We start from the raw sequence: 107,803 nt of genomic DNA, 5'->3' as shown, positions 1-107,803 counted from the left end.
GTTCGTCGCTGGTCGGGTGGACGAAGACGAACGGTCGTAGCCGACTCGCATACCTGCAACCGGGCGCGTGGTGCCACCCCGTGCGATCGTCTCGCCTGCCCGCCATCGCAGAGGCAGTGGAGAAGTGAACGGCGTCGGTCATCTCGGCATCGGTTCGCAGCAGCGGAGTCACGTCGTCCTCGAAGACTTCGCACAGGTAGGTCTCGTCGATCAGGTCGAACGACTCGGGAATCCCTGCGGCGATCGGGTGGTCGTGGTCGACGACCGAGATGCGCTGCGGAACCGCGTGTCGATAGCCCGAATCGGGGCGCTCGACACCACGCACCACGCCCGGTCGATACAGGTAGCGGCCGCCGACGAATTCCGACCACTCGTCCCAGGCTGCCCATGATGCGATGGCATGGTGAAGAACGACATACCCATGTCCGGACTCCGGAGCCGCCCTCACCTTCTCGCGTAGGGAATCGGGGGGCGCGGACGGCTGGGGCAACGTGCCCGGCATGTCGTAGTGCAGCGAGACGTCGAATGCTGTGGTTCCGGGATCCGTGTCGGGGTGCTCGAACCAAGTGACCTCGCCCGGCATGGACTCCAGAAATTCGGCGAACGCGTCACGATCGAAGGAGTGTCCACCGGAAAAAGCCGCGATACGCATGAGGGACGTCCGTTCAGAGTTTCGACTGTTGTTCCAGTCAAGTTACTCGACAGTGGTGGCTGCCCGTCGGAGCTTCAGCGACCCTCGATCATTTTCGCGCACACATCGGTGGTGGCCGACCGGAGACGCGACACCGCGATGTTGGACAAGGGCCCGCCCTCGATCCGCAGGGGCTGGATGGCGATGGTCGTTGCGATCATCGTGCGTGCTCGCAGCGATCGCGCCGCGTGCTGCGCCGCGGCCGATCGCTTGTTCGCCGGTATCTCGGCGTCGGGGAAGTAGTCGAAGGCGCGGCGGACGTGCCTGTCCTCGTATTCCTTCGTCAGTAGACGCGTGCCCGGCGTGGCACCACCGGCCACCTGCAGGAACAGCATCCGAGCCGCATTGGGATGTTCTGCGGTCCAGTCCCACACGGCGTCGACGACATCCTTGAACGCAGCAGCATCGGCCTCGGTGTCGTCCGGTCGAACCGCCTGGGCTGCGGCGGTACTGGCGTCCATCGCGTATCCGAGTGCTGTATCGAACAGCTCTTCCTTGCTGGCGAAGTGGTAGTAGACCGCAGTCGGGACCATGCCTGCTGCTTCGGCGATCTCCTGAATCGACGTCTCCGCGAATCCTTTGCGAGAGAAGACACGCACCGCTGCCTGGACGATGAGGTGGCGGCGAGAGGGTCGGTGGGCAGACCCTTTGAGGGATTCGTTGTCCGGCTCGGACGCGACGGGAGAATCGACGGCAGTCTCGAGCTGGGAACTCTCGTCGACTTTCGACGTCGAGCTGCTGGTTCGTCTCGGCACAGCGTCCTCCTCGGCACCCGGGTCACTGCATGGTGCCATGATCTACGTCATGGCAGCAAAGGCAATGAAGCCGAAATCGACGGTGACGGCCCCGGCGGACAAGGGTGCCAAGCGCGCGGCGCACCGGCCGTCGCGGCGCGAAGTAGTGGTCGACGCCGCCATGCATCTGTATTCGGTCAGGTCCATCGAGGACGTCACCGTGGCCGATATCGCCGCTGAGGCCCAGATGACGTCGGCGGCCGTCTACTACCACTACCCGTCCAAGGACGAGGTTCTGCTCGCCGGGTTGCGTTTGTTCGCAGATGGTCTCCTCGACGAACTTCGCGCAGAGATCGCGGCCGATCCGGACGCTGCTCTGGGTGACATCATTTCGTCGTTGCTCGAGTGGACGGATCAGCACCGCGCTGCCGCATTGGTGTACTTCACCCGATCGCCCGGCTGGAGTCTGTCCATCGAAACCCTGCGAAGAGAAGTGCGTTCGGTGATGTTGGCGCTGTTCTCGGCCGAACTGCGCACTCGAAGCGGCATAGCGTCCAAAGCGAAGCAGGGTGCCGCAGCTGTTGCGTTGACGACCCTGCTCGAAGTGGCGGCCTCGTCGTGGCTCACCGAGGACGCGGTTCTGGCCGACCTCGGCCGACGTCGGTTCTCCGAGGAGGTTCGCGAGCTCGCGGCCGACATCTCCAGCGTCTGACGGGGGATCTCGCGGTACCGATTTCGCGAAGTATCTTTAGAGCGACGACAGTTTGTGGTTGACTTGCTTCCATGCCGCGGGCCAGGTCCATCGATCTCGACAATCCCTTTGCCCCGTTGACCGGGCTCTGTGAACTGATCCTGGTTCGGCATGGTGAGCAGATACTCAGCAAAGAACTGAGCGCGAAAGAGACCGTCGACCCACCCCTGTCCGAACTCGGTGAGCGCCAAGCGGAGGCGGTTGCGAACCGACTCGCGCGCACACGGGTGGATGCGGTCTACAGTTCCCCGTTGCGTCGCGCACTGCGTACCGGCACTCGCATCGCGGGTGAGCACGGGTTGGAGCCCGTCGTCCGCGAGGAACTCTCCGAATACGAACCGTGGCAGAAGTTTCCGGCCGACCAGTCTCCCTTCGAGGTGCTCCCGCACGAAGAGGTCGCGGCGATGTTCCGTGATCACATTCGTACGCGTCGCTACGGTGCGTTCACCTACGCCGAGGACGGCGCAGAGTTTCGGGCGCGTGTACTCCGGCAGATCTCGTCGATCGTCGACGCGCATCTGGGCCAGCGAGTGGTGATCAGCTGCCACGGCGGTGTCATCAACGCCGTGCTCGCCGACGCATTGGGCAGTGCATTCGACATGCCGGTTCGAGTCCACCACACCTCGCTGAGCGTGGTGCGCGGTGCCGATACGCGTCGCGCGGTGCAATCGGTGAACGATTTCACTCATGTGCTCGACTTCCAGACGCACGTCGGAGCCATGAATCTTTAAGTCCTGCAGTTGAATCAAATTACAGTCAAGGAGTCTCACATGGATCTCGACCTTCGTGGAAAACGTGCAATCATCAGTGGCGCGAGCCGCGGCATCGGCCTGTCGATCGCCCGCACACTCCTGGCGGAGGGAGCCTCCGTCGGAGTGTGCGCCCGCGGCGAGGAGCACCTGAACGAGGTTGCCGGAGAACTGTCCGCTTTGGGCACGGTCTTCCACAAAGCGGTCGACGTGGGCGACGCCGCCGCGGTTGCATCGTTCGTCGAGGATGCAGCCGGTGCCCTCGGCGGAATCGACATCGTCGTGGTCAACGCTTCTGCCGCAACAGGCAAGGGTGCTCAGGCATGGCAGAACAGCTTCGACGTCGACCTGATGAGCCTGGTGAACTTCATCGAAGCGGCCAAGCCACACCTCGAGAAGTCCGACGCCGCGTCGGTGGTCACGATCAGCACGACGTCCGCGCTCGAGGCCGGACCGATCAGCACGGCCAACAGCTACGGTGCACTCAAGGCCGCTGTCCTGCAACATTCGTCGGCTCAGGCCCGCGCACTGGGACCTGCCGGCATTCGAGTGAACGCGGTGTCACCTGGCCCCGTCTTCTTCGAGGGCGGTGCCTGGGACACGATCAAGACGAGTCGTCCGGCACTGTACGAGGCCGCTCTCGACGCGGCTTCGCTCGGTAAACTGGCTGCGGCGCAGGACGTTGCGAACGCCGTGACCTTCCTCTCCTCGCCGGCCGCCGGGCACATCACCGGTATCAACATGGTGGTCGACGGCGGATTCACCAACCGCTTCGATTTCTGAGCGCGGCATGGCACAGAAGCTGACGGGCAGCGCCGACGTCGTGATTCTCGGCGGTGGTTCGGGCGGGTACGCCTGCGCGTTGCGGGCCGCGCAGCTCGGCCTGTCGGTCGTCATGATCGAGGCAGGCAGCCTCGGCGGCACGTGCCTGCACACCGGGTGCATCCCCACCAAGGCGCTGCTGCACGCGGCCGAGATCGCCGATTCGGTCCGGGAGGCATCGACTTTCGGGATCGAGGCAACCCTCGGCGGCGTCGACATGACTGCTGTGAACAAGTACAAGGACGAGGTGGTTGCCGGCCTGTACCGAGGACTGCAGGGGTTGGTGGCGTCCCGTGAGATCGAGCTCGTCGCCGGTCGCGGCCGCGTCGTGGACGATCGCACCGTGGAGGTGGAACTCGCCGACGGCGGAATCGGCACGTACCGAGGTGAAGCCCTGGTGCTGGCCACCGGCTCGCAACCGAAGTCGTTGCCGGGCCTGAACATCGGCGGTTCGGTGATGACCAGCGATCGTGCGCTGGAACTGGATCACGTTCCGGACAGTGTCGTGGTGCTGGGCGGTGGCGTGATCGGATGCGAGTTCGCCAGCGTCTGGACTTCGCTCGGTGCGCACGTCACCATCGTCGAGGCCGCGGCAACGCTGCTTCCTACGGAGGATCCGTGGACGACCAAGCAGATCGAACGAGCCTTCCGTAAACGAGGTATCACTCTACGTACGAAGACTGCGTTCAGCGGAGTCACCGAACGACCGGGCGGCGGCGTGCACGTCGATCTCGACGACGGATCGCAGCTCGAAGCGGACCTGATGCTCGTGGCTGTCGGGCGCGGGTCGCGTACTGCCGACATGGGGTTCGAGGAGTCGGGAGTCGAGCTCGACCGGGGGTTCGTCGTTACCGACGAATGGCTGCAGACGACGGTTCCCGGGGTCTTCGCGGTCGGCGATATCGTGGCCGGTCCGCAACTGGCACACCGCGGTTTCTCTCAGGGCATGCTGGTGGCCGAGCAGTTGGCAGGTTTGGACTGCACACCCGTCGAGGACACCGGAATTCCGCGGGTCACCTACTCGAACCCGGAGGTTGCGTCGGTGGGATTGACCGAGAGCGAAGCCGCGAAGCAGTTCGGCGAGGTCACAACGGTGGTCTACGACCTCGCCGGTAACGGCAAGAGTCGGATTCTGCGCACGTCCGGTGGGGTCAAGCTCGTCCAGGCGGGACCGGAGGGCCGCGTGGTGGGAATTCACTTGGTGGGCGAGCGTGTCGGTGAACTGATCGGGGAGGCGCAGCTCATCTACAACTGGCAAGCGACCGCAGGGGACGTCGCCCAGCACGTACACGCTCATCCGACCCAGGCAGAAGCTCTGGGGGAGGCGCACCTCGCGTTGGCGGGGAAAGCGCTGCACGCGCACAGCTGACGAACAAGGAGAAGCGATGCCTGGACCGGCAGGCCGGCTCGATGCCGTTCTCGTGTGCGGAGGGCAGTGGCACGACTTCGATTACGCACGCCTGCAACTGTTGTCGTCCCTGGCCGAGTACGAGCACGTCCGTACCAGAGTGTTCGAGGACTACGACTGCATCGAGGCGCTGGCTACGGCCGATCTCCTTGTCACTTACACCTGCAATCGAGTTCCCGACGACGCGCAGCAAGATGCTCTGGCCCAGTTCGTCTCTCGTGGTGGCCGCTGGCTCGCCTTGCACGGCACGAACTCGGCGATCGACAGGACTGCGCCCGGTTCGTCGAGAAAGTACGTGACGCCACGAACTCTGGGCACGATTGCGCCCGTGCTGGGAAGCCAGTTTCTCGGACATCCTCCGATTGCGCCGTACACGGTCGAGATAACCGATCCGGCGCACCCGCTCGTGGCCGGAATCGATTCGTTCGAGGTGACCGACGAGCTCTACGTCAGCGAGCTGCATCCGCCGATCCAGATCCTGGCGCACACTCGATTCGTCGGTGAGTCAACGGGTTTCGAGGAAGGGCACACCGCCGACGACGAACCGCGTCCGGTGCTCTACCTCAAGGATCATGGCCGGGGGACCGTGTGTTACTTCACGCTCGGCCATTGCCGAGGACGATTCGATGTGCAGGATCTCGGCATCGACGATCTGGGCCGGGTGGACCGGGGGAGCTGGACGGTACCTCAGTTCCTCACCGTGTTCGAGCGCTGCCTGTCGTGGGCTGTCACCGGAAACGGTGCGACGGCCCACGACCGACCGGTGCTCAGATGATGTCGACGGTGTCGAGGACCTTCTCGGCGTAGGCTGCGTCGCCCTCGATCGAAACATGCGCTCGCCAGGGACTTCGGGTGGTGCCCCACAGCACGAAATCTGTTGCCGACGAGCGAACCACGGTGTCGGCGCCCGTGATACCTGATTCGACCGTCAGAAGTTCGGAACCGGGCCGGAGGGTCCATTCGCCGCCGCCTGCACCGGTGAGGTGCACGCCGAGCGGCTGGTCGAGGACGCTGCTGACCGGGGTACACATCTGCGGTAGGCCGGTCCACATCCAGTCGACGGCGGTGCGGACCAGGTCGTCTTCCGGATCGGGAGTATCGCGTGTCACCGGACCGTCGGGTCCGAGCAGGTCGACGTAGAGGTGGCACCACATGTCGAACGCGAAGGCATCCGAAAGCTGATGGGTGCGATAGGTTCCCAGATCTGTCAGTGTCATCGGCGTCGATGCGAGCTCGCTGCTCTGCATCGCTTCGAGTACTCCGAGTGCTCCGGCCGCGTTGGACAGGAATTCGTCGGCAACCTGCGCGCTCGACCAGTCTCGTCGGGCATCGACCAGTAGGTTCTGCGCCTGTTCCGCGGTAGTCGGCACGGGAGCCGACGGGTCGTGAGGCGGCGGGTCCACCATGACCCTGAAATTGGATCCCGTATGCGCGACCAGGTCTTTGACGGACCACCCGGCGCAGCGATTGGGAGCCGACCACTCCTCCGCGGTGAGCCCTCTGATCACCACCGAATAGCGTTCGGCGAGTTCGCGACTGGCAGACAATCCGGCTGTGCTCATGCATGACTCCGTCGTTGTTGCACCGCTGGGGTGATCATCAGTAGGACGCAGTTCCGCCGTCGACGCTGAGGATGGCTCCGGTGATTCCGGCACCGGCGTCCGAGGCGAGCAGCATGGCCATCGCCGATACTTCTTCGATCGTGTTGGGCCGCTTGATGGCCGACTCCTCGGCGAACAGTGCGACCATCTCGTCGAACGACATTCCCATCGCCGCGGCGGTGCCGGGACCGTTGTTCTTGATGATGTCGGTGATGACGAGTCCGGGACAGATCGAGTTGACGGTGATGCCCTGGGTGCCGACCTCGCGGGCGATCGACTTGGTCATGCCGTTGATGGCGTGCTTGGCCGCGACGTATGCCGTGAACACGGGCTTGCCGTGCTTGCCTTCGACGGACGAGATGTTGATGATCCGGCCGTACTGGTTGGGCAGCATGTGCTTGAGTGCTCGACGGGTGGCCCAGAAATTGGAATTCAGGTTCCAGTTCATCACCAGTGTCCACTCCTCGTCGCTGAGATCGACGGTGGGCTGCAGGTCTTTTGCGCCACCGGCGTTGTTCACCAGAACGTCGATTCGACCGAAGGTGGCGACCGTCTGCTCGATGAAGTTCTCTACGTCCGCCTGAACGGTGACGTCTCCCGCGAAGAATGCAGCGCGATCTCCGACACCGAACTCGGCGAGGGCCTTGTCACCCTTCTCGGCCGACCGGCCGTTGAGTGAGACCTTCGCGCCCTCGGTCAAAGCGGCCTCCGCGATGCCGCGACCGATGCCTTGGGTGCCGCCGGTGACGGCAACAACTTTGTCTTGCAGTTTCATCGAAGTTCTCCTCGGAAATGTCGGACAAGATCTCGAACAAGTAACTTGTCATCGTCTACAGTCTTGCATGTAGAGTGGCGGAAGTCACAGCAATGTGCAGGACGAATCAAAAAACTATCCATCGAGACGTCGACGGTGACGTCAGAGACGAGAAGCGACATGTCCGAACAGCGTTGGTTGGTCGATACCGAGCCCAGCACCCGTCTCCCCGTGTACACCCGCTTGAACGCGAGTGACGTGCTGTCGGACCCGATCACGCCGCTCGGGGCGGATCTGGGTTGGATTCAGAACATCCTGCCGGGATGGAACTTCGGCTATGCCAGCTTCGGTAGCTACTCGTTGGCCGAGTCGCCCGATCCGACGGCGTCGGCAGCCATCTTCTACGGACATCTCTATGTGAACATGTCGATGTCGCGTCTGACCGGCATTCGGGGCGGACTTCCCGTCGAGTTGGTCGATCAGCTCTGGTACGGCGGAGACCCCGATATCCCTCCCTACGTGGCGCACCCGGACGACGAGAACTCGGACGCGAGCCGCCGACTGGAAGCCCGAAATGCCTGGGCTCTCTCGACCGAGAATTTCCCCGAATTGGAGGAGGATCGAACGCTTGCCGATCGCCTCCGGAGCGAACGGCCGGATCTGTCGGTGCTGACCCCGGCTGCCCTCGTCGCGCGAGCACGCTCGGTGATGCCCCTGGAGAGAGTGGCCTGGCGCGGCGAGGTCGTCGCCACCAACTGCTCCGCGGTGGGCCCCGCCGTACTCGGTCAGTTGCTCGGTGCCGAGCATCAGGACCTCATCGTGACCCTCGTGGGTTCCGCCGGCGATGTCGATTCGGCGCTGCCATCGTATGCACTGTGGGATCTGGGCCGACTGGTGCGGGCGAACGACACGCTGATGGCCGCCTTCGACGAGGGTGTCCACGGTGTCGGTGCGCGCGTGCACGGGATCGACTCCGAATTCGACACACGGTTCCAGCAGTTCCTGCTCGACTTCGGTTACCGCGGACCCAACGAATGGGATCTGGGATCGGTGTCGTGGGAGACCCGCCCCGAACTTGTACTCGGTCTGATCGACCGACTTCGGCTGCAGGACGATACGGCCTCACCGCATGCGCGGCTGGCCGACCATGCGTCGGCCACTGACAAGGCGCTGAAGGAAGCCGCGGACATCGTCGGCGACAATGCCGAGGGGCAAGCAACTCTCACCGCTGCACTTGCGTCGGCTCGTCGTTTCGCCGCGTGGCGAGAGCGGGCGAAGACCAACTGCATCAAGGTCTTGCACGAAGCGCGGGTTCCGCTCGTCGAGCTCGGACACCGACTGTTCTCGGAGGGTCTTCTCGAATCGGCCGACCACGTGTTCATGGCTGTCGACGCCGAACTCGACGTACTGGCGAGTGCGCCAGAGTCGATCGCACCGACACTTGCACAACGCCACAGCGACTGGAAGGAACTGTTCGGGCTCGAGCTGCCCACGTTCCTCGACGGACGCGAGGCGTTTCCGCCGTTGTCCTCCCTAGGCCGCAAAGGCCAGTCGGCCGTCGAGCCCGTACGGGTGGGCGATGTGCTGCAGGGTTCGGGCGCGTCACCGGGAGTCACCCAGGGCCGCACCAGGGTGATCACCTCGATGGCGGCACTCGACGAGTTCGAGGTCGGTGAAATTCTCGTTGCGCCACAGACGGATCCGTCGTGGACTCCGTTGTTCATGGTCTCGGGTGGCGCAATCACCGACGTCGGGGCGATGGGTTCCCACGCGATGATCGTCAGCCGCGAACTCGGCATCGCCTGCGCCGCAGGAGTTCCAGCGGCAACTCGCCGCATTCCCAACGGAGCGCTCGTGGAGATCGACGGGTCCAAGGGCACGGTCACCATTCTGGAGCTGCCGTGAGTGCCGGTGTAGTGACCGCGACGCGGGCAGTCTTTCTCGCCGAACGACCCTCGGGCGAACCAGAAGTTCGGCACTTCGACGTTCGCGAGTTGCCACTACGCGAACGCACTGCGGATCAGCTTCTCGTCCGCAACATCTTCATGAGCGTCGACCCGTCGACTCGGGGCCGCCTGGGGACGTCGAACATGCAGTACACCACCAATATCGAGGTGGGTTCTCCGCTCGACGGCTCGGCGCTGGGGGTGGTGCTCGAGGGCACCGACGACGTGCCCGCGGGTTCCTACGTTCGGCATCGACTCGGCTGGCGTGAACACGCGGTGCTCGACACCGCAGCGGCCACGGTGATCGACCCACGCGGTATCGACCTGCACCACTGGCTCGGAATACTCGGCCAAACCGGATTCACGGCGTACTGCGGACTGCAGCGCGCGGGTGAGATCCGAACGGGAGACACGGTGTTCGTCTCCGCAGCGGCAGGCGCAGTGGGCAGCGCTGCGGGTCAGTTCGCGAGACTGCTCGGTGCGACGCGGGTCATCGGTAGTGCCGGGGGACCGGACAAGGCGGCATTGCTGCGTGATCGGTTCGGGTTCGATGTGGGAATCGACTATCGCGCCCGCCCTGTCGGTGCCGCGCTGCGTGCCGCGGCACCGGACGGCATCGACCTCTACTTCGACAACGTCGGCGGCGACCACCTCGTGGCTGCACTGTCTGCGCTTCGTCAGCAAGGCCGCGTCGCCCTGTGCGGAATGATCTCGAACGGTGGTCCGGACAGTCCACCTCTGGACCGTCTGATCGAGGTGATCCTGAAACGGATCACCATGAGAGGCTTCATCGTCCGTGATCACGAGGATCTCAGGAGCGAGTTCGAGGATTGCGTCGCCGGCTGGCTCGCTGCCGGCGAGATCGTGGCCGAGTCCACGATCCACGAGGGCCTCGACAACGCGGCAAGCGCATTCGTGTCCATGCTCGGCGGCGGAAACGTCGGCAAGATGCTGGTCCGGGTGTCCTGACCCGCGTCGTCCCGACGGACCCGACATCTACCCGACGTCTATCCGGCGATGGTCCGGTCGGTGTCCCAATACGGCGCTCGCAGTGCCTTCTTGTCGAGCTTGCCCATGACGTTGCGCGTCAGCTCGTCGACGATCACGTAGCGCTTGGGGCATTTGTACGATGCCATCGACGCCTTGGCGAACCTTTCGAGTTCGGTGATATCGAGTGGTGTATTCGGTTCCGGGACAATCAGAGCCAGCAGGGCTTCACCGAAGTCGGCATCCGGTACTCCGATGACTGCGACCTCCGCCACGGCAGGGTGTGCGGCCAGAACTCGTTCGCTTTCGGCGGGGTAGAGGTTCACGCCTCCCGACACCACCATGTCGGCGACTCTGTCGGTGATGAAGACGAACCCGTTCTCGTCCACGTAGCCGACATCGCCCAGCGTTGCCACACCCGGCAAAATGTAAGCGGCTGCGGTCTTCTCGGGATCAGCGTGATACACCACACTGCGTTCCGGCGGCGTTCGGAAGCCCAGCACCCCGACCTGCCCGCGGTCGAGTTCGGTTCCGTCGGCGTCGACCACGACAGCCTCGAAGGGCGGTACTGCCCGCCCGACCGATCCCGGGTGCGTGAGCCAGTCCGGCGAGGCGATCTTGCACACCGTCCCGATTTCGCTGCCGCCGTAGGACTCCACCAGAACCGGACCGAACCAGTCGATCATCGATCGCTTGACGTCCGGCGGGCACGCCGAGCCGGTATGCGCGACGTACTCGAGACTGGAAACGTCGTACATCGAGCGAATGTGGGTATCGAGTCCGAGCAGCCGCTGGAAGTGCGTCGGAACCATCAACGTGGACGTGACGCGGTGGCGGTCGATCGAATCCAGCGTTCTCTCGGCGTCGAAACGTCCCAGCACCACCACGGGGTTGCCGGAGAGCAGATGCCGAACGGCGGTCAACGGCCCGTTGTGCTGAAGTGGTCCCACGACCAGGTGAACCCCGTCCGGGTAACCCGACCGCGCGGCCACCGCGTCGGCGAATTCTGCAGCGCTCTGGCCCGTGGCCGGTAACCAACGCACCTGGGTGCCTCGGGCACGGCCGGTGGTGCCGGATGTGTAGACCAGAGGCGGACGTGCGGGGCGCTGGGTCGGAGGTGTGGATGCAGACGCAGCTCGTTGCGGCGCGACGGCCACCGACCAGGCCACCGTGTCGACGCCACCGTCGCAGCCGTGCGCAATCACTTCGCGTAGGCCCGCGGTGGCCGCTGCGGCGCGGGCCGAGGCAAGGCCGGCCGGACCGGTCACCACCGCGACGGTTCCGGAGTCGAGGAACTGCTCCGACATCTCGTTCGGTGTCAGCTGACGGGAGATCGCGACGGTACCGACCCCCCGCGCGATGGCCGCCACGTGCGTGAGCAGGGTCGGAGCGCAGTTCTCGCCGATGACGGCGATGCGATCGTCCGAATCGGGGGCGATCTCGAGAAGGAGCTCGCCGAGCGCCTCGAGGGCGCTGAGCAGGTCGGACCACGTCATCGAGGTGGTGTCGTCCGTCAATGCCCGGCCTGATGGCTCGACTCGTGCTCGATCTCTGATTCGGTCGAGCATGGGATCGATCCTCCAAAGGTGTGACGCGGCGGGCTGAAGTAACTTTATAGTGATTCTACTTACATTGCGCTAGTGTGGGGCCCATACTGGTGAAGACGTAAACAAAGTCTGCAGAGAAGAGGTGTACGTGGTGACTTCGACCGCGACCGACCCGACCCGCGAGGCCGTAGAGCCCGTGGGGTCGAACGATCCGACGCCGAGCAGGGAGGTTCTGCTCGATCTGCACCGCAGGATGGTGCGCATCAGGCAGTTCGAGACCGAGGCCGGCCGGTTGATGGAGGGCGGTCGGATGCCGGGCTTTCTGCATCTCTACGTCGGCCAGGAGGCGGTCGCAGCCGGCACGATGTCCAATCTCAGGGACACCGACCAGATCACCTCGACCCACCGCGGACACGGTCATGCCGTCGCCAAGGGTGCCGAATTCAAGCCGATGTTCGCCGAGTTGTTCGGCCGCGTCGACGGTTACTGCAAGGGCCGCGGCGGCTCCATGCACATCAACGACCTGTCGATCGGCATGCTCGGTGCCAATGGCATTGTCGGAGGCGGTATTCCGATCGCCGTAGGTGCTGCGTTCGCGGCCAAGTACCGCGAGGAGGATTCGGTGGCGGTCCCCTTCTTCGGCGACGGAGCGAGCAACATCGGGGCGTTCCACGAGGCGGCCAACATCGCCGGGATACTCGGGTTGCCGGTGGTCTTCGTCTGCGAAAACAACGGATACGCCGAGTTCACGGCACTCCGTGACCACATGAAGCTGGAGAATGTGGCCGATCGCGCTGCGGCCTACGGTTTTCCGAGCGAGATCTGCGATGGAATGGACGCGATCGCCGTGCGGGCCGCAGTCGGTCGCGCGGTCGAGCGAGCGCGAAACGGTGGCGGTCCGACCCTGGTGGAAGCCAAGACGTATCGGTACTACGACCATCAGGGTGTGAAGGGTCTGCGCAAGACGTACCGCACCGCGGAGGAGGTCGAGGCCTGGAAGGAGCGCGATGCCATCAAGTTGCTCGAAGCGCGGGCGGTGACCGAGAGGCTCGTCACCGAAGCCGAATTCGCGACCGTCTGGGCCGAGGTCGACGCCGACATCGCAGAATCCGTGAGTTTCGCCGAGGCCAGTCCGTATCCGGATCTGGCCGACTTCGCCCTCAACGTCTACAGCGACTGAAGATCTGAAAAGGCTGAGAATGTCTACTGCAACGGAATCACCCAACGCAACCGCGACGGCACCGGCCGCTGCGGGCAGAGTCATCACCTACGTCAAGGCCTACAACGAGGCCGTCGCCCAGGTCATGCACGAAGACGAGAACGTCTTCGTCGCCGGCGAGGACGTCGCGGCCTACGGCGGCGTCTTCCACATGTACGACGGGCTGCTCGCCGAGTTCGGATCGCGCCGCATGGTCGACACTCCGATCGCCGAGATGGGTCTGATCGGACTCGGCGTCGGGGCGGCCGCACGTGGTCTACGCCCCATCATCGACATCATGTTCATGGACTTCCTGGCCGTCGCGCTCGATCAGGTGGTCAACCAGGCCGCCAAGATGAAATTCATGTACGGCGGCGAGGTCAAGGTCCCCATGGTCATCGCAGTCGCATACGGAGCCGGAGTCAGTGCGGGCGCACAGCATTCACAGAGCCTCGAGGCCTGGTTGGCTCATACGCCCGGCCTCAAGGTGGTCATGCCGTCGAACGCGTACGACGCCAAGGGACTGATGGTTTCGGCGGTACGTGACGACAACCCCGTCGTGTTCATGCTCAACAAGGTCCTTCTCGGTGCCCGCGCCGAGGTTCCAGAGGACGTCTACGCAATCCCGCTCGGCGAGGCGTCCGTCCCGCGAGAAGGCGAGGACGTGACCATCGTGGCGTTCGGCCGCATGGTCTCCGAAGCGCTGAAAGCCGCGGACATCCTGGCCGAGTCCGGGGTGTCGGTGGAGGTCGTCGATCCTCGCACGGTCCAGCCGCTGGACACTGCCACCATCGTGAGGTCCGCGTCGAAGACCAACCGCATTCTGGTGGTGCACGAGGCAGTGACTTTCGGCGGAATCGGAGCCGAGGTGGCCGCGCAGATCCAGGAGGAGGCGTTCGACTACCTGGACGCGCCCGTCCTGCGCGTCGGCGCGCCCTTCACGCCTGTGCCGTTCAGCACTCCACTCGAGAAGGCCTACGTTCCCGACGCCGACCGCATCGTCGCGGGTGCACGCCGTCTCCTCGAAAGGAACTGATCGTGGCTCAGCAGATCGTGCTGCCGAAGCTGGGTCTGACGATGCAGGAAGGCGTGATCGGCGAGTGGGTGGCCGAATCCGGCCAGCGCATCGGTCTGGGCGACGTTCTTCTGCGCCTGGAAACGGACAAGGTCGATGTCGATGTCGAGGCAGAGGCCGAGGGAATCCTGGCGACGACCGCGCAGGCCGGTGACGTCTTGCCCGTCGGCGCGGTGATCGGGTGGCTTCTCGGCGACGGGGAAACGGCACCGGGCGTCGACGCGGCGGTCGTGACCGCGGACGAACCGGCCGCCGCCGACGGTGCCACCGCCGCCGTCGAGACCGAGGTGCCCACCCTGGGCAGCGACTCACGAATCAAGTCGTCTCCGAATGCCCGTCGGGTCGCTGCGATGTCCCACATCGATCTTGCCCGTGTACGGGGTTCCGGCCCCGGCGGACGAATCGTGTCCGAGGACGTCGAGGAGTTCCTCGCGGCAGTGCCTGTTCACGAGAAGGTAGCGACACCCGAAGCAGCGCAGGCACAGAAGGCGGTCGGTGCGGACCGCGCGGCCGGACAGTTCGTCGGACCGGTACTCCGTCGTCGAGCAGCCGAGCTCGGAGTGGATCTGAGCCGGCTCGTCGGATCCGGTACCGGAGGGCGAATCATCAAGGGCGACATCGAGGCTGCTGCCGGGCACAGTGTGTCGACTCCAGTTGCCGTGGAACCGGTGGGAGCGGACGCGCCTGCGCGCGAGACCGGCCCGAAAGCCGGCGACGTCATTCCGCTGAAGGGCATGCGAGGCGCTATCGCTCGCAACATGCTGGACAGTCTGCACTCCATGGCGCAGCTGACGCACGGCTACGAAGCGGATGTGACCGCACTGGTGCAGATCAGGGCCGAACTGGGAGCCGAGTCCGCGCGCAGCGGGTCGAAGCCGCCGAGCCTCAACGCGTTCGTGGTCAAGGCCGCAGCGCTGGCGCTGAGGAAGCATCCACTGCTGAACGCGGGAATCGCCGACGACGAGGTGACCCTCTTCGAGGCCATCGACATCGGCGTCGCCGTGTCGGTCGAGGGTGGTCTCGTCGTTCCGGTCGTCCGGGGAGCGGATTCGTTGTCGATCGGCGCAATCGGCGCTCGCACCACGGAATTGGCGACAGCTGCCAGGACGGGGAGGCTGGGATCGTCCGATATGGAGGGTGCGACGTTCTCGGTCAGCACGCTCGGGGCGTACGGAGTCGACTTCTTCACGCCGGTCATCAATCCCGGCAACGTGGCGATCCTCGGAGTCGGCAGAGTGAAGGACGGATTCCGTTGGGAGGGGCACACTCCCGTCAAGACTCAGGTGATGACTCTGAGCTTGACGTTCGATCATCGGGCCGTGGACGGAGCTCCCGCGGCGGAATACCTCCGTACGGTGAGCGAGATCCTGGCGCGTCCGCTGAGCCTGTTGGCGGACTAGGCGAGCGGTAGGAGATGGAATCGACTGCGATCGACGACAGGCTGTTCGTCGAACTCGACCCACCACTGTTGGCCGGGAGTTCTTGTGGCGACTGCGATGTGGTCGTCTTTCCGGCAGCCCATCGGTGCCCGGGGTGTACCGGCGAGTACGTCACGCGCATCGCGCTGCCGAACCGAGGAACGATCTGGACGTGGACCACCCAGGCGTTCGCGCCGAAACCGCCGTACCAGCCGCCGTCGTCGGGATTCGAACCGTTCGTCGTCGGATACGTCGATCTCGGTGCGGTTCTGGTCGAGTCGCGAATAGTCGGTGAGGTCGCGATCGGTGACGAGGTCGAGTTGCGTCTGCTCGACGTCGGTGGGGGCCAGGTCACGTTCGCCTTTGCCAGGGTGGTCTCGTGAGTCCGGCCGACATCTTCGTCGTCGGAGCGGGGATGCATGCCTTCGGGCGGCACGACGGTGTCTCCGGCATGGACATGGGTGAACACGCACTTCGTGCCGCACTGAAAGACGCCGGAATCGGGTGGTTCGATGTCGATGCGGCCGTCGGTGGCAGCAACGTCTCCGGCAAGCCCGACTCGCTGGTGTCTCGGCTCGGGCTGACCGGAATCCCGTTCACGACCGTCAAGAACGGCTGCGCCACAGGGGGAGTCGCGCTGTCGACCGCGGCCGACATGCTCACCGCCGGTCGAGCGGGGATCGTCGCAGTCGTCGGTTTCGACAAGCACCCGCGAGGAGCATTCGCATCCGACCCAGCGGCCTACGGTCTCGACCCCTGGTACGCGCAGACCGGTCTGATGGTCACGACGCAGTACTTCGCCATGAAGACTCGTCGGTACCTCCACCGGTACGGACTCGACGAGTACGCCCTCGCCGCGGTATCCGAGCGGGCCTTCGCCAACGGGGCCGCGCATCCGATGGCATGGCGTCGCACTCCGCTGACCTCTGCGCAGGTTCTGGCGTCCCCGATGATCAACGACCCGCTGACCCAGTACATGTTCTGTTCGCCGGGCGAGGGCGGTGTGGCACTGATTCTCGCTCGGGGTGAGCGGGCACACGACATGTGCGAGCGGCCGATTCGGCTGGCATCCGTCGAAGTCCGAACGAGACGACCGGGATCCTTCGAGGTCTTCTCACCCTGGTTGACCACCGATCCGGTGCACAGCCCGAGTATCGACGCGGCCGCGTCTGCATTCGCCGGAGCGGGTGTGGATCCGGCCGACGTCGATGTGGCGCAGTTGCAGGACACCGATTCCGGGTCCGACTTGATCCACATGGCCGAAACCGGGCTCTGCGAGCACGGTGAGCAAGCACAGTTGCTCGGCTCCGGAGCGACCGACTGGGACGGCGACCTTCCGATCAACACCGATGGTGGATGTCTGGCCGGAGGTGAGCCGATCGGCGCATCCGGATTGCGGCAGGTGCACGAGGTGGTGCGTCAACTGCAGGGTCGAGCGGACGGGCGTCAGGTGCCCGGCGGGCCGACCGTCGGATTCACGCATGTCTACGGGGCACCGGGTCTGTCGGCCTGCACCGTGCTGACGAGCCGATAGCGAAAGGCGAACCATGACAGAGGTTGTCGACACCGTTCCCGAGTTGGCCGATTTCCGGTCGGAGGTCCGCTCGTGGTTGAGCTCTATCCTCCCGCCGCGGCCGACCCCGTCACCGGACGACCGGCCGGACCTGGCCGTCTTTCGCAATCTGTCAGATGACGACGAGTCGGCCTTGCTCGACGCCGTCAGAGAATACCGTCGCAGGCGTTTCGATGCAGGCTACGGCGCGGTGACGTTGTCGGTCGAGCACGGTGGACGCCGGCTTCCCGCGTCGTTCGCATCGGCCATCGCTCAGGCCGAGCGCGAGTTCGATGTTCCGCCCTCGACCGAACTCATCAGTGTCACCACGGGTCTCGTCGGCCCCGCGGTTGCGATGTTCGGGTCCGACGAACAACGTGAGACCTACGCGAATCCCTTGCTGCGCACGGATTTGCTGGCCTGTCAGCTCTTCAGCGAGCCCGGTGCCGGCTCGGATCTGGCGGCTCTGGGATGCCGTGGGGTGCGCGACGGTGACGAGTGGATCTTCAACGGGCAGAAGGTGTGGTCGTCGGGCGCACGGTTCGCAGACCTCGGGATGCTCCTGGCCCGCACCGATCCCGACGTGCCCAAGCACAAGGGAATCACCGCGTTCCTGGTTCCACTCGACCTCGAGGGCGTCGAGATCCGCCCGATTCGGCAGATGAGCGGGGGCGCATCCTTCAACGAGGTGTTCCTGCACAACGTTCGAGTTCCCGACAGCATGCGCCTGGGCGACGTCGGCGCGGGGTGGAAAGTTGCCGGTGCCACTCTGGCCTTCGAGCGCACCGCCTCCGGTTCGGTGACCCGCAAGAAGGGCGGCTCGGTCGCAGAGTTGGTGACTCTCGCACAATCCCTCGGCGTGGCCGGCGATCCGCTGGTGCGTCAGGACATCGCCGACGTGTACATCCGATCCGAACTGCGCGCCGCCACCGCCGACAGGGTAGCGAGGGCCGCTGCGGCAGGGATCTCGCCGGGACCGGCCGCGTCGGTCGGAAAACTGATGGCATCGGACGTGCTGAGCAGGATCGGCGAGATTGCCGCAGACCTGTTGGGAGAGAACATCTCCGCCCGGGTGAACGACGACCTCTTCGCGTGGTCCGAGCACGTGTTGGGTAGCCCGGGTTACCGGCTGGCGGGCGGCACCGATCAGATTCAGCGAACCATCATCGGCGAAAGAGTGCTCGGCTTACCGTCCGAGCCACGGGAGAATCGTGATCGGCCGTGGTCGGGGCGCGACAAGCGCTGATCTACCGGGTGGAGGTCTCACCAGGCGAGGGCGAGGGCCAGACGTTCCCGATGGAACGCGGAACCACCGAAGAGTTGAGCGTCTGCGCGTGCACGTCGAAAGTACAGGTGGCAGTGGTGCTCCCAGGTGAAGCCGATTCCGCCGTGCAGCTGCACCGCTTCGGCCGTCACGGTTCGGTACGCGTCCGAGCACCACGCCTGAGCGACCGAGCCGGCCTCGGTGAGATCGTCGGCTTCGACCGCGCGGGTCACCGCCGAGCGGCTGGACTCCACCAGCACCAGAAGATCCGCGAGAGAGTGCTTGACCGCCTGGAAGCTGCCGATCTCGCGGCCGAATTGCCGTCTTTCCTTGGCGTACCGGACGGTGGCATCGAGGCTGGCCTGGGCACCGCCGAGTTGTTCGGCGGCGAGAACGATGCAGGCGATGTCGAGCGCCGCAAAGACTGCGGTGGAGGCGCTTCCGCCGGTAGTGAGACGCCGAGCCGGGGTATCGGTGAGGGTCACGGAGGCCTGAGCACGGGACAGATCCAGTGTCTCGACGCGGGAGATCGACGCGCCGTCGGCAGACGCCTCGAGGACGAAGACATCGGGGCCGTCGGGAGTTGCGGCCACGGTGACGATCCATCGCGAGCCTGCGGCACCCGGGACGGCTGGCGTGTGCCCGCTCACCGTCCATCCGTGGCTGTTCTCCGAGGCGGTGAACGGCAGGTGGTCGGGCGACCACCACCCGCGCCGGTCGAGCCCGGCGAATGCCGCAGGCTGCCCTTCGGCGATGTCGGACACCACGTCCTCGGCGCTGCCTGCGCCGACGAGCACCTGCACCGCGAACAGGGTCGAGAGGAAGGGGACCGGAAGCAGGGCAGCGCCGAGCTCCTCGGCGACGACGGCCAACTCGTCCAATCCACCTATGCCACCGCAGGATTCGGGTAATCCGAGTGTTGCCGTTCCGATCTGCTCCGCCAGTATCGACCAGGCGCGCGTGTCCCATCCTGGGCCGGCCGGATCGAGTCGACGGCACAGGTCGTGTCCGCCGAGTTCGGTGGCAGCAGCGCGGACGGCAGCTCGAAGGGCGTCGAGTTCGGCGCTCATCGTGTGGAATTCACCGGCTTTCGAGGGTGGCGTGCGCCGCGGCGAGCCGGGCAACCGGGACCCGCCGAGGTGAGCACGAGACATAGTGCAGGCCGAGCGAATTGAGGAACGAGATGGACTGCGGATCGCCGCCGTGCTCACCACAGACACCGAGTTTGACGTCGGGACGAGCGGTGCGGGCACGGTCGACGGCCATGGAGACCAGAGCGCCGACACCGTCCCGATCCAGGACGGCGAACGGGCTGTCCGTCAACAGACCGTGTTCGAGATAGTGGGCCAGTACCGTCTTCTCCACGTCGTCGCGGGAGAACCCGTAGGTGAGCTGGGTCAGGTCGTTCGTCCCGAAGGAGAGGAACTGGGCCTCGGCGGCCAATGGTTCGGCCAGCAGGGCTGCGCGGGGAGTCTCGATCATGCTGCCGACGAGATAGGGAACGGTGACGCCGGTGTCGGCGGCAACGGTCGCAGCGGCCCGGTGCACCTGTGCGATGGCCTCGGTCAGTTCGCCCGGCAGCGACACCAGCGGAATCATGACCTCGAGTTGCGGTGTCATTCCTTCGCCGTTCACCACGACCCACGCACGGAACAGAGCTTCGGCCTGGGCGGGATACAACCGGGTCTGCACCATGGCGAATCGAACTCCGCGTAGACCGAGCATCGGGTTCGATTCGTGTGTGGCAGCAGCACGTTCGGCTTGTTCGCGGTCGCGATAGTGGCCGTCGGCCGGGAGGAACTCGTGCAGCGGCGCATCGAGCAAGCGCACGGTGACGGGTCGGTCGCCGACGACACGGAGCAGGTCGGTGAAGTCCGATTGTTGCGCGGCGGTCAGGGCCGCAATGGCCTCGATCTCCTCGGCCTCGCTCTCGGCCAGTACCAGCCGTTGAACGAGCGGGAGTTGATCGCCGAGGAACTGGTGCTCGGTGCGGCACAGTCCGATTCCCTCGGCACCGAGGCGAAAGGCGGTAGCGGCGTCGTCGGCAATGTCCGCGTTGGTGCGGATTCGCAGTTCGCGGATGTCGTCCGCCCAACCGAGCAACACTTCCAGTTCCGCTGACGGCTCGGCCGGCCGAATTGCCACGGTACCGACGTAGACGTCACCGGTACGGCCGTTGACCGAGACGGTGTCGCCCTCGGCGAGGGTCACGCCGCCGGCCGTCACGGTGGCGCGCTCTTTGTCGATGCGGATGGTCGCCGCGCCGCAGACCGCCGGACGACCGGCACCGCGGGCAACGACGGCGGCGTGGGATGCGAGCCCGCCGTTGGACGTGACGACCGCGGTGGCTGCCAACAGAGCGGGCACGTCGGCGGGGCTGGTCTCGGACGCAACGAGGATGACGGCCTTGCCCTGCGCTGCCAGAGCAAGTGCTCGATCGCTCGACAGTGCGATCTCGCCGACGGCCGCACCCGGTGACGCGGGGAGTCCGCGGACGAGCAACTGCTCGCTACCGGTGAGGGTGAGCTGAGCGTGCAGAAGGTCCTGCATCAGGTCGGGCTCGAGCATGCGCACTGCCTCGCTGCGGTCGATCGATCGCGCGTTGGCCAGATCCACGGCGAGATTGGTGACCGCACGTGGGCCTGGATGGTCCAGCGCGCCTGCACTCAGCAGGGCGAGCTGGCGATCGCGGACCTCGAACTCGATCTCGGCGACACCGCGCAGATGCGGCTCGAGAGTCGCGAAGATCTGATCGAGGATCTGTTCACCACCGGGAGTGCTGGACAGTGGTTCGCCAGGACCGGGATTGGGATCGGCCTTGCGGACACCGAGGTGGAACACGCCGTGGGGTGCGTACTTGCCGGTTTCGAGGTCGCGGCTGACGGCGGAACCATGGCCCGAGTCGTCCCAGGGGCCGAGTCGCAGAGCACGGACGTGCAGTGCAAGGCCCAGATCGTCCGGTAGGGACAGAGAGCGGCGGGCCCGCTGCCCGCGGGGAGAGGCCCAGCGAGCCAACATGGCGGTCGCTGCGAGGCCGAGCTGCTCGGCAGGTTCGGTGGGAAACGGACTGCCCGTCGCACGTTCGATCAGTTCGAGAAGGGCGGGTACGCGAGAGTGACTGTCGGGGTGGTCCTCGTCCAGATCGTCGAGATCGTCGGTGTCGACGTCGAGGGCACCTTCGGCGACGAATCGAAGGGTCGCAGCCCACGAGTCGTAGATGTCGCGATCGCGTCCGATCACCTCGACGAGTGCATCGACGTTCAGAGGCGAGAGCCCGACGACCGAGATGGCAGGAGGCAGAGCCGACACCGGAACCGGTGCGCTGCATCGCAGATGCAGCAGCATGGGTCGGCGCTCGGTGCGCACCGACGGCCAGATCCCGCGGACTGCCAACTTCTCCAACAGATCGATCGTGGCGCTCGCGGTGTCGGGTACGCGCAGGCCGGCACCGGACCCGATCGGCACCGTCAGCCCGGGTACGACCGGAAGCCCGAGCGCGACAAGGTTGTCCATCTCGACGCCGTGAACCCCCAGCGCGTCGGCACCGAGACCGCGAGCACGGCCTTGCCCGTACGGCACTGCTGCGCGCGCGGAGGTGAGTACGGAACTGTCGGACAGGGTCATTCGGCGCTACCGCGAACGAGTTCCTCCTCGAGGGCCTCGTCCTCGGCGCGGGTGAGTCCCAGCATCATCAGCACGTGCTGATGGAGCCACATCCACACGGTGTGATAGCCATCGGTCAAGGGCGACGTCATCGACGCGGTGTCGCCGTTGTCGAACCGTTCGAGTGCGACATGTAGGCGGTCGCGGTACTCCAGCAGGACTGCACACTGCTTCCCACCGCGGCGGAGCAGCTTGGCCACGGACGTATGAATGTCCTCGAGCTGGTCGCGGATTCTGGCGTCGTACTGTGCATCGCCGTGGTCGTTTGCCGTGCCGTCCGGACGGCACTGCCATGCGGTGCACAGTTCCCGCAGCCGACGGTTGACCGGTAGGAATGCGCGCAGGAAGTCGGTGACCGCAGAGTGCTCGTCGCTTCCGTCTGTGAGACGAACCTGCGCACCGGCAGCGGCGATTCCGGCCTGCGTCGGCATGACGATCGGGCCCTTGGCCACGGCGTCACCGGCATCGACGACAGCCTGTAGCTCGGGCGTGACCGGCCCTCGAAGCATGCCCTTCACAACGAGGTCGACCAGAGCGGTCGATTCGGATGTGGTGGTCGCAAGGTCGTTCATGGTGCTCCTGGCGCTCTCCGGTCCCCCGTGGGGAACAGCCTTCGGCAAGTGACGTACGTCTACCGTAGGCGGGACTGTGACGGTGCTCATAACCTACTCAAATGGTAGTGGATGTCAAGAAACTTTGTCCAACTCTGTACAGGTTTGACTGCGGCTAGTTACTTGACAGCATGTCGCCTTTTGCAGCTAGGCTGCGTGTGATGGCCGCCACTCGGCCGACCGCCGTACGGGAAGAGGGATCGCGACATGGACGACCGAACCGAGCTCTACATCGGCGGGAAGTGGGTGGCCTCCGCGGGCGGGGGCACCGTAGATGTGCTCGACGCCACGACGGGTGAGCTGCTCGCCCGCGTACCCGCAGGAACGGAAACCGACGTCGACGACGCTGTCGCCGCAGCGCGCTCCGGCTTCGATGTGTGGTCGCAGTCCTCGATCGAGGAGCGCGTCTCGGTGTTGCGGCGGATCGCCGACGGGCTGGTCGAACGCGAGAGCGAGCTCGCCGAGATGATGGCGCGCGAGGTCGGGACGCCGATCGCGCGGTCTCGAACCGTACAGGTGGGGCTGGGAGTCACGATCTTCCGATCGATGGCGGACATTCTCGAGGACACCTCGTTGGAGGAACGTCGCGGGACATCGTTGATCCTGAAGGTCGGCATCGGTGTCGTCGGCGCGATCACGCCGTGGAACTACCCGCTCTACCAGCTCGCCGCCAAGGTCGCGCCTGCCATTGCAGCCGGATGCGCCACGGTGGTCAAGCCCAGCAGTGTGGCCCCGCTGGTCGCGTTCGCCGTCGCCGAGATCGCCGATTCGACCGCGCTGCCCCCGGGCGTGCTCAACATCGTCAGTGGGGCAGGCGGCCGGGTGGGGGAGCGGCTGGCCGGACACCCGGACGTCGACATGGTGAGTCTGACCGGCTCGACGGCAGCCGGTGCCCGCGTCGGACAGGTAGCTGCAGCCGGAATAAAGAAAGTGACTCTGGAGCTGGGAGGCAAGTCGGCTTTCGTCATCGCTCCCGACGCCGACTTCGATGCAGCTCTGACCGCCGCGGTGCGCGGCTGCTACGTCAACAACGGGCAGACCTGCACTGCGACAACGCGGCTGCTGGTACCCGCCGATCGCCTCGAGTACGTCGAGGAGAAGCTGGCGGAGTTGGTCGGCTCGCAGCGGATCGGTGACCCCCTCGACGAATCCGTCGACATCGGACCGATGGCATCGCGTGAGCAGCAGCAATCTGTCCTCGATCACCTCTCCGCAGTTCCCTCGAACGCTCACTTCGTGGTCGGTGGGCCGGGCGACGTGCCAGACCTGGACGATCGACTACGGTCGGGATTCTTCGTCCGCCCGACGGTGGTGAGCCGGGTCGACAACGATTCTGCGATCGCCCGTGAAGAGGTGTTCGGCCCGGTCCTCACGGTGCTCACCTACGACGGGATCGACGACGCGGTCCGCATTGCCAACGACTCCGAGTACGGGTTGTCCGGAGCCGTGTTCGCGGCCGACGACGACGCAGCGATTGCCATCGCCCGTAGGTTGCGCACCGGTCAGGTGGGCATCAACGGTGGGCGCTTCAATGCCCTTGCACCGTTCGGTGGCATGAAGAAGTCGGGTATCGGACAGATCGACGTCGACTACACCAGCTACCGCGCGGGTAACGGTGGGCACTTCCGCGCCGAGGACTGGGTGCAGCGTGGGCGAATGCTGTTCCCGGGGCTCGTTGCGTCGCAACATTTCTTGTCGAACTTCGACATCACGGTCGAGGGTGATCGGGGCACGGTCATCACCTACGTGCGAGCCGAGCACGTACTCCCGAACACCTCCGGCGATGCCGTGTTCACCATCGGCGGGTACTACACCGATTCGGTGGTGCGAGTCGGCGGTGAGTGGAAGATCTGCCGAAAGCAACTGACGGTTCTCTGGAACTCCGGCAACCCGCAGGTGCTGACGCTGGCCCGTGAACGAGCGGCTGCCCTACTCGCCGAGGCCTAGACGCGTCAGAGGCGGCGAACGGGATCGGTTCCGTCCCAGTTCGTCGCGGCGTCGGCAACACGCCGGTACAGCTCGAGAATGCTCGGCCGTGGCTCGTAGATCTCCAGGAGATGTCCGAGCTGCGGCCGCGCATCGTGGAACGCGAAGTTGTTGCCGTGCGGGGTGGACGCCGACAGTAGGGCCGGCCAACCACGCTCGGTGAGTTGCCGTTGGTGCTCGGCGAACGACGCGACCATGATCGCAACGTGGTGCACACACCCGCGTGCTCGCGTGGTCTCGGCGAATTCCGGCGGTTCGGCCGAGTGCGTGTGCACCAATTCGATCTGCATGCGGCCCCATTGCCCGTAGGCCGATGAGTGGTCGAAAGCCCCCGTTCTGCCGTCGGGGCCGTCGGCGGCCGTGATGACGTTTCTACGCACGAAGAACGGGCCTGCCCCGGTACGGACCGAAAAGTCGGCGGCCGCCTCGTGAATGTCGTCGACCATGTACGCGATCTGAACCACACTGCCCAACTCGAACTCGCTCATCCCTGATGCCTCGATTTCCACTGTCGATATTGATGCAGCTAACTGATGAACGACTGCAGATATGCAGAGTCGGCGTTCGGTCACCGTAGGTACTGCTGTTCCGGCAGGTTCCATGATTCCTGCACTGAGGCAAACAATGTCGAGTTTCGCAGATTGCTGGACTTATCCCTGTACATAGTTGAGTATGACGTGGGTAACAAAAGCGAGACTCAAGTAACTCAAGTCACAGGCGGGCTTCCATGACCGATGCACTGAGCATCACCAGTCTTTCCAAGACCTTCGGCGGGCATCGCGCGCTCGCCGGCGTGGACTTGCAGTTGGCCCCGGGGGAGATTCGAGGGCTGGTCGGCCAGAACGGGTGCGGCAAGTCGACGCTCATCAAAGTGCTTGCCGGATATCACGACCCGGACGACGGTGCCCGAATATCGGTCGATGGTCACGAGCTGGCCCTCGGTGTCCCCGGCAGCGGTGAAGCTGCCGGCCTGCGATTCGTCCACCAGGAACTCGGGTTGGTCGAAACCCTCGATGTCGTCGACAATCTGGCACTCGGCCACGGCTACCTGACCACCGCGGTCGGAACGATCGACTTCCGTGCCGAGCGATCCCGGGCCGAAGCCGCCCTCGCCGAATTGGGAGTCGAGCTGGAACTGGGGAAGCTCGCCGGGGCGCTCAGTATGAGCGAACGCACCATGCTCGCGATCGCCCGTGCGGTTCAGGACAGGTCGGGTCGAGCCGCAGTACTGGTTCTCGACGAACCGACGGCCAATCTTCCCGCAGCAGAGTCCGTTCGGCTGTTCGAGCTGGTGCGCAGAATCAGGGATCGCGGTGTCGCAGTCCTGTTCGTCTCGCATCATCTGAACGAGGTCTTCTCGCTGTGCGACAGCGTCACCGTGATGCGGGACGGCGCAATCGTGACCACACGACCACTCGACGGTCTCGACGAATCAGGCCTGGTCGAGTTGATGATCGGACGCCGTATCGACGACTTCCTGGCCGAACCGGAGGAGACCTCGGACCCCGAGGGGCAGCCCGTGCTCGAGGTGTCCGAGTTGAACTGCGGAGCGGTGGAGAACTTCGGGTTCGCGATCAGGTCCGGTGAGGTCCTCGGTATCGCCGGGATCACCGGGTCCGGTCGGGAGCAGATCGTGCCTGCACTCTTCGGTGCCGAGTCTCGACGCGGCACCGTAATCGTCGACGGTGTGGTCGTGGAACAGGGCCGCCCTGACCTTGCCATGTCGGCGGGCATCGGATGCGTACCTGCCGAACGGCTTTCGAATGCTGCCTTTGCTACCGCCTCCCTTCGCGAGAACGTCTCGGTCGCTGACCCGTGGGGGTTCTCCACAGGCGGGATCGTGCGAGTGAAACGGGAGAAGTCCGATGTGGCCACGTGGCTCGAGCGACTCGGCGTGCGCCCCGCCGGTGACACCGAGCGCCATCTCGGCACCCTCAGCGGGGGCAACCAGCAGAAGGTCGTACTGGCCAGGTGGCTTCGACGCAGTCCTCGCGTGTTGCTGCTGGACGAACCGACTCAGGGTGTCGACATCGGTGCTCAGGCCGATATCCATGCACTCGTGGACAAGGCCGCTCAGGACGGTGCCGCCGTGCTCGTGGTGTCCACCGACCACGGGGAACTGACGCGCCTGTGCGACCGGGTGATCGTCCTCTCGGTCGGCCGGGTGGTCGACGAATTCTCCCGCCCCCGCATCGACCCGGATCGACTGACGGCCTCGACTCTGAAGAAACCTGTGTCCGCCGCAGCGCGGTCCGGCGCAGAAGATCGGTGAAAGGATCACCATGACAACACAATCCCACGAAGGCACCGCAGCGTCGCCGCACACTCCGCCGCCGGGCGCCGAGGGTGGTGCGGCGGGGCGCACGTCGAGACGACGGCCGAATCTCGGACTCGATCGCTTCAGCGGTCTCTATGTGTGGATCGCCGTCATCGCGCTCTTCGCGCTCTGGATTCCGGACACCTTCATGACCCAGGGCAACTTTCGCATCATCGCGGGCGACCAGGCCATCACTGCCATGCTGGCCATCGGGTTGATCGTGCCGCTCGCCGCCGGAGTGTTCGATCTGTCCATCGCCGGCATCATGGGGTTCTCGGTCGCGATGGTGTCCTACCAGCTCTCGCAGGGCATCGGCACACCCATCGCGGTCGTCACCACGGTGCTGTGCGGAGCGTTGATCGGGGCCGTCAACGGTTTTGTCGTGGTCAAGCTCAAGGTCGATTCCTTCATTGCCACTCTGGGAATGTCGAGCATCCTGCTGGCGGGGACCTACTGGGTCACCGACGGAAAGCAGATCACCGAGGGATTCACCGATGGCTTCCTCGACCTGGGGAGCAAGCCGTTTCTCGGCCTGCCGTTGCCGTTCTTCTACATGATCGGCGTCGCTGCCGTGATGTACGTCGTACTCGAGAAGACCCCGTTGGGTCGCTACTTCTACGCCACCGGTGGTAACCGTCAGGCCGCACGGCTCGCCGGGCTACGAGTCGAGCGAATCATGTTCGGCGCGTTGATGACCTCGGCCACCATCGCGGCCTTCACCGGAGTTGTCCTCGCGGCCAAGCTCGGCACCGCCGCACCCGACATCGGCCCGTCGTACCTGCTTCCCGCGTTCTCGGCCGTATTCCTCGGCTCGACTCAGATACGCGCAGGTCGGGTCAACGTCCTGGGCACACTGATCGCCATCTATCTGCTTGCCACCGGTGTGAAGGGGCTGCAGTTGGCCGGCGCACCCAGTTTCGTCAACGACCTGTTCAACGGACTGGCCCTCATCGTCGCCGTGGCTCTCGCGGCCCGAACTGCCCGCCGTACCTAGACCTACCCCGAAAGGCGATCACATGAAATCGACCAACTGGACGAAGGCTTTCGTTGCCCTCGTGTCCGCAAGCTTGTTGGTGTCCGCATGCAGCAGCTCGGACGAGACGACGGCGACCGGAGAAGCTGCCGACGTCGCCGGCGCGCAGGCCGTCGCCGATCAGTACGAGGCCCCGCCGGCCGATCTGGTTCTGACGACGCCGTTGAGCAGAGCTCCGGACAGCGGCAAGTACGTCATCAGTATCGAGACCCCGCAACCGATCTCGAGCGCGAAGAACGATGCCATCCAGCAGGCGGCGGACGTCCTCGGGTGGCGCTATCAGCGAGTATTGATGGGCACCGACGCCGAAGCGGCACCCAAGGCGATGGACCAGGCAATCGCGCTGCGGCCGGACGCGATCCACATCTCTGGTACCCCGCTCACGATGCTCACCCGGCAGATCGAATCTGCCGATGCCGCGGGCATTCCCGTTATCGCGGACAGTATCGCGGGCCCTCCCGTCGCCGGTGTCATCTCCACCGCCTTGGACGGCGACGCTCAGGTCGAGGAGTGGGGAAAGATGGTCGCTAGTCAGGTCGTCGCAGACAGCGATGGGCAGGCGAATGTCGCAATCTTCTCGATCACCGACTACTCGATCCTCAACGTCTTCACCGACGCATTCACAGCTCAGTTGGAAGCCCAGTGCCCGGACTGCACCACCCAACTCGTGAATCAGCAGGTCACCGATCTCGGCACCAAGACTCCGCAGAGCGTCGTCAGTACACTCCAGCGGGACCCGACCATCAACTACGCGGTCTTCTCCTTCGGCGATCTCGTGTTGGGTGTCGATGCGGCGCTGCGTGGTGCGAGCCTGACCGATCAGGTGACTTTCGCCGGTCAGACGCCAACACCGGACAACCTCGAGTCGCTGAAGGGTGGCGACAACAGTGTGTGGGTCGGCTTCCCGGTGCAGATTCTGGGGTGGCGCGTCATCGACACTCTGGCGCGGCATTTCAACGGCGACGACCTCGCAGCGGCCGACGCCTCGTTCCTCCCCACGCAATTGCTCAACAGTGACAACATCGGGTCGGCAGTCCTCGACGAGGACACCGGGTACTACGTCGGTGTCGCGGATTACCAGGGTGAATTCGAGACACTCTGGCAGAAGTGACGCCTCGGGTTCTGTCCCTGTCGCATCTGTCGGCGCTGCACCTATCACCCCCGGAGTTGATCGACTGCGCTGCGTCGGGTGGCTTCGACGCGGTGGGTATCCGGGTGGCGCAGGGCGAACGGGACAGGGGATTCCTTCTCCCGGCGGGATCGGCGCTGCTGCGGGATACAGCATCTGCGTTGGCGCACAACGGGATACGAGTTCTCGATGTCGAGGTGGTCAAGCTGCATCCCGGAAGCTCCGAGGGCGATTGGTCGGCGATTGTCGAGGCAGGTGCCGAACTCGGGGCGAAGCATCTGCTCGTGACGGTGCTCGATGACGATCGCAGTCGAGCAATCGACAACTTCGACCTCCTGTCGGAGTTGTCCGGGGCGTACGGCCTACGGTGTTGTCTCGAGCCGATGATTTTCTCGTCTGTTCGGGACTTCACTGCCGCTGCTGCATTCGTCGCCGAAGCTCGGGGGAGCGATTCCGGCGTCCTCGTCGACGCCCTGCATTGGATCCGGGCGGGATCGGAGCTGGCCGATCTCGACGCCGTCGACGAGAACTCGTTGCCGTACTGGCAGATCTGTGATGCAGCGTCGGCGGAGCCCTCGGACGACCTGAATGCTGCGATCACCGAGGCTCGAACCGACAGGCTCCCACCGGGACTGGGTGCATTCCCACTGGCCGATCTCGTGCACGCACTCCCATCGACGGCTGCGGTGAGCGTGGAGGTCCCGTCCGCCCGTAGCGCGGCCGACACGCGGGCGTGGATTGCAGAACTGGGTCGAGCGACGCGAAAGGTGCTCGACGACGCGGAAAGTGACAAACTGGAGACATGACCAACAAACTGCATTGCATACTGTCATGACCGGCACCGTCGAGCGCAAGTACGTCCACGTCGTCGCACCCGGAACCGCGGAGACGACGATCGAAGCCGCATCGCCGCCTGCCCCCGACGCTGTTGTCGTCGACATCCGCTACTGCGGTATCTGTGCGACCGACACACACGGATACTCGTCCGCTGCTCTGCCACCGGCCGTGTTCGGACATGAATGGACAGGCACGATCAGCGCCGTCGGTGAGAACGTGACCACCCTGCGGGTGGGTCAACGCGTGGTGGCCGGTGTCGGGCCTGCGTGCGGTGTGTGTGCCCAATGCCGGGCAGGTCACGCCGCTCACTGCGACCTGGCCTTTGCAGAAGCCAACGGCATCACCGACGACGCACCCGTGCACGGCGGGTTTGCCACCACCCTCACGGTGTCGGCTCGCCGAGCGATTCCGGTGCTCGACGCATTGTCCGACGAGGAGGCCGCGTTGATGGAGCCGGCGACCGTGACGTTCCATGCCGTCAAACGTGCCGCGATCACGCTGGGGTCCACGGTGGTCGTTCAGGGTGCGGGTCCTATCGGTCTACTGACCGCGCAACACGCACGTACCGCCGGAGCAGGCCGCATTCTCGTCAGCGAGCCGTCGGCCGCACGTCGAGCGGCAGCAACGGATCTGGGCTTCGCAGACGTGGTGGAACCGGCGGATCTCGCAGCGCTGCTCGGTGAGGTCACCGGTGGTCTCGGCGCGGATGTCCTGTTCGAGTGCACCGGAGTCGCCGCGTTGATGCAGCCCTCCGCCGAGCTCGTCAGACGCGGCGGGACCCTGGCGTTGCTCGGGTATCCGGGCACCGATTCCTCGGTCAGCTACGGCGATTGGCAGTCGCGGGAGCTCACGGTGATCGGCTCGCTGGCGTACTCGCACGAGGACTTCATCGGTGCGATGACGCTGGTTGCCGAAGGTCGAATCGACCTGAAGTCCTTGCACACAGGCACGATCGGGCTCGGTGAATTGGTCGGGATGTTCGCCGAACTCGATTCCGGGACGAGTCGGCACGCCAAGGTGCTGGTGGACCCGAGCCGTTGACGCGGTGGGTCAGGCGGGAGCCGGCACCGGCACTGTCTGACCGCTCCCGCAGGTGGCCCCGCCGTCGACCGGAATCGCGACACCGGTGACGAACGACGCCAGCGGCGAGGCCAGGAATGCGATGACCTCGCCCACCTCCCGAGCGGTGCCCCAACGGTGTAGGGGGATCATCGTTTTGAGCGCTTCGTAGCGGTCGGGGGTGTTGTCCTCGATGCGTCGGGTCATGCCGGTGCTGATGGGCCCTGGGCAGACGGCGTTGACGCGGATTCGGTCGTTCGCCAGGTCGAGGGCGAAGGACCGCGCGAGGTTCACAGCGCCGGCTTTGGCCGCGGCGTACGGCCAGCGGTTCGGCTCGCCACCGAGCGCGGTTGCGGACGCGGTGATCACGATCGAACCGCGGCCTGTGCGCCGGAACGCGGGAATCGATTCGCGCACACCGAGTACGACGGCGCGAAGGTTGACCTCGATCGAGCGGTCGAAGACCTCCATGTCGAGGGTTTCGATGGATCCGGAAGCTGGAACACCGGCATTGAGCACCAGCGCGTCGAGGTGTCCGAACGAGGTCTCCGCGTGACGCACCGCTGCGCGGTTGTCGTCCTGTCGGGTGACGTCGCCGACGAACGGCACCGCATTGTCGTTGCCGGACAACCAATCCAAGGATTCCGCGGTGGTGTCGAATGCAACGACCGAGCCGCCGTTTTCGAGGATGATCTCAGCGGTCGCACGGCCGATACCCGAACCTGCACCTGTGACCACAGCGACGGTGTTCACGATGCGCTCGCCGTCGACAGTTCCTCGACGTCGTCGAGCAGGACTGCCAACTGTGCCGGTGCGTCGACCCAATCGTTCGGCGAACGCATCGCGTCCCAGAAGTTGGGCTCGACGATCAGGTGTTCTGCGCCTGCCGCCAGGGCAGTGCGGATGTCGCCTCTTACCCCGTCGATGCCTTGGCCTCCGGATCCGACGGCGTCCGTCGGACGCTGCAGGTAGGAACGTAGGAACAATCGCACCGGGTGTGCACCTTCCGGACGCAGGCCGCGCATCGTCTCGAGTTGTTCGAGCAGAGCTTCCGGGCTGCCGCTACTGGGATTCCAGATGTCGAACAGTGCTGCGGTGCGCTTCAATCCGGTTGCCGAACGAAGACCAGAAAGCAGCGGTGGGTGTGGCTGTTGCACCGGTTTGGGGCGCACGATGGACCGGGGGATGGTGAAGAACTCGCCTTCGAATTCCACCGGGTCGGGTCCCCAACAGGCCTGCACGGCCCGCACCAATTCGCCCATCCGACGGCCACGGGTGCGCGGATCGACGTCCATCTGAGCATGTTCTTCATCGGACCAGCCGGCCCCGAGTCCTGCCACGAGTCGTCCGCCCGACAGCAGGTCCAGAGTCGACAAGCGTTGCGCCAATTCGACCGGACGATGGTAGCCGGCCACCAGAATGCTGCTGCCGATGGTGACAGTCCGAGTGCAGGCCGCGGTGAACGCCATCAGTTCGGTGGCACCGAGTACCGAGCGATACGCCGGATGCACACTGGTGGTGTGTCGCCCGCCGTAGATCGATTCGTTCTGCTCGGGATAGAACAGGTGCTCCTGAACCCACAGGCTCGAGAAGCCCAGTTCCTCGGCCGAGGTGGCGAAGGCGCGGACGGCCCCGGCATCGACGTGTTCGCCGAGCTGAGGAAGGGACAACCCGATTGCGAGACTCACAGTACGGTCACCGTTCCCGTGTTTCCGTCGACCTCGATCATTGCACCGTCGGGAATTCTCAGGGTGGCGTCCTGCACCGAGACCGCGCATGGGATGCCCAGTTCACGGCACACGATCGACGAGTGAGTGATGGTGGCACCGACGTTGACGACGACGCCGCCGGCAAACACGAAGAGCGGAGTCCAGGCCGGGTCCGTCTGCGGAGCGACGATGATGTCTCCCTCGGCGAGGTCACCGACCTCGTAGGGATCATGAAGGATGCGTGCTCGTCCACGACTGACCCCCGGTGCACCACCGACTCCGGTCATCGAATCGCCGGGAGCTGCGACCTGCGCCTTGTTCTCGGTCCTTCTGGGCCACTGCGAGAGCGGGAGTGGCTCGAACAAGAAGAAGGGGGGCTCCAGGTCGAAGAGCGCGAGGTACTGCTCGCGCCGCTCCGCGATGGTGCTCTTGAAAGTTTCGGGATCGGCGACGAACGCGTCGAGTTCGTCGTCGAGCAACATGGTGACGTCGTGATGGTCGCCCATGATGCCGCGATCGACCATACGATGGCCCAATTCGTAGAGGGCCGTGCGCATCTCGCCCATGACCTTGACGCAGGCCGTCTTGGTCCGCTCCCGCCAGGGCATGAACTTGGTGATGGATTTGGCGGCGTCGAGGAAACTCTGACGAGTTGTGTCGTCGGGCATCTTGGCGGCGAGCTCCGCGGTGAGTGCGATGCGCTTGTTCTCGTTGCGCCCTCTGATGACCTCGGGGTCGGATTCGTCGGGACTCAGGCGCATGCCGTTGATGGCGAGCAAAGCGAGCACCGGCTTCGATTCCCAACTGTCGGAACGGATGTCCCACTCGTTCGGGGCGCGCGATCCGAACTTGTACAGAAAGTCGTCGAAGTCCTGGCGGAACTGCTTCGCATCGGGGGAGTCACTGGCGTTGACGGCCTCGAGGAGGGTGGCGAGACCGGAGTCGAACAGGGAGGTCAGTTCCGCGGACTTCGCCACCGACCGACCCATGTTCCACAGGGCGTACGACGGTTCTGCCGAGTCGACTCCGCCCAGCCCGCTGAGGAGGTCGCCGAGCTTGTCGGCCTCACCGATCGCATCGAGAAGGGCTCCGGCTACGGCCGGCCCCATGGTCGAGAGTGTGGTGGTCACGGGGTGGTAGGCGTAGCAGAAAACGAGGTCCGGAACGAAGGATCGCGCGTGGTCGACCAGTTCGCGATCAGTCAGTGCAGCAATGTCGGGGCGCGCGGCGCGGGCGTCGTCCGCGCGACGCTTCGCCTCCTCTGCCTCGGGAAAGGTGTCGGTGGTCAGTGCCCACGCGGTCTTGTCGGCCAATCCTGCAGTGAGTCGGTCGTTCTGGTGCCAGGGCTGTTCGACGTATTCCGGGATGTCGGGGTGATCGCCGACCCACAGGCTGTTCCAGACCGGAACGGTCAAGCCCGGCAGGCGGGCTCCGTTCAGCTCGGTCATCGAGAAGTTGGTGTAGTGGTAGCCGCCGAAGTTGCCGATGATCTGTGGCATGGTCTCGTCGATCTCGGAGGCCAGGTGAGTGCCGAGGTGTTCCACATATCCTTCGCGCCAGCCGATGTTGAGGCCCTTGTTCCAGACAAGGGTCACATTCAGGGGACTCGACGGGTCGGGAAGTACTTCCCCGGCGTTGGCTCGGGTGTACACCGGGTACCGCTCGCTGAACTCCCAGTCGGTGATCCAGCTGTCGCGATCGTTCTCGACGCTCACTGAGTGCTCCTCTGCCGTTGATGCCGGACTGTATTTCAAGTCACACTATAGAAACTGTGGAGCAAAAGAAACATGTACAGAGATATTTTCCGGCAAGTCGTACGCATGTGACGACGGCGAAAATCTCCACAGTAACTTTATATGAAGTGTAGTAATGGTCACTGTCTTGTGCGAGACTCGGATCACATCCCTGGTCTTGGAGAGGAACTCCATGTTCGAAAAAGTCCTCGTCGCCAATCGCGGAGAGATTGCTGTCCGTGCTTTCCGTGCCGCCGTCGAACTCGGCGCCTCGACGGTTGCGGTCTATCCTTTCGAGGATCGAAACTCCGCTCATCGCGCCAAGGCCTTCGAGGCGTACCAGATCGGTGACCCGGGAAACCCGGTCGGCGCTTACCTTTCGGTCGACGCTGTCATGGCTGCGGTACGTGAGTCGGGAGCCGACGCGGTGTATCCCGGATACGGATTCCTTTCGGAGAACCCGGCATTGGCAACGGCGTGCAAGGATGCCGGCATCACCTTCGTCGGTCCATCGGTCGAGGTCCTCGAGCTCACCGGTGACAAGTCCCGGGCGATCGCCGCAGCGAAAGCGGCCGGGTTGCCGGTCTTGGCTTCGTCGCCTCCGTCCGACGAGCCGGACGTGCTGATCGACGCGGCCCGGGCCATGACTTTCCCCCTGTTCGTCAAAGCGGTCGCCGGTGGCGGTGGACGTGGAATGCGCAGAGTGCCTGCGCCGGAGCAACTCCGAGACGCGATCGAGGCAGCCTCGCGTGAAGCGAAAGCCGCATTCGGTGACGGGACCGTGTTCCTCGAACAGGCGGTCATCGATCCCCGGCATATCGAGGTGCAAATCCTCGGCGATTCGAGTGGGGAAATCATCCATCTGTTCGAGCGGGACTGCTCACTGCAGCGACGTCACCAGAAGGTCGTCGAAGTGGCGCCCGCACCCGGTCTCGATCCCGAACTCCGGCAACAGATGTGTGCCGATGCGGTGGCCTTCGCTCGACACATCGGCTACACCTGCGCCGGCACTGTCGAGTTTCTGCTCGATCCGCACGGAAACTACGTCTTCATCGAGATGAATCCCAGAATCCAGGTGGAGCACACCGTCACCGAGGAGATCACCGACGTGGACCTGGTGACGTCGCAACTGCGGATCGCATTCGGAGACACCCTGGCCGATCTGGGTCTGAGCCAGGACGACATAGAAATCCGGGGGTCGGCGATTCAATGCCGGATCACCACGGAGGATCCAACCGACGGATTCCGTCCCGACACCGGTGAGATCACCGCCTACCGCACACCGGGAGGATCGGGTGTGCGATTGGACGGCAGCGTCGGAGTCGGATCGGAGATCAGCCCTCACTTCGACTCGATGCTCGTCAAGATCATCTGCAGAGCAGCAGATTTCGCGACGGCCTGTGCTCGCTCCCGGCGCGCGGTCACCGAGTTCCGGGTGCGAGGAGTCGCGACCAACATTTCGTTTCTGCAAGCGGTCCTGGAAGATCCGGACTTTCTCGCATGGAACGTCGACACGAACTTCATCGAGGGCCATCCACTTCTGTTGACGCAGAACGTCTCTGCAGACCGCGGCTCTCGTATTCTTCGGTATCTCGCAGACGTGACCGTCAACTGCCCGCACGGGGAACGTCCGTCGCCGGTGTACCCCGTCGACAAGCTTCCTCCCATCGACGCTCACACAGCCCCGCCTGCAGGCTCCCGCGATCGGCTCCGTGCACTCGGCCCGGCCGGCTTCGCAGCCGATCTTCGCTCGGCCTCCGCTCTTGCAGTGACCGATACGACGTTTCGGGACGCTCATCAATCGCTGCTGGCCACGCGGATACGCACCCGTGATCTGGTGGCCGTGGCACCCCACGTCGCGCGACTGACACCGCAGCTGTTGTCGGTGGAGGCGTGGGGTGGTGCAACGTACGATGTCGCGCTGCGCTTCCTGCACGAGAATCCGTGGGAACGGCTCGCGCTGTTGCGATCCGCGATGCCCAACATCTGTCTCCAGATGCTGCTGCGCGGCCGGAACACCGTGGGATACACGGCTTATCCGGACAGCGTGACGCATGCTTTCGTGGCGGAGGCGGCCGAGACCGGTATCGACATCTTCCGAATCTTCGATGCTCTGAACAATGTCGATCAGATGAGGCCCGCGATCGATGCGGTGCGTGACACCGGTGTCGCGGTGGCGGAGGTGGCAATGTCCTACACCGGTGACCTGGCCGATCCGGGCGAGAGCCTCTACACCCTCGACTACTATCTCCGGTTGGCCGAGGAGATCGTCGAGGCGGGAGCTCATGTTCTGGCCGTCAAGGACATGGCCGGCCTGCTGCGTCCGGCTGCGGCAGCCACCTTGGTCACCGCCTTGCGGTCACGGTTCGACCTCCCCGTGCACCTGCACACCCACGACACACCGGGCGGCCAGTTGGCTACCTATTACGCCGCGTGGCAAGCGGGAGTAGACGCTGTGGACGGCGCAAGCGCGGCGCTCGCCGGCACGACGAGCCAGCCGGCACTGTCGGCCATCGTGGCCGCAACCGAACACACCGATCGCGCAACCGGCCTCGATCTCGGCTCGGTATGCGACCTCGAACCGTACTGGGCTGCAGTGCGATCGGCGTATGCGCCCTTCGAATCCGGACTGCGGGCACCGACGGGACGGGTGTATACGCACGAGATCCCGGGTGGCCAACTCTCCAATCTCAGGCAGCAGGCGGCCGCATTGGGACTTGCGGAGCGCTTCGAGGACATCGAGGAGGCGTATTCAGGTGCAGACCGCATTCTGGGGCGGATCACCAAGGTCACACCGTCCTCGAAGGTCGTGGGGGACCTGGCGATGGCTCTGGTCGGTGCAGATGCCACCGCAGCGGAATTCGCTGCCGACCCGTCGAGCTACGACATTCCAGGATCGGTCGTCGACTTCTTCCGTGGTGATCTCGGCACGCCGGCCGGAGGTTGGCCCGAACCGCTGCGGAGTCGGGCGCTGAAGGGGAGGGCAGAGGCCTCCCCGCAGGTTTCGGTCGGTGCCGCGGATCGAGCGGCTCTGGCAACGTCGGGACGCGAGCGGCAAGAGACGTTGAACAGGTTGCTGTTCCCGGGGCCAGCTGCTGAGTTCGAGCGACACCGCGACAGCTACGGCGATACGTCGCAGCTGTCGACCAATCAGTATTTCTACGGGTTGCGACAGGGCGAAGAACATCGAGTCGTGCTCGAACCGGGGGTGGAATTGCTCATCGGATTGGAGGCGATCTCCGATCCCGACCCCTCGGGAAGTCGAAATGTGTTGTGCGTCCTCAACGGTCAACTGCGGCCGGTGCGTGTGCGTGATCGGAGCATCGAGAGCGCCTCACGGTCCGCCCAGAAGGCAGACCGCACCGATCCTGCTCATCTGTCCGCACCTTTCAGCGGCGTGGTGACGCTGTCGGTGAAAGAGGGTGACACCGTGGACAAGGGGGAGTCGGTCGGATCCATCGAAGCGATGAAGATGGAAGCGACGATCACCGCGACCACCGCAGGCGTTGTCACCCGAGTGCTGATCGGCGGCGGGGCACCGGTCGAGGGCGGTGACCTGTTGTTGGTGGTAGGGGCCTAGGGCCCTCAGGGACCCTGCACGAGGGCGGCCGCAACGGCCTCCACGTGCAGGGTGGTGCTTCCGAACAGGAGCTCGCTGGTCTTGGCCCGACGAAAGTACCTGTGCAATGGGTGTTCCCACGTGAAGCCGATGCCCCCGTGGATCTGGATTGACTCCTCGGCGGCGAACGTAGCGGCCCGCGAAGCGAGCACTCGCGCGGTGGCCGCAGCGACGGAGAACTCCGGGCCGCGTCGCGTGTCGGCTCCCGCGGCGTCGAGCACAGCGGCCTCGGCCAGTTCGATCGCGATCGACATGTCGGTCAGACGATGCTTGATCGCTTGGAACGACCCGATGGCCCGGCCGAATTGTCGCCGGGTCTTCGCATAGTCCACCGACATCTCCAGGCAGGCCCGCGCCGCGCCCACTTGCTCGGCGGCAAGTGCCGTGATCGCCACTGCTTGCGCTGTGTCGAGACCGGCCGACATGTCTGCGCCGGTGATTCGGTGCGCGAGGGCACCGGAGAATTCGACGCGAGCAAGCCCTCGGGTGAAATCCAATGTTTCTCGGCGAGTTCGGATAACTCCCTCTGCGTGTGCGTCGATCGCAGCGAGGTGAGGTCCGTCCGATCCGTTCGCGACCACGAGCAACACATCGGCATCGGAGCCGTCGACGACGGACTCCTGGGCACCGTCGAGAACGACGGTGTCGGAATCCTGTACGCGCGCGGTGACGAGCGACGTGCCGAAGGGGAATCCCGTCACGAGCGCTGCAGTGGCGGAGCCATCGGCGATCGGCGGGAGGTACTGCGCGCAGGCAGCATCGGAACCGGCATGCAGCAGAGTGAGCCCGGCCAAGATCACCGACGAGAAGTACGGAGCACTTCCGAGAGATCGACCGAGTTCGGACATCACGACAACAGTGTCCTTCAGCGTGGAGCCCGCACCGCCGACGTGTTCGGGGAACGGAATCTCGGTCAAGCCCATCTCCAGAAGCGCAGGCCATACATCCCGTCCTGCGGCAGTTCTGGACAAGGACGCGCGCAGGCTACTGCCCAGGTCCTGCTGTTCTTCCGACAGTTCGAGTCTCATACGAGGCCTTCCCGTGGTTCACGCGGCAAGCCGAGTCCGCGTTCGCCGATGATGTTGCGCTGAATCTCGTCCGAGCCCCCGGCAATTCGGTAGCCGGGTGCGCCGAGAAGATGCTCGGTCCAGGCGAAGGTGTCGGGCACCCCGGTGTCGGCCAGGATGCTCGGCCCGAGGAACGACGCCGCGGCGTCGCCGATTCGCTTGAGGTTCTGAGTCCAGACCAGCTTGCCGATGGAACCCTCCACGCCCGGGACCGCCCCGGCCAACTCTCGCTCGGCGTACCGGGCTACCAGCAACGCCGCGGCTCGCTCGTAGATCGCCGCGTCGGCGAGCTGCTGGCGAACCAGTGGGTCGTCGGTTATGCCCAAAGTCTTTGCCAGCCGGACCAAGTCGGCACTGTTCCCCCCGGCGCTGACAATTCCTGCGCTCGAACTTCGCTCGAAGCCGAGCGTCGTGAGCGCGACAGTCCAGCCGTCCCCCTCGGCTCCGAGGCGCAGCGAGTCCGGCAATTCGACATCGGAGAAAAACACTTCGTTGAAGGTCGAGCCACCGGACATCTGGCGGATCGGCCTGATATCGACACCCGGGGTGTGCATCGGCACCATGAATGCCGTCATACCGCGGTGTTTCGGGACTGTCGTATCGGTGCGGGCGATGAGTAGACCCCATTCCGAGAACTGGGCTCCCGAGCTCCACACTTTCTGGCCGTTCACCCGCCAGCCACCCTCGGTTTTCGTTGCCTTGGTGGACAATCCGGCGAGGTCGGAACCGGCTCCGGGCTCCGAGAACAGCTGACAACACAGTTGTTCGGCCCGCAGAAAGGACGTGACGAACTGCTGCTTCTGCTCGTCCGTGCCCAGGGCATGAATTGTCGGGGCCACCAGTTCGACAGTGACAAGGACGCTTTCGTGCCGGTCCGGCGCTGCGAAGTCTCGCTCGAGCCCGACGAACGCGCGCTCGTGGCTTGCGGTCAACCCCGGACCGCCCCATTCCGGAGCCCACGTGATGGCTCCGAAACCGGCGTCGACGCGCACCCCCTGCCAGCGTTTGGCTGCGTCGATGAGCTGCTGCTCCTCGACGTGGCTGCGATCGTGGAAGATCGCGTAATTCGAATCGGTCGATTCGTTGCTTCGCCGCGCCAGGTTTTCTTCGAGCCATGCCTCGGCCTTCTCGGTGAAGGCCCGAACGTCGATACCGCGATCATCCGGCGTCATGCCTTCTTGCCTCCTGCCATCTCGGCAATACGTGCCTCGACTGCAGACTTCGAGTCCGGGTGTTCGGACAGGCGCAGTGTGAACGTCTGTTCCAGCTCGTATCCGCGCTTGAGATCGAGGTCCTCGCAGCCGTTGAGCGACTTCTTCGCCAGGGTGAGTGCGTAGCGGCTCTTCGACGCAATGGATCGCGCACGTGTCATGGCCGTGGCCGGACAGTCGTCATGTGAGACGACCTCGATCGGTGCGCCCCACCTGCGCAGGGTTTCGGCGTCGACAGCTTCGGCGGTGAAGAACATCCGCCGCATGGCTTGCTGCGGCAGCATTCGGGCCGTGAACCGGCCGCCGCCGAGCACACCGACCCCCATTTCCGGCAGGCCGAAGGTCGCTCGCTCCGACGCGACCACCAGATCGCAGACCGAGGTCAATCCGAATCCGCTTCCGAGGCAGGGGCCGTTGACGGCCGCGATCACCGGGAGTGCGCAGTCCAGCACTCCGAAAATCGCTCGGCGCGCTTCCCGCATCTCGATCTCTCCGCCGATCGAATCCATGACCCGAAAGCTTCCGAGATCGTTTCCGGCGCAGAATATTCGGCCACGACCGGTCAGCACCACAGCGCGAATATCCTGGTTGTCCGACAGTGCCTCGAAGACCGTAGCGATCTCCCCGTACATCTGCGTGTCGATGGCGTTGACCTTGCCGCGGGCCAATTCGACCACTGCGATGCCGGGTTCCGGCTCGGTCACCGTGAGATGTTCGATTCCATCAGGCTGGAGAGGCATTGGGATGTCCTATCTTTCGTGTGCTGCGGCAAAGGTCATCGCAGCCATCTGCGGCGGCACCGTGACGCGGTTCTGCGTCCAGTTGCGCAGCGCGAACTTCTGAATTTTTCCGCTTGCCGTCTTGGGCAGCGAATCTACGATGAACAGGCTTTCCGGAATTTTCTGCATGGCGATTCTGCGGTGCACGAGGAACTCACGCACCTCCTCGAGACTCAGGTCTCGGTGCTCGCGGGTGACGACGAATGCGCAACCACGTTCTCCCGTCACAGGATCGGGACCTGCCACCACGGCAATCTCGAGCACGTCGGGGTGTGCGCCGAGCTCGTTCTCCACGTCGTAGGCGCTGACCTTTTCACCCGACCGGTTGATGATGTCCTTGATTCGCCCCACCACATGGAGGGCACCGTTGGCGTCGAAGCGGCCGAGATCACCGGTACGGAAAAATCCGTCCTCGGTGAACGCCGCCGTATTGAGAGAGGCATCGAGGTAGCCGAGAAAGGTGTCCGGTCCACGCCATAGAATCTCGCCGACATCGCCGGTCTGCGCGAGTCCACCGTCGGCATCGGTCACCATCACCTCGGTCGACTCGATGGGGCGACCGTCGGATTTCATCCGCAGGGCAGGCTGGTCCCACCGGTCCGCTGTGGTGACCGACGGCCCCTCGGTGGCCCCGTACATCCGAACGACGGTGCCGAGGCGGGTGGTGGCCGCCGCGGTCAGAGCATCGGGGATGTCGGCTCCACCGCAGACTATGTACCGGATCGACGGGGTCGACGAGTCGGTCGCCTCGGCGGCATCGAGCAAGCCTCGAAGGAACGGCGTCGAGAAGATCATGAAGCTGCACCGTTCGTCGATCACTCGCTGCAACGCCGTCACCGGATCCCAGTCGGCCTGCAACACCACGGTTGCGCCCACTACGAACGGGAGAACCAGAGCGCAGTTGACTCCGGTGATGTGCGTGACCGGAGACGGATTGAAGACGACGTCGGTTTCGTTCAGTCCGAACCACCGCGCCATCGAAAGGTTTTCGTAGACCAGCGTGTTGTGGCTGTGCAGTACGCCTTTGGAGTCTGCGGTCGTCCCCGACGTGTAGAGCAACAAGCAGACGTCGTCGGGCGACGGAGAAGTCGCAGCATCGAGGTCGGCGACCATCGAGTCCGTGACCTCGCCGATCAGGTCGGTCCACCTCGTGCCAGGTCGGTCGTCCACGTAATCGCCAACGGTGACAATCGATTCGAGGTCCGGTAGTTCGGCGGAGAGATCGCTGTACATGTCGGTGACGTCGACCCCGTGCAACTCCGCGGGTACGAAGGCGATCCGCGCCCGCGACTGACCGAAGATGAATCGCAGCTCACGAAACCGGTAGATCGGCACGATCGGATTGGCGATGGCTCCGAGCTTCATCGCGGCATGGAATACGACGATTGCCTCGGTGCAGTTGGGGAGTTGGAATGCGATCACATCGTCGGAGGTGATTCCTCTGGCGTGCAAGGCAGCCGCCAGACGAGTCGCGTCACGGTCGATGTCGGCGAATGTCGCGCGCCGGTCGCCGTCCACCACTGCAGTGGCGTCGGGGTAGAGGCGAGCGGCACGCGAGAGGTAATGCCCGATCGGAAGATCTCTCCACAGCCCGCGTTCGCGATACGTCCGGGCGAGGTCGATGTCCGGCGGCCGAGTCGGCAACATGGTCGGCTCCTGCCCTAGTCCCTCAGTTTTCTGACAATCACTACAGTAACTAAGCTATCAAACTATGTATAGAGTTAGCCCGCATCACACCGAGAACAACGATGTCAGGTCATAGACATGACAGCTGAGGAGAGCACCGCTCCGCGGGTGCGGTCGCCCAAGGTCTCCGCGAGGATCGCCAACATCATCGCGGACCGGATCCTCGACGGGGGCGTCGTGGAGGGGGAGCGGTTGCCCACGGAAAAAGACATGATGGCCGAGCACGGTGTTGCTCGGACCACGGTCCGTGAAGCGCTGCGGTTGCTCGAAAGCCGTGATCTGGTCACCATCAAGTCGGGGATCGGCGGCGGCCCTGTGGTCAAGCGACCGAGGCTCGAATCGCTCGGCAACACCATGAAGCTATTCCTGCAGTTGGACGGGGCCAACATCAGCGATGTCATAGATGCCCGTCTGATGCTCGAGCCCATCATCGCTCGCGAGGCCGCGACGAATGTGAGCGACGAGCAGATACAGCTCATGCAGAGTGCTCTCGACCGAATGCGTGAGGACCCTGGTGATTACGGAAATTTCCAGGAGAACAATGCAGAGTTCCAGCGGGGGGTGTACGACGCGGCCGGAAATCCGGTCCTGAACATCCTGATGGAAACTCTCTGGTTGTTGGTACGTGACGCCGAACCGAACGAGCATCCTCTCGCGACGCGGCTTGCGGCTATCGAGATGCAGCAGGACGTTCTCGACGCGCTGAGCTTGCGCGATCCCGACGCTGCTGCGGCCACGATGAGCGCGTTCGTCGGCGAATCGGCGAAGTACTACCGCCGCCGCCTGCGGGCCATAATTTCCCGTCCGGTTCGGTGGCAGATGTAGATCTCGAGGTGGTGTCGGAGCGGATCTCGTCGCTGACTCCATCGAGCTGACGGTGTGAGTCGGCGCAGTGCTCGGTTTCCAGTGCTCACTCGATGTGCTCTTCGTCCAGTCGGCTTTCGGCAGTGCCGCTGGACGCTCGGAGTGGCCCGACGCCGGTGAAGAGAACCGACGCTCCTGCCGTCAGAAGCTCGGGAAGGCTGTTGTTCTCGTCGATCAGCCAATGCTCGTACGCCGAGATCGCCACCCCCAAGAGCATCCATCCGACAGTGCGCGGAAGATGGTCGCCGGGGTCGGAGTTCGTCCGTGCTGCCACGTATTCGGCGATGACCTGACGCCAGCCCTCGTACATCACCATCGAGTAGCTCTGCAGTGCTGGATTTCCCAGGATCAGTGCCATGCGCTGACGGTGTACGGCGGCTTCTTCCTCGGGAAATGTGTTGAACTGCAACAGGGCCGAGTGCAATCCGTCCGCGAGTCCGACACTGCCGGGCAGGTCGTTCAGATGCGTCCTCAATGCCGTGAGTTGAGCGTCGAAATCGCCCCAGGGAACTGCGTTCTTGGACGGGAAGTAGCGAAAGAACGTGCGCCTCGCGATGCCCGCGGCATCGGCTATGTCGTCGACGCTGGTCTCCTCGAATCCCTTGGCGGCGAACAGTTCGATTCCGAGATCGCTCAGTTCGCCTCGCGTTGTGGACGGGCGCCTACCTGGCTGACTGGACGGTTTTGCGCTCCTGACCATTTTCTTCTTTCCATTCTCTGGTTTTCTGCACTCAGTGTCATTATCTTGGTGACCCAAGCCACTGTCGACTCCGATTGTGGTCCGAACAACCTCAGGAGGTTTCCGATGTCGAAGAACAACGAGAACGCTGTAGTCGATACGGCAGTCGTCGAATCCGATCTGGTCGAAGAGTCGTTGGTCGAGGAAGTATCCATCGACGGCATGTGCGGCGTGTACTGATCATGACCACTGCGGTGCGCGAGGACCTCGACGAGTTGGACCTGGATGTGCGGTGGATTCTGCATCCGCAGGTGGCGTTGCGGCCGGAGTCGTTCGGGGCGCTGCTCTACCACTTCGGAACTCGCAAGCTCTCGTTCCTGAAGAACCGCACGATCGTGGCGATCATCGAATCGCTGCCCGACCACCCGGATATGCGGTCGGCGATCGTGGCTGCGGGAATCACCGAGTCGCAGTCGGCACCGTACGTCACGGCACTCGCGACGTTGGCCCGCTCGAACATGATCACTCGCCCGTAAAGCCCTGACCTATCGCAGAAGAGGACTTCCGCCCATGACCTCCACCCTCGAAAGACCAGCTCCGGTAGGAAAACTGGTCGATCAATTCGAACTCGGACTCGACGCCCCCATCTGTCTGACGTGGGAGTTGACGTACGCCTGCAACCTTTCCTGCGTGCACTGCCTGTCCTCGTCGGGTCGCCGTGACCCGCGCGAACTCAGTACCGAGCAGTGCAAGTCGATCATCGACGAGCTGCAGAAGATGCAGGTGTTCTACGTCAACATCGGTGGCGGTGAGCCGACGGTCCGCAGCGATTTCTGGGAGCTCGTCGACTATGCGACTGCGCATCAGGTGGGGGTGAAGTTCTCCACCAACGGGGTCAAGATCGACAAGAAGGTGGCCGCGCGTTTGGCTGCGTCGGATTACGTGGATGTGCAGATTTCCATCGACGGGGCGACGGCGGAGGTCAACGATGCGGTCCGCGGGCCGGGTTCGTTCGATATGGCCTGCCGTGCGTTGGAGAATCTGAAAGAGGCGGGCTTCCGGGACGCGAAGATCTCGGTGGTCGTCACCCGGCACAACGTTTCTCAGCTCGACGACTTCAAGGCCTTGGCCGACAAATACGCTGCAACATTGCGCATCACGCGGCTTCGGCCGTCGGGACGTGGCGCGGATGTCTGGGACGATCTGCATCCGACGGCGGGGCAGCAGCGAGAGCTCTACAACTGGCTCGTCGCGAACGGTGAGGGAGTGTTGACCGGTGATTCGTTCTTCCACCTGTCGGCGTTCGGTGATGCTCTGCCCGGACTCAACCTGTGCGGTGCCGGGCGTGTGGTGTGTCTGATCGACCCGATCGGCGACGTGTACGCATGCCCGTTCGCCATCCACGAGAACTTCCTCGCCGGCAACATCGTGCGAGACGCCAAAGACGACATGGGCGGGTTCCAAACCGTCTGGCAGACTTCGGAATTGTTCCAGGAGTTGAGGTCTCCGCAGACCTCGGGTGCGTGCACCAAGTGTGCTCATTTCGATGCGTGCCGCGGTGGCTGCATGGCGGCGAAATTCTTCACGGGCCTGCCCATGGACGGTCCTGATCCCGAATGCGTCATCGGTAACGGCGAAATGGCGTTGGCGGCGGCGGGGGAGATCCCCAAGTCCAGCGTCGATCATTCCCGTACCGGGCAGCGCAAGACCCCACGAAAGTCGGTGCCGCTGACGCTGATGATGCGTCCCCCGGCGAAGATCTGCGACGAGAACCCGCTCGCAGGAATGGAACAGGAACACTGATGGCCAAGAGTGCGTGGTTCGAGACCGTTGCCGAAGCGCAGCGACGAGCGAAGAAACGTCTACCGAAGTCCGTGTACGCCGCACTCGTGGCGGGGTCCGAACGCGGGTTGACGATCGACGACAACATGGCAGCATTCGGCGAACTGGGGTTCGCCCCGCACGTTGCCGGTCTGTCCGACAAGCGGGACTTGTCGACGACGGTGATGGGGCAACCCCTGTCGTTCCCGGTGATGATCTCCCCGACGGGTGTCCAGGCGGTGCATCCCGACGGTGAGGTCGCCGTCGCGAGAGCTGCTGCAGCGCGGGGCATTGCGATCGGATTGTCCTCGTTCGCCAGCAAGTCCGTCGAGGAGGTCGCTGCGGCGAATCCGCAGACGTTCTTCCAGATGTACTGGGTGGGCTCGCGCGAGATCCTGCTGCAGCGGATGGAGCGGGCACGCGCCGCGGGAGCCGTCGGATTGATCATGACCCTGGACTGGTCGTTCTCCAACGGCCGCGATTGGGGCAGCCCGTCGATTCCGGAGAAGATGGACCTCAAGGCAATGGTGCAATTCGCTCCCGAGGGCATCATGCGACCGAAGTGGTTGTGGGAGTTCGCCAAGACCGGCAAGATTCCCGACCTGACGACGCCCAATCTGACGCCACCCACCGGTGGTCCTGCGCCGACGTTCTTCGGAGCGTACGGCGAATGGATGGGCACCCCGTTGCCGACGTGGGAGGACGTGGCGTGGCTGCGTGAGCAATGGGGTGGGCCGTTCATGCTCAAGGGAGTGATGCGGGTCGACGACGCCAAACGAGCCGTCGACGCGGGCGTGACCGCTATTTCCGTCTCCAATCACGGCGGCAACAATCTCGACGGCACCCCGGCTCCGATCCGGGCGTTGCCTGCGATCGCCGAAGCCGTGGGCGATCAGATCGAGATCACCCTCGACGGCGGAATCCGACGGGGCAGCGACGTGGTGAAAGCACTCGCACTCGGTGCGCGTGCGGTGCTCATCGGCCGGGCGTACCTGTGGGGTCTGTCGGCCGGCGGTCAGGCAGGCGTGGAGAACGTCCTCGACATTCTGCGCGGCGGAGTCGATTCCGCCGTCCTCGGGCTCGGACACACCTCGGTACACGATCTCTCGCCGTCGGATGTGGTGATGCCGCCCGGGTTCGACCGGAAGCTCGGCGTCTGAGCACCAGCGTGTGGTTCGAGACCGTTGCCGAAGCGCAGCGGCGAGCACGGAAGCGCCTCCCGACGTCGGTGTACTCGGCGCTGGTAGCAGGTTCCGAACGTGGTCTGACCGCGGCGGACAACACCGCCGCGTTCGCCCAACTCGGGTTCGCCCCACACGTGGCAGGATTGTCGGACACCCGAGAGTTGTCGACGACACTGATGGGGCAACCGCTGGCGTTCCCGGCGATGATCTCCCCGACGGGTGTGCAGGCGTTACACCCGGACGGTGAGGTCGCCGTCGCCAGAGCTGCTGCGGCGCGGGGGATTTCGATGGGGTTGTCGTTGTTCGCGAGCAAACCGATCGAAGAGGTCGTGGCCGCGAACCCGCAGACGTTCTTTCAGCTGCACTGGGCCGGTTCACGAGAGTTGTTGCAGCACATGCTTCAGCGTGCACGTGATGCAGGCGCGGTCGGGCTGATTCTGACAATGGACTGGTCGTTCTCGGAGGGCCGTGACTGGGGTAGCCCGGTGATTCCCGAACGCCTCGATCCGAGGGCGATGATCCGGTTCGCGCCGCAAGCGCTGTGTCGGCCACGGTGGCTGACGCAGTGGGCGCGGTCGGGCGTATTCCCTGATCTGACTGCTCCGAACCTCGCGCCGCCCGGTGGGCGTGCGCCGACGTTCTTCGCTGCGTATCGAGAGTGGAAGGCGACCCCGCTGCCCACGTGGGATGACATCGCGTGGTTGCGCGAGCAGTGGGACGGGCCGTTCATGCTCAAGGGTATCTCGCGAGTCGACGACGCACTGCGGGCCGTGGACGCAGGCGTCACCGCGGTTTCGGTGTCCAATCACGGCGGTAACAATCTCGACGGTTCCCCGGCGTCGATCCGGGTGCTGCCGTCCATCGCCGAGGCGGTGGGCGATCAGGTCGAGATCACCCTCGACGGTGGTGTGCGTCGGGGAAGTGACGTGGCGAAGGCACTCGCGCTCGGTGCGCGGGCAGTGCTGATCGGACGCGCATACCTGTGGGGTCTAGCGGCTGATGGTCAGGCCGGCGTGGAGAACGTGCTCGACATCCTGCGCGGCGGCCTGGACTCCGCGGTCCTCGGTCTCGGCCACGCGTCGGTCCACGAACTGTCACCGTCGGATGTCCTCGTGCCGCCTGACTTCACGCCGTCGAATCAGCTCCCCGGTCTGGGATAACCGACGCCGATCGGAGTCCGGGATCCAGAACCGAGGAGCCGATTCGACGCGGCCGGCCGCCATGGAAAGGCGAATCGACAGTCACCATTCGGACAGGTGAGTGTGGCCGTCCTGTAGTGCGCGAGCGAACAGGGCGGCCTTCGTCGGCGCGTTGCGTCCCACCGCCGCGTATTTCTGCCGGATGCGGGTGATGTGGGTGTTGATCGTGCCCACCGAGATGTAGACGGACCGAGCTGCGACCGTTTTCGAGTCGCAGGCGAACCAGGCGAGCATGACCTCGATCTCGCGGGCGCTCAACGCAGGCTTGCGGTGGCGAGCTTCGAGCGGTGTCGGGACTGCACCGGGTCCCCGCTGTGCCGGCCTCCGGAACGGGTGATGCACTGCCGATGCCAGCGTTTGTTCGAGCACGAGAATTTCCCCCCTGGAGTGTCCACTTGCCCCGACCACACCGTCCATCGTCGACTGGACTTCGTCGCAGATCCAGCTGAACGGGCATGTCCGTACAAGGTCAATACGGACGGCCACGGACTCCGTACGAGCGTCATTCAAACGCATCAATTTGCTGTTCGTGCAGCTCAGCGTGACGCGCGAGTGCCTCTATCGAGGTTTTCCCGGTTCTATAGTTCTCGCTCATGACCATCGACCGTCCGGATCCTTCGTCGATCACGGACCGCACGGAATTCGCGGCAGCATTGCGTGCGATCCGGACCGAGGCGGGTGCCACGGTCCGGGAGATCGTCGAGCGTTCCGGTGGCTTGCACGGCACCATCGGTGGCTGGTTCTCCGGACATCACGTCCCGACCAAAGCCAGCGCCGAGATGTTCGCCGCCGTACTGATCGCATGCGGCGTCGCCGACGAGGACGAGCGCGCCCTGTGGTGGGACGCGGTGTCGAGGGTGCGGTCGATCCCGGGCAGGCGGACCGTCGATCCGGTGAAGGGCGACCCTCCGTACAAGGGTCTCGAGGCGTTCGAGCCGGCCGATGCGGAGTGGTTCTTCGGCCGTGACGACGTGATCGAGCGTCTGAGCACGCGCGTCCGGGAAGCCCTCGGCTCCGGTGGAGGCATCGTCTTCGTCGTCGGTGCTTCGGGCTCCGGCAAGTCCTCGCTCCTGCGTGCCGGGCTGGCATCGAGATTCCCCGGTTCGAAAGTCCATTCCGGCGTCGGCGATATTCGTGCCTTCCCCGAGCGAGCCGAATCCTTTGCGCCGGGATCGGTTCTCGTCCTCGATCAGGCCGAGGAGTTGTGGACACTGGCGACACCGGTCGAGCGCGAGAACTTTCTGCGTGCGGCAGCGGCGTTGCCGAGCGCGGGGTCGGTTCTCGTGGTCGGACTGCGGGCGGATTTCTACCAGAACGCCGTGTCCGAGGACGCGCTGCTCGCCGGCCTGTCCGACAACCCGGTGGTTGTCGGGCGTCTCACCGAGTCACAACTGCGGGAGGTCATCGTGTCGCCTGCCGCGAAGGCGGGTCTCTCCGTCGAGGCCGCCCTCGTGCAGGTCTTGGTCGGCGAATTGGGTCCACGCGGATCGCAGTTCGCCCACGACTCCGGCGCTTTGCCGCTGCTGTCACATGCCCTGCTCACCACGTGGCAGGTGTCGAGCGGCAGAACGTTGACTGTCTCGGACTATCTCGCAACCGGCGGGATCGGCGGTGCCGTGGGGCAGAGCGCCGAAGAAGTGTTCTCGGCCTTGACCGCCGAACAGCAGCGCGAGACACGGCGCATCTTCATGCGGTTGATCAATCTCGACGACGAGGTCGTCACTCGTCGCCGAGTCGATCGTGTGGAGCTGTTCAACGGAGACGAGAACGCGGACGCGGTCACCGACGTCGACATCGTCGTCGAACGGTTTGCCGCACGCAGACTGCTGACCGTCGGAGAAGAGACCGTCCAGATCACCCACGAGGCGTTGCTGACGGCGTGGCAGCGGCTGCGCGAGTGGCTCGACGACGATCGTCAGTGGCTCGTCGAGCACCGTCGACTCACCCAGGCCGCAGAACTGTGGGAGAACAACGATCGCGACGACGGTTCGTTGCTGCCGGAATCGAGGTTGGCGCTGGTGCAGGAATCTCTCGGTCCGGTACGTCGGCGAGATCTCAACTCGGTCGAGAGACGGTATCTCGACGCGAGTGCGAACCGAATCGAGCAACAGAACCGCAGCGACCGACGTCGGCGACGCACCCTCGAAACGCTCGTCACTGCACTCGCGCTTCTGACCGTACTGGCTGTGACACTGGCAGTGACCGCGTTCGTTGCTCGGTCGGACGCGAACAACCGACGGGTCGAGGCCGAGCGCGCGGAGGCAGAGGCTGTCTCACGTCAGATCGCCGGTGTCGCACAGCAATTGAGGAGTCAAGATCCTGGGCTGGCGGCATACTTCGCGTTGGCGTCGTACGAGGTGGACCGCACGACGGAGGCGCGGTCGTCGCTACTCGATTCATCTGCGATCCACACTCCTGTGCGGCTGCTCGGAGTGGAGGGTCAGGCGGTGACCGCGGTCGACCCGCGCGGAAACATCGTGGCGACAGCCGGTTCCGACGGACACGTGCGGATGTGGTCGCTCGCAGACGGGCACGCGAAGCTCGGTGAAATCGTCTCGCGTGACCCACCGGTGCTGGCGTTCCATCCGCAGGGTGGAATGCTCGCTGTGGGAGGGTTCCGCGGCGTCGAATTGTGGGATGTCGTAGACCCGGCGGTACCGATAATGTTGTCGCGCACAGACACAACCGGCGTTCGTAGCCTGTCGTTTTCTCCTGACGGTCGGTTACTGCTCGTCGGCACCCAGGACGAGTCGTTGCCTCTTCTCGATGTCTCCGAGCCGGCCCGGCCCCGCATGCTGGGTGAGATTGCTCAACCTGGTTCGCCGACAGCGACCGAGTTCAGTCCTGACGGCCGCTTCCTCGTGACGGTCGGTGCCGGGCGCGCGATGCGGGTGTGGGACGCGCAACGACTTCCCGGTTCGACTGCACCACAGACTGTTCCACTGCTCGGGCTTCCCTCGGACGGCTCCACCTATACCGCACAGCAGCTGGCCTTTTCTCCTGACGGAGCGACGTTGATCGCGGGGACCACCGGGCAGGAGGTTCTGCGGTGGGCCGTCGATGCAGCCGGCCGGCTCACCCCATTGCCTCCATTGACCGGCTTCACCAGCTACGTCAACGATGTGGCGTTCAGCAGCGACGGGACTCGGATTGCTGCGGCGAGTTCGGACAATTCCTCGCGGGTGTGGGACGCGGCCTCGGGCACGCTGAATCTGACGCTTCCCGGTCCGATCCAGGTGAGTTCGCTGGCATTTTCACCCGATGGCTTGTCGATCGTGACTGCGAGTGGTGATGGCGTCACCCGAATCTGGCCGATTCTCGGACCGGCGCTACCCGATGCCGGTGACACCGTCTGGCAGACCCCCACCGACGAGTCCGGTACCCGATTGCTCGCAGGTGCCGGTCGCCGTGCTCCCGGCTCGATCCTCTGGGACGTCTCCGATGTGGAGCATCCGGTGGCGTCGCCGCCGTTGGTGATCGAGGACGGCGTCGAGCAGACCGGTGCGGTGGCCCTCACGGCCGACGGCACCCTGGCTGCTGTCGGCACGACCACAGGGGGGTTCCGACTCTGGGACACCAGCGATCTCGCCGATCCGGTCGCCCTCGGTGGCATTCGGCAGGCAAGCGCCAGTTTGACTGCGGCGATGGCGTTCGACCGGTCGGGAACCCTGCTTGTTGTGGCCGGCCAGAGCTCGAACGACGTGTCGCTGTGGTCGTTGACGGATCCTTCTGCTCCGCGCGCGTTGTCCACCCTGGACGCGGGAAACTATCCGGCGGGACTGGCGCTGTCTCCGGACGGGAAAGTACTTGCCATCGCCAGTGTCGGTGGCGTGGTCGAGCTGTGGGACATCGGCGATCCTACCGATCCGGACCGAACGGGCACACTCGGAGGTTTCGGGAGTGCCGTCCAGGCCGTGGTCATCTCACCGGACGGGCGGACTCTGGCCGCGGGAAGTGCGGATCGCTCGATTCGACTGTGGGACATGGAGAATTCATCCGCACCACAGCATCGGAGTCGCATCGTGGGGCCGTCCAGTCCGATTTACTCGCTCAGATTCGATCGGTCCGGCACCCGCTTGGCCGCGGGTGACGGGGGATCGACGCTCTGGGTGTGGACTGTGGCGAACCGTTCCGCACCGGAGCAGTACGCAGCCCTCACCGCGTACGGCCAGCGTGTCTACGATGCGGTCTTCGTCGGCGACGGTGGGGTGCTGTACGGCGGTGGTACTGCCCGCGACCTCCGCATGTGGCGGACCGAGCCGGACGAGGTCCGCAGTCGCCTGTGCGAATCCGGGGGCTCGGTGGTCACCGAAGCCGAATGGGCCCGCTATCTGCCCGGGGTGCCGTATCGGCAGTTGTGCGAGACCTGATCGACCGCGGAGCCAGGGCTAAGGATCAGGGATCGGTCGGCTGAAACCCTCCAGCATCCCGGTGTAGCGCTTGGGCGGCGGAGCGGCGAATTCGCCCCTCTTCCCGGTACCCAGTCCCAGCGAGATCAGTGACTGCACGAACAGTGTTCCCGCGGCGACGCCGTCGACCACCGGTACGCCGATCTCGGCCGAAATGTGTTGGCACAGATCGGCCATCCCCGCACATCCGAGGACCACTGCATCGCTACCGTCCGTCTCCACGGCGATGCGGCACACCTCGGTGACGATCTTGCGGGCGTCGGGGTCCGTCTCGAGATCGAGGACCGGCAGGTCGCACGCGTGGATACCGAGGCAGTGGCGTCCGAAGCCGTAGTGGTTCGCCAGATCCTGGGCACGCCCGACGGTGCGTCCGAGTGTGGTGACGACGCTGAATCCTCGGCCCAGGAAGCTCGCGGCGTGCATGGCCGCCTCGGCGATACCGATGACCGGCCCGGCCGCGAGCTCGCGAGCCGCGTCCATGCCGGGATCGCCGAAGCAGGCGATGACGTAGCCGTCGACCCCTGCGGCCTCGCCGCTGGCGATCTCGGCGAGAATTCCTGGGACGCTGAGGGCTTCGTCGACATGGCTCTCGATCGAGACGGGCCCCATCGAGGGGCTGACCGCGTCGACGACCGTGCCCGGGCCGACCACGGCCCGGGCACAGTCACCGATCGTTGCGGTCATCGAACTGGTGGTGTTCGGATTGATGACCTTGATGAGCACGGAAGAGATCCTATGCTTTCGCTGGAACGTCGAAGTTGGTGACAGCCAGCTTGGTTCGCGTCGCAAGGAAGTAGTACGAGGCGAATCCGATGCCGCAGCCGATGAACCAGCTGTACTTCGACGCCGTGGACATACCGGCGATCTCCAGGCCGTCGACGGCTCCGTTGAACAGCACGGTGAACATCGCCACCGCTGCGCCCGCGACGGTCGCGTACACCGCCGCCGGGTTGTAGCCCTTCGAGTACCAGTACAGGCCGGTCTTGGACATCGAGAAGAGTTCGTCGACCGCCACGTGCTGCTTACGGATCAGGTAGTAGTCGGCGATCAGGATTCCGAACAGAGGCCCGATGAACGCGCCGAGGGTCTCGAGCGTCAGGTGGATGACCTCGGGATTGTTGTACAGGTTCCACGGGGTGATCAATACCGAACCGACTGCGGCGATCATGCCACCGGCGCGCCAGCTGATGCGTTGCGGGCTGACGTTGGAGAAGTCGAACGCCGGAGCGATGAAGTTGGCGACGATGTTGATGCCGACCGTCGCAATGGCGAAGGTGAGGGCACCGAGGACGATGGCGAAGGTGCTGTCGATACGGGCGACCGTCTCGACAGGGTCGGTGATCAGCTCGCCGAACACCGGCAGAGTCAGCGAGGCGGTGACGACAACGAGGATGGAGAACACCAGGAAGTTGACCGGCAGACCGAGGAAGTTGCCCTTCTTGACGGCAGCGTAGGACTTTCCGTATCGAGAGAAGTCACCGAAGTTGAGCATCGGGCCGGAGAAGTACGAGACGACGAGCGCAATGGCTCCCAGCATGACGGGAACGGCGCTGAAGCCGGAGTACTCGACATCGCCGAGGGTGAGATCGATTGCGCCCCAGCCGGCTTTCCAGATCAGGTAGCCGCACAGCATGAACATGACGACGTAGACGGCAGGGCCGCAGAAGTCGATGAACTTGCGGATCGACTCCATCCCGCGCCAGAACACCGCAGCCTGGACAACCCAGAGGAACAGGAAGCTCGCCCAACCGAGCAGCGACAGTCCGGCGAAACCGTAGTCCGCGGTGACGGCGTACGGAGCCAGAGACGGGAACAGCTTGATCAGCACGATGTCGAGGGCAGCCGATGCCAAGAATGTCTGGATGCCGTACCAGGCCACCGCGATCAGGCCACGGATGATCGCCGGGATGTTGGCACCGAGCACTCCGAACACGCTACGACAGATGACCGGATACGGAACCCCCGTCACCTGGCTCGGCTTGGCGACCAGATTGCAGAAGAAGTAGACGATCGTGATGCCGACGAGCAACGCGATCAGCACCTGCCAACTGGCCAGCCCGAGCGCGAACAGGCTGCCCGCCGTCACGTAACCGCCGACCGAGTGCACGTCCGACATCCAGAAGGCGAAGAGGTTGTACGAAGTCCACGTCTGCTTCTTCAGCGGAGCGAGATCCTCGTTGGTCAGCCGTGGGTCATAGGTGTCCTTGATCAGTCCACCACCGACGGGGTGGCCCGCGGCTTCCACGAGATCTCCCGTTTGAGCGGGACCGTGCGCTGTATCTGTCATCGATGCTCCTGACGGCATGGCGTATGAGACGAACGAAGGAGGTGAACGAGCGAATGAGGAAAAGTTAGCGGCGAAGTGTTGCGCACTCGTGACGAGAGCGATATATCTTTTCTGGTCGTTCCTGCCGGCTCCACTCCCGTATCTTTTCCGGTCGTTCCCGCAGTCTCTATTCCGACGACGGATCGGCGAACAATCCGTGATCGTTCGACAGCGTCGAAATGACCGAATTGAGACGCGTGTGGTGATGCTGCGCGGCGCGCAGCAAGCCCGCGGAATCGCCGGCCAGAAATGCCGCGAGCATTTCGGCGTGATCGCTGTGCAGCGACGCCCTGTCCGACCCGGCGACATGCACCATGGGTTGCACGGGTTCGGTGATGTTCCAGGCGGATTCGAGCATGTGCAGCAATCGTTGCATGCGGGACGGACGGGTCAGGGACAGGTGGAACTCACGCGAGAGGCGGTGGTATTCTCGCGAGTCGTCCTGGGCCAGCGAGGCCTCGAGTTGACGATTGATCTCGACGATATGGGCCCGGTCGGCCTCGGTGGCGAGCCCGACTGCGGACGGTAGTGCAGCCGTCTCCAATACCTCTCGCACAATGTACATTTCGCGAAGTTCGGCTGCGGTCAACTGCGCAACCGTGTAGCCCAGATTCGGTCGATGATCGACCAGTCCCTCGCCGATGAGTGTCTTGAGGGATTCGCGCACCGGAATTCTGCTCACCCCGAAGAGTTCCGCTACTTCATTGAGTGGAATCGGCGTATTCGGCGGCGCATCGCCGGCCAGAATGACTCGGCGTAACTCTTGCAGAATTGTCGGTTGCGGGCCGCCGGGTGCCGATATCGACAATTGCGAGAGCAATACGGATCGGCGACGGGGTGGCACGAATCGAAGATTATCGTCGCAGTGTTTCGGCGGCGTGACGTCCTCGTTCCATCCGATAGCATCTGCACTCATGGCCACGGACCCCCTCGGTACGCAGTACTGGCCGGACCTGGACGGGTCTCGCACCCTGGTGGTGCCGGTCGGCTCGATCGAGCAGCACGGTCCGCACCTCCCGCTCGATACCGACACTCGTATCGCAACCGCCGTGGCGCACACCATCGAGGATGCTCTCGTGGCCCCCGCGATCGCGTACGGAGCCAGTGGCGAGCACGAGGGATTTCCTGGCACCGTCTCGATCGGGGCCGTAGCGCTCGAATCGGTTCTGGTGGAGTACGGACGTTCTGCATGCCGCTGGGCCGAGCGAGTGGTGTTCGTCAACGGACACGGAGGCAACGGCCCCACCGTGCGCTCTGCCGTACTGCTGCTGCGCTACGAGGGCCGCGACGTCGTGTGGTTTCCGTGCGCGATACCGGGAGCAGATGCTCACGCCGGGCGCACCGAAACGTCGTTGCTGCTGCACCTTTCGCCCGAGGTGGTGAACATGAGCAAGGCCGAGGTGGGCAATGTCGCCGACATCGCCGACCTGTTGCCTGCGCTTCGCGTCGACGGCATGGCACCGATCACTGCGAACGGGGTGCTCGGTGATCCCACCGGGGCCGATCCGGAGGAGGGGCGTCGGATGTTCGAGCAGCTCTGCACCCGCGCCGGCGACGCTGTGCAGAGATGGAGTCCCTCCGAGCACGGAGTGATCACATGAACGAGCTCGATGGAATGCCTGCTGAGGGGCCGTCCGACGATTCCGGAAAAACGGGGCATGGGTATGTTCCGTCCGATTTCACGGGTGGCCGACACTTCGGCGTCTCGTCCGCTTACGATCTCCTGATGGGTGAAGGTCGGTTGCCTGACGGCTTCGGGGTGCGAGTCGATCCACGCGTACGCACATTCTCCGAAGGACGAGTCCTGATCGGTGGTTCACCGACACGCATGCTCAAGCTCGCACCGACGGCAGCGGCGATGATCGGTGACGGTTTCATCGAAGTGACCGACTCGCAGTCCGCTCTCGTCGCTCGCAAACTGCTCGACTCGGGTGTCGGGAACCCGCGCCCGATGTCGATTCCGTCGCCGAGCGACGTCACTGTGGTCGTACCGCTCAAGAACAACGAGGCCGGGTTGGAGCGCTTGATCGCAGCACTCCACGGTCTGCACGTCATCATCGTCGACGACGGGTCGGACGTTCCGGTCGCAGTGCCGCGGGTCTCGTGGAGTGTGGGCAGCGTGACGGTGCTCCGACACGAGCACTCGCGCGGACCCGCTGCGGCGCGAAACACGGGATTGCGATGTGCAACAACCGATTTCGTGGCTTTCCTGGACTCGGACGTCGTTCCGCGCAAGGGATGGCTCGAGGTGATGCTGGGGCACTTCTCGGATCCGGCCGTGGCGCTGGTGGCACCCCGAATCGTCGCGCTGGAGCCCGAGGGCAGCGCCCTGGCCAGGTACGAACACGCGCGCTCGTCCCTCGACCTCGGTCGCAGGGAAGCAGCGGTACGCGCAGGCAGCTCGGTCTCCTACGTGCCCAGTGCGGCAATGCTGATTCGTCGGTCGGTGGCGATGGACTGCGAGGGATTCGACGAGTCGATGCACGTGGCCGAGGACGTGGACCTGTGCTGGCGGCTGCAGGAGGCGGGTTGGCGACTGCGCTACGAACCGGTCGCTCACGTCGCGCACGAGCATCGCGTCACCTTCGTCGAGTGGTTCGCACGCAAGCTGTTCTACGGGACCGGTGCCACACCGTTGTCGGCACGTCATCCGGGAATGGTGCCGCCCATCGCGATGTCGCCGTGGACGTTGGTCGCGTGTCTGCTCGCCGCGAGTCTGACGAGGATCGGACTCGTCGGTGCCGCCGCCACACTCGGTGTCACGATCGTTCGCCTGCGCAAGATGTTCGTCGGTCTGGATCAGCCCACGCGAATCGCGGCCATTCTCGCTGCCGAGGGTTTCGTGGCGGGGTTGTGGCAGTTGGCGTCGGCCCTGTGTCGACACTATTGGCCGATCACCCTGCTCGCCGTGCTGCTGTCGAGTCGTATTCGTAGAATAGCGCTGGGATTGGCTGTTGCAGAGGCGTTTTCGGATTGGTACAAGCATCGGGAACTCGGCGGTCTCGACCCGGTTCGGTACGCGTTCTACAAACGTGCCGATGATGTTGCGTACGGCGCAGGCCTGTGGCGCGGTGCACTGTCCGCGCGCAGCATCGACGCGCTCAAGCCCCGCCTGGACGGCTGACGCGGTGCGAGCCGGGCCCGCCCCGCAGACGGTGTGATCGGAATCGAGCACGCGGACGTCATCGTCGTGGGAGGCGGCTCCTGTGGCTGCGTCGTTGCGTCGAGGCTCAGTGAGAATCCGGATCGGTCGGTGCTGTTGCTCGAAACCGGGCCTGCGTTCTCCGGCGTCGCCGATGTTCCGGCGGCTTTGCTCGACGCGTCGACGCTTCCCATCGGCCCGGGGAGCGAATGGGTGGGGACCTACACGGCCGAACTCGCGGCGGATGTGTCTCGGACGATCGCGCGAGGCCGGGTGCTGGGGGGCTCCGGCGCGGTGAACGGCGGATACTTCGTCCGCGCCACGCCGGGCGACTTCGACGCGTGGCCGCAGTCGGTGTGGTCCTTCGATCAGGTGTTGCCGTTCTACATCGGCTCCGAAACCGATCTCGATGTCGGGGCGACCGGTCGGTGGCACGGTTCCCACGGACCGATGCCGGTCTCGCGCACTCCCGCGCAGGACCGACATCCCGTGACGGCGGCATTCGTGCAGGCCGCTACGAACGCGGGCTTTCTGTTCCACGAGGACCTGAACGCTCCCGACGCGGCCGTGGGGGGAGTGGGCGTCGTGCCCTCGAATATTCGCGACGGGGTCCGCGTAAGTGCCGCTCTGGCATATCTGTTGCCGGTCGTCGGAAGGAAGAACCTACGGGTACAGGGGAATACGACGGTCGCGTCGTTGATATTCAAGGGAAGCAAGGTGATCGGGGTCGAGATCATCGCCGACGGTGTACGTAGTGTCGTCGAGTCCGACACCGTTGTCGTCTCGGCCGGCGCGGTGCATACTCCTGCCCTACTGCTTCGATCCGGCATAGGACCGTCGGAAAGCTTTGCTGCGCTGGGTATTTCGGTCGTCGCCGACAGTCCTGGAGTCGGCCAGGGTTTCAGCGACCATCCCGAGGTTGCCGTTCCCGTCGTCACGACGAACGAATTCCCGACGGCATCTCGTGCTCTGGAAGCGGTGCTGCATGCGGGCGACGTGGAGATCAGGCCGTACACCGGGAGATTCGACCGACTCATTTCCGGGCTCCCCGCAGGTCCGCACGTGTTCGGTGTCGGCCTCATGCGCTCGACGGCACGAGGGAGCATCGCGCTGCGCAGCACGGATCCGTTCGAGGCTCCGGACGTGCGCTACCGCTATCTCGAATCGGAGGGTGATCGGCAGGCGGTGCGAGGTGGCGTCGCACTGGCGCGAGATCTGATCGCATCGCCGTCCATGCCGTGCGTCGAGGTCCCTGCGGTCGACGACCCTCTCGCTGCACTGGGCACGTCGTTGCACCTGTCCGGTAGCGCCAGGATGGGACCCGAGTCGGATCCGGGGTCGGTGCTCGACGATCACTGCCGCGTGCGCGGAGTGGATGGAGTCTTCGTGATCGATACTTCGGCGTTCCCGATGGTGCCCAGCCGCGGGCCGCATGCGACGGCGATCATGTTCGCCGAACGCGCCGCTGCGTTGATGGGAGAGGAGCCGGCGGAACGACCGGTGGCTGTTGCAGACCACGGTGAGGGTGTGTAGGCGTAGCGTTCGTGGTCTGGGGACCGTTCAGGTTCCCCGATAGATGGGTTACTGCCATGTCGGACAAATCGCCCCGCAACACGATGACCAAGAAATCCGGCAAATCGCTCAAGGACAAGCGCGCAGACAAGCGGGCCAAATCCAGTGGTGACACCAGCAACGACATCATCACCACGGCCGTCAAGAAGAAGTAGGCACTCGGGGTCGGCGCAACCGGCCACGGCCGCGCGCGTCGGCCACGGCTGTATCCTTGCGTGTGAGCTGGGTTACAACGATGTGGACAGGTCACGGAGGAAGCGTCGAATGGCAAGCCGATCGGACAGTGGTGGCAACCCCTGGGTCGCAGTGCGCCCCGGCGAGGACGTCGCTGTGCTCGCGCGCCAGATGTCCAGTGCCCATCAATCTTTCGTCGACGATGTTCGCACCCATGGGTCGGCCGTCCGGTCGGTCGTTCTCGATTCGTGGATGCGCAGCCGAACCAAGGGTGTCGACCCGGACGGTGGCAACGACACTCCAGCGCTGACCGGTGCGGACCTCGAGCGCTACCGCAACGGACACCCGATGGCCATCATCCGTCCGGTGATTCGAAAGCTTCTGGTCGAGGACGCGTCCGACACCGGTTTGCTCGTTGCGATTTCCGATGCCGAGGGACGCCTGCTGTGGGTCGAGGGTGATTCTGCGGCCAAGGACCGAGCACTCGCGATGGACTTCGCCGAGGGGGTCGATTGGAGCGAGGAGAGCAAAGGTACCAACGCCCCGGGCACTGCGCTCGCGGTCGATCACAGCGTGCAGATCTTCGCATCCGAGCACTTCTCGCGGTCGGTGCACGAGTGGAGCTGCTCGGCGGCACCGGTGCACCACCCCACCAGTGGTCACATCCTGGGAGCCATCGATATCACCGGTGGCCCGCGGGTAGCGGTGCCCGAGGTGCTCTCGTTGGTACGCGCAACGGTCGCCGCTGCTGAATCCGAGCTGCGCCTGCATCTGATGAACTCGCCGAAATCATTGGGCGACACAGCTCCCCGGCTCGAGGTCCTGGGATCGGGACGGCCGGGAGTGGTGCGCGGATCCGGTCGGATACCGCTCTCGCAGCGGCACGCCGAAATTCTGCTTCTGCTCGGTGAGCATCCCGAAGGCCTGAGCTCCGACCACCTCGCCGTTCTGCTCGACGAGCAGGAACTCGACTCGGTCACCATTCGCGCCGAGATGTCGAGGCTGCGCAAGGCCTTCGGTACTGCAGGCCTGGCATCGCGGCCCTACCGGCTGGTCGGCGAGTTGTCCTCCGACGTCGGCGATATCCGACGAGCCCTGGATCGAGGCGACGTCGACGCTGCTCTGCGCATCTACTCGGGCCCGGTGCTTCCCGGGTCGTCCGCGCCGGGAATCGAGGAGATCCGCGAGGAACTGCGGTCTCGGATGCAGGCCGCATTGCTCCGACTCGGAGATCCAGTGCTGCTGGCGCAGTGGACCTCGTCCATCCACGGCCGCACGGACGTCATCGCATGGGAGGCGTACCGGGCCACGCTCAGCCGCGACTCCGCGCTCTACGGGCAGGTCAGTGCGCGTATCGACCTACTCGACCGCGATCTCGGCATCTGAGGAACCGGTCGCTCAAGGCCGTCCTCGGAATCGGCAACGTAGTTGCAACGTTGCAAGCCCTAGTGTCCTGAATCACACACCGCATCAACTGTGAAGCACGTGTCGATCAGGAGGATTTTCAATGTCCGTCTACGCCCGTCCAGGTACCGCCGATTCCGTCATGTCGTTCCAGTCGCGCTACGACAACTGGATCGGCGGCGAGTGGGTACCGCCGGTCAAGGGCCAGTACTTCGAGAACCCGACTCCCGTCACCGGTGAGAACTTCTGCGAGGTCGCCCGCTCCACGTCCGAGGACATCGAGCTCGCGCTCGACGCCGCACATGCCGCAGCCCCCGCATGGGGCAAGACCTCCGCGGCCGAGCGTGCCGTGATCCTGAACAAGATCGCCGACCGCATCGCCGACAACCTCGAGTCCATCGCGCTGGCGGAGTCCTGGGACAACGGCAAGCCGATCCGCGAAACACTGAACGCCGACATCCCGCTGGCCATCGATCACTTCCGCTACTTCGCCGGCTGCATCCGCGCGCAGGAGGGATCGCTCTCCGAAATCGACAGCGACACAGTCGCTTACCACTTCCACGAGCCGCTCGGCGTCGTCGGGCAGATCATCCCGTGGAACTTCCCGATCCTCATGGCCGTGTGGAAGCTCGCCCCCGCCCTCGCCGCCGGTAACGCAGTGGTGCTCAAGCCCGCCGAGCAGACCCCCGCGTCGATCCTGCACCTGATCTCGATCATCGGCGACCTGCTGCCCGCGGGCGTGCTCAACATCGTCAACGGATTCGGCGTCGAGGCAGGCAAGCCGCTGGCTTCGAGCCCGCGTATCTCCAAGATCGCGTTCACCGGCGAGACCACCACCGGCCGCCTGATCATGCAGTACGCGTCGCAGAACTTGATCCCGGTGACACTCGAGCTCGGTGGCAAGAGCCCCAACGTCTTCTTCTCCGACGTGCTGCAGGCCAACGACGACTACCAGGACAAGGCGCTGGAGGGCTTCACGATGTTCGCCCTCAACCAGGGTGAAGTGTGCACCTGCCCGTCGCGCTCGCTGATCCAGGCCGACATCTTCGACGAGTTCCTCGCCCTTGCAGCCATCCGTACCAAGGCTGTGCGACAGGGAGATCCGCTCGACACCGAGACAATGATCGGCGCACAGGCCTCGAACGATCAGCTCCAGAAGATCCTGTCGTACATCGAGATCGGCAAGGGTGAAGGCGCACAGGTCGTCACCGGCGGCGAGCGCGCACAGCTGGGCGGCGACCTCAACGGCGGCTACTACATGCAGCCCACGATCTTCACCGGCAAGAACAACATGCGCATCTTCCAGGAGGAGATCTTCGGGCCGGTCGTCTCGGTCACGTCGTTCACCGACTACGACAACGCCATCGAGATCGCCAACGACACCCTGTACGGGCTCGGCGCAGGCGTCTGGTCGCGGGACGGCGGCATCGCCTACCGTGCCGGCCGCGATATCCAGGCCGGTCGCGTCTGGACCAACACGTATCACCAGTACCCCGCGCACGCGGCGTTCGGTGGCTACAAGCAGTCGGGTATCGGCCGTGAGAACCACAAGATGATGCTCGATCATTACCAGCAGACCAAGAACCTGTTGGTCAGCTACGCCCAGAAGGCACAGGGCTTCTTCTGATGAATGCCCCTCGGCCGCCTGCGCGGCTGAAGACCACCGTCGAGGCGATGGACCTGCTCCGTCGCCTCGGCGGTATCCACGGCGAACTGATGATGCATCAGTCCGGGGGATGCTGTGACGGGTCGTCGCCGATGTGTTATCCCGCCGGCGAATTCATCGTCGGCGACCGGGACGTTCTCCTGGGGTACATCGACCTCAGGCTCGGCGTCGGCGAGGTCCCACAGGACCTCCCGAGCGGGAGCGACGGTGTACCGGTGTGGATTTCGGGGTCTCAGTTCCAGGCGTGGAAGCACACGCAACTCGTGCTCGACGTGGTTCCCGGCCGCGGCGGTGGGTTCTCGCTCGAATCGCCCGAGGGAGTGCGCTTCCTCAGCCGCGGACGTGCGTACACCGCCGAGGAGAACGACATCCTCGCCGAGTACCCACCGCTCGTGGGTGTCGACTGGGAAGAAGGCCGACGGCCGGAGATCCCCGACGATCCGCTGGTGGTCGCCGAGGCCGTCGACGCATGTCCCGTTCCGGGGATGCTCCAGGGCTGAATGCCTGCGGCAGTGGCGCGGCTGAGAGCCCCAGGCGGCACTCAGCCGCACCACTGCGCGGAGCGCATACAGTGCGAACGATGAAGAGCGCACCGAAGTCCGACCACGTCGAGGGTGACGAGAGCCTGCGCACCGTGGTCATCGCTTTCGTCGCCAACCTCGGCGTCGCGATCGCGAAGACCTGTGCAGCGGTGTTCACCGGATCTGCGTCGATGGTTGCCGAAGCCGCGCACTCCTGGGCCGATACCGGGAACGAGATATTCCTGCTCGTCGCCAATCGTCGGGGATCGCGCGGACCGGACGAACGACGGCCACTCGGCTACGGGCGGGAGACCTACTTCTGGTCGACTCTCGCAGCGGTCGGACTCTTCGTCGCCGGTGCGGCGGTGTCGGTGTGGCACGGCATCACCTCGCTGTTCGCCGGCGAATCGAGCAGCGAGAACTACCTCGTCGCATACGTGGTGCTCGGCATCGCATTTCTGCTCGAGGGAGTCTCGTTTCTGCAATCGGTTCGACAGATTCGCGGGGAGGCCGCCGAGTACCACAGAGACTTTCTCGATCACGCGCTCGAGACCTCGGATCCGACACTGCGCGCAGTGTTCGCCGAGGACAGTGCCGCACTGATCGGCATAGTCATCGCCGGTGCCGGAATCGGATTGCATCAGCTCACCGGTAACGCTGCCTTCGACGCCATCGGCTCGATTCTGGTGGGTGTGCTGCTCGGAATCGTCGCGTTCGTACTCATCGATCGAAACCGCCGATTCCTCACCGGCGAACCGGGATCGAGAGCATTATGGAACGCGGTGGTGCAGCGGATCGAGGAACTTCCCGACGTGGCGTCGGTCCGGTTCGTTCGCATCGAGTTCGTCGGTCCCAAACAGCTCTACGTGGTGGCGAGTGTCGATCTCGTCGGTGATTTCGCAGAATCACGCATCGCGCACACGCTCCGGCGGCTGGAGCGTGAGTTGGAAGCCAACAGAGCTGTGGTGGACGCAGTACTGACAGTCGCCGAACCGGACGAGGGAGACCTCGGCGACGTCAACGCCGTCGGGTACCAGCCGTAATTCGCCCGTCATTCATCGATGACGCGCCGCTTACATCACGCGCCTATCGTGAACCGATTCGCGCGCCACACCTGTTGTGAATCGTCCCCTCGGGCGTGACCGTCGTCCCGAGCGTTATGGCTACGAGAGGCTTGTCATGTCCGTAGTAGACCCCCAGTCGTCTCCTCCGAAATCGGGCTCCCACGAGAGCACTCAGTCACACGTCGAGGGCGGTGACTACCTGGCCAAGCGAACCCTGAAGAAGGGAACGGCAGGCTGGGTCCTGCTGGCGGGCCTCGGAGTCAGCTACGTCATCTCCGGGGACTATTCCGGATGGAATTTCGGTCTCGCCGAGGGTGGCTTCGGTGGTCTGCTCATCGCGGCGATCATCATCGCGGGCATGTACCTGGCCATGGTGCTCGGCATGGCCGAGATGTCCTCGGCGCTGCCCGCGGCCGGCGGTGGCTACACCTTCGCCCGCCGCGCTCTCGGACCGTGGGGCGGATTCGCCACCGGTACAGCGATTCTCATCGAGTACGCCATCGCTCCCGCCGCCATCGCGACGTTCATCGGTGCCTACGTCGAATCCCTCGGGCTGTTCGGCATCACCGACGGGTGGTGGGTCTACCTGGTGGTCTATGCGGTGTTCATCGGAATCCATCTCTCCGGCGCAGGCGAAGCCCTCAAGATCATGTTCGTCATCACCGCGATCGCCTTGGTCGGACTCATCGTGTTCGCCGTCGCCGCCATCGGACAATTCGACGCGAGCAACCTGACCGACATCGCGCCCACCGACGCAGCCGGAGCTTCGGGATTTCTGCCGTTCGGCTACCTGGGCATCTGGGCTGCCGTCCCGTTCGCCATCTGGTTCTTCCTTGCGATCGAAGGCGTTCCGCTGGCCGCAGAAGAGGCCAAGGATCCGACCAAGAACGTCCCACGCGGCATCATCGCCGCCATGGGCGTGCTGCTCGTCACCGGTGCTGTCGTGCTGCTCCTGGTGACCGGCGCAGGCGGTGCCGACGCCGTCAAGGAATCGGGAAATCCGTTGGTGGAAGCCCTCGGTGACGGAACTGCGAGCAAGATCGTCAACTACATCGGCCTCGCCGGACTGGTTGCGTCCTTCTTCTCGATCATGTACGCGTACTCGCGCCAGCTCTTTGCGCTCTCGCGTGCCGGATACCTGCCGAAGACACTGTCCATCACCAACTCTCGCAAGGCCCCGACGCTCGCCTTGATCGTCCCCGGCGTCATCGGCTTCCTGCTCTCACTGACCGGTCAGGGCGCAATGTTGCTGAACATGGCCGTGTTCGGCGCGGCGCTGAGCTACGTACTGATGATGGTCAGTCACATCGTGCTCCGTCGCAAGGAGCCGAACATGGAACGCCCGTACCGAACCCCCGGCGGCGTCGTGACCACCGGATTCGCGTTGATCGTCGCAGCGCTCGCCGTTGTCGCCACGTTCGTCGTCGATTCCACAGCGGCACTGTGGTGCCTCGGCGTGTTCGTCGCGTTCATGGCCTACTTCGGCATCTACAGCAGGCATCATCTGGTCGCGAACTCGCCGGACGAGGAGTTCGCTGCGCTGGCCGAGGCCGAGGCCGAGCTGGAATGACGATCTACACCCAGCAGGTCTCGGGCACCACCTACACCTTCGACGGGTTGGTGGACTTGATGGCCAAGGCGACACCGCTTCGATCGGGCGACGAATTGGCAGGCTGCGCAGCGGAATCGGATGCCGAGCGCGCGGCAGCCCAGTGGGCATTGTCGGAGGTCTCGCTCGACGTCTTCCTGCAGGATCTGCTCGTGCCGTACGAGAGCGACGAGGTCACCCGGCTCATCATCGATTCACACGATCGCATCGCCTTCGGAGCGGTGTCGCACCTGACCGTCGGAGGCTTGCGGGACTGGCTGCTCCAGGTCACCGCCAGGCCGGACGCGGCCGCGACGTTGCGGTCGGTGGCCGCCGGACTGACTCCGGAGATGGTGGCAGCGGTCAGCAAGATCATGCGAAACCAGGATCTCATCGCGGTGTCTCGAGCCGTGCAGGTGACGTCGGCTTTTCGTACGACGGTGGGACTGCCCGGAACGCTCACCACCCGGCTTCAGCCCAATCACCCGACGGACGACCCCCGCGGAATCGCCGCGGCCACGCTCGACGGGTTGCTGCTCGGATCGGGTGACGCGGTCATCGGGATCAACCCGGCGACCGACTCACCTCAGGCGACGGCCGAACTGCTGCACCTGCTCGACGAGATCCGGCAACGCTTCGAGATTCCCACTCAGTCGTGCGTGCTCTCGCACGTGACGACGACGATGGAACTGATCGACAAGGGCGTTCCGGTCGATCTGGTGTTCCAGTCCATCGCGGGCACCGAAGGAGCCAATTCGAGCTTCGGAGTGAACATCCCGCTGCTTCGGCAAGCCAACGAGGCCGGCCGATCGCTGCACCGCGGAACCGTCGGGAACAACGTCATGTATCTCGAAACAGGCCAGGGTTCGGCGTTGTCGGCGGGCGCGCACATCGGTACCGGCGACCGCCCCGTCGATCAGCAGACCCTCGAAACGCGTGCGTATGCGGTGGCCCGCGATCTCGAGCCGCTGCTGATCAACACCGTCGTCGGATTCATCGGGCCCGAGTACCTGTACGACGGCAAACAGATCATCAGAGCCGGCCTCGAAGATCACTTCTGCGGCAAGCTGCTGGGACTGCCGATGGGTGTCGACGTCTGCTACACCAACCATGCCGAGGCCGACCAGGACGACATGGACACCCTGCTGACGCTCCTGGGTACCGCCGGGGTCGCGTTCGTGATCGCGGTGCCGGGTGCCGACGACGTCATGCTCGGCTACCAGTCGTTGAGTTTTCACGATGTGCTCTACGTTCGGCAGGTTCTCGGTCTGCGACCCGCACCGGAATTCGAGTCGTGGCTCTCCCGACTGGGCATGGTGGACGCCGACGGCAGAGTCCTCGACGTCGATGCCGCGGGATCGCCGCTGCGCGCGTTGATGAGTGCGCGATGAGCACGCCAGCGGAACGACCGGAAGTAGAGTTCTGGGGCGAGTTGCGCGCGATGACGCAGGCTCGAATCGGGTTGGGCCGCATCGGTGATTCGTTGCCGACCACGCGGGTGCTCGAGTTTCGCTCGGCGCATGCTGCGGCGCGTGATGCTGTGCACATGCCGCTCGAGGTCGAGGAGTTCGTGGGCCGGGTGGAGCAGGTCGGTCTCGGTGCGCCGTCGGTGGTGACGTCGTTGGCGACGAGTCGCGCGGAGTATCTGCGACGGCCAGATCTCGGTCGGCAACCGAAGGATCTGTCTGACGTGGTGAATTCCGAGAGCGAGATCGGCATCGTGTTGGGCGACGGGTTGTCCCCACGGGCGCTCGCCGATCACGGCGTGCCGATGCTGGAGGCGCTGAAAGCAGAGCTCTCCGATCGTTATTCGATCGCGGCTCCGGTGATTGCAACCGAGGCGCGGGTAGCGCTCGGTGACCACATCGCCGCCGCGATGGGTGTGCGGACGGTGTTGGTGCTGATCGGGGAGCGTCCGGGGTTGTCGGTCGCCGACAGTCTCGGTATCTATCTGACGCATCTGCCGAAACCCGGGTGCACCGACGCCGATCGCAATTGCGTATCCAACATCCATCCGCCGGAAGGCCAGGGGTATGCGCAGTCGGCACGAATCGTGGCCGGCCTGTTGGCCGGTGCCAGGAAGCTCGGGGGGTCGGGTGTGGCGTTGAAGGACACCTCGCGAGCCGATGTGCTCGAGGCAGCCGAGGCCCTCACCCTCGAGTGACATCCCCCTATTCGGGGGTGGCCGAGGGTGACCGGGCTCACTACCGTGGCCGTATGGACAGTTACTCTTCCGGTGAGTCGGACACAGCGGTGCTGGACGACACGATCGGTGCGAATCTGGATCGAACTGCGGCGCGGTACTCGGATCGCGATGCGCTGATAGATGTTGCGTCCGGGCGACGGTGGACCTACTCGGAGTTCGTCGCCGACGTCGATCTGTTGGCGGCCGGCTTGCTCGTGGCTGGTGTCGAGGTGGGGGACCGCGTCGGGATATGGGCACCGAACTGCCCGGAATGGGTTCTGGCGCAGTACGCGACGGCCAAGGTCGGTGCCGTGTTGGTCAACATCAACCCCGCGTACCGTTCGCACGAGTTGCAGTTCGTGCTGAAGCAGGCCGGGGTGTCGGTGTTGTTGTCGGCCAGGGAGTTCAAGGGGTCGGACTACGCGGCGATGATCGACGACGCCCGCCCCGAGGTGCCGTCTCTGCGTGAGGTGCTGTTCATCGGGAGCATCCAGTGGGAAGCGATGACCGATCGCGGGCATCGAGCGCTGGCGAAGACTCCGCGCATGATCACCGATGTGTCCGAGCGGCTCCGCTGCGACGACGCCATCAACATCCAGTACACCTCGGGGACAACGGGTTTCCCCAAGGGTGCGACGCTCAGTCATCGAAACATCCTCAACAACGGATTCTTCGTCGGCGAGCTCTGCCACTACACCGCCGAGGATCGAGTGTGCATTCCGGTGCCGTTCTACCACTGCTTCGGCATGGTGATGGGCAATCTCGCGTGCACGTCGCACGGCGCAGCGATGGTGATTCCCGGGCCCTCGTTCGATCCGGTCGCGACGTTGACGGCCGTTTCCACGGAGAAGTGCACGTCGCTCTACGGAGTCCCGACGATGTTCATCGCCGAACTGGCACTGGAAAACTTCGAGGACTTCGACCTCGGCAGTCTGCGTACCGGCATCATGGCCGGATCGCCGTGCCCCACCGAGGTGATGAAGCAGGTGATCGAGCGCATGGGGATGGCCGAGGTGTCGATCTGTTACGGCATGACCGAGACTTCGCCGGTGTCCCTGCAGACTCGGAGCGAGGACTCCATCGAGCAACGGGTGTCGACCGTCGGACGCGTCGGTCCGCACCTCGAAGTGAAGATCGTCGATCCGATCGAGGGCAGCACACTGCCGCGCGGCGAGGCGGGCGAGCTGTGCACGCGCGGGTATTCGGTGATGTTGGGCTACTGGGAGCAGCCGGAGAAGACCGCCGAGGCCATCGACGACGAGGGGTGGATGCACACCGGCGACATCGGGGTGATGGACGACGATGGCTACGTGGCGATCACCGGACGGATCAAGGACATGGTGATTCGCGGCGGCGAGAACATCTATCCCCGCGAAGTGGAGGAGTTCCTGTACACACATCCCGACGTCCTCGACGCGCAGGTGATCGGTGTGCCCGACCCGAAGTACGGTGAAGAGCTGATGGTGTGGATCAGGATGAAAGACGATGCTGCGCCGCTCGATTCGGCAGCGGTGCGTGAGTTCTGCGACGGGCGGTTGGCTCACTACAAGATCCCGCGGTACGTGCACGTGGTCGACGAGTTCCCGATGACGGTCACCGGCAAGGTGCGCAAGGTGGAGATGCGCGAGCGATCGCTCGGCCTGATCGAACAGCTGCCCTTCGGCTGACATACTCGCTTCCATGACCAGTGCGCTGTGGACGCCGACGGTTTCCGACCTTGCCGAGGCTCGGGTGACCGAGTTCGCGCGCTTCGTCGAGCAACGTCACGATGTGCTTCTCCCGGACTACTTCGCTCTGTGGCGATGGTCGACGACCGAGCTGGAGCTGTTCTGGCGAGCGGTGTGGGACTTCTTCGAGGTTCGCTCCTCCAGCGTGCCGACAACGGTGCTCGCGGAGCGCACGATGCCTGGCGCACAGTGGTTTCCGGGTACGGAATTGAACTACGTGGACCACGTGACTCGGCACGCTCGACCCGCTCGCGCCGCGATCGTGCACGCCCGCGAGGACGGTTCGACGCGGACCGTGACGTGGGAGGAGATGATCGATCAGGCCGGGGCGCTGGCGGGGACGTTGGCCGGCGCGGGAGTTCGACGCGGCGACCGCGTCGTCGGGTATCTGCCCAACGTTCCCGAGGCGGTGATCGCGTTCCTGGCGACCGCGAGCCTGGGTGCGGTGTGGTCCGCGTGCGGGCAGGACTACTCGGTCTCGGCAGCACTCGATCGTCTGGCCCAGCTCGAACCCACGGCACTGATCACTGCCGACGGGTACGTCTACGGAGGGAAGTTCCGAGACAAGGCCGCCGATGTCGACGCGCTCACGACCGGGCTGCCGACGCTACGGCTGGTGGTGACGGTCGGCGAGGCGTCGGGAAGTGCGGTGAGCTGGTCTGCCGCAACAGCGCAGAGCCGTGAATTGGAACCGGTCGCAGTGCCGTTCGATCATCCACTGTGGGTCGTGTTCTCCTCCGGTACCACCGGTCTGCCCAAGGGCATCGTGCACGGCCACGGCGGCGTGGTGCTCGAACATCTCAAATCCGTTGCCCTGCACTCCGATCTGGGGCCCGAGGACGTGTTCTTCTGGTACACCAGCCCCAGCTGGATGATGTGGAATTTTCAGGTCGCCGGTCTGCTGGCCGGGTCCACGATCGTGTGCGCCGACGGCAATCCCGCATTTCCGACGCCTGATGCATTGTGGGACATCGCCGCTCGGCTGGGTGTGACCTATGTCGGCACCAGCCCCGGGTACGTACTCGCATGCATCAAGGCCGACGCACATCCGGGCTCCGATCACGATCTCTCGGCACTGCGGGCCGTCGGGATCACCGGGTCCGCGATGCCTGCGACGTCGTCGATCTGGTTGTCGGAGAACATCGGAGCCCATGTGCCGGTCTTCTCCATCTCCGGTGGCACCGACGTGGTGTCGGCGTTCGCCGGGGGAGTGCGGACCGCGCCGGTCCGGGCGGGGGAGCTGTCGGTGCCGTTCCTCGGCGTCGCGCTGGACGCCTACGACGAGGACGGCCACGCAGTCCGTGGCACCGTCGGTGAGTTGGTCGTCACCGAGCCGATGCCGTCGATGCCGCTGCACTTCTGGAACGACGCGGACGGATCTCGCTACCGAGAGGCGTACTTCGAGACCTATCCGGGAATCTGGCGGCACGGCGACTGGATCACCAGGACCGATCGCGGCAGTGTGCTCGTCCACGGCCGGTCGGATTCCACGCTCAACCGCAACGGAATTCGTATGGGGAGCGCTGACATCTATCAGGCCGTCGAATCGTTGGACGAGGTCGCCGAGGCGCTCGTTCTGGGCATCGAGCTACCCGACGGCGGATATTGGATGCCGCTGTTCGTGGTGGTCCCGGGCGGCGCGACCGACGAGTTGGCCGAACGCATCCGATCCGTCATCGGAACCCAGGTGTCGCCGCGACACGTTCCCGACGACGTCATCGCCACGCCCGCGCTGCCCCACACTCGAACGGGGAAGAAACTCGAGGTACCGCTCAAACGACTTTTCCAAGGTGCCGCTGCGGCAGGCACCGTCGATGCGAGCGCCGTCGACGACCCGGCTGCGTTGGCGTGGTTCGTCGACCGGGCGGCCGAGTTTCAGCGAGTCCAGCGCGCGAGGTAGGCCTTCTCCTCCGGCGCGATGCGGCGCAGAGTCTCGGCACCGACGTCGACCATCGCCATCCGGGTGGTTGCCACCACCGCGGGCGGCGAATCCGGTGCCGCTCCCGCGGCGCGCACCTCGTACCCGATGGTGAAGTCGACAGCACGCACCTTCTCGAACCACAGGGTGACGTCGAGTGGACCGTCCGAATGACGGAGCGGCTTCTTGTACGCAATGGTCACGTTGGCGATCAACGCACTCTTGATCAGTGACTCGTTGGCCTCACCCTCGCTGAGCAGCCACTCGATTCGCGCTTCTTCGAGCAGTGTGACCATCCGTGCATGATTGATGTGCGCAAAGGCGTCCATGTCGGACCAGCGCACCGTCACGCTCGCGTGATATCCGACAGGACCGGTCTGCTCTGTCTGCATCGCAACAGGCTCTGTTTTCATTGCTAGAGGATGGCATGCGCGCCCGTGAAGTCGACGCTCTAGAGTCCCAGGAGTGATTATCGCCAATGTCGCACTGGATGGTTCCGGCGTGCTCTTCGACATCGAACTCGCAGGGTCGGTCATCGCGGCGATCACCCCCGCAGGTACTCGACGTGCAGTGGGTGACGAGGTGCTCGACGGTGGGGGCGGGGTGGCGCTACCCGGATTCGTGGACTCTCACGTGCATCTGACGCAGTGGGCGGCGGCCCGTAGGCGAATCGACGTCGGGCCGGCGATGTCGGCGGCCGACGCCGTCGCGCTGGTGTACCCCTACGCGCGTACGGCAGGTGAATCCGTGGTGCGCGCCAACGGTTTCCGCGATGCACAGTGGCCGGAGGAGCCACACAAGGACCTGCTCGAGAATGCGCTGCCCGGTGCCCGCGTGGCGATGACGAGTATGGATCTGCACACGCTGTGGCTGAGCCCGGCGTTGCTCGACGACCTGGGTATCGACCACCCCACCGGTGTGTTGCGCGACGTCGACGGCCTCGAAGCGGTCATGGCTCTCGAAGAGCAGGAGGACCCGGCCGAACTCGATCGAGCCGTGCTCGACGCGACCGCGGCACTGGCGGTCCGCGGAGTCACCGGCGTCGTGGATTTCGAGTTCGCCGACAACAAGACGGTCTGGGATCGACGCCTGACGGCCGGCTCTCCCGCGGTACGCGTCGACACGACCGTGTGGCCGCAATGGCTCGACGAAGCACTCGAGCGCGGCGAGCGGACCGGAGACGTCTCGGCTCTGTCGGAACTGATCCGGCGGGGACCACTCAAGGTGATGCTCGACGGCTCGCTCAACACCCGGACGGCGTGCTGCCACGACCGATACCCGGGGATCGAGGGTGACGACGCGTACGGTCTGCTGCTCGAGACCCGGGAAGGTCTGTTCGAGCTCGTGTCGCGGGCCTCACGCGGCGGCATCGTTCCGGCGATCCACGCGATCGGTGACCGCGCGAACGGTGTTGCTCTCGATGCGTTCGAGCGTGCCGGTTGCGGTGGTCGAATCGAACATGCGCAACAGATCCTGCCGGAGGACATCGCGCGTTTCGCAGCGCTCGGCGTCGCGGCATCGGTACAGCCGCAGCACGCGATGGCCGATCGCGAGATCGCCGAGGATCTGTGGGCCGGACGGCGCTCGGTGGCGTACGGATACGGAACCCTGCACCGGAGCGGGGCGAGGTTGCTGTTCGGTTCCGACGCGCCGGTCAGTCCGCCCGAGCCGTTGGCGGGAGTCGCCGCAGCGGTGTTCCGTACCGACGACGACCGACCTCCGTGGCACCCCGAGGAAGCGGTACCTCTCGAGGTGGCACTGCGGGCAGCGTGCGGTGGCCGCGGGATACTCCGCGTGGGGGATACGGCGGACATCGTCGTTCTCGTCGAGCATCCCGTGCACCGATCGGCACACGATCTGGCCGACACCGAGATCCGAGCGACGATCTGCGCCGGCGCGCTCACTCACGCGTCCGCCGGATAGGCACCGGGTTCGCGGACGAAAATTCGGTCTCGACCCGGACATGAGAACTCACTCATGTTGCCCTCATCGGCGTCTCACTCGTTCGAGGCAGTGTGGTGATGTGAAGTTCGCACCCAAGATCGCCGTCCTGGCAGCCGTGGTGATCGTTCCGGTGGGCGTAGCACTGGCGAGCACCGTACTCGCCGACACCCCACAGCCACCGAGCTTCGAGCCGCGAGTCACCGTCGGAGTCGCGGCACCGAGCGCATCCCAGACCTCCGGCGAGGCACCGCCCCCATCGGACACACCGCCCTCCTCGACCGTGGCACCCCCGACCGCTGCACCCTCGACCGCGGCTCCCTCGGTGGCCGAAATCCCTCCCGCGGCCACGGGCCCGGTGGGCGGTACGGCTCCGGATGCAGCGGAGCCGCCGGCAGCACCGCAGTCCATCGTCGTCCCTGCCCCGCCTCCCGTCGAAGTCATTCCGGACGGTGATGACGATGATGACGACGTCGGTGGCCCGGACGATGCGGATGGCGACGACGATGTGGAAGACGACGACGGGTGAACTCGACCGAGAAACTGATCGACGGCAGTGATGCCCGCACCGAGGTGCTCGCTCGGAGGGGACCTGTGCCCGAGCCTGCGCCTCGTCGTCCCCGGGTGGGAACCCGTGTTCCGGCGCGGGTGCGCATCCTCGGCTGGCTGTTGTTCGTCATGGCACTGGCCATGCTGGCCGTGGGGGTTGCCGTCCGAACGATCCTCCTCGCCGATGTCGAGAGAGACACTGCGGTGGCGCTCGAGCAAGAGATCGGCGAGTTCAGCGAGTTCGCTGCGACCGGCCGGGATCCGGACGACGGGTTGCCGTTCGGCGATGTCGCCGATCTGCTCCAGTTGCACCTACAGCGCCAATACCCGGACGACGACGAGATCCTGTTCGGCTACACCGATCGACTGCTGCGTCAGGAGCGCAGCGGCCCGGGAGATCTGGTCGCCGACGCGGCCGTCGTATCGGCGATCGTGGACTCACCCGACAGTGTGGGATCGACGCAGACTTCGGAAGGTGAAGTCGCCTGGGCGAAACAGGTCGCCGAACCTTCCGGCGGAGGCCAGGCCGGAACTTTCGCGATCGGAATCCTCGTCGACCGCGAACGCGCGGACGTATCCGACACCGTTCGTGTGGTGATCGGAGTGTCACTGATGGCACTGCTGTTCACCGGCGGCATCGCCTGGGTCGTGGCCGGGCAGATCCTTGCGCCCGTGCGTCTGGTTCGGCGGACCGCAGCCCAGATCACCACCGACGACCTGTCCAGGCGGATCGAAGTGGACGGCCGAGACGACGTCGCCGAACTCGCCGACACCTTCAACGACATGCTCGATCGATTGGAGTCCGCGTTCGCCGCGCAGCGACAATTCGTCGACGACGCGAGCCATGAGCTTCGTACGCCGATCACGATCGTGCTGGGGCATCTCGAACTGATGGGTGATGACCCACGCGAGCGCGAAGAGACGGTCCGGCTCGTCACCGACGAGTTGGACCGAATGAACCGGATCGTGGAAGACCTGTTGCTTCTTGCCAAAGCCGAGCGGCCGGATTTCGTGCACAAGCAACCGGTGGATCTCGAGACCCTCACGCGCGACATCGACGCGAAGGTACGCGCGCTCGCCGACCGCGACTGGATACTGGGGCACGTCGGCACGGGCTCGGTGCGGGTCGATCCACAACGAGTCACGCAGGCAGTGCTTCAGCTGGCGCAGAATGCGGTGTCGCACACCGGCCCCGGTGACCGAATCGTCGTGGGCTCCGAGCTCGCCCTGGACCGAGTTCTGTTGTGGGTGAGCGACACCGGTCCCGGTGTGTCCAGCGAGGACGCGCCGACCATCTTCGAACGATTCGCGCGCGGCACCAGTGCTTCGCCTCGCTCGGACAACGGCGGAGCGGGTCTGGGCCTGAGTATCGTGCGAGCGATCGCCGACGGGCATCACGGTGCCGCGACACTCGACAGTCGGCCCGGTGCCGGTGCGACATTCGGGCTCGACCTGCCGGCACGGTGAGCGACCGACGATTTCGTTCTGCCAGAAATGTTTCCGCGTCACCCACGGCAGTGGAACGGCACATGAAAGAACGCTCATGGAACGTTCATCGACGTTTCATCGGACGGACCGAGACTGGTCACCATGAACACGGTCAGCTACAGAACGCAGCCACCTCCTGTCCCGGAACCGATGCGCTCGTGGCGCTTTCGCGATCTGTTGACCCGCCGACTGGTCCAGGGTGTCATGAGTTCGGTTGCGCTGCTGGTACTCCTGGCCGTACTCGCCGGCGCGGCGCAAGGGCTGCCCAGCGCCGGGCGTACCACGCTCGTGGTCTTCACCGCAGCTGTCGCGCTCTGGGTGTTCACGAAGATCGACGACACCTACGTAGCTCTCGGTGCGGCACTTGCTCTGGTACTGACCGGTGTGGTGAGCACCGACGCACTGTTCGACACTCTCGGCGAGGAGACCATCTGGCTTCTCATCGCGGCATTCATCATCGCCGCGGGAGTCCGCGAGTCCGGTTTGGCAACGCGCGCAGCAGTGTTCATCGTCAGTGGCGCGCGTAGCGTACGCCAGCTCGCCCATCTGGTGACGGCCGCGTTGATCGTGACCGCTTTCGCGATCCCCGCCACCTCGGGTCGCGCGGCCCTTGCGCTGCCGGTGTTCTTGGCGTTGGCGCAGGCGCTCGCCGAGCGCAAGCGGGTGGTGCGGGCGTTGGCAATCCTGTTTCCTACCGTCATCCTGCTGTCCGCGGTGGCGACGCTCATCGGGGCGGGGGCGCATCTGATCACCAGCCAGGTGCTCGAGAGTGCGACGGGTACCGGGATCAGCTTCACCGCGTGGCTGTTGCTCGGTGTGCCGCTGGCCGTGGTCAGCAGCCACTGCGCCGCCGAACTCGTACTGGCGCTGTTCACCGATCGGGAGGATCGCCGAATACCGTTGACGGTGAACGTATCCGACATGGCGTCGCGACTCCCGACGCCGGTGACGGGACCGCTGACCATAGCGGAGAACCGGGCCGCGACGCTGCTGGCCGTCGTCATCGTGCTGTGGTGCTCCGAACCGTTGCACGGCGTGCACCCCGCCATCATCGCCCTGCTGGGTGCCTTGATCTCCACCTCGCCGCGGGTGGGTACCACCGACTTCGGAAAGGCGCTCGCCACCGTGCCATGGTCCCTGCTGCTGTTCATGGCGGCAACGCTGGCCCTCGGGACCGCGTTGACGACGTCCGGTGCGGCAGGGTGGCTCTCGGACGGGCTGTTCACGTTGGTTCCGATCGGCTCGGCACCGCCCTGGGTGTTCATCGCGGTGGTGATCGTGCTGTCCGTGGCCTCGCACCTTCTCATCCAATCTCGCTCGGCACGTTCGTCCGTCCTCGTTCCGCTCGTCGTCACCACGGCTTCGGCGCTCGGAGTCGACCCCATGGCCGCGGCCTTCGCGTCGACGGCTGCAGCAGGCTTCTGCCACACCATGCCGTCCTCGGCGAAGCCGGTGGCAATCTTCGCCGAAGCCGAAGGTGTGGAGACGTATTCACCGAAGGACCTGCTACGCCTGTCCGCCTTTCTCGCGCCGCTGACCGCAGGGACCGTGCTGTTCTTCGCCGTGTTCGTGTGGCCGCTGCTCGGCACCCCCATCTCCTGATCTCCCACCCTCGAAAAGGAATCGATCACCATGCCGTCTTCCACCCCACTCCGATTCGTCGTCGCCCCGTCCGGGTTCAAGGAATCTCTCGGTGCCGACGAGGTTGCATCGGCCATTGCCGCTGGTATTCGCCGGGTGGTGCCCGGGGCCATCGTCAACTCGGTCCCCCTCGTCGACGGGGGTGAGGGGTCCGCCCGCGCCCTTGCCGGTGCCACCCTGGGCAAGGTGATCGACACCGTCGTGACCGGGCCGGTGGGCAAGCCGGTCGATTCCCATTTCGCTCTGCTGGGAACGGACGGGCCGGTCACCGCGGTCGTGGAGATGGCAGCAGCGGCCGGTCTGTCGCTGGTTCCGCGAGACATGCGCGACCCGACGGTGACCACGAGTCGCGGAGTCGGTGAGCTCATCCGCACCGCCCTCGACTACGGTGCCGAACGAATCCTGTTGGGCTGCGGCGACTCCGGCACCTCGGACGGCGGCGCGGGGCTTCTGCAGGCGCTCGGAGTGCGACTCCTCGATGCCGAAGGCCTGGAATTGGGCGACGGCGGAGGCGAGTTGACTCGGCTCGACCACATCGATGTATCCGGCCTCGATTCACGGCTGAGTCCGGGAAGCGGTGTAGAGATCAGGGTCGCATGCAACCCACACAACATTCTCTGTGGGCCCGGCGGAGTCGCCCGAATCTTCGCACCGCAGAAGGGGGCCAGCTCGACGCAAGTGGAGATCCTGTCGGCTGCGATGGACCGCTGGGCCGAGGTGTTGGAGCGTGACGTGTCGACGCGGCCGGCCGGTCTGAACCTCCGCACCGGGCCCGGTACCGGCGCGTCCGGCGGGATGGGGGCAGGCGTGGCAGCGGTCCTGCGGGCCGAATTGCTACCACGCTTCGAGGTGATGCTCGATCATGTCGACCTCGACAGCCTCATCGCGACAGCAGACCTGGTGTTGACCGCCGAGGGGTCCATCGACAAGCAGACGCCGAAGGGGAAGATCCCGACGGAGGTCGCCCGCCGAGCCAAGCTTCACGGCAAACCTGTGGTGGCGCTCGCGGGAACCATCGGTCTCGACGCCCGCGCCAACTACGACTCGGGTATCGACGCCTTCGCCGGCATCCTCCCCTCACCGGTCGAGTTGGTCGAGGCGCTCGAACGGGGTGCCGAGTTCCTGACCGACGCCACGGAGCGAGCGATGAGATTGCTTCTGGTCGGAGCGACTCTCGGCCGGTGAGGCCGGAGCAGCGTGAATGGATCTCGTGGACCTGCCGAAGTGTCCGCGATCGCCGATTCTGTCGGACCACCCGCGTAGCGTGTCTGCGATGACGTCGATCACCGATCCGCGCGTACGCGAGTTTCTGTCCACGGGTACCCGCACCGGCAAGCTCGGGTACCTGGCCTCCGACGGCAGGCCCCTGGTTGCCCCGGTCTGGTTCATCGTCGAGGGCGACGAGATCGTGTTCAACACGGGGGCCGACACCGCGAAGGGAAAGTCGATTCGCCGTGATCCCCGCGTGGTGCTGACCGTCGATCTCGAAGAGCCGCCGTACGGATTCGTCCAGGTGCAGGGCATCGCGTCGGTCGACGAGGATCCCGCCGAGTTGCTCCGCACCGCCACCGAGCTGGGGGCTCGGTACATGGGCCGCGATCGCGCCGAGGAGTTCGGCGCACGCAACGGTGTTCCGGGCGAATTGATCGTTCGGGTGACACCGAACAAGGTGATCGCCGCTTTCGACATGACGGCATGACGAGCGACGGTCTTCGCCCGGTCGGCACTGTAGATTGACCGGGTGCCGAATCGAGTCGGAGTGTGTCGGGTGAGCTCGGATCGGGTATCGACTTGTAACAGTCCGGTACATACGGACGGATATGTACTGAAAGGTAACTTCGAGTTGTTTCCGGTGAGAAAATAGAGAACGAAGTAAGCAACTTGCTCGATGTGTTCGGTGCCTGCCGATCGCTGCTCGTGTGGCAGCCGGTGGGGGCGCGTGTGATTGTGGGAAAGAGAGGCTTCGATTGGACCCGCTAGGTGTGGAAGGTGCTGGACACGACGACGGAGTCGGCAGTTCCGAGCATTCGTCGTTCCCACTGTCACCGGCCCAATTGGGAATGTGGTTCGCGCAGCACGTGGACCCCTCGGTACCCGCGAACATCGCCCAGTACATCGAACTGCACGGCGACCTCGACGTGGAGCTGCTTCGCCGAGCATCCTCGCAGGCGGCACTCGAACTGCAATCGGGATTCGTGCGCATCGTCGAGGTCGACGCCGAGCCCCGGCAGATCGTCGACCCCACCCTCGACGATTCTCTGAACTACCTCGATCTGCGCGGTGAGGCCGATCCGCGAGCAGCGGCCCTGGCGTGGATGCACGGCGACTACAGCGCGCCGATCGACATTCTCCGCGACCGACTCATCGCGGCGACCGTCCTGCGCCTCGAGGACGACGTGTGGTTCTGGTACGAGCGCGTGCATCACGTGGTGCTCGACGGCTTCGGTGCCGTCACGTTCATGAACCGTGCGGCGGAGCTGTACACCGCAGCGGTGGAAGGTACCGAGCCGAGCAAGAACCTGGCATCGGATCTGACCAAGGTCTACGACATCGACGTGGCATACCGTGATTCGACCCGTTTCGAGGCCGACCGCGAGTACTGGGCGTCACGCATCGACGGCATCGACGGAGTCACCACTCTCGCCGGGCACACGGCTCCGCCGGCAGCGAAGAGCCAGATCGACAGCACAGCTCTGTCCACCGAGACGATGGAACGGCTCGAGGCTCTTCGTGCCGAGACGGACACCACGATGGCAACCATCGTCATCGCTGGCTTCGCCGCCTACCTCGCCCAGATGACCGGACGAGAAGACGTCGTACTCTCGCTGCCGGTCACCGCACGCACCACCGCTGTACTTCGCCGTTCCGGCGGCATGGTCTCCAACGTCGTTCCCCTTCGGCTCGACGTGTCGGGAGACACCACCGTCGAGACGCTCTTCGCGCGCGTCAACGCCGAGGTCTCCGGGGCCCTGCGCCACCAGCGTTACCGGCACGAGGACATCCGGCGCGATGCAGGCTCGGCCAGTGGTCAGGCCTGGTTCTTCGGCCCGTGGGTCAACATCATGCTGTTCTTCGGCGAGGTGCGCCTCGGGTCGATGGTCGGCGGCATCAACATTCTCTCGACCGGCCTCATCGAGGATTTCGGGCTCAATCTGTACACCAGCGTCGCCGGGTCCACCACGCACATCGACTTCGAGTCGAACCCCAATCTGTACGGACCGGAACAAGCCGGCCGGAACCACGAACGCTTCGTCGATTTCTTCGCCCGCTTCGTGGCGTCGGGACCGAAGGACGCGGTATGGGATCTGGCACTGACGGACGGTCTCGAACGCGAGCAGGTCGTGGACCGGTGGAACGACACCGAGCACGAGACCGAGCCACGGACTCTGCTCTCTGCATTCGAGGCCGCCGCGGCCGCGAACCCTGATGCGACAGCCCTGGTGTACGAGGGCGAGGCGCTGACATACGGTGACCTCTCGGCGCGCGTGAACGGCCTCGCTCGCCACCTGATCGACATGGGTGTGGGTCCCGAGACGCTCGTCGGACTGTCGATTCGCCGTTCTTTCGACCTCGTCGTCGGCATGTACGCGATCGTCGCGGCGGGCGGTGCCTGGGTGCCGATCGACCCCGACCACCCCGCGGATCGCACGGCCTACATTCTGGATTCCGCACAGCCGCGGTGCGTGCTGATCTCCTCCCGCGACGAGGTGGCGCTGCCCGAGGGAACCGAGACGGTTGCGGTCGATCTCGTCGACTGTGCCGCGAGGTCCACGGCACCCGTTCGGGATGTCGAACGCACTGCGCCACTACGACTTTCGAATACTGCGTACGTGATCTACACGTCCGGTTCCACCGGACGGCCCAAGGGTGTCGCGGTCGAACACGCGGCCATCCACAACCAGATGGAGTGGATGCTCTCGGAGTATCCGATGGACGCCTCCGACGTCTATCTGCAGAAGACGGCCACCACCTTCGACGTCTCGCTCTGGGGATTCTTCCTGCCGCTGCGCGTCGGCGCGACGATGGTGCTCGCCACCCCCGACGGGCATCGAGACTCGGTCTACGTGGCCAACAAGATCGCCGAACATCGGGTCACCGTCACCGATTTCGTGCCGTCGATGCTGACGGTGTTCGTGGCCAATGCGCCGATGGGCACCTGCAGTTCGCTGCGCCACGTGTTCGTCATCGGTGAGGCCCTGCCGGTCGAGACGGCAGCGTCGTTCCGCGCGCTGTGCTCGGCGGGGCTGCACAATCTCTACGGCCCCACCGAGGCCGCGGTCTCGGTCACCTATCACCCCAGCGGACCGGAGGACACCCGCACCGTTCCGATCGGTGTCCCCGAGTGGAACACCAGGGCCTTCGTTCTCGACGGTCGGCTGCGACCCACCCCGATCGGCGAATCGGGCGAGCTGTACCTCGCCGGAGTCCAGTTGGCGCGCGGCTACGTGGGCCGACCGGATCTGAGCTCGGATCGCTTCGTCGCCAACCCCTTCGGCACCGACGGCGAGCGGATGTACCGCACCGGTGACCTCGTACGCTGGCGTAGCGACGGAGTGCTGGACTACATCGGACGAACCGATTTCCAGGTCAAGTTCCGCGGCCAACGCATCGAGCTCGGCGAGATCGAAACGGTTCTGCTCGCCAACGAATCCATCTCGCAGACAGTGGTACTGGTTGTCCAGACGGTCACCGGTGATCAGTTGGTGGCGTATGTGGTCGCGGCTCCCGGGCGATCCATCGAGTCGGCCACGGCGATCGAGTTCGCCGGTCACGCCCTACCGTCGTACATGGTGCCTGCAGCGGTCGTCGTCCTCGACGCCCTGCCGTTGAACACCAGCGGCAAGCTCGACCGAAAAGCGTTGCCGGAGCCGGTGTTCAGCAGTGCGAAGAAGTACCGGGCTCCGCAGAGCCGAGCGGAGTACGTCGTCGCGGGCATCTACGAGGATCTGCTCGGAGCCTCCAAGGTCGGTCTGGACGAGGACTTCTTCGAGCTCGGTGGCAACTCTCTGATCGCCACGCAGTTGGTGACGCGAGTCGGCAGCGCTCTCGGTGTGCGCCTCGGTGTCCGTGAGCTGTTCGAGGCTCCCACGGTCGGCGCACTCGCGGCCAGGGCCGAATCGGCGGCCCGGCTCGGGGCGGACACCCCGGTTCTGGAGTCGCGGGAACGCCCCGAGCGTATTCCGCTCTCACCTGCGCAACAGCGGATGTGGTTCCTCAACCGCTTCGACCCGACCACCGCGGCGTACAACCTGCCGTTCTCCGTTCGTCTGACCGGCCCGCTGGACGTGGTGGCGCTGTCTGCCGCATTCGCCGACGTCGTCGATCGACACGAAACGCTGCGCACCGTCTACCCCGAAGTGGACGGCTCACCGGAACAGGTCGTACTCACGGCCGCACGGACTCCGGCGACGATCCTGCCGGTCCGCATCGAACGCGACGAACTGGGTGGACGGCTGCACGAACTGGTCGCCAAGGGATTCGACGTCACGGTCGACACACCGTTCCGCATCGCACTCTTCGAGATCTCACCGACCGAACACGAACTCGCGATGGTGCTCCACCACATCGCCGCCGACGGCGCGTCGTTCGGCCCACTGGCGCGGGACGTGCTGGTCGCGTACTCGAGCCGCGTCAAGGGGCGCGCACCCGAGTGGACCCCTCTCGAGGTCCAGTACGCCGACTACGCGTTGTGGCAACGAGCGGTGCTCGGTCCCGAGACCGATCCGCAGTCGTTGGCGTCACGCGAAATCGCCTACTGGAGCGCAACTCTCGAGGATCTGCCCGATCAACTCGCGCTGCCGTCGAGCAGACCACGGCCCGCCGTGTCCTCGAACGCGGGCAGCAAGCTCCGGGTGGGCGTTCCGGCGCATCTGCATGCCTCGCTTGCGAACCTGGCCCGAGCGAACAACGCCTCGCTGTTCATGGTCATGCAATCGGCGTACGCGCTGCTGCTCGCCCGGCTCAGTGGTACCACCGACATCGCCATCGGTGCGCCCGTGGCCGGTCGGGGAGAACCCGCACTCGACGACCTGGTCGGCATGTTCGTCAACACGCTCGTACTGCGCACCGAGGTCGACCCGGCGTTGACGTTCGAGGATCTGCTCTCGCGCGTACGTGACACGGATCTGTCCGCGTTCGCGCATGCAGACGTGCCGTTCGAGCGCCTCGTCGAGGTGCTGAACCCGGTCCGCTCGACGTCTCGGCACCCGCTGTTCCAGGTCGCGATCTCACTCGAATCGGCGATGTCTCGTGAACTCACCGTCGGCAGCCTGCGCGCGGAAGCCGCCGAATTCGATGTTCCCATCGCCAAATTCGACATACAGCTGTGGCTGACCGAGCACCTCGACGACGGAGCGCCCGCGGGTATCGATGCGGTGTTCGAGTACGCAACGGATCTGTTCGACGAAGATCTCGTCGAGAGCTTCGCGCGTCGCTTCCTGGCGATTCTGGACGCGGTCACCACGGACGCGACAGTGCCGGTCGGTGACGTCACGATCGTCGACGCCGCAGAGCACCGTGCCGTGGTGTCGCAGTGGAACGTCTCGGGAGACGACGTCTCACGAGAGCTGACCCTGGTGGATCTGCTCGATGCAGCTGCCGCGAATCACCCGGACGCCGTCGCGGTGCGATTCGGTGGCTCGTCGATGACCTACGCGGAGTTCGATGCGCAGTCCAATCGCCTTGCGCGCGTTCTCGTCTCGCACGGCGTCGGCCCCGAAAGCCTGGTCGCCGTAGCACTTCCTCGGTCGGCGGAACTGGTCGTCGCGCTCGTCGCGGTGATCAAGGCCGGCGGTGGATACCTCCCCGTCGACCCGAGCTACCCACTCGACCGGGTCGAGTACATGCTCGACGATGCTCGCCCCACCACCGTTCTGTTGTCCGGCTCGGACCGAGTCGAACTGCCGTCCGACGTCGAATCACGTACCGGCGCAGCGCTGCTCGATATCGACACCGTCGATCTGTCCTCGGTGTCCGACGATCCCGTCACCGACGAGGATCGGACTGCTCCGCTGCGGCCCGACAACGTCGCCTACGTCATCTACACCTCGGGTTCGACGGGGCGTCCCAAGGGCGTGATGGTTCCGCATCGCAACGTCGTTCGGCTGCTCGACAACACCGATTCTGTCTACGGCTTCGGTGCCGACGACGTTTGGACGATGTTCCACTCCTACGCATTCGACTTCTCGGTGTGGGAGCTGTGGGGACCGTTGCTGTACGGCGGCACGTTGGTCGTCGTCGACTACTTCACCTCACGGTCGCCGGAGGCATTCCACCGACTGCTCGTCGACGAGCAGGTCACGGTGCTCAACCAGACGCCGTCGGCGTTCTATCAGCTCTCCGAGGCCGATCGCACGACGGCGACCGCGCACGGCGAATTGGTGCTGCGGTACGTGATCTTCGGCGGCGAAGCCCTCGAACAACGACGGCTGACCGGCTGGTTCGAACGGCACGGGCACAGTGCGCCCCAGCTCGTCAACATGTACGGCATCACGGAGACGACCGTGCACGTGTCCTACCGTGCGCTCGATGCCGCGTCCGTCGAGACCAGTGCGTCGGTGGTCGGTAAGCCGATCGCCGGGCTGCGGGTATTCGTACTGGACACTCGCCTGCACCCGGTTCCGGTCGGGGTGCCCGGTGAAATGTACGTCGCCGGTGGACAACTCGCCCGCGGTTACCTCGGTCGCCGGGAACTGACGTCGGTCCGCTTCGTGGCGAACCCGTTCGCGTCGGGAGCCGACGAGGGATCGCTGCTGTACCGAACCGGTGACCTCGCACAGTGGAACGCCGCAGGCGAACTCGAGTACCTCGGACGTTCCGACGACCAGGTCAAGGTTCGCGGATTCCGCATCGAACTGGGTGAGGTCGAGGCGGCGGTGTCCGCGCAGCCGACCGTCACCCAGGCCGCCGTGGTCGTGCGCGAGGACTCGCCCGGTGCAGCTCGACTGGTCGCCTACGTGGTGTCCGCCGCGGTCGAGGGCAGGCCGATCGTCGACATCGAAGACATCAGAACCGGTATCGCAGAGGTACTTCCCGAGTACATGGTGCCGTCGGCTTTCGTCGTGCTCGACTCGATCCCACTGACCGTCAACGGCAAGCTCGATCGCCGGGCACTGCCGGCTCCGGTGTTCGAGGTGCGCGAGTTCCGCGCCCCGACCACACCGATCGAGGAGATCGTCGCCGACGTCTTCGCCGACGTTCTCGGCGTGGAACGCGTGGGTCTCGACGACGACTTCTTCGAACTCGGCGGCAACTCGCTGATCGCCACGCAGGTGGTCTCGCGCCTCGGAGTCGCTCTCGATGCGACCGTGCCGGTGCGCATGCTGTTCGAGGCATCGACCGTAGCGCTGCTCGCGGTACGGGTGGAGCAGGCCGCAGGGGAGGGCGGCCGCGTCGCGCTCGTCGCAACCGTGCGGCCCGAGCGCATTCCGCTTTCGCTCGCGCAGCAGCGAATGTGGTTCCTCAATCGATTCGACGCCGATTCGACCGCGTACAACATTCCGTTCGCACTGAGACTGACCGGCGAACTCGACGTCGCCGCGTTGCAGGTGGCGATCATGGACGTCATCGACCGTCACGAATCGCTGCGCACGGTCTATCCCGACACCGCGGCCGGCCCGCAGCAGACCATCCTCGACGCCGCGCAGACGGTGCCGAACCTGATGCCCGTTCCGACGTCCGCGACCGATATCCAGCGGCAGGTCTTCACGCTCGCGTCGACGACGTTCGACGTGACGGTCAACGTTCCGATTCAGGCTCGCCTCTTCGAGATCGGTCCCCGCGAGCACGTCATCGCCATGGTGGTGCACCACATCTCGGCCGACGGCTGGTCGATGGGTCCACTGGCCCGCGACCTCATGATCGCGTACGCCTCACGCACCGCGTGGGAGAACCCGGCGTGGATGCCGCTCGAGGTGCAGTACGCCGACTACAGCCTGTGGCAGCGTTCGGTTCTCGGCTCCGAGGACGATCCGCACTCGCTGATCTCCGGTCAGGTCGACTACTGGGCCGACATGCTTGCCGGTCTGCCCGACCAGCTGGACCTGCCGACCGATCGGCCGCGCCCGAATCGTCAGTCGTACCAGGGATCGTCGATCCGATTCGAGGTACCGGCCGAGGTCCACCGAGGCCTGTCCTCGCTGGCCCACACGCACAACGCATCGCTGTTCATGGTCGTGCACGCCGCTCTGGCGGTACTGCTCGCGCGCCTGTCCGGCACCGAGGACATCGCGATCGGTACCCCGGTCGCAGGCCGCGGCGACGCAGCCTTGGACGACGTGGTCGGCATGTTCGTCAACACCCTCGTGCTGCGCACCGACATCGAGTCGGGTCGCACGTTCTCGGAGCAGATCGGCCGCGCCCGCGAGGTCGCGCTCGGTGCGTTCGGGCACGCCGATCTGCCGTTCGAGCGCTTGGTCGAGGTGCTGAACCCGTCCCGGTCGCAGGCTCGGCACCCGCTGTTCCAGGTGATGCTCTCGTTCGAGAACCTCACCCGTACGCACGTGGACCTACCCGGACTGTCGGTGGACAGCGTCGCCCTGGATGCCGAGGTGGCGAAGTTCGACCTGCAGCTGACCGTCACCGAGTCCATCGGAGTGGACGGTCGCGGACAGGGCATGGCAGCCGAGTTGACCTACGCGACCGATCTTTTCGACGCCGCGACGGTCCGAGGATTTGCCGAACGTTTCGTGCGGATGCTCACTGCCGTGGTCGCAGATCCCTCGCTGTCGGTGGGAGACATCGACCTTCTCGACGACGGCGAGCGCGAGCGCGTCGTCACGGCGTGGAACCGGACCGAACACGACGTGCCGAAGCAGGTGACGTTGGTCGACCTGTTCGACCGTCAGGTCGACCGGACCCCCGATGCACCGGCTCTGGTGTTCGAGGGGGAGCGGCTGACGTATGCGGAGTTCGCGGCGAGAGCCAATCGTCTTGCGCGACATCTGGTGTCGACCGGTGTCGGGCCCGACTCCCTCGTGGGGCTCGCCATCGGACGCAGCCTCGACCTGTTCGTGGGTATGTACGCGATCGTCAAGGCCGGAGCCGGGTACGTTCCGATCGATCCGACGCAGCCGGCCGATCGCAACGAATACATCGTGGCCACGGCCGCACCGGTCCGAGTGCTGTCCACCACGCGAGATCATGTGGAGTTCGCCGGGGTCGAGACGATCGATATCGACACACTCGACGTGTCCGACATGTCCTGGACGCCGTTGACCGACGCCGACCGTGCAGCCCCGCTGCGGCCCTCGAACATCGCCTACGTGATCTTCACGTCGGGATCGACAGGTCGCCCCAAGGGGGTCGGGGTCTCGCACGAGGCGATCGTCAACCGCCTGCTGTGGATGCAGCACGAGTATCGGCTGGACGCCGACGATGTGGTGCTGCAGAAGACTCCGTCGACCTTCGACGTCTCGGTGTGGGAGTTCTTCTGGGCTCTGCAGAACGGCGCATCGGTCGCCATCGCTGTTCCGGACGGTCACCGCGACGCGATGTATCTGCTCGACGTCATTGCGCGCGAACATGTCTCGGTGGTGCACTTCGTACCGTCGATGATGTCCGTCTTCGTCCCCGAGGTGGAGCGACGCCGAGCATCGGGTGCCACACTGCGGCTGGTGTTCGCATCCGGCGAGGCACTGGCTCCCACCACGGCTCGTGCACTACGCCGAGCTGTCAAGGGAGTCGAGCTGCACAACCTCTACGGCCCGACGGAGGCCGCCGTCGACGTCACCTATCACGCTGTCACGGACGAGGATTCGGACGTGATGCCGATCGGTGCGCCGGTGTGGAACACCGCCGTGTACGTGCTCGACTCGCGGCTGAATCCCACTCCCGTCGGTGTCGCAGGTGAGCTCTATCTCGCAGGTACACAGCTGGCTCGCGGCTACGTGAGCCGCCCCGACCTGACCGCGGATCGCTTCGTGGCACATCCGTTCGCAACGGGCGGGCAGCGCCTCTATCGGACCGGCGACGTGGTGCGGTGGAACCGTGACGGCGAGCTGGAGTACGTGGGTCGTTCGGATTTCCAGGTGAAGCTGCGCGGCCTGCGCATCGAACTCGGCGAGATCGAATCCGCATTGCTGGCACAACGCTCCATCTCTCAGGCAGTCGTCGTGGTCCGCAACGACCAACTCGTCGGGTACGTCGTACCGTCCGGTGCCTCGGTGGAGACCGGAGCCGTCCTCGGTGCCCTGCGCTCTCGACTCGCGGAGTACATGGTGCCGTCGACGCTGATCGTGCTCGAGGAGTTTCCGCTCGGTGCCAGCGGAAAGCTCGACCGCAAGGCTCTGCCCGATCCCGCTTTCGAGGTGACCGAGTACCGGGAACCGACCAACGACATCGAACGCACCGTTGCGGAGGTCTTCGCCCAGGTCCTCGGAGTCGAGCGCGTCGGTCTCGACGACGACTTCTTCGAGCTCGGCGGAAACTCCCTCATCGCAACACAACTGGTGTCACGACTGGGCGTCGCCATGGACACTCGAATTGCGGTCCGAGAGCTGTTCGACACCTCCACGGTGGCCGATCTGGCCGCGCGGTTGGGCACACTCGTCGCCACCGGAAGCCGTCCGCCGCTGGTGCCTCAGCAACGGCCGCAACACATTCCGTTGTCGCTCGCGCAGCAGCGGATGTGGTTCCTGAACAAGTTCGACGTCGAATCCGCAGCCAACAACATCCCGATCGCCGTGCGACTGTCCGGTCTGCTGGACCGTCGCGCAATGCAGATCGCGGTCGCGGACGTCGTGGCTCGGCAGGAGTCCCTGCGCACGGTGTTCCCGGAGACCGACGGAACCGCACATCAGGTGATCGTCGACGCAGCCACGGCCACACCGGATCTGACGCCCGTCGACATCGCCGCGCACGAGGTCGCGGATGCGTTGCGAGAACTGGCGACCACCGGATTCGACCTGTCGAAGGACCTGCCCTTCCGAACCAGGCTCTTCGAGGTCAGCCCCACCGAGCACCTGCTGGTGTTCGTCGTCCACCACATCGCGGCCGACGGGTTCTCACTGGGCCCGCTCACCCGAGACGTGATGAACGCGTACGCGGCTCGCTCGCTGAACCAGGAGCCCTTCTGGTCTCCGCTGCCCGTCGACTACGCCGATTACAGCCTCTGGCAGCGCGAAGTACTCGGTTCCGAGGACGACCCGCAGTCGGTCGTCTCGCAGCAGATCGACTACTGGACAGCCACGCTGGCCGGCCTTCCGGATCAGCTCGACGTGCCGTCCGACCGACCGAGGCCTGTCGTGGCGTCGAACCGTGGCGCGCTCGTACGCTTCTCCATCGACGAAGATCTGCACCGCGCGCTGATCGATGCCGCCAGAGCAGAGAACGCCTCGCTGTTCATGGTGGTGCACACCTCGTTGGCCGTACTGCTGTCGCGGTTGTCCGGCGAGGCCGACATCGCGATCGGCACCCCGGTCGCCGGTCGCGGTGAGGCCGCCCTCGACGACTTGATCGGCATGTTCGTCAACACGCTGGTGTTGCGCACCGAGATCGACACGTCACGGCGATTCGACCAGGTTCTCGCCGATACCCGCGAGACCGACCTGTCGGCTCTGGCCCACGTGGACGTACCGTTCGAGCGGCTGGTCGAAATTCTCAACCCCGCCCGATCCACGGCTCGGCATCCCCTCGTGCAGGTGGTACTCGCGTTCCAGAACCTGGGACAGAAGGATCTCGAACTGCCGGGACTGTCGGTCTCCGGTGTCGATTTCGAGACGCTGGTCGCACTGTTCGATCTGCAGTTCACGTTCGTCGAGTCGATCGGTCCGGCCGGTGCCCCACAGGGCATGGTCGTCGACGTCACCTACGCCACCGATCTCTTCGACGAAGCCACGGTTGTCACGCTTGGCGATCGGTTGATCGCTGTTCTCGAAGCCGTCGCCGACAACCTCTCGACCGTGGTCGGCGACATCGAGCTGCTCGAGCCCGTCGAACGCAGTCGGGTGCTGGTGGAGTGGAACGACACCGCGCGCGAGCTCGACCGGGCACAGACGTTGGCCTCGCTCGCCGGACAGGTCGACTCGACCTCCGCCGCACTGATTTTCGTGGGCGACACGCTCGGCTACGGCGAATTCCAGGAACGGGTCTCCCGTCTGGCGCGGTTCCTGATCGCCCGCGGTGTCGGACCCGAGAGCGCGGTGGGCATCGCTGCCCGTCGCTCGGTGGAACTCCTCGTCGGCATTCACGCGATCATCGCCGCCGGCGGTGCGTACGTACCGATCGATCCGGACCAGCCGACCGAGCGGATCGCACACATTCTCGGAACCGCGGAACCGGTGTGCGTGCTGACCACCTCACGTGACGCGGTGGAAGCCGACGGCTACGAGGTGCTCGATATCGACACCCTCGATCTGTCCGGCTTCTCCGATGCACCGATCACCGACGCGGACCGAATCAGTGCGCTCGCACCGTCCAACACCGCCTACGTCATCTTCACCTCGGGTTCGACCGGGCAGCCCAAGGGCGTGGCCGTCTCACACGAGGCGATCGTCAACCGCCTGCTGTGGATGCAGTCGGAGTACGAGCTGAGCCCCGATGACGTGGTGCTGCAGAAGACCCCCGTCACGTTCGACGTGTCGGTGTGGGAACTGTTCTGGCCGTTGCAGATCGGCGCCACGTTGGTCATCGCCAAGCCCGACGGCCATCGTGACCCTCAGTACCTGCTCGAGACGATCGAGGCACAGTCGGTCACCACGGCGCACTTCGTACCCTCGTTGCTCGAGGTCTTCGTCTCCGTCGTGGCAGCTGCGCCGTCGCCTGCGGCCGGCTCTCTGCGGACGCTGTTCGCATCAGGAGAGGCGCTGCCCGCCGAGGTCGGCGATAGGCTCCGTCGCGTCCTGCCGGGCGTGGCTCTGCACAACCTCTACGGCCCCACCGAAGCGGCCGTCGACGTCACCTACCACGCAGTGACGGAGGCGGACGTCGACCTCGTCCCGATCGGTGTCCCCGTGTGGAACACCAGAACGTACGTCCTCGACGCTCGACTGTCTCCGGTCGCTCCTGGGGTTGCCGGCGAGCTGTACCTCGCCGGAGTTCAACTGGCCCGCGGATATCTCGGACGAACGGACCTGACGGCCGATCGATTCCTTCCCGACCCGTTCGGAGAACCGGGCTCGCGCATGTACCGCACCGGTGACCTGGTGCGCTGGCGCGCGGCGTCCCCCGGTTCAGGACGGTTGGAGTACCTGGGCCGCACCGACTTCCAGGTCAAGCTTCGAGGACTGCGCATCGAACTCGGCGAGATCGAGACCGTGCTGCGCAAGCATCCGTCCGTGGAATCCGCCGTCGTACTGGTTCGGCAGACCGTTGCCGCGGGCGATCAGCTGGTCGCATACGTCGTACCCACGGTCGGCGGGACCGTCGACGTCGCCGAACTGACGGAGTTCGCGTCGCGTTCGCTCGCGAGCTACATGGTCCCGGCCGCGACCGTCGTGCTCGACGCGCTGCCACTGACGCCCAACGGCAAGCTCGATCGTCGCGCTCTGCCGGAGCCGAACATCGAGCAGCGTGTGTTCCGTGCACCGACCACCACGTCGGAAACCGTTGTGGCAGAGGTCTTCCGCGATGTTCTCGGCATCGATGTGGTCGGTGTCGACGACGAGTTCTTCGCGCTCGGCGGCAACTCCCTCGTCGCCACGAGAGTGGCGTCCAGAATCGGCGCGGCACTCGACACCACGGTGACCGTTCGGACGATTTTCGAGGCATCGACCGTGTCCGCCCTGGCGGCCAAGCTCGACGAGCTCTCGGGTTCGGGCCGTCGAATTCCGCTGGTGCGCACCGACTTGCCGGATCTGGTGCCGCTCTCGCTCGCGCAGCGCCGGATGTGGTTCCTCAACCGGTTCGACCCGGAGTCCGCGACGGAGAACCTCCCCGTCGCCATCGAGCTCAGTGGCAATCTCGACATCCCCGCTCTGCGCGCAGCAGTGGCCGACGTGATCGAGCGGCACGAGTCGCTGCGAACGGTCTACCCCGAGGTCGACGGTGTGGCCTCCCAGGTGATCGTTCCGGCGGAGCGGGTGGTTCCCGATCTGATGCCGACTGCGACCACCACAGCCGAACTGCCGGCGGCGCTGGCGGCGCTGGCCATGGGCGGGTTCGACGTCACCGCGGAGCCGCCGTTGCGTGCTGCGCTGTTCGAGCTGGGCTCGGACCGCCACGTTCTGGCGTTCGTCACCCACCACATCGCTGCAGACGGCTTCTCGATCGGCCCCATGACTCGGGATCTGATGGTCGCGTACGCGGCCCGGAGCGCGGGCACCGAGCCCGGTTGGGCTCCGCTCGCCGTCCGCTACGTCGACTACACCCTCTGGCAGCAGGCCGTTCTCGGTTCCGAGGACGATCCGTCGTCACCGGTCTCGAACCAGATTCGGCACTGGACGAGGGCATTGGCGTCGCTGCCGGACGAGGTCACCTTCCCCGGCGATCGCGCCCGCCCGGACAGGTCGTCGTATCGCGGCGGCAACATCACGCTGGCCCTCGACGCAGCCACGCACGGACGCCTCGGCGACGTGGCCCGCGCCAACCAGAGCTCACTGTTCATGGTGCTGCACTCCTCGCTCGCCGTGCTGTTGGCCCGGCTGTCCGGTGAGACCGACATCGCGATCGGTACTCCGGTCGCAGGACGCGGTGAGGCCGCGCTCGACGACGTCATCGGGATGTTCGTCAACACGCTGGTGCTGCGGACCGACATCGATCACGGCAGCGCCTTCACCGAGCTGCTGGCTCGGGCACGCGAGAGCGACCTGTCGGCGTTCGCCCACGCCGAGGTGCCGTTCGAGCGGCTCGTCGAGGTACTCGACCCACCGCGGTCGGCGGCTCGGCACCCTCTCGTCCAGGTGATGCTCACCGTGCAGAACATGGAGCAGACCGAGCTCGAACTCCCCGGCCTGAGCGTGCGCGGCGTCGATCTCGACGTCGAGACGGCCAAGTTCGACGTTCAGTTCACGTTCACCGAGAACCACGTCGACGGCGGCATGACCGTCGACGTCACCTTCGCTCGCGATCTCTACGACGACAGCACAGCGCGTGTCATCGGGGAACGTCTGATCCGCGTCCTCGAATCCGTGGCAAGCGATCCGAGTCAGCGAATCGGCGACGTCCCCGTGATGGACGACGCCGAACGCGGCCGTGTTCTCGCACTCGCCCAGGACGCGCCTGCCGTTGCCGATTCGCTCGACACGATCGTCGATCTCTTCGCCGCTCGGGTGGCCGAGGACCCGGACGCTCCCGCAGTGGTGTTCGAGGGTGCCTCCAGGAGCTACCGAGAGATCGACGAGTCCTCGACGGCACTGGCGAGAATTCTCGCCGGCCAGGGGGTCGGGCCGGAGTCGCTGGTGGCCGTCGTGCTGCCGCGTACCGCCGATCTCGTCGTCGCACTGCTCGCGGTGCTCAAAGCCGGCGGTGCCTACGTTCCGATCGATCCGTCCTACCCGGCCGACCGTATCGAGTTCGTACTCACCGATTCTCGTCCGGTGGCCGTCCTGACGTGGACCGGTGTGGACGCGGAGCTCCCCGCAGCGCTTCCCCGGATCGATATCGACACCGCCTCGACGGTGGGCGACGTGTCGGTGGCCGAGCCGATTCCGGCCACCGCGGCTGCGACGGCGTACGTGATCTACACCTCGGGCTCGACGGGCAAGCCCAAGGGCGTACTCGTTCCGCATCGGAACGTCGTACGGCTGTTGGCGAACACCGAGCGGCACTTCGACTTCGGTCGAGGCGACGTGTGGACGCTGTTCCACTCGTTCGCGTTCGACTTCTCGGTGTGGGAACTGTGGGGCCCGCTCACCACCGGCGGCAGCGTCGTCGTGGTCGACTACTTCACCTCCAGGTCGCCGGAAGCATTGCGAGAGCTGCTCGTTCGTGAGCGCGTCACCGTTCTCAACCAGACTCCGTCGGCGTTCTACCAGCTCGATCAGGTCGATCGGACCGCAGGCTCGACAGGCGACTATTCGTTGCGGTACGTCGTGTTCGGTGGCGAGGCGCTGGAACTGCGACGACTGGCCGGTTGGTTCGATCGTCACGGCGACGAATCCCCGCAACTGGTCAACATGTACGGCATCACCGAAACCACCGTCCACGTCTCGCACCGCGTCGTGGACACGCAGTCCGCAGCGCAGGCTTCGGGATCTCTGGTGGGACGCGCCATCTCGGGGCTCTCGGTGTACGTACTGGATTCGCGACTGTCCCTGGTGCCCGCGGGCGTGCCGGGGGAGATGTACGTCTCCGGTGGTCAGGTTGCGCGCGGGTATCTCGGCCGAGCCGGTTTGAGCGCAACGAGGTTTGTCGCCGATCCTTTCGCAGGCGACGGATCGGTCCTGTACCGCACCGGCGACGTGGCACGGTGGTCGACCGACGGCGAACTCGAATTCGTCGGTCGCGCCGACGATCAGGTCAAGATCCGCGGTTTCCGAATCGAGCTGGGCGAGGTCGAATCCGCCGTCGCGTCCGCTCCTGCCGTCGGGCAGGCCGCGGTGATCGTGCGCGAGGACACTCCCGGTGCCGCACGCCTGGTTGCCTACGTCGTGCCCGCGGCCGAGTCGACCATCGACATCGACGTCGTCAGGGCAGCGATCGGGGAGCACCTTCCCGAGTACATGGTGCCCTCGGCGTTCGTGGTTCTCGATGCGATTCCGTTGACCGGCAACGGAAAACTGGACCGACGAGCGCTGCCCGAACCGGCTGCGCGCACGCGTGAGTTCCGGCCACCGACCACTCCGGTGGAGGAGATGGTCGCCGACGTCTTCGCCGACGTTCTCGGAGTGGAGCGCGTCGGTCTGGACGACGACTTCTTCGAGCTCGGCGGCAATTCGCTGGTGGCAACGCAAGTGGTGTCCAGGCTGGGTGCCGCAGCGGACACCACTGTCCCCGTCCGCGCACTGTTCGAGGCCCCGACCGTCGCGGCTCTGGCAGCGCGGGTCGAGCAGGGTTCGGGCGCAGGCGCGCGTACGGCGCTGGTGGCATCGACGCGACCGAGCCGAGTACCGCTCTCGCTCGCGCAGCAGCGGATGTGGTTCCTCAACCGCTTCGATTCCGAGTCCACGGCGTACAACATCCCGTTCGCGCTTCGGCTCAGCGGGCGTCTCGACGTCGACGCGTTGCAGCGTGCCGTCTCCGACGTGATCGAACGTCACGAGACTCTGCGATCGGTCTACCCGGATTCACCCGAAGGCCCGCATCAGGTGATCGTGCCGATGTCCCAGGTGCCCACCACTCTCGAGGTGATCGACACCGACGCGGAGTCGGTGACCGCGCGGGTTCTGGAGCTCCTGTCGGCGACGTTCGACGTCACCACCCACGTTCCGCTGAAGACCGCACTCTTCCGAGTCTCGAACACCGAATTCGTACTCGGCATGGTCATCCACCACATCAGCGCCGACGGTCTGTCGGTGATGCCGTTGTCCACCGACGTCATGACCGCATACGCCGCGCGCACCCGTGGTTCCGATCCGGCGTGGTCACCGTTGCCGGTGCAGTACGCCGACTACGCGCTGTGGCAACGCCAGGTTCTCGGATCCGAGGAGGATTCGGAATCGATTGCTGCGCAGCAGATTCGGTACTGGGAAAGCGCTCTGGCCGAGCTGCCCGAGCAGATCGAACTACCGCTCGATCGCCCGCGACCCGCCGAGCAGACCTTCCGGGGCAGCCGCGTCGACTTCCGGATCGACGCAGCCGCGCACGCTCGACTGACCGAACTGGCACGCGCACGTAACGCGACGGTGTTCATGGCCGTGCACGCGGCGTTCGCCGTGCTGCTCTCGCGCATGTCGGGATCGTCGGACATCGTCGTCGGAACTCCGATCGCGGGTCGCGGCGAAGCAGAGATCGAGAACCTCGTCGGGATGTTCGTGAACACGTTGGTGCTGCGGCTCGACGTAGCGGGCGGTGCGAGCTTCGAGGACCTCCTCGACGCGGCTCGGGAAACCGATCTGCAGGCTTTCGCCAACTCCGACATACCGTTCGAGCGGCTCGTCGAGGTCGTCAACCCCACCCGGTCGACGGCGCGTCACCCGCTGTTCCAGGTCGGCTTCTCGTTCCAGAACTTCGCGCGCCGAGAATTCCAGCTCGACGGACTGGATATCTCGGCCCTGGACACCGAGACCGGAACGTCGCAGTTCGACCTGCATCTGATCGTCTCCGACGCATCGAGCGGCGACGAGGCGTCGGGCGGGGCCGATGCGTTGTTGACCTACGCGACCGACCTGTTCGATGAGCGCACCGCGCGTTCGCTCGTAGCCCGGTTCGAGGCCGTGCTCGACGCTGTCACAGCGGCACCGTCGACCCCGATCGGCGATCTCGATCTGTTCCTCGACGGTGAGCTGCCCGCCATCGTCGAGGAGTGGAACGACACCGACCGCGACTTCGATTCGGCAGATGGCACGACGCTCGCCGATCTGTTCGCGGGCTCGGCAGCGCGCAACGGTGACGCCGTTGCACTCGTGCACGACGACGGCACGCTGACGTACGGCGAGTTCTCCGAGCGGGTGTCGAGCCTGGCCCGTCATCTGATCGGTCTGGGTGTCGGACCCGAAGTGCCGGTGGGGCTTGCCATTCGGCGCTCGGTGGATCTGCTCGTGGGCATGTACGCCGTCTCCGTGGCCGGAGGTGCCTACGTCCCGATCGATCCGGATCAGCCGGCCGAGCGCAACGCGCTCGTGTTGGAGACCGCAGCTCCGCTGTGCGTACTGACATCCGGTGCTGTCGGCCCGGAGATCTCCTCTGCAGCAACGGTCGTCGATCTGGCGCAACTCGATCTCGAGGGCTACTCGTCCGCGCCGGTCGAGACCTCCGAGCGCTGCGGTGAACTCTCCGCCGACACCACGGCCTACGTCATCTTCACGTCCGGCTCCACCGGCCGGCCCAAGGGCGTGGCGGTCTCGCACGGCGCAGTGGTCAACCAGTTGAACTGGCTGCGCGCGGAGTACGGCCTCGACGAGACCGATGCGTCTCTGCTCAAGACCGCAGCGACGTTCGACCTGTCGGTGTGGGAGTTCTGGTCGCAACTGACCTCGGGTGGGCGACTCGTCATCGCGAACCCGGAGGGTCATCGCGATCCCGACTACCTGCTCACGCTGATCCGTCGGCACGCGGTGACGACGTTGCATCTGGTGCCGTCGATGTTGTCGATGCTCGGCACCGTTGCCGCGGGCGAGCTGTCACCCGATCTGCGACGTGTCCTGGCCATCGGTGAAGCACTACCCGCAGCGGTGGCACAGGACTTTCGGCGGCACAACGGTTCCACCGAGCTGTTCAACCTCTACGGCCCGACCGAGGCTGCGGTGTCGGTGACCTCGCATCCGGTCACCGATGCCGACACCGTCACCGTGCCGATCGGCGTGCCCGAGGCAAACACCGCCGTGTTCGTGCTGGACTCGCGCCTTCATCCGGTTCCTGCCGGAGTCACGGGAGAGCTCTATCTCGCCGGTGCGCAGCTGGCGCGAGGATATTTCGGCCGAGCAGACCTGACCGCCGAACGGTTCGTCGCGAATCCGTTCGACGCGAACGGAACGCGGATGTATCGCACGGGCGACCTCGTGCGCTGGCGGATTCCGCTCGTCGACGGCGCACCCGCGGCGGCCCGCCTCGAATACATCGAGCGTGCCGATTTCCAGGTCAAGATTCGCGGCTTCCGCATCGAACTCGGTGAGATCGAGGCAGCCCTGCGCACACAGGCGACGGTCGCCGACACCGCCGTCGTGGTGCACTCCGGCGAATCGATGGGGGACCAGTTGGTCGCCTACGTCGTCGGTACGTCCGGAGCAGTACTCGACGTGGCGAGTGTCGAAGCCGAACTCGCCCGCGCCGTGCCGTCGTACATGGTTCCGGCAGCGTTCGTCGTCCTCGATGCCCTTCCGCTCAACGCCAACGGCAAACTGGATCGACGGGCACTTCCGGCACCGCAGTTCGAGGTTGCCGAGTTCCGCGCCCCGGTCACTCCGGTCGAAGAGATCGTCGCGGCCACCGTGGCGGAACTGCTCGGTCTGGACCGTGCCGGACTCGACGACGATTTCTTCGCGCTCGGCGGAAACTCATTGGTCGCAACGCAATTGGTCTCGCGGCTGGGCCAGGCTCTAGACGCCCAGATCCCGGTGCGAGCTGTGTTCGCGGCCTCGACCGTCGCAGGCCTCGCCGCCCACATCGCCCCGCTCGTCGGGGGCGGTGCGCGCCGAGAACTGACCGTTCGTGAGCGGCCCGATCTGCTTCCACTCTCGATCGCTCAGGAAAGAATGTGGACGATCAACCGGATCGACCCCGGTTCCTCGGCGTACAACATTCCTGTCGCGGTCCGGCTGACCGGCGCACTCGACGTCGACTCCCTGCGTGGGGCATTCGACGACGTTCTGGGGCGCCACGAAATTCTGCGCACGGCGTACCCCGATTCTGTGGACGGGCCGGTGCAGCAGATCGTTTCCGTCGCCGAGGTAGGGGTCGATCTGACGCCCGAGCGGGTGGAACCGGATGCAGTGATCTCCCGCCTGACCGAGACCCTCGGTGCCGGGTTCGACGTCACGAAGTCGGTGCCGGTGCGCGCTGCGTTGCTGCAGGTCGCCGACAACGAGCATGTGCTCGCCGTGGTGGCACACCACATTGCTGCCGACGGTTTCTCGATGGGTCCGCTGATCCGCGATGTCATGGTGGCGTACACCGCTCGGATTGCGGGGGAGATGCCGGCATGGACTCCGCTGCCGGTCCAGTACGCCGACTTCGCGCTGTGGCAGCGTGACGTGCTCGGCAGCGAGAACGATCCCGAAAGTCCACTCGCGAAGCAACTGGCGTATTGGACGACCGAGTTGGCAGGAGCGCCGGAACAGTTGGCACTTCCGCTGGATCGGCCGCGACCGCCTCGCCCGACGATGCACGGTGCCTCGTACGAGTTCTCGTTCGGCACCGACATCGCATCGGCGATCGAGAAGATCGCTCGCGAACACTCCGCGACGACGTTCATGGTGGTGCACAGTGCCTTCGCCGTGCTGCTCTCGCGGCTGAGCAACTCCTCCGACATCAGCATCGGCACACCCACTGCCGGTCGCGGTGAACAGCAACTCGACGAGCTCGTCGGCATGTTCGTCAACACGCTCGTGCTGCGAACTCGACTCGATCAGGGCGGCACGTTCGCCGAGCTGTTGCAGCAGGCCAAGGACAAGGATCTGGCAGCGTTCGGCAACGCCGACGTCCCGTTCGAGCGGCTCGTCGACGCACTGGGCAGGGCGCGGTCGAGTGCCTACACTCCGCTGTTCCAGGCGATGCTGACGTTCCAGAACCACGTGACCGGATCGTTCGAGTTGCCGGGTCTGCACGTGCAGGCCTTGCCCGCGGGCGACGACCAGGCCAAGTTCGATCTGCAGCTGACCGCCGTCGAACGATTCGACGACACCGGAGCACTGCGCGACATCGAGGCGACGTTCACCTACGCGACGGCGATCCTCGACGAGTCGTCGATCGCGACGTTCGCAGATCGGCTGCTGCGGATTCTGAATGCCGTGGTCTCGGATCCGGATGTGGTGCTGCGGTCCATCGACATCCTCTCCGAGGAGGAGAAAGCGGAGTTCGCACCGCGAACCAAGCCCAAGACGGTAGACGATCTGCCGGATCTGATTGCCCGCGCAGCGGCCGTCGCACCCGATGCGGTGGCCCTCGAACACGAGTCGACGACGGTCGATTTCGCTGCTCTGCACGCCAAACTGGCTCAGATGTCGGCAACGATGGGCTCGGCGATGAAGCCGCAGGCTCTGGTGACGGTCACTCTGTCGGCACTGGTTCCGGGGATCTTGCCCGCCCTCGGTGCGGAGGGGCTGAACACCGCTCTGGCATCGTTGATCGAACGGGCGGAGTCGGTGATCGCGTCGTCGTGACGAATGCCGAGCTCGCCGGTTGTGCACGTGGATCGATCAGGAGGAAAAGGTAGATGGCGGTAGGACGTCGAAGCGATGCAGCTCTGACGGTCGAGGACCTTCCGCGCTTGGTTCGGAGCGTCGCAGCGGTCGAACCCGACCGCGTAGCGCTCACGCACCTCGGTACGGAACTGACCTACGCCCGCCTGGACGAGGAGATCACCACCCTCGATGCGGCCATGGGGGGCGTCCTCGGCCCCGACGCGCTGGTTCCGGTCGTGTTGTCCAACACGCTTGCAGGCCTCATCGAGGCCACCGAGGGTGGTCTGGACGCGGTCGTGTCCACCGTCATCGCGGATGCGGTGTCGGTTCTCGGCGACGACGAGTCGACGTCGAGCTCCGCCCATCCCGAAGCCGCCACGCTGTACGCGCTGTTCGCCGATCAGGCCGAGCGCACCCCGGACGCACCTGCCCTCGTCTTCGGCGACGACACGCGAACCTACGCCGAGTTCGCCGCCTCGGTGGAGCGTCTCGCCCGCGTGCTGATCGCACGTGGAGTCGGCCCCGATTCAGCGGTGGGACTGTCGATCCGCCGATCGTTCGATCTGCTGGTGGGTATGTACGCCGTCGCCGCAGCAGGCGGAGCCTACGTGCCGTTGGACCCGGATCATCCGGTCGACCGACTCGGCTACGTTCTCGACATCGCGACACCTGTCCTGGTCCTGACGACCACGAACGACCTACCGCAGTTGCCCGACGGCACCGCCACCGTTCTCGTCGACGAGCTCGACCTGACCGATGTGCCGGAAGGACGGATCACCGATGCGGATCGGCTCTCCGCCCTGACCGAGGACGATCTCGCCTACGTCATCTTCACCTCCGGTTCGACGGGACGTCCGAAGGGTGTGGCGGTGAGCCACCGGGCCATCGTCGCCAACATCTCCTGGCGGCAGCGGGAGTACTCGATGAGTGCTGCCGACGTCGTGTTGCAGAAGACTCCGTTCACGTTCGACGTATCGGTGTGGGAGTTCTTCTGGCCGTTGCAGATCGGTGCCACGCTGGTTATCGCCGAGCCCGAGGGCCACCGCGCACCCGCCTACCTCGCCCGCGTCATCGGCGAGCGGGGCGTGAGCGTGACACACTTCGTGCCCTCCATGCTCTCGGTGTACGTCGCCGAACCCACTGCTGTGCAGGCTGATTCGCTTCGGATGGTGTTCGCCTCCGGCGAGGCGCTCCCGGCGCGCACCGTCAACGCGTTCCACGAGATCTCGAACGCGGAACTGCACAACCTGTACGGTCCCACCGAAGCGGCCGTCGACGTCACGTACTACCGAACCCAGCAGGTGGAAGAAGCCTCGGTTCCCATCGGCGCTGCAGTCGACGACACCGATCTGTACGTGCTCGACGAAGGACTGCGGCGATCGCCCCGTGGAGTCGAGGGTGAGCTCTATCTGGCGGGCGTGCAGCTCGCTCGCGGATACCTCGGACGCACCGACCTGACAGCCGATCGGTTCGTGGCCGACCCCTTCGGTGAGCCGGGTGACCGCATGTACCGCACCGGCGACCTGGTGCGTCGACGCGGCGACGGCCTCATCGAGTACATCGGGCGCACCGACTTCCAGGTCAAGCTGCGCGGTCTGCGTATCGAGCTGGGCGAAATCGAATCGGCCCTGCTCGCCGAGCCTGAGGTGACCCAGGCGGCTGTACTGCTTCATTCGTCGGAGCAGTCGGAACAACAGCTCGTCGGCTACGTCGTCAGTACCGATCCCGATCTCGACCACGACGGCCTCGCGGACGCGGTGAGACGCCGCATGCCCGAGTACATGGTGCCGTCGGTGTTCGTCGTCCTGGACGAGTTTCCGCTGAACGCCAGCGGAAAGCTCGACCGAAAAGCGTTGCCCGCGCCCGATTTCGCGTCCCTGGCGCGGGAATACCGCGCACCGAGCACGGAGACCGAGTCGGCATTGGTCGCGATCTTCGAGACCGTCCTCGGCCTCGACCGCATCGGCGTCGACGACGACTTCTTCGTCCTCGGTGGAAACTCGCTCAATGCCACCCGCGTGATCGCGCGGGTCAACGCCGAGCTGGGCACTGCGGTGGATGTGCGGTCGTTCTTCGACGCACCGACCGTCGCCGAACTGGCCGCCGCAGTCGACGCCGCAGGCTCGACGCACGCGCGACCGGCGTTGGTTGCGCAGCAGCGGCCCGAACGTGTGCCGCTGTCGCTTGCCCAACAACGGATGTGGTTCCTCAACCGATTCGAGCCGGACTCGGCTGTCAACAACATCCCGGTCGCCATCGCGTTGAGTGGAGAACTCGACTTCACGGCCCTGCAGTCGGCCTTGGTCGACGTGTTGGATCGGCACGAGTCACTACGGACGGTCTACCCCGACCACGACGGTGTCGGCTTCCAGCTGGTGCTCGAATCGGATTCGGTGACAGTGGAACTGGAGCGAGCGACGGCAACCGAGGCCGACGTGCCCGCCGTGCTGCTCGAGTTCGCACTCAGGCCCTTCGATCTGGCGGTACAGCTGCCCTTGCGGGCGGTGCTTCTCGAAACGTCCGAGACCGAGCACGTGCTCGCGTTCGTGGTACACCACATCGCGGCCGACGGATTCTCGATGGGCCCGCTGACCCGCGACGTGGTGGCGGCCTATGTGGCACGCACCAGCGGGCAGGAACCACAATGGACTCCGCTCGAGGTGCAGTACGCCGACTTCACGCTGTGGCAGAGGGCCGTCCTCGGTAGCGAGGACGATCCGGATTCGCTGATCTCGGCGCAGGAGAACTACTGGCGGCACCAGCTCGGTGGTGCTCCCGACCAATTGGAGCTACCCACCGATCGCCCCCGCCCGGCGGTCGCCACGACCAACGGCGGTACACACACGTTCGAGATCGACGCCGACTTGGTCCGCGAGCTGGAGAAGCTCGGAAGAGACCACAGCGCAACGACGTTCATGGTCGTGCACGCCGCACTGGCCGTGCTGTTGGCCAAGCTCGCGGCCGCCGACGACATCAGTATCGGTACGCCGGTCGCCGGTCGTGGTGATGCGGCCCTCGACGACGTCGTCGGGATGTTCGTCAACACACTGGTGCTGCGCACCGAAGTCGATCCACGGGCGTCGTTCGACGATCTGCTGCGCGAGATCCGTGAGGTGGATCTCGCCGCGTTCTCGCACGCCGAGGTGCCGTTCGAGCGTCTGGTGGACGTGTTGGCCCCGGTGCGCTCGCAGGCACGGCACCCGCTGTTCCAGGTGATGTTGACGTTCCAGAACCTGGACCGAACGTCGGTGGAGCTTCCCGGCTTGACCATCGCGGCGGTCGACTACGAGGCAGACCTGGCGAAGTTCGATCTGCAGGTGACGTTGTGGGATTCGGCTCCGGCCGGCTCCGAGCCCGCGGGCCTGACCGTCGCTCTGACCTATGCCGCGGACCTCTTCGAGAAATCGACGATGGACCGGTTCGGTGAGCGGTTCGTTCGTGTTCTTCGTGCGATCACCGCAGCGCCTGCCGCAGCCGTCGGCGATATCGACCTGCTCGACTCGGTCGAGCGCAATTCGGTGCTGGAGTTCGGTTCGGGGCCTGCACACGAGATCCCCGGCGGGACAACATTGGTGGGGCAGTTCGACGCTCGCGTCGAGCAGACCCCCGACGCTCAGGCCCTGGTGTTCGAGGACGTGCGGCTGACGTACGCCGAGCTCGACGCGCGCGCGAACCGCCTGGCGCGATACCTGTTGTCCGTGGGCGTCGGCACCGATTCGACGGTCGGCCTCGCGGTCGGTCGCAGTATCGAGTTGCTGGTCGGCATGTACGCGATCGTCAAGGCCGGTGCCGCGTACGTACCCATCGACCCGAGTCAGCCGTCGGAGCGCAACGAGTACATCGTGAGCACGGCCTCGCCGGTGCGGGTGCTCTCGAGCACTCGAGACCACGTCGAGTTCCCGGGTGTGGAGACGGTGGACATCGACACCGTGGACGTGTCGGAATTCTCGTCGGCACCGGTGACCGATGCGGAGCGGACGGCACCGCTGCGGGCAGAGAACCTCGCATACGTCATCTTCACCTCGGGTTCGACGGGTCGCCCGAAGGGCGTCGGCGTATCGCACGCGGCGATCGTCAACCGCTTGTTGTGGATGCAGCACGAGTATCCGCTCGGTCCGCAGGATGTGGTGTTGCAGAAGACGCCTGCGACGTTCGACGTGTCGGTGTGGGAGTTCTTCTGGGCGTTCCAGGTCGGCGCATCGGTGGTCGTCGCGGTTCCCGAGGGTCATCGGGATCCGTCGTACCTGCTCGATGTCATTGCACGCGAACATGTTTCGGTGGTGCACTTCGTGCCGTCGATGATGTCGGTGTTCGCACCCGAGGCGCAGCGCAGGCCGGAGGCGGGAGAGTCGCTGCGTACGGTGTTCGCCTCGGGGGAGGCACTTGCGCCCGCTACTGCACATTCGTTGCGCCGCGCGCTCCCACAGGTGTCGGTGCACAACCTGTACGGCCCGACCGAAGCTGCCGTCGACGTGACCTATCACGCGGTCTCCGACGCGGACACCGCGGTGGTGTCGATCGGCTCACCGGTGTGGAATACCGCTGTGCGCGTTCTCGATTCGTCGTTGCGGCCGGTTCCGGTCGGGGTGTCGGGAGAGCTCTATCTCTCGGGTGTCCAGCTCGCCAGGGGATACGTGAGCCGACCCGATCTGACCGCGGATCGCTTCGTCGCCGATCCGTTCGCAGTCGACGGTGAGCGGATGTACCGAACCGGCGACGTGGTGCGGTGGCTGCCCGCCGGTGAACTGGAGTACGTGGGCCGGTCCGACTTCCAGGTGAAGTTGCGTGGCCTGCGTATCGAACTCGGCGAAATCGAATCGGCTCTGTTGGATCTGTCCGAGATCGCTCAGGCCGTGGTGCTCGTGCGACGAGAGCAACTGGTCGCCTACGTCGTCCCCACCGATGGCCCGGTCGATGTGGACCGGATACGCACCGCGCTACGTGGACGTCTGGCCGAGTACATGGTGCCGTCCACCGTGGTGGAACTGACCGAGTTTCCGCTCGGCGGAAGCGGCAAGCTCGATCGAAAAGCACTGCCCGATCCGGAATTCGAGGCGACGCCCTACCGAGCACCGAGCAATCCGGTCGAAGAGATCGTCGCGACGGTGTTCGGAGCCGTCCTCGGACTCGACCGAGTCGGTGTGGACGACGATTTCTTCGCCCTCGGCGGCAACTCACTGGTCGCCACTCAGGTCGCCGCACGACTCGGTGCCGAACTGGGTACCACGGTGCCCGTCCGAACGATGTTCGAGGCAGGCACGGTGGCAGCCTTGGCTGCTGCGTTGGAAAGCCACGTCGGCCACGGAGCATCCGCGCCTCTGGTGGCGCAGGAACGCCCCGAACGCATTCCGCTCTCTCTCGCCCAGCAGCGTATGTGGTTCCTCAACCGATTCGAGCCCGAATCGGCGGTCAACAACATCCCCGTGGCGATCCGGCTCACCGGAGCACTCGACACCGCGGCCCTGAACGCGGCGGTCGTCGACGTTCTCGACCGGCACGAAGCACTGCGCACCGTATACCCGAGTGTGGACGGAGCGGGGCACCAGGTGATCCTGCCTGCCGAATCGGTGGCACCGGACCTGACGCCCACCACACCGTCCGCCTACGGTGCGGTGGCCGACCTGATCGCTTTCGCCTCCGAGGGATTCGACGTCACCCAGTCGATTCCCCTGCGCGCCAAATTGTTCCGGGTCACCGACGACGAGTACGTGCTGGTCGTCGTGGTTCACCACATCAGCGCGGACGGGTGGTCCATGGGGCCGCTGACCCGCGACGTGATGACGGCTTACCTCGCTCGTGTGGCCGGCGAGGCTCCGCAGTGGACGCCGCTGTCGGTTCAGTACGCCGACTTCGCGCTGTGGCAGCGCGCCGTGCTCGGCGACGACGCGGACCCGAGCAGCCTGATGGCAGCACAGGCGAACTACTGGCGTTCGGCCCTGGCGGACCTGCCCAGTGAGCTGACCCTGCCGTACGACCGGCCGCGTCCTGCGGTCCAGTCGTACTCGGGCGGGCGATTCCAGTTCGACATCGATGCGGATCTGCGCGCCTCGCTCGACGATCTGGCCCGGTCGACCGGAACCACGCTGTTCATGGTGCTCCACGGTGCGCTCGCGCTGTTCCTGGCTCGCATGTCCACCTCGGACGACGTCGCGGTGGGTACCGCCGTCGCAGGCCGCGGCGAGGCCGTCCTGGACGACGTGATCGGCATGTTCGTCAACACCCTGGTGCTCCGCACCTCGGTCGATCGAAGCAAGGGATTCACCGACCTCCTCGGCCACGTTCGGGACGTCGACCTCGATGCGTTCGCACACGCGGACATCCCCTTCGAGCGGCTCGTCGATCTGCTCGAACCCGAGCGCACGACGGCCAGACATCCGCTGTTCCAGGTGGCGATCGCGTTCGAGAACCTGCCACCGAGCGAATTCCAGCTACCCGGTCTGACGGTCTCGGCGGTCGACGTCGAGGTCGACACCGCCAAGTTCGACCTGTCGTTGACGCTGCACGAGAAGTCCGACGGCACCGGTCTGTCCGCCGGTTTCCTCTACGCGCGAGACCTGTTCGACGAGAACACGATCGAGGTCTTCTCGCGTCGTTTCCGTTGGCTGCTCGAAGCGATCGTGGCGACACCGAACACCCCGGTGGGCGATCTGTCCATCCTCTACGACGACGAGTACGACCGGCTCACCCACGTCCACGGCGACGACGTGTTGGCCGGCGGCACTCTGGCCGAGATCTTCGCTGCCGGAGCCGCACTCGACCCGTCGGCGACCGCGATACGCTACGAGGGCCGCTCGATCTCGTACGCCGAACTCGATGCGACGTCCTCGCAGCTCGCCCGGGTGGTCAGCCCGAGTACGGCCTCGGAGTCCGAGACCATGTGAGCGATGCGATCCTGCGGGTACGTCGGGTCGACGGGTAGGTGCGCAGCCCC

General features: G+C 65.2%; 70 protein-coding genes. 48 read left to right on the top strand and 22 right to left on the bottom strand.

The genetic code is table 11. From position 1 onward, the window contains the following. Both CH256_RS07065 and CH256_RS07060 read right to left on the bottom strand, forming a co-directional pair. Positions 1–652: ThuA domain-containing protein (locus tag CH256_RS07065; protein ID WP_094669183.1), on the bottom strand; the 652-nt coding region annotated here is incomplete at its 3' end. 74 nt (positions 653–726) lie between these two features. Beyond that, a complete protein-coding gene (locus CH256_RS07060; RefSeq protein WP_255183089.1) occupies positions 727–1,446 on the bottom strand; it encodes a TetR/AcrR family transcriptional regulator in 720 nt (239 codons plus the stop codon). A gap of 49 nt (positions 1,447–1,495) precedes the next feature. Here CH256_RS07060 and CH256_RS07055 point away from each other — a divergent pair, with 49 nt between their 5' ends. From CH256_RS07055 to CH256_RS07035, 5 genes are all read left to right on the top strand, one after another. Beyond that, positions 1,496–2,137 (top strand): TetR/AcrR family transcriptional regulator, encoded by a 642-nt coding sequence (locus CH256_RS07055; RefSeq protein WP_255183090.1) that lies wholly within the window; start codon positions 1,496–1,498, stop codon positions 2,135–2,137. A 71-nt stretch (positions 2,138–2,208) separates the two neighbouring features. Then, positions 2,209–2,907, top strand: coding sequence for a histidine phosphatase family protein (locus tag CH256_RS07050; RefSeq protein WP_094639084.1), 699 nt, complete (start codon positions 2,209–2,211; stop codon positions 2,905–2,907). A 39-nt stretch (positions 2,908–2,946) separates the two neighbouring features. Further along, on the top strand, positions 2,947–3,708 hold the full coding sequence (locus CH256_RS07045) for an SDR family NAD(P)-dependent oxidoreductase (RefSeq protein WP_068051590.1): 762 nt from the start codon (positions 2,947–2,949) through the stop codon (positions 3,706–3,708). A 7-nt stretch (positions 3,709–3,715) separates the two neighbouring features. Then, entirely contained in the window at positions 3,716–5,116 is a 1,401-nt protein-coding gene (gene lpdA, locus CH256_RS07040) for a dihydrolipoyl dehydrogenase (RefSeq protein WP_094639085.1), read from the top strand. 16 nt (positions 5,117–5,132) lie between these two features. Beyond that, a complete protein-coding gene (locus tag CH256_RS07035) occupies positions 5,133–5,930 on the top strand; it encodes a ThuA domain-containing protein (protein WP_094639086.1) in 798 nt (265 codons plus the stop codon). Here CH256_RS07035 and CH256_RS07030 read toward each other — a convergent pair. Continuing rightward, positions 5,923–6,717, bottom strand: a complete 795-nt coding sequence (locus CH256_RS07030) for a maleylpyruvate isomerase family mycothiol-dependent enzyme (protein WP_094669182.1) — start codon at positions 6,715–6,717, stop codon at positions 5,923–5,925. The two genes, CH256_RS07035 and CH256_RS07030, sit on opposite strands and share 8 nt — an antisense overlap. 37 nt (positions 6,718–6,754) lie before the next feature. After that, positions 6,755–7,531, bottom strand: a complete 777-nt coding sequence (locus CH256_RS07025) for an SDR family NAD(P)-dependent oxidoreductase (protein ID WP_094639087.1) — start codon at positions 7,529–7,531, stop codon at positions 6,755–6,757. A 159-nt stretch (positions 7,532–7,690) separates the two neighbouring features. On the opposite strand from CH256_RS07025, the gene CH256_RS07020 reads away from it, so the two are divergent. Together CH256_RS07020 and CH256_RS07015 are read left to right on the top strand one after the other, a co-directional pair. Next, entirely contained in the window at positions 7,691–9,415 is a 1,725-nt protein-coding gene (locus CH256_RS07020; RefSeq protein WP_094639088.1) for a PEP-utilizing enzyme, read from the top strand. Then, positions 9,412–10,425: an NADP-dependent oxidoreductase gene (locus CH256_RS07015; RefSeq protein ID WP_255183091.1), complete on the top strand. Its 1,014-nt coding sequence runs from the start codon at positions 9,412–9,414 to the stop codon at positions 10,423–10,425. Before CH256_RS07020 ends, CH256_RS07015 begins: the two co-directional genes overlap by 4 nt. A 38-nt stretch (positions 10,426–10,463) precedes the next feature. Here CH256_RS07015 and CH256_RS07010 read toward each other — a convergent pair whose 3' ends face one another. Then, positions 10,464–12,011, bottom strand: a complete 1,548-nt coding sequence (locus CH256_RS07010) for an AMP-binding protein (protein WP_068051573.1) — start codon at positions 12,009–12,011, stop codon at positions 10,464–10,466. A 130-nt stretch (positions 12,012–12,141) separates the two neighbouring features. On the opposite strand from CH256_RS07010, the gene CH256_RS07005 reads away from it, so the two are divergent. The 6 genes from CH256_RS07005 to CH256_RS06980 are packed head-to-tail and all read left to right on the top strand — an operon-like array spanning position 12,142 to position 18,479. Then, positions 12,142–13,170, top strand: a complete 1,029-nt coding sequence (locus CH256_RS07005) for a thiamine pyrophosphate-dependent dehydrogenase E1 component subunit alpha (protein ID WP_303396120.1) — start codon at positions 12,142–12,144, stop codon at positions 13,168–13,170. 19 nt (positions 13,171–13,189) lie between these two features. Further along, a complete protein-coding gene (locus CH256_RS07000; protein WP_094639091.1) occupies positions 13,190–14,224 on the top strand; it encodes an alpha-ketoacid dehydrogenase subunit beta in 1,035 nt (344 codons plus the stop codon). A 2-nt stretch (positions 14,225–14,226) separates the two neighbouring features. Beyond that, positions 14,227–15,663: a 2-oxo acid dehydrogenase subunit E2 gene (locus CH256_RS06995; protein ID WP_094639092.1), complete on the top strand. Its 1,437-nt coding sequence runs from the start codon at positions 14,227–14,229 to the stop codon at positions 15,661–15,663. A 14-nt stretch (positions 15,664–15,677) separates the two neighbouring features. Further along, positions 15,678–16,064, top strand: a complete 387-nt coding sequence (locus tag CH256_RS06990; RefSeq protein WP_094639093.1) for a Zn-ribbon domain-containing OB-fold protein — start codon at positions 15,678–15,680, stop codon at positions 16,062–16,064. Further along, complete coding sequence (locus CH256_RS06985; RefSeq protein WP_094639094.1) at positions 16,061–17,215, top strand: thiolase family protein; 1,155 nt, start codon at positions 16,061–16,063, stop codon at positions 17,213–17,215. Before CH256_RS06990 ends, CH256_RS06985 begins: the two co-directional genes overlap by 4 nt. Positions 17,216–17,228: 13 nt before the next feature. Beyond that, entirely contained in the window at positions 17,229–18,479 is a 1,251-nt protein-coding gene (locus CH256_RS06980) for an acyl-CoA dehydrogenase family protein (protein ID WP_094669181.1), read from the top strand. A 17-nt stretch (positions 18,480–18,496) separates the two neighbouring features. Here the strand turns inward: CH256_RS06980 and CH256_RS06975 are convergent, their stop codons facing one another. From CH256_RS06975 to CH256_RS06965, 3 genes are read right to left on the bottom strand one after another with little or no spacing between them, the layout of a single operon-like run. Then, positions 18,497–19,567, bottom strand: coding sequence for an acyl-CoA dehydrogenase family protein (locus CH256_RS06975; RefSeq protein WP_094669180.1), 1,071 nt, complete (start codon positions 19,565–19,567; stop codon positions 18,497–18,499). 10 nt (positions 19,568–19,577) lie between these two features. Beyond that, positions 19,578–22,121: a putative PEP-binding protein gene (locus CH256_RS06970; protein ID WP_094669179.1), complete on the bottom strand. Its 2,544-nt coding sequence runs from the start codon at positions 22,119–22,121 to the stop codon at positions 19,578–19,580. Further along, entirely contained in the window at positions 22,118–22,732 is a 615-nt protein-coding gene (locus tag CH256_RS06965; protein ID WP_068051561.1) for a hypothetical protein, read from the bottom strand. The genes CH256_RS06970 and CH256_RS06965 overlap by 4 nt, the downstream gene beginning before the upstream one ends. Positions 22,733–22,978: 246 nt before the next feature. On the opposite strand from CH256_RS06965, the gene CH256_RS06960 reads away from it, so the two are divergent. Next, positions 22,979–24,718 carry an aldehyde dehydrogenase family protein gene (locus CH256_RS06960; RefSeq protein WP_094669178.1) on the top strand — a complete coding sequence of 580 codons (1,740 nt, stop codon included), beginning with the start codon at positions 22,979–22,981 and terminating at the stop codon, positions 24,716–24,718. Between the two features lie 5 nt (positions 24,719–24,723). Here CH256_RS06960 and CH256_RS06955 read toward each other — a convergent pair whose 3' ends face one another. Continuing rightward, on the bottom strand, positions 24,724–25,245 hold the full coding sequence (locus CH256_RS06955) for a VOC family protein (protein WP_068051551.1): 522 nt from the start codon (positions 25,243–25,245) through the stop codon (positions 24,724–24,726). Positions 25,246–25,484: 239 nt separating this feature from the next. On the opposite strand from CH256_RS06955, the gene CH256_RS06950 reads away from it, so the two are divergent. The 5 genes from CH256_RS06950 to CH256_RS06930 are packed head-to-tail and all read left to right on the top strand — an operon-like array spanning position 25,485 to position 31,114. Next, positions 25,485–27,029 (top strand): sugar ABC transporter ATP-binding protein, encoded by a 1,545-nt coding sequence (locus CH256_RS06950; protein ID WP_094669177.1) that lies wholly within the window; start codon positions 25,485–25,487, stop codon positions 27,027–27,029. Positions 27,030–27,039: 10 nt separating this feature from the next. Beyond that, positions 27,040–28,068: an ABC transporter permease gene (locus tag CH256_RS06945; RefSeq protein ID WP_094669176.1), complete on the top strand. Its 1,029-nt coding sequence runs from the start codon at positions 27,040–27,042 to the stop codon at positions 28,066–28,068. A gap of 22 nt (positions 28,069–28,090) precedes the next feature. Next, positions 28,091–29,218: a sugar ABC transporter substrate-binding protein gene (locus CH256_RS06940; RefSeq protein ID WP_094669175.1), complete on the top strand. Its 1,128-nt coding sequence runs from the start codon at positions 28,091–28,093 to the stop codon at positions 29,216–29,218. Then, complete coding sequence (locus CH256_RS06935) at positions 29,215–30,042, top strand: sugar phosphate isomerase/epimerase family protein (protein ID WP_256989391.1); 828 nt, start codon at positions 29,215–29,217, stop codon at positions 30,040–30,042. Before CH256_RS06940 ends, CH256_RS06935 begins: the two co-directional genes overlap by 4 nt. Before the next feature lie 25 nt (positions 30,043–30,067). Further along, positions 30,068–31,114 carry a zinc-dependent alcohol dehydrogenase gene (locus CH256_RS06930; RefSeq protein WP_094639102.1) on the top strand — a complete coding sequence of 349 codons (1,047 nt, stop codon included), beginning with the start codon at positions 30,068–30,070 and terminating at the stop codon, positions 31,112–31,114. A gap of 9 nt (positions 31,115–31,123) precedes the next feature. On the opposite strand, the gene CH256_RS06925 is transcribed toward CH256_RS06930, so the two are convergent. The 3 genes from CH256_RS06925 to CH256_RS06915 are packed head-to-tail and all read right to left on the bottom strand — an operon-like array spanning position 31,124 to position 34,556. Continuing rightward, entirely contained in the window at positions 31,124–31,885 is a 762-nt protein-coding gene (locus CH256_RS06925) for an SDR family NAD(P)-dependent oxidoreductase (protein WP_231893955.1), read from the bottom strand. Beyond that, on the bottom strand, positions 31,882–32,820 hold the full coding sequence (locus CH256_RS06920; protein WP_094639103.1) for a TIGR03619 family F420-dependent LLM class oxidoreductase: 939 nt from the start codon (positions 32,818–32,820) through the stop codon (positions 31,882–31,884). The genes CH256_RS06925 and CH256_RS06920 overlap by 4 nt, the downstream gene beginning before the upstream one ends. Then, positions 32,817–34,556, bottom strand: coding sequence for a PEP-utilizing enzyme (locus CH256_RS06915; protein ID WP_094669174.1), 1,740 nt, complete (start codon positions 34,554–34,556; stop codon positions 32,817–32,819). The genes CH256_RS06920 and CH256_RS06915 overlap by 4 nt, the downstream gene beginning before the upstream one ends. Positions 34,557–34,767: 211 nt before the next feature. Here CH256_RS06915 and CH256_RS06910 point away from each other — a divergent pair, with 211 nt between their 5' ends. Next, on the top strand, positions 34,768–38,154 hold the full coding sequence (locus CH256_RS06910) for a pyruvate carboxylase (protein WP_094669173.1): 3,387 nt from the start codon (positions 34,768–34,770) through the stop codon (positions 38,152–38,154). 5 nt (positions 38,155–38,159) lie between these two features. On the opposite strand, the gene CH256_RS06905 is transcribed toward CH256_RS06910, so the two are convergent. From CH256_RS06905 to CH256_RS06890, 4 genes are read right to left on the bottom strand one after another with little or no spacing between them, the layout of a single operon-like run. Continuing rightward, the gene (locus CH256_RS06905) at positions 38,160–39,221 is read right to left on the bottom strand and encodes an acyl-CoA dehydrogenase family protein (RefSeq protein ID WP_094669172.1); all 1,062 of its coding nucleotides are present in this window, start codon (positions 39,219–39,221) and stop codon (positions 38,160–38,162) included. Next, positions 39,218–40,432, bottom strand: a complete 1,215-nt coding sequence (locus tag CH256_RS06900) for an acyl-CoA dehydrogenase family protein (RefSeq protein ID WP_094669171.1) — start codon at positions 40,430–40,432, stop codon at positions 39,218–39,220. The genes CH256_RS06905 and CH256_RS06900 overlap by 4 nt, the downstream gene beginning before the upstream one ends. Next, entirely contained in the window at positions 40,429–41,175 is a 747-nt protein-coding gene (locus tag CH256_RS06895) for an enoyl-CoA hydratase-related protein (RefSeq protein ID WP_256989390.1), read from the bottom strand. Before CH256_RS06895 ends, CH256_RS06900 begins: the two co-directional genes overlap by 4 nt. 45 nt (positions 41,176–41,220) lie before the next feature. After that, positions 41,221–42,897 carry an AMP-binding protein gene (locus CH256_RS06890; RefSeq protein ID WP_094669169.1) on the bottom strand — a complete coding sequence of 559 codons (1,677 nt, stop codon included), beginning with the start codon at positions 42,895–42,897 and terminating at the stop codon, positions 41,221–41,223. 117 nt (positions 42,898–43,014) lie between these two features. Here CH256_RS06890 and CH256_RS06885 point away from each other — a divergent pair, with 117 nt between their 5' ends. Further along, a complete protein-coding gene (locus CH256_RS06885; protein ID WP_094639109.1) occupies positions 43,015–43,761 on the top strand; it encodes a FadR/GntR family transcriptional regulator in 747 nt (248 codons plus the stop codon). Between the two features lie 85 nt (positions 43,762–43,846). On the opposite strand, the gene mftR is transcribed toward CH256_RS06885, so the two are convergent. After that, positions 43,847–44,500, bottom strand: a complete 654-nt coding sequence (gene mftR, locus CH256_RS06880; RefSeq protein ID WP_094669168.1) for a mycofactocin system transcriptional regulator — start codon at positions 44,498–44,500, stop codon at positions 43,847–43,849. 105 nt (positions 44,501–44,605) lie between these two features. On the opposite strand from mftR, the gene mftA reads away from it, so the two are divergent. Genes mftA through mftD (CH256_RS06855) form a run of 5 tightly spaced genes read left to right on the top strand, consistent with a single transcriptional unit; the run spans position 44,606 to position 48,644 of the window. After that, positions 44,606–44,719, top strand: coding sequence for a mycofactocin precursor MftA (gene mftA, locus CH256_RS06875; RefSeq protein WP_094639111.1), 114 nt, complete (start codon positions 44,606–44,608; stop codon positions 44,717–44,719). Positions 44,720–44,721: 2 nt separating this feature from the next. Beyond that, positions 44,722–45,015, top strand: coding sequence for a mycofactocin biosynthesis chaperone MftB (gene mftB / locus CH256_RS06870; protein ID WP_094669167.1), 294 nt, complete (start codon positions 44,722–44,724; stop codon positions 45,013–45,015). A gap of 34 nt (positions 45,016–45,049) precedes the next feature. Next, positions 45,050–46,282, top strand: coding sequence for a mycofactocin radical SAM maturase (mftC, locus tag CH256_RS06865; RefSeq protein WP_094669166.1), 1,233 nt, complete (start codon positions 45,050–45,052; stop codon positions 46,280–46,282). Further along, positions 46,282–47,460 carry a pre-mycofactocin synthase MftD gene (gene mftD, locus CH256_RS06860; protein WP_068051503.1) on the top strand — a complete coding sequence of 393 codons (1,179 nt, stop codon included), beginning with the start codon at positions 46,282–46,284 and terminating at the stop codon, positions 47,458–47,460. The genes mftC and mftD (CH256_RS06860) overlap by 1 nt, the downstream gene beginning before the upstream one ends. Further along, entirely contained in the window at positions 47,457–48,644 is a 1,188-nt protein-coding gene (gene mftD / locus CH256_RS06855; RefSeq protein ID WP_068051519.1) for a pre-mycofactocin synthase MftD, read from the top strand. Before mftD (CH256_RS06860) ends, mftD (CH256_RS06855) begins: the two co-directional genes overlap by 4 nt. A gap of 81 nt (positions 48,645–48,725) precedes the next feature. Here mftD (CH256_RS06855) and CH256_RS06850 read toward each other — a convergent pair whose 3' ends face one another. After that, positions 48,726–49,052, bottom strand: coding sequence for a LuxR C-terminal-related transcriptional regulator (locus CH256_RS06850; protein ID WP_256989389.1), 327 nt, complete (start codon positions 49,050–49,052; stop codon positions 48,726–48,728). Positions 49,053–49,276: 224 nt separating this feature from the next. Here CH256_RS06850 and CH256_RS06845 point away from each other — a divergent pair, with 224 nt between their 5' ends. Next, positions 49,277–53,053: an NACHT and WD repeat domain-containing protein gene (locus CH256_RS06845; protein ID WP_094669165.1), complete on the top strand. Its 3,777-nt coding sequence runs from the start codon at positions 49,277–49,279 to the stop codon at positions 53,051–53,053. 18 nt (positions 53,054–53,071) lie between these two features. Here CH256_RS06845 and CH256_RS06840 read toward each other — a convergent pair whose 3' ends face one another. The 3 genes from CH256_RS06840 to CH256_RS06830 form a co-directional block, all read right to left on the bottom strand. After that, entirely contained in the window at positions 53,072–53,815 is a 744-nt protein-coding gene (locus CH256_RS06840) for an aspartate/glutamate racemase family protein (RefSeq protein WP_094639115.1), read from the bottom strand. A gap of 10 nt (positions 53,816–53,825) precedes the next feature. Further along, on the bottom strand, positions 53,826–55,379 hold the full coding sequence (locus tag CH256_RS06835; RefSeq protein WP_094669189.1) for an NCS1 family nucleobase:cation symporter-1: 1,554 nt from the start codon (positions 55,377–55,379) through the stop codon (positions 53,826–53,828). 166 nt (positions 55,380–55,545) lie between these two features. Further along, positions 55,546–56,262 carry a GntR family transcriptional regulator gene (locus tag CH256_RS06830; RefSeq protein ID WP_068051513.1) on the bottom strand — a complete coding sequence of 239 codons (717 nt, stop codon included), beginning with the start codon at positions 56,260–56,262 and terminating at the stop codon, positions 55,546–55,548. 70 nt (positions 56,263–56,332) lie between these two features. On the opposite strand from CH256_RS06830, the gene mftE reads away from it, so the two are divergent. The 13 genes from mftE to CH256_RS06770 all read left to right on the top strand — a co-directional run bounded on the left by mftE (position 56,333) and on the right by CH256_RS06770 (position 72,361). Beyond that, positions 56,333–57,019, top strand: coding sequence for a mycofactocin biosynthesis peptidyl-dipeptidase MftE (mftE, locus tag CH256_RS06825; RefSeq protein WP_068051498.1), 687 nt, complete (start codon positions 56,333–56,335; stop codon positions 57,017–57,019). A gap of 125 nt (positions 57,020–57,144) precedes the next feature. Continuing rightward, a complete protein-coding gene (gene mftF / locus CH256_RS06820; RefSeq protein ID WP_094639178.1) occupies positions 57,145–58,542 on the top strand; it encodes a mycofactocin biosynthesis glycosyltransferase MftF in 1,398 nt (465 codons plus the stop codon). 33 nt (positions 58,543–58,575) lie between these two features. Further along, entirely contained in the window at positions 58,576–60,093 is a 1,518-nt protein-coding gene (gene mftG, locus CH256_RS06815) for a mycofactocin dehydrogenase MftG (protein ID WP_256989388.1), read from the top strand. Between the two features lie 56 nt (positions 60,094–60,149). Next, positions 60,150–60,287 (top strand): hypothetical protein, encoded by a 138-nt coding sequence (locus tag CH256_RS27995; RefSeq protein ID WP_176460347.1) that lies wholly within the window; start codon positions 60,150–60,152, stop codon positions 60,285–60,287. Between the two features lie 109 nt (positions 60,288–60,396). Further along, on the top strand, positions 60,397–61,692 hold the full coding sequence (locus tag CH256_RS06810) for a transcriptional regulator (RefSeq protein WP_068051494.1): 1,296 nt from the start codon (positions 60,397–60,399) through the stop codon (positions 61,690–61,692). 121 nt (positions 61,693–61,813) lie between these two features. After that, positions 61,814–63,337 carry an acetaldehyde dehydrogenase ExaC gene (gene exaC, locus CH256_RS06805; protein ID WP_068051492.1) on the top strand — a complete coding sequence of 508 codons (1,524 nt, stop codon included), beginning with the start codon at positions 61,814–61,816 and terminating at the stop codon, positions 63,335–63,337. Continuing rightward, positions 63,337–63,876 carry a DUF779 domain-containing protein gene (locus tag CH256_RS06800; RefSeq protein ID WP_068051490.1) on the top strand — a complete coding sequence of 180 codons (540 nt, stop codon included), beginning with the start codon at positions 63,337–63,339 and terminating at the stop codon, positions 63,874–63,876. Before exaC ends, CH256_RS06800 begins: the two co-directional genes overlap by 1 nt. Before the next feature lie 80 nt (positions 63,877–63,956). Continuing rightward, the gene (locus CH256_RS06795; protein ID WP_094639117.1) at positions 63,957–64,940 is read left to right on the top strand and encodes a cation diffusion facilitator family transporter; all 984 of its coding nucleotides are present in this window, start codon (positions 63,957–63,959) and stop codon (positions 64,938–64,940) included. A 136-nt stretch (positions 64,941–65,076) separates the two neighbouring features. Next, the gene (gene eat / locus CH256_RS06790) at positions 65,077–66,531 is read left to right on the top strand and encodes an ethanolamine permease (RefSeq protein WP_094639118.1); all 1,455 of its coding nucleotides are present in this window, start codon (positions 65,077–65,079) and stop codon (positions 66,529–66,531) included. Continuing rightward, a complete protein-coding gene (locus tag CH256_RS06785; RefSeq protein WP_068051484.1) occupies positions 66,528–67,940 on the top strand; it encodes an ethanolamine ammonia-lyase subunit EutB in 1,413 nt (470 codons plus the stop codon). The genes eat and CH256_RS06785 overlap by 4 nt, the downstream gene beginning before the upstream one ends. Then, positions 67,937–68,713: an ethanolamine ammonia-lyase subunit EutC gene (gene eutC, locus CH256_RS06780; protein WP_094669164.1), complete on the top strand. Its 777-nt coding sequence runs from the start codon at positions 67,937–67,939 to the stop codon at positions 68,711–68,713. Before CH256_RS06785 ends, eutC begins: the two co-directional genes overlap by 4 nt. A gap of 53 nt (positions 68,714–68,766) precedes the next feature. Then, on the top strand, positions 68,767–70,401 hold the full coding sequence (locus CH256_RS06775) for an AMP-binding protein (RefSeq protein WP_068051480.1): 1,635 nt from the start codon (positions 68,767–68,769) through the stop codon (positions 70,399–70,401). Positions 70,402–70,414: 13 nt separating this feature from the next. After that, a complete protein-coding gene (locus CH256_RS06770; RefSeq protein WP_094669163.1) occupies positions 70,415–72,361 on the top strand; it encodes an acetoacetate--CoA ligase in 1,947 nt (648 codons plus the stop codon). Here CH256_RS06770 and CH256_RS06765 read toward each other — a convergent pair. Next, positions 72,337–72,771: an acyl-CoA thioesterase gene (locus CH256_RS06765; RefSeq protein ID WP_094639180.1), complete on the bottom strand. Its 435-nt coding sequence runs from the start codon at positions 72,769–72,771 to the stop codon at positions 72,337–72,339. The genes CH256_RS06770 and CH256_RS06765 overlap by 25 nt on opposite strands. A 73-nt stretch (positions 72,772–72,844) precedes the next feature. Between CH256_RS06765 and CH256_RS06760 the strand changes: the two genes are divergently transcribed. The 8 genes from CH256_RS06760 (at position 72,845) to CH256_RS06725 (ending at position 107,753) form a co-directional block, all read left to right on the top strand. Then, positions 72,845–74,302, top strand: a complete 1,458-nt coding sequence (locus CH256_RS06760; protein ID WP_094669162.1) for an amidohydrolase — start codon at positions 72,845–72,847, stop codon at positions 74,300–74,302. 100 nt (positions 74,303–74,402) lie between these two features. After that, the gene (locus tag CH256_RS06755) at positions 74,403–74,849 is read left to right on the top strand and encodes a hypothetical protein (RefSeq protein WP_094669161.1); all 447 of its coding nucleotides are present in this window, start codon (positions 74,403–74,405) and stop codon (positions 74,847–74,849) included. After that, on the top strand, positions 74,846–76,336 hold the full coding sequence (locus CH256_RS06750; protein WP_231893952.1) for a sensor histidine kinase: 1,491 nt from the start codon (positions 74,846–74,848) through the stop codon (positions 76,334–76,336). The genes CH256_RS06755 and CH256_RS06750 overlap by 4 nt, the downstream gene beginning before the upstream one ends. A 123-nt stretch (positions 76,337–76,459) precedes the next feature. Then, positions 76,460–77,959: an SLC13 family permease gene (locus tag CH256_RS06745; protein WP_256989387.1), complete on the top strand. Its 1,500-nt coding sequence runs from the start codon at positions 76,460–76,462 to the stop codon at positions 77,957–77,959. A gap of 30 nt (positions 77,960–77,989) precedes the next feature. After that, positions 77,990–79,183 carry a glycerate kinase family protein gene (locus CH256_RS06740; RefSeq protein ID WP_094669160.1) on the top strand — a complete coding sequence of 398 codons (1,194 nt, stop codon included), beginning with the start codon at positions 77,990–77,992 and terminating at the stop codon, positions 79,181–79,183. A gap of 88 nt (positions 79,184–79,271) precedes the next feature. Further along, positions 79,272–79,697, top strand: a complete 426-nt coding sequence (locus CH256_RS06735) for a PPOX class F420-dependent oxidoreductase (protein WP_068051470.1) — start codon at positions 79,272–79,274, stop codon at positions 79,695–79,697. A 283-nt stretch (positions 79,698–79,980) separates the two neighbouring features. Beyond that, complete coding sequence (locus CH256_RS06730) at positions 79,981–100,851, top strand: non-ribosomal peptide synthase/polyketide synthase (protein ID WP_256989386.1); 20,871 nt, start codon at positions 79,981–79,983, stop codon at positions 100,849–100,851. 53 nt (positions 100,852–100,904) lie between these two features. Further along, complete coding sequence (locus tag CH256_RS06725) at positions 100,905–107,753, top strand: amino acid adenylation domain-containing protein (protein WP_094669159.1); 6,849 nt, start codon at positions 100,905–100,907, stop codon at positions 107,751–107,753. Positions 107,754–107,803 lie beyond the last annotated feature (50 nt).

This window comes from Rhodococcus sp. 05-2254-6 (genome assembly GCF_002258565.1).
Taxonomy (GTDB): Bacteria; Actinomycetota; Actinomycetes; order Mycobacteriales; family Mycobacteriaceae; genus Rhodococcoides.
Note: the sequence above shows the minus strand (reverse complement) of the source record. Positions and strands in the feature narration are given on the sequence as shown.

Bases quoted from the DNA above. Each gene is read 5' to 3' on its own strand.
- CH256_RS06885 (WP_094639109.1), top strand. From the start codon at position 43,015: ATGACAGCTGAGGAGAGCACCGCTCCGCGGGTGCGGTCGCCCAAGGTC.
- CH256_RS07020 (WP_094639088.1), top strand. From the start codon at position 7,691: ATGTCCGAACAGCGTTGGTTGGTCGATACCGAGCCCAGCACCCGTCTC.
- mftF (WP_094639178.1), top strand. From the start codon at position 57,145: ATGGGTGAAGGTCGGTTGCCTGACGGCTTCGGGGTGCGAGTCGATCCA.
- mftB (WP_094669167.1), top strand. From the start codon at position 44,722: ATGACCACTGCGGTGCGCGAGGACCTCGACGAGTTGGACCTGGATGTG.
- CH256_RS06960 (WP_094669178.1), top strand. From the start codon at position 22,979: ATGGACGACCGAACCGAGCTCTACATCGGCGGGAAGTGGGTGGCCTCC.
- CH256_RS06810 (WP_068051494.1), top strand. From the start codon at position 60,397: ATGGCAAGCCGATCGGACAGTGGTGGCAACCCCTGGGTCGCAGTGCGC.
- CH256_RS07050 (WP_094639084.1), top strand. From the start codon at position 2,209: ATGCCGCGGGCCAGGTCCATCGATCTCGACAATCCCTTTGCCCCGTTG.
- CH256_RS06950 (WP_094669177.1), top strand. From the start codon at position 25,485: ATGACCGATGCACTGAGCATCACCAGTCTTTCCAAGACCTTCGGCGGG.
- mftD (WP_068051503.1), top strand. From the start codon at position 46,282: ATGGCCAAGAGTGCGTGGTTCGAGACCGTTGCCGAAGCGCAGCGACGA.
- CH256_RS06735 (WP_068051470.1), top strand. From the start codon at position 79,272: ATGACGTCGATCACCGATCCGCGCGTACGCGAGTTTCTGTCCACGGGT.
- eat (WP_094639118.1), top strand. From the start codon at position 65,077: ATGTCCGTAGTAGACCCCCAGTCGTCTCCTCCGAAATCGGGCTCCCAC.
- CH256_RS06795 (WP_094639117.1), top strand. From the start codon at position 63,957: ATGAAGAGCGCACCGAAGTCCGACCACGTCGAGGGTGACGAGAGCCTG.
- CH256_RS06970 (WP_094669179.1), bottom strand. From the start codon at position 22,121: ATGACCCTGTCCGACAGTTCCGTACTCACCTCCGCGCGCGCAGCAGTG.
- CH256_RS06945 (WP_094669176.1), top strand. From the start codon at position 27,040: ATGACAACACAATCCCACGAAGGCACCGCAGCGTCGCCGCACACTCCG.
- CH256_RS06890 (WP_094669169.1), bottom strand. From the start codon at position 42,897: ATGTTGCCGACTCGGCCGCCGGACATCGACCTCGCCCGGACGTATCGC.
- CH256_RS06745 (WP_256989387.1), top strand. From the start codon at position 76,460: ATGAACACGGTCAGCTACAGAACGCAGCCACCTCCTGTCCCGGAACCG.
- CH256_RS06845 (WP_094669165.1), top strand. From the start codon at position 49,277: ATGACCATCGACCGTCCGGATCCTTCGTCGATCACGGACCGCACGGAA.
- CH256_RS07030 (WP_094669182.1), bottom strand. From the start codon at position 6,717: ATGAGCACAGCCGGATTGTCTGCCAGTCGCGAACTCGCCGAACGCTAT.
- CH256_RS06990 (WP_094639093.1), top strand. From the start codon at position 15,678: ATGGAATCGACTGCGATCGACGACAGGCTGTTCGTCGAACTCGACCCA.
- CH256_RS07025 (WP_094639087.1), bottom strand. From the start codon at position 7,531: ATGAAACTGCAAGACAAAGTTGTTGCCGTCACCGGCGGCACCCAAGGC.
- CH256_RS07000 (WP_094639091.1), top strand. From the start codon at position 13,190: ATGTCTACTGCAACGGAATCACCCAACGCAACCGCGACGGCACCGGCC.
- CH256_RS07010 (WP_068051573.1), bottom strand. From the start codon at position 12,011: ATGCTCGACCGAATCAGAGATCGAGCACGAGTCGAGCCATCAGGCCGG.
- CH256_RS07035 (WP_094639086.1), top strand. From the start codon at position 5,133: ATGCCTGGACCGGCAGGCCGGCTCGATGCCGTTCTCGTGTGCGGAGGG.
- eutC (WP_094669164.1), top strand. From the start codon at position 67,937: ATGAGCACGCCAGCGGAACGACCGGAAGTAGAGTTCTGGGGCGAGTTG.
- mftR (WP_094669168.1), bottom strand. From the start codon at position 44,500: ATGGTCAGGAGCGCAAAACCGTCCAGTCAGCCAGGTAGGCGCCCGTCC.
- exaC (WP_068051492.1), top strand. From the start codon at position 61,814: ATGTCCGTCTACGCCCGTCCAGGTACCGCCGATTCCGTCATGTCGTTC.
- CH256_RS06975 (WP_094669180.1), bottom strand. From the start codon at position 19,567: ATGAGCGCCGAACTCGACGCCCTTCGAGCTGCCGTCCGCGCTGCTGCC.
- CH256_RS06835 (WP_094669189.1), bottom strand. From the start codon at position 55,379: ATGACAGATACAGCGCACGGTCCCGCTCAAACGGGAGATCTCGTGGAA.
- CH256_RS06725 (WP_094669159.1), top strand. From the start codon at position 100,905: ATGGCGGTAGGACGTCGAAGCGATGCAGCTCTGACGGTCGAGGACCTT.
- CH256_RS06930 (WP_094639102.1), top strand. From the start codon at position 30,068: ATGACCGGCACCGTCGAGCGCAAGTACGTCCACGTCGTCGCACCCGGA.
- CH256_RS27995 (WP_176460347.1), top strand. From the start codon at position 60,150: ATGTCGGACAAATCGCCCCGCAACACGATGACCAAGAAATCCGGCAAA.
- CH256_RS06940 (WP_094669175.1), top strand. From the start codon at position 28,091: ATGAAATCGACCAACTGGACGAAGGCTTTCGTTGCCCTCGTGTCCGCA.
- CH256_RS07055 (WP_255183090.1), top strand. From the start codon at position 1,496: ATGGCAGCAAAGGCAATGAAGCCGAAATCGACGGTGACGGCCCCGGCG.
- mftA (WP_094639111.1), top strand. From the start codon at position 44,606: ATGTCGAAGAACAACGAGAACGCTGTAGTCGATACGGCAGTCGTCGAA.
- CH256_RS06905 (WP_094669172.1), bottom strand. From the start codon at position 39,221: ATGAGACTCGAACTGTCGGAAGAACAGCAGGACCTGGGCAGTAGCCTG.
- CH256_RS06775 (WP_068051480.1), top strand. From the start codon at position 68,767: ATGGACAGTTACTCTTCCGGTGAGTCGGACACAGCGGTGCTGGACGAC.
- CH256_RS06740 (WP_094669160.1), top strand. From the start codon at position 77,990: ATGCCGTCTTCCACCCCACTCCGATTCGTCGTCGCCCCGTCCGGGTTC.
- CH256_RS06900 (WP_094669171.1), bottom strand. From the start codon at position 40,432: ATGACGCCGGATGATCGCGGTATCGACGTTCGGGCCTTCACCGAGAAG.
- mftE (WP_068051498.1), top strand. From the start codon at position 56,333: ATGGCCACGGACCCCCTCGGTACGCAGTACTGGCCGGACCTGGACGGG.
- CH256_RS06785 (WP_068051484.1), top strand. From the start codon at position 66,528: ATGACGATCTACACCCAGCAGGTCTCGGGCACCACCTACACCTTCGAC.
- mftC (WP_094669166.1), top strand. From the start codon at position 45,050: ATGACCTCCACCCTCGAAAGACCAGCTCCGGTAGGAAAACTGGTCGAT.
- CH256_RS06980 (WP_094669181.1), top strand. From the start codon at position 17,229: ATGACAGAGGTTGTCGACACCGTTCCCGAGTTGGCCGATTTCCGGTCG.
- CH256_RS06910 (WP_094669173.1), top strand. From the start codon at position 34,768: ATGTTCGAAAAAGTCCTCGTCGCCAATCGCGGAGAGATTGCTGTCCGT.
- CH256_RS06765 (WP_094639180.1), bottom strand. From the start codon at position 72,771: ATGCAGACAGAGCAGACCGGTCCTGTCGGATATCACGCGAGCGTGACG.
- CH256_RS06955 (WP_068051551.1), bottom strand. From the start codon at position 25,245: ATGAGCGAGTTCGAGTTGGGCAGTGTGGTTCAGATCGCGTACATGGTC.
- CH256_RS06770 (WP_094669163.1), top strand. From the start codon at position 70,415: ATGACCAGTGCGCTGTGGACGCCGACGGTTTCCGACCTTGCCGAGGCT.
- CH256_RS06965 (WP_068051561.1), bottom strand. From the start codon at position 22,732: ATGAACGACCTTGCGACCACCACATCCGAATCGACCGCTCTGGTCGAC.
- lpdA (WP_094639085.1), top strand. From the start codon at position 3,716: ATGGCACAGAAGCTGACGGGCAGCGCCGACGTCGTGATTCTCGGCGGT.
- CH256_RS06800 (WP_068051490.1), top strand. From the start codon at position 63,337: ATGAATGCCCCTCGGCCGCCTGCGCGGCTGAAGACCACCGTCGAGGCG.
- CH256_RS07045 (WP_068051590.1), top strand. From the start codon at position 2,947: ATGGATCTCGACCTTCGTGGAAAACGTGCAATCATCAGTGGCGCGAGC.